We start from the raw sequence: 113541 nt of genomic DNA, 5'->3' as shown, positions 1-113541 counted from the left end.
TGGCGTTCCTGCAACGCCACGGTATTTCGGCAGGCAGCATCGATTCGGCGCAGAGCCGCGACGATGCCAATGACGTGATGGCCCGCGCTCGCTCGGGTCAATTGAAGATTCTGATGGTCTCGGTGGAGCGCCTGAAGAACGAGCGTTTCCGCAATTTTCTGCAGCAGGTGCCGATCTCGTTGCTGGTGGTGGATGAGGCGCATTGCATCTCGGAGTGGGGCCACAATTTCCGCCCCGACTATCTCAAGCTGCCGGACTATCAACGGCAGTTCAATATTCCGCAAACGCTGCTGTTGACGGCCACGGCGACGCCGAAAGTCATCGCGGACATGCAGGCCAAATTCGCTATCGCAGCTGACGATGTAGTGACCACCGGTTTTTACCGGCCCAATCTCAATCTGCTGGTGGAGCCGGTACGCGGTCAGGACAAGCGCGGGCGTCTGGTGGAATGGATGAGCGAACGCCCGGGGCAGCCGAGCATCGTCTACGTCACCTTGCAGAAAACCGCCGAGCATATTGCCGAGCATCTCGGGCGCAACGGCATCCAGGCCGAGGCTTATCACGCCGGGTTACCCAACGATCAGCGCGAGGGCATACAGAAACGCTTCATGGCCGGGCAGTCCAATTGCATTGTCGCGACCATCGCGTTCGGCATGGGCATCGACAAGAGCGACATCCGCAATGTGGTGCATTTCGACCTGCCCAAATCCATCGAAAACTACAGTCAGGAAATCGGTCGTGCCGGGCGCGACGGACAGCCTTCGGACTGTCTGGTGCTGGCCAACCGTGACAGCCTCAATGTGCTGGAAAACTTCGTTTATGGCGATACGCCGGAGCGTGACGGCATCCGCCATGTGCTCGACGAATTGAAAGCCTCGGTACCGGAAGGGCAGTGGGAGTTTTTGCTGGGGCCGCTGGCGGATCAGAGCAATATTCGCGCGCTGCCGCTCAAGACCTTGCTGGTGCAGTTGGAGCTGCGCGGGTTGATCGCTCCGCGCTATGCCTACTACGCCGAGTACCGTTTCAAATACTTGCTGGAACCCGAGGCGTTGCTTGAACGTTTCGAGGGCGAGCGCAGGGATTTCGTTGCCGCGATCATCCAGACCTCAACCCGCGCGCGGACATGGGCGACGGTGAATTTCGAGGCGATGTACACGCAGTATTCGGCCGAGCGCAATCGGGTGGTCAAGGCGCTGGATTACTTTCAGGAAAAAGGCTGGGTCGAGCTTGAGAGCAAGCAGATGACCGAGGTCTACAGCGTGCTGCGCAGCGACTTTGACAGCGAAGTGTTGAGCGAGGAGTTGCACGGTTATTTCACCCGCCACGAACAAACCGAAGTGGCGCGGATACACGCGATGCTTGAACTGTTTTCGACCGAGCGTTGCCTGGGTTATCGGCTGGCCGAGTACTTCGGCGACCACAATGCCCCAGAGCCGTGCGGACATTGCTCAGTGTGCCACGGGCAAATCGCGCGTCTGCCGGCACCGCTGCCATTGCCGGCGCTTGTGGATAAAAACTTCGCGACGCTGTGCAGTGATTTTATCCACAAGCATGAGCAGCACACCGGCAGCGTGCCGACAGCGGAACGACTGACGCGGTTTCTGTGCGGCATCAGCGTGCCGTTGTTCACCAAGCTCAAGGCTCGGGCGATTTCCGGGTACGCGGCATTGGAGGAATACCCCTACGCCGACGTCCGTCAGTGGGCCCAGGACAACCTTTAACGCCCGTAGCAGGCTTTGAACCAGAGGCTGTATCCATCCGCTGAATGTCGATCATCACGGTAATAAACTTCAAAAAACGTCGATGGCTGACTAAGGTGAGACCAGTCTTTGGATCGCCAACAAGAGAACAACATGAGCCAGACATCCTTCGATATTCAGCAGGCCGCCGTGATCGGCGCAGGCACCATGGGTCGCGGCATTGTCATGTGCCTGGCCAACGCCGGCGTGACGGTGCAGTGGGTGGATAACAATCCACAGATGCTTGAGCAGGCACTGGCGACGGTGGCTGACACTTATGCACACAACGTGCGGCAAGGACGGATTGATCAGGCCGAGGCCGATGCGCGCATCGCTCGGGTCAGTGCAGCGGCAGACTACGCGGCGATCCGCAATGTCGACCTGGTGATCGAAGCGGTGTACGAAAATCTTGAGCTCAAGCAGAAGATCTTTCGTCAACTGGATGGCTTGCTCAAGCCTGAGGCGCTGTTGGCGAGTAATACCTCGGCGCTGGATATCGATGCGATCGCTGCAGCGACGAAACGTCCGGATCAGGTGCTCGGCCTGCATTTCTTCAGCCCGGCGCACATCATGAAACTGCTGGAAATCGTGCGCGGCGCGCAGACTTCGCCGGCCGCTCTGGAAGCAGCGCTGGCGCTGGGCAAGCGTATGGGCAAGGTCAGTGTGGTGTCGGGCAACTGTCATGGTTTTATCGGCAATCGCATGCTGCATCCGTATGTGCTGGAGGCGCGCAAGATGTTGCTCGAAGGCGCTTATCCACAGCAGGTCGACGCGGCGCTGCAAGGCTTTGGTTTTGCCATGGGACCGTTTCGCATGTACGACGTGGTCGGCATCGATCTGGAATGGCGCGCTCGCGAATTGGCCGGCAAGGGCCAGGAGGCGCCAGAGGTGCAGGTGGATAACCGCTTGTGTGAGCTGGGTCGGTTCGGGCAGAAATCCGGCAATGGTTATTACCATTACGAGCCGGGCAGTCGGCAGGCTGAGCATGATCCTGAGGTCGATGCGCTGGTGTTGCAGGTTAGTGAAGGTCTGGGCTTTCAACGTCGCGAGATTGGCCCTGAGGAGATTCTGGAGCGCTGCCTGCTGGCACTGGTCAACGAGGGCGCGAAGATTCTGCAGGAAGGCATTGCCGAATCCGCCCATGACATCGATCTGGTGTATCTGAACGGCTACGGCTTCCCGGCGGACAAGGGTGGGCCAATGGCCTGGGCCGATCAGCAAGGGCTGGCGGATATTCATCAGCGGCTGTTGGCGCTGGAGACGCGGCAGGGTGATCAGTGGAAGCCGGCGCGGTTGATTGGTGAGTTGGTGGCGCAGGATAAGGGGTTTGCTCAAGTGTAATGTCGCGGCCAAAATCGTTCCCCCTCACCCCAGCCCTCTCCCCCAGGGGGGAGAGGGGGAAGGGAGCCGATCTGCCTGGGATTCAGCATTTGAGTTCGACTCGAAGGATCAGATCGGTGTATTTCGAGAGAACACCTCGGTCAGTCCCCTCTACCTCTGGGAGAGGGCCAGGGTGAGGGCAAGCGGCCTCACTGAAAAAACAGGAGAATCAGCCCAACCATGTCCACCCCTCAGCGCACCGACTACCCACACTTCCAGCCCATCACCACGCGCTGGCACGACAACGATGCCTACGGTCACATCAACAACGTCACCTATTACAGCTTCTTCGACACGGCCGTGAACACCTACCTGATTCAGGTCGGTGGTCTGGATATCCACGACGGCGAGGTGGTGGGGTTTGTGGTCAGTTCGGCGTGCGATTACTTCGCTTCGATCGCGTTTCCGGATCTGATCGAGATCGGTCTGCGGGTCGGCAAGTTGGGCAACAGTTCGGTGCAATATGAACTGGCGGTGTTCAAGGTCGGCGAAAGTGAAGCATGCGCGGCCGGGCGCTTCGTTCACGTATTCGTCGATCGGGCGAGCAATCAGCCGGTGCCGATCCCTGCCCGGTTGCGCGAGGCGCTGGAGCGTCTGGTGGTTTGAGATAGGCAAAAAAAATCGCAGCCCTCGGGCTGCGATTTTTATTCAAGCATTCGCCTTAACGATGGCGATAGTACTTGTGATGCTTGCGGTGGCCATAGGCATGGCCGCGACCACGGTGGTCGTCGCGGTAGTAGCGACGGTTATCACGACCGCGATCGTAATGACGATCGTCGTCATCGCTCTTGTTGCCCATGTAATTGCCCAGCGCGCCACCCGCGCCGCCACCGGCTGCGGAGCCGATCAGGCTGCCGGTAGTGCCGCCCATGCTGCGGCCGACTACGTTACCGCCGGCTGCGCCCAGTGCACCACCGATGGCGGCTTCGCCACGGCTGCGTTTGTCGGCGCCTACCGCGCTACCACCCGCGCCGCCCAGGGCTGCGCCGATGGTGGAACCTGTATTGCCGCCTAAAGACTGACCGACGACCGAGCCAAGAACCCCGCCCAATGCGCCGCCCACACCTGCTTCGGTGGTGCCGCCAGCAGACGCAAAGCCACTGACCAGGCCAAGGGACAACAAGAGAATCGAGGAGAACTTCATAGAGGAGCCTCAAAGGGATGACGGCGCCGATCCTGAGGCTGTGTCACAAGCGTGACAATCGAAATCCGACGAATAACACGACTTGTATACAATTTCGCAAGTTGCTGTTTTGTATGCGGAACTTAAGCGATTTTCGCCGGTCTTTAGCTACTTCGGACAGGCCGCTTTTGTGAAAAAGCGGCCTTTTTTGTGGGCGTTTGAAAGGTGCTTGGGCTCAGACATGTATTGCTTGAACCGACGCCTTCGCGAGCAAGCTCGCTCCCACATTTGAAATGCACTCCAATGTGGGAGCGAGCTTGCTCGCGAATAGGCCGGTTCTGACATCGCGTTACGCGGACTTGGCCATGATCAGCCCCGTCTCACTCGCCGCCTCCAGCCGAATCGCAATGAACTTCGACGTCGGCGTATGGCTGCCATCCCCGGTGCTTTCCAGCGGCACCAGTGGGTTTACTTCCGGGTAATACGCTGCCGCTTGCCCGGCCGGAATATCAAACGCCAGCAGGGTAAAGCCCTTCACCCGACGCTCACGACCATCGTCCCACAGCGACACGATGTCGGCCTTTTGTCCCGGACGGAAGCCCAGACGAATGATGTCCGCTTCGTTGGCGAACAACACATCACGCTGACCCTTGACCCCGCGATAACGGTCGTCGAGGCCATAAATCGTCGTGTTGTACTGATCGTGGGAGCGCATCGATTGCAGGATCAGATCCGGCAGTTGCCCGGTGGCGCGGGTGCGTTCGTGGACCAGGTCTTTGGGCAGCATGTTCGCGCGGAAGTTGGCCCGCCCCGACGGCGTGTTCCACTTGCGCGCGCCGGCGCTGTTGCCGAGGTAGAAACCGCCCGGGTTCTTGACCTTCTCGGCGAAGTCCTTGAAGCCTGGAATGGTGTCGGCGATCAGTTCGCGGATGCGCCCGTAATCGGCCACCAGCCAGTTCCAGTCCACCGGTTTGCTGCCCAGCGTGGCGGCAGCGATGCCGGCGATGATCGACGGCTCCGAGCGCATCTGGTTCGACAGCGGCTGCAACTGACCGTTGGAGGCGTGAACCATGCTGAACGAGTCTTCTACGGTGACCGCTTGCGGGCCCTCGGTCTGGATGTCGATGTCGGTGCGACCGAGGCACGGCAGGATCAGCGCGTCTTTACCGTGAGCCAGATGGCTGCGGTTGAGCTTGGTGCTGATCTGCACCGTCAGGTCGCAATTGCTCAGCGCTTCGAACGTACGTGGGCTGTCAGGCGTTGCCTGAGCGAAGTTGCCGCCCAGACCGATAAAGACTTTGGCGCGCCCTTCGGCCATCGCATGGATCGCCTCGACAACGTTGTGGCCATTGTGGCGTGGCACCTTGAACTGGAAGCGTCGCTCCAGCGAATCAAGGAAGGCTACTGGCGGGCGCTCGTTGATGCCCATCGTGCGGTCGCCCTGCACGTTACTGTGGCCGCGCACCGGGCACAGACCCGCGCCCGGTCTGCCGATGTTGCCGCGCAACAGCATCAGGTTGGCGATTTCCTGGATGGTCGGCACTGAATGGCGATGCTGGGTGATGCCCATCGCCCAGCACATGATCACGTTCTTGCCCTTGGCGTACATGCGTGCGGCTTGTTCGATTTCTACGAGGGTCAGGCCGGATTGCTCGACGATCTGTTCCCACGGTGTGTCATCGACCACGCCCAGGTACTCGAGCACGTTGGCGCTGTGCGCGTTGAGGAAGTCGTGATCGAACACGGCAGGTTCGCCAGCCTTCTGCGCGTCGCGTTCCCACTGCAGAAGGAACTTGGCCATGCCGCGCAGCAGCGCCATGTCGCCACCGAGCGCGGGGCGGAAATACGCGGTGTTGGTCGGCTTGTCGCCGTTGGTGAGCATTTCGATCGGGTGTTGCGGGTGCTGGAAGCGTTCCAGGCCACGCTCTTTCAACGGGTTGACGCACACCACTTGGGCGCCGCGTTTCACCGCTTCACGCAACGGTTCGAGCATCCGTGGGTGGTTGGTGCCCGGGTTCTGGCCCCAGACGAAAATCGCATCGGCGTGTTCGAAGTCATCGAACGTCACGGTGCCTTTGCCGACGCCAACGCTTTGCGCCAAGGCGACACCACTGGCCTCGTGGCACATGTTCGAGCAGTCCGGGAAGTTGTTGGTGCCATACGCACGCACAAACAGTTGATACAGGTACGCCGCCTCGTTGCTGGCGCGACCCGAGGTGTAGAACTCGGCCAGATCCGGGCTCGGCAGACTTTGCAGGTGTTTGGCGATCAGCGTGTAGGCGTCGTCCCAGCTGATCGGCTTGTAGCGATCGGTTTCGGCGTCGTAGACCATCGGCTCGGTCAGTCGACCCTGATATTCCAGCCAGTAGTCGCTCTGCTCCAGCAGCGAAGTGACGCTGTGTTTGGCGAAGAACTTGGCATCGACGCGGCGCTTGGTCGCTTCCCAGTTCACCGCTTTCGCGCCGTTCTCGCAGAATTTGACCATGCCGCTTTCCGGCGAATCACCCCAGGCGCAACCCGGGCAGTCGAAGCCGCCGTTCTGGTTGGTCTTGAGCATCATGCGCAGGTTTTTCAGCGCGTTGTCGCTGGTCAACCAGGCTTGGGCCACACTGATCAGGGCGCCCCAGCCGCCGGCGGCACCTTTGTAAGGCTTGTAGCGCGGGACAGGTTTCTGGTCGGCTTGATGATGTTGGCTCACGCTTGATTCTCCATCGCGGGGCTGTACACCCGCGGCGCACTTTTCTGCGGCAGGTGGATGAGATTGAGGTTGTGACGACGGGCCCATTGCACGGCAAGGCCGGTGGGTGCAGACAGGCTGACCAGGGTCTGGATGCCGGCACGCAAAACTTTCTGAATCAATTCGAGACTGCAACGGCTGGTGACAATCGCCAGGCCGCCTTCTGTGGATATCTTTTGCCGGATCAACCCGCCGATCAACTTGTCGAGGGCGTTGTGCCGGCCAATGTCTTCGCGCCCGAGCAGCAATTCGCCGCTGGCGTTCATGAACACCGCCGCATGCACCGCGCCGCAATGCTGACCCAAAGGCTGAAATGCGCCGATGCGCTGACGCAAACCGTCCAGCCATTCGATCGGTGGCAACGGCGCACCGGGCAGGACCTTTAGCTCGGGCAGCGCCTGTTCCACCGCTTCAACGCCGCAGAGGCCGCAACCGCTGGTGCCCGCCAGTTGCCGACGTTGTTGCTTGAGGTTCCAGAACGCGCGGTTGGCGATGGTCACTTGCGCGTATTGCGCAGAACCGGCGCCGCTCAGTTGCAGATCATAAATGTCGGTGGCGGCGATGATGATGCCGCTGCCGAGGCTGAAACCGACGATGAAGTCTTCAAGGTCGGTCGGTGTCACCAGCATCACTGCCTGACTGATGCCGTTGTAGGCGATTGCCAACGCGACTTCCTCGGCCAGCGCGGTGCTGGCCGATTCTTCGCGGGGTAAATCGCTGTAACTGTAGGTCTGGCTGGCGGCAGGCGCGGGCGTTTCAAGTGCAGGCGCCGCGCAGGCTGGGCGCTTGGCGTTCATGGCATCACCGACGGTTTGATCAACGTTAAGACTAGGCGCGGCAACTTGTCGCGTCTAATCGCTAGTGTCGATCTGTCGATAGATACCGTCGATCAAGGCGCCGTTGGCGATTGCTGATACAGCGCGAAACAGGCCTCGGCCAACGCTGAACGTGGGGCGCCGCGGCGCATGATCAAGCCCAGCGGGGCGAGGGTCTGGGCGTTTTCGAGGGGTTGCAGGCGCAGGTGGTCGGTGAGTTTTTCCAGGCCGCCGTCGAGCGGCATGATCGCGCAGCAAAAACCGCCGTGCACGGCTTGTAACAATTGATGGACGGCGTCGGTTTGCAGCAACGGTTGCGGGGTCAGGCCACGGCTGTGGAAGTTGTGGTCGATGGATTGGCGAAAATGCATGCCGCTGGTGAGCATGCCCAGCGGCAGTTCGATCAGCGATTGCCAGCTCAACGGCGCCTCGCCGAAAGTGAAGGTGCGCTGGTCGTAGAGCAGGCCCATACGCGTTTCGTTGAAGGCCAGTGATTCGAAACGTTCGTGATCCAGTCGATCCAGATAAGACACGCCAAGGTCAATGCGGTTGTTCGCCAGGTGCTCAAGAATCTGCTCGGCGCTCAGCGCCGACATTTCGAACCGCAGGTCCGGGTGGGCGCTGTGCAGACGTTGCATCAACGGCAGCGGATCGAAACTCGACAGCGGCACCACGCCCAGCCGCAGTGTGCCGATCAGATTGCCGCGACACGCCGCCGCTTCTGCGTGCAAACCGTCATAAGCTGCCATCACCGAACGCGCCCAGGCCAACACCCGCTCGCCGGGCGCGGTGAAGCCTTCGAAACGCTGGCCACGGTTGACCAGCGGCAGGTCGAGTTCTTCTTCGAGGCTGCGCAGGCGCATCGACAGGGTTGGCTGGGTGATGTGGCAACGCGCGGCGGCCTGGCCGAAGTGGCGGGTTTCGTCGAGGGCGATGAGGAATTTCAGCTGCTTGATGTCCATCTTCGCTCCGGGTGTTGGCAGGGGTTGGCGATTCTACCGCTTGCGCGGTGGCAGGGTCATTGGTCGGCTTGGAACCGGGTTTGTCTGCGGTGGTCTAGGCTTGGACGACTGAACCTTTATTCCATGGAGAGAACCACGATGAGCCTTTTTAGTTTTGTTAAAGAAGCCGGTGAGAAGTTGATCGATCTGCTGACCCCGGGCAACGCCAATGCCAGTGAGCAGTTGAAGGAACACATCAGCAAGGTTGGTCTGGGTAATCCGAATGTGCAGGCGACGGTGGATGGCGACAAAGTGACCGTCACCGGTGAAGTGGCGAACCAGGAAGAGAAAGAGAAGATTCTGCTGGCGGTGGGCAATATTGCCGGGGTTGGCAGCGTTGATGATCAGATTACGGTGAGTGGCCCGGTTGTCACTGCCGCACAATTTGTCGTGGTCAAGTCGGGTGACACCCTCAGCGCGATTTCTCTGCGTGTGTACGGGGATGCCAACAAGTATCAGAAAATTTTCGATGCCAACAAACCGATGCTCAAGGATGTGAACAAAATCTATCCGGGGCAGACGCTGCGTATTCCTGAGTAACACAAAACCCCTGTAGTAGCTGCCGCAGCCTGCGGCAGCTACTACAGAAGATTAGAGTCCGGCAATCAAATCCCGGTAATCCTCAACCGCCGCAAATTCCGCCGTGTCCTTCGGCCCCTTGCGACTGTCCGGCTCCTTCACGGCCAACAAATGCGCCACACCAAAATCCCGCGCACTGCGCAGAATCGGCAAGGTATCGTCGATAAACAGACTGCGCGCCGGCTCAAAGCCTATGTCCGCCTGCAAGGCGTCCCAGAACTGCGGGTTCTCCTTGGGAAAACCGTAATCATGCGAGCTGATCAGCCGCTCGAAATACGACGCCAGTTCAATTCGCTCCAGCTTCAGCGACAGTGAATCGCGGTGCGCGTTGGTGATCATGATCACCCGTTTGCCCGCGCGTTTGATCGCCTCCAGAAACGTGTCGGCATCCGGGCGCAAGGCGATCAAATGCGCGGTTTCCAGTTTCAGCTCGCGCACGGATAACTTCAGTTCGGCACTCCAGAAATCCAGGCAATACCACTGCAACTGACCGGCATGCCGTTCGAACAATGGCTGCAACTCCATCTCGGCCATGGCCCGGCTGACACCGTGCAGTTCGGCGTACCGCTGCGGCAGGTGTTCCAGCCAGAAATGATTGTCGAAGTGCAGATCCAGCAGCGTGCCGTCCATGTCGAGCAGAACGGTATCGATGTCGGACCACGGTAATGAAGGCATGGCAACGTCTCGAACGGTAGAAAGATATCCGACATAAACAATCGGGAAAGCCGCGTTATAGTAGCGCGTTCACGCCAAGGAGCTTTGCATGCGCCAGAAACCCACCGTACTTGCCCGCGAGATCGTCGCCACCAGTCGCCTGTTTTGCGTCGAAGAACTCAAGCTGCGTTTTTCCAATGGCGTGGAACGCACCTATGAGCGTCTGGTCGGCAAGGGCGCCGGGTATGGCGCGGTGATGATCGTGGCGATGCTGGACAGCGAGCATGCCGTGCTGGTCGAGGAATACTGCGGCGGTACCGATGAGTACGAACTGTCCTTGCCTAAAGGTTTGATCGAACCGGGCGAAGATGTACTGGCGGCAGCCGAACGTGAGCTCAAGGAAGAAGCCGGTTTTGGCGCGCGGCAACTGGAGCATCTGACTGAGCTGTCGCTGTCGCCCGGTTACATGAGCCAGAAGATTCAGGTGGTGCTGGCGACTGATTTGTACGAGGAGCGACTGGAGGGCGACGAGCCCGAGCCGATGCGGGTCGACAAGGTCAACCTGCGCGAGTTGTCGGCGCTGGCGCTCAATCCTCAATTTTCCGAAGGCCGCGCCTTGGCGGCGCTTTATTTGACCCGGGACCTGCTGACCCAGCGCGGGTTCTTTCAGCCATGATTGAGACGTCGATGAATTTTCCCCATCCTTTGATGGCCCCGGTGGTTGAGCTGGCGTTGCGCGCCGGCGAAGCGATTTTGCCGTTCTGGCGCGTGGGCGTTGCAGTCACGGCCAAGTCCGATGACTCACCGGTGACGGCTGCCGATCTGGCCGCGCATCATCTGATCCTCGCCGGGCTGACGGCGCTTGATCCGAGCATTCCGGTGCTGTCCGAAGAAGACGCCAACATCCCGCAGAGCGTGCGCGCCGGCTGGCAGCGTTGGTGGTTGGTCGACCCGTTGGACGGCACCAAGGAATTCATCAGCGGCAGCGAAGAGTTCACTGTCAACATTGCGCTGATCGAAAACGGTCGGGTGGTGTTTGGGGTGGTGTCGATGCCGACTAACGGTCGTTACTACGTCGGCGGCGCTGGCCTCGGTGCCTGGCGTTGCGATCAGGACGGTACACCGGTGTCGATTCAAGTGCGCGATGTGCCGGGACCGGGTGAAGCGTTTACCGTGGTCGCCAGTCGTCGACATTCCAGCCCCGAGCAAGAGCGTTTGCTGGCGGGTTTGAGTGCCAGCCTCGGTGAACTGCAACTGGCCAATATCGGCAGTTCGCTGAAGTTTTGCCTGCTGGCCGAAGGCGCGGCGGATTGCTATCCGCGGCTGGCGCCGACTTCGCAGTGGGACACGGCGGCGGCGCAAGGTGTGCTGGAAGGGGCGGGCGGTGAAGTGTTGGATCTGAACGGTGAAGCGTTCTGTTATCCGGCGCGGGAATCGCTGCGCAATGAGTTCTTTTTGGCGCTGCCGGCGAAGGCGGCCTGGCGTTCGCGATTGTTGGCGTTGGCTCGGGGGTAAGTCGGCTGATCCGACATCCCCTCACCCCAGCCCTCTCCCCCAGGAGAGGGAGCCGACCGCAGGATATTTGAGAGCTGCGCCGACCGGTCGAGCCTTGCTGAATCCATAATCGCTGCGATCTTTCAGGTCGATGTATAACGCAAGACTCCTCACCCTAGCCCTCTCCCTCGGGGAGAGGGCTAGGGTGAGGGGCTTTTGATGTTTACCGGTGCAAAACGTACTGCCCGATAAACCGCACCGCATCCTCATCACTACCCGCATTGACGATCCGCGTATTCAACGCCAACCGCGCCCGCCCATAACGCCGATACATCGCCAGAAATTTCTTCCACACCGCCGCATCCGGCGCCGGGCAAAATGCCGTGGCATCGCCGGTAACGGGCAGTGGATAACTGATCTGCCCCTCCTGAATCACGATGTGCCCGTCGTCGATGCCTTCCTCTTTCAAGCGCAAATGCAGCCAGCCCCAACCCGCCAGCACTGCGCCGCAGTAAAGGCTGCCACCGAACATGGTGCTCTTGTGGTTGACGTTGGCGTCCAGCGGCAAATACAGGCTCAATTGCTGCGCCTGCCAGTCGAGCACCTTGAGGCCCATGTCGCGGGTCAGCGGGATGTCGTGATGCAGCACCGACTCGAGATAGCGGCTGTCGCGGTTCATTCGGCTTCTTCTCCATGGGCGCCGCTGTCGGCGAAGTTGAGTCCGTGTTTGCGCAACTTGTCATGCAGGGTCTTGCGCGGAATGCCAAGTGCTTCGGCCAGGCTGCGTACCGAACTGTGCGCACGCGCCAGTTCGGCGGCGATCAATGACTTCTCGAAGTTTTCCACCTGCTCGCTGAGGCCGCCGCTGACGATCACCGTCGAGCTGGCGCCGCCTTCGGCACCGCTGTTATCCAGCGCCAGTTCCAGACCCAGGGCAAAACGCTCGGCGGCGTTCTGCAATTCGCGCACGTTGCCGGGCCAGGTATGGCGCAGCAGCAAGGCGCGTTGCGCCGGTTGCAGTTCGTGCGGCGGCAGGCCGTGGCGCGCGCTGGCTTCATCGGCGTAATGCTGGAACAGCACCAGCACGTCTTCACCGCGTTCGCGCAACGGCGGAATGCGCAGCGGCGCGACATTGAGGCGGTAATACAAGTCGGCGCGGAAGCGCCCCTGATCGGCGGCCTGGCGCAGGTCTTCCTTGGTCGCGGCGATCACGCGGATGTCCAGCGGGATCAGTTGATTGCCACCCAGCCGTTCGACCACGCGCTCCTGCAGCATGCGCAGCAGTTTCACTTGCACGTCCATGCTCATGCTCTCGATTTCATCGAGAAACAGCGTGCCGCCGTTGGCGAATTCGAATTTGCCGATCCGGCGTTTTTGCGCGCCGGTGAACGCGCCGGGTTCGTGGCCGAACAGTTCGCTTTCCACCACCGACTCGGCCAGTGCACCGGCGTTGATCGCGACGAACGGGCCGTTACGGCGGCTCGAGAGATCGTGCAGTGCGCGGGCCACGACTTCTTTGCCGGCACCGGTTTCGCCGAGGATCAGCACGTCAGCCTTGGTCGCGGCCAGCGCACCGATCTGTTCACGCAGGCGCAGCATCGGTGTCGAATGGCCGACCAGCCGCGCGCTCAGTTCATTGCGATCGCTGAGGGCCAGCCGCAGGCTGCGGTTGTCCAGCACCAGCCGGCGCAGGGCGAGGGCGCGGCGCACGCTGTCGAGCAGCGCATCGCTGGCGAAGGGTTTTTCGAGAAAGTCGTAAGCGCCGGCGCGCATGGCCTGTACCGCCAGCGGTACGTCGCCGTGGCCGGTGATCAACAGCACGGGAAGTTCCGGATCCTGTGCGTGCAACTCGCTGAGCAGTTCGAGGCCATCCATGCCCGGCATGCGAATGTCGCTGACCACCACGCCGGGCCAGTCACGCTCAAGCTGTGCGGCCAGGCCTTTGGCTTCGGACAGCGGCAGGATTTTCAGGCCGGCCAGATCCAGGGTCTGGCCGAGGGCCTGACGCAGGTGCGGATCGTCGTCGATCAACACCACCTGAATGCGATTGTCGATGGTCATGCACTTCGATCCTCGGACGGTTGCAGGCTGACCCCGGGTGCACCGGCGCGCAGCCGCAGGGTAATCAAGGCACCGCCTTGCTTGTGGTTGGCGAATGACAGTTCACCGCCAAAGGCGCGCATCAGGGTTTCACAGATTGCCAGGCCCAGGCCCAGGCCCTGAGTGCGGGTCTTGGTGGTGTAGAACGGCTCGCTGGCGCGGCCGAGGGCTTCCATGCAGAACCCCGGGCCGTTGTCGCGAATGTACAGATTGACGCCCTCGGCGGTGGATTCGGCACTCAGCCACAATTTGCGCGGCGGGCCTTTCTCGGTGAGCGCATCGAGGGCGTTGGCCAGCAGATTGCCGAGGACTTGGCGCAGGCGGGTTTCCCCGGCCTCGACCCACAGCGTGGCGGCCGGCAGATCGCGGATCAGCTCGACCTCCATGCTGCGGCGCCGTTTGGCCAGCAGGGCCAAGGCATCGTCGAGTGCCGGTTGCAGGGCGACGCTTTCCGGGGCGTGGCGATCGCGGCGGGCAAACGCGCGCAAGTGGGCGATGATCGAGGCCATGCGCCCGGTCAGTTCGCTGATCAGTTTGAGGTTGCCGCGTGCATCGTCGGTGCGCTGATGGTCGAGCAGCACCTCGGCGTTTTCCGCGTAGCTGCGTATCGCCGCCAGCGGCTGGTTGAGCTCATGGCTGATGCTCGCCGACATCGTCCCCAGTGCCGACAGTTTGCCGGCCTGAACCAAGTCATCCTGCGCGCGCACCAATTCCTGCTGCGCTTGTTCGCGCTCCAGCACTTCCTGCTTCAATCGGCGGTTGAGGCCTTCGAGATCGCTGGTACGTTCGGCCACTCGACCTTCGAGTTCGCGACGCGCCTTGGCTTCGAAGGCGATGCGTTCCAGATAATGCCGACGACGTTGCATCATCAGACCGAGCAACAGCATCACCACCAACAGCGTGGCGCCACCGATGGCGACGACGGTGCGCACCGGACGGTCGATCAGCGTGCGTGGCGCGAGGATGCTCACGCTCCAGCCGGTTTCGGCGATGTCGTGGGTCTGGATCAGCCACGCGGTGGGGCTGAGGTTCAGCGGACGCGGTTCGCGGGTCGGGTAGGGCTGAATGGCGGTGATCGCCGAGCGTTCGCTGTCGCTCAAGGCGCGGGTCGAGCGAAAGCGCCATTCCGGACGCGAGGTGAGGATGACCACGCCGTTGTGGTCGGTGACCAGCAGTTGTTCCGGAGTTTTGCCCCACAGGCTTTCGGTGTGGTCGAGATCGACCTTGATCACCAGCACGCCGATGATTTTTTCGCCGTTGCGCACGGCGGCAGCGAAGAAATAGCCGCGTTTGGCCGACGTCGTGCCGAGGCCGAAGAAGCGTCCCAGACGCCCGGCCATGGCTTCGCTGAAATACGGCCGGAACGAGAAATTGCGGCCGACAAAACTGTCGTGTTTATCCCAGTTCGACGCCGCCAGCGTCTGGCCGCTGGTGTCCATCAGGTACATCACTTCAGCGCCGGTTTGCGCGGCGATGTTCTTCAGCAGGCGATTGGCATTGCCTTGGGTGACGCCGTCGTCCGGCGCGCCGAGTACCGCGCGCAGCGCCGGCAAGTCGCCGAGGATTTGCGGCAACACTTCATAGCGGTGCAGGGTGCCCAGCAGGTTGGCGACGTACAGGTCGAGGGTCTGCCGGTTCTGCCCGGCCAGTTCGCTGCGGTAATAGCGCTCGGCGAGATGTTCCAGCGGCCACAGCAGCGGCGCCAGACACAGGGCCAGCAGGGCGAGGCTGCGCCAGCGGGGTCTGCGGGGGAGGGATGGTTTCATGAGCCGGATGCGCCTGAGATGTCAGGCGCATTATGCCTAGGCTCAGGCGAAGACGTCAGCGTCCTTGAGCAGGGCTGCGGCCTGATCCTTGGCGGACAGCTGCGGCGCTTCGTCCAGCTGCCAGTCGATGCCCAGCGCCGGGTCATCCCAGCGAATGCTGCGCTCGGATGATGGATCGTAGTAGTTGGTGGTCTTGTAGAGGAATTCAGCGAACTCGCTCAGCACCACGAAACCATGGGCAAAACCTTCCGGCACCCACAGTTGCCGATGGTTTTCAGCCGACAGGCGCACCGCCACCGATTTGCCAAAGTGCGGCGAGCTGCGGCGAATGTCCACGGCCACGTCCAATACTTCGCCAACCGTCACGCGGACCAGTTTGCCCTGAGTGTTTTGCAGTTGGTAATGCAGGCCACGCAATACGCCTTTTTGCGAGCGCGAGTGGTTGTCCTGAACGAATTGCGTGTCCAGACCGGTAGCGTCCTGGAACGCCTTGGCATTGAAACTCTCGTAGAAAAAGCCGCGCTCGTCACCGAACACCTTCGGTTCGATGATCAGGACACCGGGCAGGTCGGTGGTGATTACATTCATGGGGAGTTCCATAGGCAGGTGCGAATGGCCGACATTCTTGCGCAAAGTGCCGGAGGGTGCGAGTGCTGCGAGACAAATAGCCCGGATACCTTTGCGCGGTTGGGGGTTGCGGATCCCGTCCAGCAATGGCGATATAGGCGCCTAATAAAATTTCAGGGGTCGTTTCATGCCGCTCGCCACGTTGATTCATCGCGCCAGTTTGCCCAGCCCGCAAGTTTCTGCGGAGCAAGCCCAGCAATGGCTGGCGGAGCATTACGGGCTTAGCGGCACGTTGCAGGCGCTTGGCAGTCAGCAGGATCTCAATTACCGCGTCGACAGCCCGCGTGGGCGGTTCGTGCTGAAAATCTGCCGTGGCGATTACGCCCTGGTGGAGCTGCAAGCCCAGCATGCCGGGCTCAAGTATCTGGCCGAGCACTCGGCGGTGACGGTGCCGCGTGTGATCGCGGCCAATAACGGCGCGGATCTGTTGTCACTCGAGGTCGGCGGCGAGGCCGTCCATGTGCGGCTGCTGGATTACATCGAGGGCCAGCCGCTCACACATCTCGAACACTTGGGGCGCGACGTGGTGGCGGGGTTTGGCCGGCTCTGCGGTGAGATGGATCTGGCGCTGGCCGGGTTCGACCACCCGGGCCTTGAGCGCACGTTGCAGTGGGATGCCCGTCACGCCAGTGCCCTGATCAGCCATCTGCTGCCGGTGATCAAGGATGAGCAGCAACGCGCAGTGATTGCCGATGCGGCCGAACAGGCCGAGCGCCGTTTGCAGCCGTTGCAGGGCAAGCTGCCGGTGCAGGCGATCCACATGGACATCACCGACGACAACGCCGTGTGGGCGCGTGATGCCCAGCGTCACTGGCAATTGCAGGGCGTGATCGACTTCGGCGATCTGGTGCGCACCTGGCGCATCACCGATCTGTCGGTGACCTGTGCAGCGCTGCTGCATCACGCCGGTGGCGATCCGTTTGTCATCTTGCCGGCGGTGCAGGCCTACCACGCGGTCAACCCGCTGCAACATGAAGAGCTGCAGGCGCTGTGGCCATTGATCGTGGCGCGCGCGGCGGTGTTGGTGCTCAGTGGCGAGCAACAGGTCAGCATCGATCTTGCGAATACTTACAGCCGTGACAACCTCAGCCATGAGTGGGAAATCTTCCGCGTAGCGACATCGGTGCCACAGGCACTGATGGAGGCGGCGATCCTCACTGCCGTCGGTCACGCATTGCCGGTGATCGATAGCGAAGGTTTTGCGCCCTTGCTGCCCGGTCTGGTCGGACGTGAATTTGCGCTGATCGATCTCGGTGTACTGAGCGCGCATTTCGAGGCCGGCAACTGGGAGCAGGCCGGCATCGATCAGCACCTGTTGAACGAAGCGGCGGCGGCCCATGGTTTGGCGGCAAGCCGTTATGGTCAGTACCGTTTGTCGCGCACCCGCCCCGACAGCGCGGTTGAACCGGACACCTTCGCGCTGCACGTGGAATTGCGCGTGCCCGATGGTACCGCCGTGGAAGCACCGTTCGCTGGCGTCGTGCATCAGGCAGCAGACGGTGTACTGCAACTGGATGGCCCGCAACTCAGCGTGCGTCTGTGGGGCGTGACACCTTCGCTGCACAGCGGCGCAGCACTGGTCAAAGGTCAGGTACTCGGTGCGGTGAGCGGCCCATTGCTCGTGCAGTTGTGCCGTGGCGCGCAGCTGGCTGCGCCGTTGTTTTGCACGCCGTCGCGGGCGGCCGCGTGGCAGGCGCTGTGTCCGTCGCCGGCAGCACTGCTGGGTCTGGCCTGCGATGCCGAGCCGGAGCTGGACGCAAAAACCCTGCTTGAACGCCGCGATGCCAGTTTCGCCCGCACGCAAAAACATTACTACGTCGACCCGCCGCGCATCGAGCGCGGCTGGCGCAATCACCTGATCGACATGCAGGGCCGATCCTATCTGGACATGCTCAACAACGTCGCGGTGCTTGGTCACGGCCACCCGCGTATGGCAGCGGTCGCGGCGCGGCAGTGGTCGCTGCTCAACACCAACTCGCGCTTTAACTATGCAGCAGTGGCGGAGTTCTCCGAGCGCTTGCTGAAACTGGCGCCGGAAGGCATGGACCGGGTGTTTCTGGTCAACAGCGGCAGCGAGGCCAATGACCTGGCGATTCGGCTGGCGTGGGCCTACAGCGGCGGGCGCGACATGATCAGCGTGCTTGAGGCCTATCACGGCTGGACAGTCGGCGCCGATGCCGTTTCGACGTCGATCGCCGACAATCCAAAGGCTCTGGAAAGCCGTCCGGACTGGGTGCACCCGGTCACGGCACCGAACATTTACCGCGGTGAATTCCGTGGCCTCGATTCCGCGCCGGACTACGTGCGCAGCGTTGAGCATCACCTGCAAAAGCTCGCCGAACAGAAGCGCCAACTGGCCGGATTCATCTGCGAGCCGGTGTATGGCAATGCCGGGGGCATCTCGCTGCCGCCGGGCTATCTGCAGCAGGTATATAAGCGGGTGCGCGCCCAGGGCGGGGTGTGCATCGCCGATGAAGTGCAGGTCGGTTACGGGCGTATGGGCCACTTCTTCTGGGGCTTTGAAGAACAGGGCGTGGTGCCGGACATCATCTGCATGGCCAAGGGCATGGGCAACGGTCAGCCACTGGGTGCGGTGATCACGCGCCGCGAAATTGCCGAGGCGCTGGAGGCTGAGGGTTACTTCTTCTCATCGGCGGGTGGCAGCCCGGTGAGTTGCCAGATCGGCATGGCGGTGCTTGATGTCATGGAAGAAGAAAAACTCTGGGAGAACGCGCAGGTGGTCGGTGGCCACTTCAAGGCGCGGCTCGAAGCGTTGATCGATAAACATCCGCTGGTGGGCGCGGTGCACGGCTCCGGGTTTTATCTGGGGCTTGAGTTGATCCGCAACCGCGAGACGCTGGAAGCAGCGACCGAGGAGACGGCGTTACTGTGCGATCGCCTGCGTGAGTTGGGGATCTTCATGCAGCCGACCGGTGATGACCTGAACATTCTGAAGATCAAGCCGCCGATGGTGACGTCGCGTCAGAGTGTGGATTTCTTTGTCGATATGCTTGATCGGGTGCTCAGCGAAGGTCTGTAAAACGAAGCCAATCCCCTGTGGGAGCGAGCTTGCTCGCGAAAGCGGTGTGTCAGTCACCTTATTCAGTTCCTGACACACCGTATTCGCGAGCAAGCTCGCTCCCACATTTTCTTGGGTTGTTAATTCGATTTGTATCGGCTTTTATCGGGATTATTTATACGAAAGGCATTTTGAAAGCTTCTAAAGCCGATATTTATCGTCTATAAAGTCGCCATTGCTCCGGCATGGCGATCTCATGTCCGGTGCGCGCGTTTTTCTTTTCGGTCGAATTGTCGACCGTCAAAGCACTTGCCCGGAGATGATTCATGAGCCGTATCGTTACCGTTGCCGCCACTCAGATGGCCTGTTCCTGGGATCTGGAAGCCAACCTCGAAATCGCTGAAAGGCTGGTGCGCGAAGCCGCCGCCAAAGGCGCGCAGATCATCTTGATCCAGGAACTGTTCGAGGCGCCGTACTTCTGCCAGAAGCCGAACCCGGACTATCTGCAACTGGCGACGCCGGTGGAAGAAAACGTCGCGATCAAGCATTTCCAGAAAATCGCCAAGGAACTGCAAGTGGTGCTGCCGATCAGCTTCTACGAGCTGGCCGGCCGTGCGCGCTTCAACAGCATCGCGATCATCGACGCCGACGGCAGCAACCTCGGGATTTATCGTAAAAGCCACATCCCGGATGGCCCGGGCTACCACGAGAAGTACTACTTCAACCCGGGCGACACCGGTTTCAAAGTGTGGAACACCCGTTACGCAAAAATCGGCGTGGGCATCTGCTGGGACCAGTGGTTCCCGGAAGCCGCACGCAGCATGGCGTTGCAAGGTGCGGAAATTCTGTTTTACCCAACCGCGATCGGCAGCGAGCCGCACGACAAAACCATTTCGTCGCGCGACCACTGGCAGCGCGTGCAACAGGGCCATGCCGGTGCCAACCTGATGCCATTGATCGCCAGCAACCGCATTGGCAACGAAGAACAGGACGGCTACGACATCACGTTCTACGGCTCCTCGTTCATCGCCAACCAGTTCGGCGAAAAAGTGCAGGAGCTGAATAAAACCGAAGAAGGTATTCTTGTGCACACTTTCAACCTCGACGAGCTCGAACACATTCGCAGCGCGTGGGGTTCATTCCGTGACCGCCGTCCGAACCTGTACGGCGCGTTGAAAACCCTCGACGGTTCCCTGGAGTCCTGATCCCGATGACCACTTTGAAAAGTACCCCGCGCGCCGACGGCTTTCACATGCCGGCCGAGTGGGCGCCGCAAACGCAGACGTGGATGATCTGGCCCGAGCGCCCGGACAACTGGCGTCTGGGCGGCAAACCGGCGCAAGCCGCACACGCGGCTGTAGCCAAAGCCATTGCGCGTTTTGAACCGGTGACCGTGGCCGTGTCCGCCGGCCAATACGAAAACGCCCGCGCACGCCTCGACGTGCCGAATATCCGCGTGGTCGAGATGTCCAGCGATGACGCCTGGGTACGCGACAGCGGCCCGACCTTTGTCATCAACAACAACGGCGAAGTACGCGGTGTGAACTGGGACTTCAACGCCTGGGGCGGCTTCGACGGCGGTCTGTATTCGCCGTGGAATCGCGACTCGCAGGTCGGCGGCAAGATCCTCGAGATCGAGCGCAGCCCGCGCTATCGCACGGAAGGTTTCGTGCTCGAAGGCGGTTCGATTCACGTCGACGGCGAAGGCACGCTGATCACCACCGAAGAATGCCTGCTCAACCGCAATCGCAACCCGCACCTGAGCCGCGAAGAAATCGAAGCGGTGCTCAGCGCCAATCTGTCTGTGGATAAAATCATCTGGCTGCCGGACGGTCTGTTCAACGACGAAACCGATGGCCATGTGGATAACTTCTGCTGCTACGTGCGTCCGGGCGAAGTGCTGCTGGCGTGGACCGACGATCCGCAGGATCCGAACTACCCGCGCTGCCAGGCGGCAATGAAAGTCCTGCAAAGCAGCACTGACGCCAAGGGTCGCCCGTTCACGGTGCACAAAATGCCGATTCCGGGGCCGCTGTATGCGACTGAAGAAGAGTGCGCCGGTGTCGATCCGGTGGACGGCACGCAAGAGCGCAACCCGTCCGTGCGCCTGGCCGGGTCCTACGTGAACTTCCTGATCGTCAATGGCGGCATCATCGCGCCGAGCTTCGACGATCCGATGGATGCCCCGGCGAAAGAGATTCTGCAGAAGCTGTTCCCGCAGCACGAAGTGGTGCTGGTGCCGGGTCGCGAACTGTTACTGGGCGGCGGCAATATCCACTGCCTTACCCAACAGCAACCCGCGCCGCACAAAGAGTGAGTTGAGTTGTAACAGCTTGAGTTGATTAACAAATCAGCCGGGCAATGATTAGCTCGCTATGCATCAACTGAGGCCCGCAGCCCGACAGGACTGCGGGCTTCTTTGTATCCGCTTGTCGACAAATGAGAAACCTTGGCATAGCTCTTGTATTCATCACCCGTGCACTAGGGAGGGGGAAGAACTTCAACAGTTCTGTCATAAACCTTGGATAACGTAGCCGCTCACGAACGGGGAGAGAGCGCTGAAATGAACGCCGAAGTGAACGTAGTCAGCGAGCGGACGTTGCATCCCATGGCCGTTAACGGCGAAGCGCTCCAGATTGTCGCGCACTGGTTGAAGTCCAATGGAACGCGTCAGATCAGGCAACCTGATCCGCGCCGGACAATGATCGAGCGTTACCCCGCTGGCCTGTTCAGCGAGGCCGAACTGGATGCGTTGTGGGCTGTGATGGAAGGATAAGAACAACAACAGGGATTGGTAAAAGCGCTGCCGGGATGGCGGCGCTTTTTTATGCACGACTGTTTTGTGAACACCCATTCAATGTGGGAGCGAGCTTGCTCGCGAAAGCATCCGGTCAGTCAACATCGTCGTTGAATGACCCACCGCATTCGCGAGCAAGCTCGCTCCCACAGGATTTGTGTGAAGTCAGAAGCTGTAGGTGCCGGTCATCACGACGCTACGTGGCGCACCCGGTTGAATTTGATACTGGCTGGTCGCCGACGCGTAGTACTCGCGATCGGTGATGTTGTTCAGCGCTCCGCGCAAATCCCAATCCTTGAAGCGGTAACCGACCAGCGCATCCCAGCGGCCATAACCCGGCAACACGGTGGTGTTGGCGTTGTCGGCATAGCGCTGACCCACCAGGGTCAGGCCGGTTTCGCCGTACCAGCCCATCTCCGGTTTCCAGGTCAGGAACAGGCTGCCGTTGTGCTTGGCGACGTTGTTGATGCGTTTGCCTTCCAGGCCGTTGTTGTCCTTCTCGATCTTCGCGTCCTGCATGCCGACGCCACCGCGCATGTACCAGTTGCCGACAATGTTGCCAGTGGCCGTCAACTCGATCCCGCGCGAACGTTGCAGACCGGACATCACGGTCAGGGTCGGGTCGTTTGGATCGGTGGTGCGGCGGTTGTAGAGTTCCAAATCGTAGATGGCCAGGGTGGTGCTCAGGCGATCATCGAACCAGTCGCTCTTCACGCCAATTTCTTTTTGTTTGGTCAGCTCGGGACTGAGGTCGTTGGTGTTGCCGGCCGCACCCGGAGTGATGCCGATCAAACCACCACCGACTGGCGAAAACGTTTTCGACCACGAGGCGTAGAACGAGTGATTCTGCAGCGGCGTCCAGACCAGTCCTACACGCGGGCTGGTGCTGTGGCTGTCACGGTCTTCGGAGATGTTGCGCAGCTTGTTGGTCGACTCGATATCGAAGGTGTCGTAACGCAGACCGGCGAGCACTTGCCATTGCTCGTTCAGACGCAGTTGATCCTGCACGTACACTGCGCGGCTTTCGACTTCGGTGTGGCTGCTGCTGGAAACCTGCATGGCCCCGGTGTGACGCAGATCGCGGTTGGGGTTGTACAGGTCGAGCGATGGCACCGGTTGCGCGCCTGGCGTTCTGCCGGTGGCAGCGTTGTACAGCGTTGGATCGCGGCGCTGGCTGCCGATCTCGATGCCCGTGAGCAGGCGATGCTCAAGGCCGAAGGTCTCGAATCCACCTTCCAGTTCAACGTTGTTATAGACGTTGCTAGTGGTCAGATCCTGCTGCCAGTGCTGGCGCGTGACCTTGTTGGTCGCCGGCGTGTAACCGGTGAGGTAGGTGTTGTCGAAATCACTGTCGAGCTTGAACACGCCGAGGGTCTGGCGTAGTTGCCAGTTGTCGTTGATTTCGTAGGTGAGCTTCGAGCGCAGCGACTGCGACTTGTCGTCGATGAAGTCGTGATCGTTGCCGTAGGTGGTGTCACGACCGACATCCGCCGGGCGCCCGTTGACGCCAGGGATGCCGCGATCCGGCGTGCGGTTGTAGCGGCTGTATTCGTATTGCACCAGCCAGTTCAAGTCCGGCGTCAACTGCCAGCTCATCGACGGCGCGAACAGTTGGCGGTTGCCACTGACGCCATCGCGGAAGCTGTTTTCATCCATATTGCCCATGTTCAGGCGCAGGCTGATGTTGTCGCTCGGGTCAGTGCTGAGGTCAGCGTATAGGCTGCGCAGATCTTCGCTGCCACCCTGCGCTTCGAGGGTCGAGCGGCGGCCGAATTCCGGCATCTTGCTCACGCGATTGACGATCCCGCCCTGACTGCCGCGCCCGTACAGGACTGCGGCCGGGCCTTTGAGCACTTCGACGCGCTCGATATTGTGCAAGTCGCGCTTGTACTGGCTGTCGTCGCGGATGCCGTCCAGATAGAAGTCGTTGCTGGCATCGAAGCCGCGGATGCGCAGGCTGTCAAAACGCGTGTCGGCGCTGCTGCTGACGTTGGGCATGCCGCTCAAGGCATCGCCGATATCGTTGGTGCCGTAGTTGGCGACGTTCGAGGTCTTGATCGAATCAATGGCCTGCGGCACATAACGTACCGGCGTCGAAGTGCGGGTTGCGGTGTTGCTGAGCTTCACACGCGGGTCATCGGCTTGCGCTTCGGCGCTGATGGCGGTGGCGGGTAACTCGGTCGCCGAATAGGCAAAACCACTGGACAGAAAGGCAGAAAGCCCAAGAGTGACGGGCGTGAGACGGAACGTGGCAGGCATTGAACAGCGCATCCGAAAGGGTGGAAGAATTCGATCGCGCGAATGGTAATGCTTTGCATTTGCTTCCGTTAATTATTCCTTATAAGTTCCCTTGTCTCATTGTTTCAATTTGTGTCCCGCTCGACACAATCTGACCAATCGGACAATTCGACCGATTCTCGAAACAGACTGAAAGCCATTCCAGCGTTTTTCCACAAAGGTTCGAGGATTAATCTGCCGCCATCGATTTTCCCTGACTTTCTGCCGGAGCTTTCCCGTGATCCTTCATTACATCTACGACCCGTTATGCGGCTGGTGCTACGGCGCCAAACCCTTGGTGCACGCGGCGCAACAGGTATTGCCGGTGGTTGCCCACGCCGGCGGGATGATGAGCGGCGCCAACCGCCAGCGCGTTTCAGCGCAATTGCGCAATTACGTCATGCCTCATGATCGACGCATTGCCGAGTACACCGGGCAGCCTTTTGGCGAAGCGTATTTCGAAGGATTGTTGCGCGATCACTCGGCCGTCTTCGATTCAACCCCGCCAATCAGTGCCGTGATGGCGGCCGAGGCAATCGATGGTCGCGGCCTGCAGATGCTCGGGCGTTTGCAGACGGCGCACTATGTAGAAGGACGGCGAATTGCCGAACACTCCGTACTCATGGAACTGGCGGCTGAGGCGGGCTACGAAGAAGACCCGTTCCGTGCTGCGTTTAAAGCGGTTGATCCGCAGCTCCATATAAAAGCCACTCGCGCATTCCTGGCTCAGCTTGGCGGGCAGGGCTTTCCAACGCTGGCACTGGAGCGCGACGGCCAATTCACGTTGATCGACATCAGCCCTTGGCTGGGCAAGCCGCAAGCCTTTGCGCAATGGCTTGAACAGGTGAGCGGCCTCGAAAAAACGAGCGAATCTCCTGCGTTGTGCGGCCTTGACGGTTGCCACTGACACGCGCTGGATTCACTGGTTGCTGTCAATTCCGAGCAAGGACTCAGCGCAAAATTTACGTTTCTTAGACGATTTTTACCTATTTAAAGACGATTCTTGAAATTGACACATTGTTGAGGGCGCGGCTACGATTCGGCCCAACGCCTGTGGCCAACCGCCATGACTCAAAATAAGGAGCAGGCCCGCCATCACATTTAGGTCGGCGGGCCTTTTTGTTTCGGGGTGAACAAAAGAGTGCAAAAGCGCCGTTTCAGCCGTTCGACACAGCGCGTTTCAACCCGTAATAAGGAAAACAAAATGTTGAACAAGCGAATCAGTCTGATCGCACTGGGGATGTTGAGCGCCACTCAGGCCATGGCTAACGACCAGGCCGAGTCCAAGGGTTTTGTTGAAGACAGCAGCCTCAAAGTGCTGTTGCGCAATGCCTACATCAATCGTGATTACAAAAACGGTAACGACGACAAATCCGAGTGGGGCCAAGCGGCCATCGGTACGTTCTCGTCCGGTTTCACCCAAGGCACCGTCGGTGTCGGCGTGGATGCGTTCGGTCTGTACGCACTGAACCTGGAGCGCAGCGAAGATCGCAGCGGTGCCGGCGGCATCGACTTCTTCAAGCGTGGTGACAGCAATAAGCCAGCCAACGACCTGTCCAAGGGTGGCGCGGCGGTCAAATTCCGTCTGTCGAACACCACGCTGACCTACGGCGACCAGATGCCGGCCCTGCCGGTACTGAACTACGACAACTCACGCCTGCTGCCGGAAAGCTACACCGGTACCTTGATCACTTCCAAAGAGATCAAAGGCCTGGAACTGAACGCCGGTCGTTTCACCGCGGAATCGCGCAAGAGCGCTGAAGGCCGTGACAGTGGTGGTCTGAAGTCGATCAACGTGTTGGGCGGCAGCTACCAGTTCACTGAAAACTTCAAAGGCGCGTTGTACGCATCCGACGTTGAAGACGTGCTGAAGAAGCAATACGTGAACGCCAACTATGTGTTCCCGATCGACAAGGATCAGTCCCTGACCCTGGACTTCAACGGCTATCGCACCAAGCTGGACAGCTCGTACGTGCGCGAAAACACCGTTCCGGGCGAAAGCATCGTGACCGGTCGCGACAACAAGATCTGGAGCCTGGCTGCAACATTCGCGACCGGCCCGCACTCGTTCACCGTGGCGCATCAGCGTTCCACCGGCGACAGCAACCTGGGCTACGCCTACGGCGGCTATCAGAAAGAACAGGGTCGTGTCGGCGACGGTGGCAACACCATCTACCTGGCCAACTCCTACTGGTCGGACTTCAACGCTGAAGACGAACGCAGCTGGCAGTTGGGCTACGGTCTGGACTTCGGCGCCTTCGGTGTACCGGGTCTGAGCTACAACTTCGCTTACGTGCGTGGCGACAACATCACCACCTCGACCAGCGAAGGCGGCACCGAGCGCGAGATTTTCAACCAGTTCAAATACGTCGTGCAGTCTGGCCCGGCCAAAGACCTGAGCGTGAAACTGCGTAGCTCGATCCTGCGTGTTTCGCAGAAATCCAGCGAGTACAACGTCAGCGGCAACGAGCTGCGTGTGTTCGTGGATTACCCGATCAACATCTTCTGATGCCTGATCAAGTGTAAGAAACATGAGAAAAACCCCGACCGGTTCGGGGTTTTTTTTCGACGGTTTTTTGATGGAAACCGGAAAAAACCCGTGTTTTTGTCATGTAAAAGTTGTTTTTAAGTCGCTTCAAGTGCCGTTTCAATCAGCGCTTTAAATGCCTGAAATTCTTTCTCATGGACGCAAATTCTCCACCTAATAGATTAGGCCGCTCAACGCAGCGGAGAATTTGGTAATGATCGTTTTGAACAGAGAAGTGGGCGAATCGCTACGGCGCGACAAATATGTCAACGTCCAGGGTGGTGACTTCAATCTCTACGGTCATTTCGCCGACTTCGTCAGACTGACCAAAAGTTGGGAAAACATGGAGCCTGACAGCTACTACGGTCAGGCCGAAGCCGGCATGCGTTACCGTCGTTACAGCGACTTTGAGTACAACCCGAAGACGCGTGAGCTGAAGCAACTCGAGCATCGCGCCTACGTGCAGTCGAAAGAAAACAACGCCTATGTCGGTGGCCTGGTGCGGCACTTTCAGGACTTCTCCGATGAAGTGATTACTTCACCAGTAATGCGCAGCCTGATCGACACCGATTTCGAAGTGTACAAAAGCGTGTTGCCGGAAGAGCTGCACGATGAGATCTGGCAGTGCCAGATCCACCAGATACGCATCGAGATCAAACCCGGCAAACAACTGGAAATCACCCCTGAAGGCATTCACTGCGACGGTTATCCGTTCAGCGGTGTGCACTTCTGGGGCCGCAACAACGTCGAGGGTGCCGAGAGTCGTCTGTACGACATCCACGAGCATCAACTGGCGTCGACCACTTACCAGGAAATTCTCGACACCACTTACTTCCTCGACCGCGACATGCGCCACTACGTGACGCCTGCGCGCAACACGCACACTCATGCCATGGCGTACCGGCAGATTCTGGCGATTTCCTTCTCGCGGCCCGGGACCGCTTTCGACATTGTTCGCTAATCAGATCACCCCAATCGACGGCGTCGAATGTTCGACGCCAGTGGTGCTGCGACGCGCCACGGCCAAGGATGCGCAGCGCATGGAGCGCTTCTTCCGCCAGTTCGACGAAGTGTCCTTCTGCGAATGGCAGGACGCCAAGTGCCTGCGCGGCGTGCTCATTCAAAAGACCACCACGGCCTATCTGGCCTTCGACGTCGCCGGCGAAATCGTCGGCGCGGTGCTCGGTGGCATGCTCGGCAGTCGCGGCACCATCAATCATCTGGCCGTCAGCCCGCGCTATCGCAGCCAAGGGGTCGGTCAACGTCTGGTTGAAGCGGCGTCATCCGACATGAAGCGCGTCGGTGTGTTACGGATGTTTCTGTTCGTCGACGATGCTAACCTCGCCGGCAAGCGTTTTTGGGCTGCCCAGGGTTTTTGCGAACCTCATGGCGAACGGACATTTGAGAGGGATCTATGAATGAAACGTCCGGCAGTGCGCCGCTGATGGTCACCCATCAGCCGTCGCGCACGTTTGCCGAAGCCAGCCCGGTGGTGGCCGGCTACTTCACGGTGTCATTCGTGTTCGGGCTGATGGCCGTCAACGCCGGATTGCCGATGTGGCTGCCGGTGGCGATGTGCTTGTTCGTCTATGCCGGCGCTTCGCAATTCGCCGCGCTGGCGCTGATCTCCAGCGGCGCCTCGCTGACCACCATTGTGCTGACCACGTTCCTGATCAACGCGCGACACATGTTGATGTCGGTGTATATGGCCAAGGCCCTGCGTGCGTTGGGGCTCAGCCGCATGGAGCGCTGGTGCTACGCCGGCGGCCTGACGGATGAATCCTTCGCTTTCCACAGCGTCAAGCTCGGCACCGGCGCGCCGGTCAACGTGCGCTACCTGATCGGCTTCAACCTGTTTTGCCACACCTCGTGGGTGCTCGGCGGATTGCTCGGCGCCGTCTGCGCGCAGTACGCCGCGCACTTGATCAAATATCAGCTCGACTACGCCCTGACGGCGATGATGCTCTACGTGCTGGTGTCGCTGTGCAACACCCGCAACAAGCTGATCGCGGCGGCTGCTGCCGTGGTGTGCATGGGCGCATTGAGCCTGGTTGGCAGCTCGCCGTTCAACGTATTCATCGCCACGTTTGTGGGCTGCGGAGTGGGTGTATGCCTGACCAAACGTTCCTGATTCTGGTGGTCGCGCTGATGATGGCGGTGACCTTCCTCCCGCGCGCCTTGCCCCTGCAGGTGAACACCGAGCACTGGCCTCCGTTCATTGCGCGGGCGCTGGAATACTTGCCGGTGGCGATCGTCGCTGCGATCAGCCTGACACCCCTGTTGATCAAGGATCAGCACATACAGCTCGATCGCCCGGAATTTTATGCCGCCATTCCGACGTTGTTATGTGCGTATTTCAGCAAAAACCTCTTTCTCAGTGTGGCGGTTGGGACGGCTGCGTACATTGCGCTCGGCTCGTTCATGTAGCGGCAGGTCGACGACATCGTTCAACGCCTGGTTCGACAACTCCGGATTGTTCACCGCCAGGCGCACTTCGAGGAAATCCTCGAAACCGGGGAAAATCGTCAGGCCGTTCTTTTGCGCGGCCTCGCGAGACACCATGCCGACCGCGTCCATCTGCGTGATCAGCGACAGCGTCAGGGTCTCGCTGCACGAATAGACCATGCGCTGGCCGTTCTCGTGATTGCCCAGCCCGGCGTCGAGAAAACGCAAAAAGCTGTGGGAATACGGACAATCGTCCGCAGGACGCACCTGAAACTTATTGCCGAGCAATGTCAGCGGATCGTTTTCCTGACCACAGTGCGCGCCGACCACCTGCACCTGCACATCCGGCAGGACAATGCTCGGTAAACCGGGACGCTGCGGGCCTATCAACACTGCAAGGTCGAAGTCTTCGTTCTTCAGCTTGCTGAGGTTTTCCATCGACTCGGCGTAACTGAACTCCATCTGATAATCGGGAAAAACTTCGATCAGGCGTCCGATCATTCGTCGGTTGAAGTCGGTCGACAAGGTGTTGTTCAACGCGACTTTCAACGTGCGTTGGCCCGGCACCTTGAGTGCCTCGACTTTTTCTTCCATCTGTCGCGTGGCAATCAGCACTCGGTCCATATAGGGCGTGAGTTCGGTGCCTTGCGGCGTCAGCGTCAGGCCTTTGTTGGAACGTCGAAACAAGCGGAAACCGAATTGCTCTTCGACCTTGTTCAACTGCGCGGCCAACGCCTGCACAGTCAGGCACGAATGCTCGGCTGCGGCCGACAAGGAGCCGGTCTGCACGATGCGCATGAGGTTGCGTAAGGTTCTGCTATCCATGGGTAATGCCCTCTGAAGTGGGCTGGGTATTGTTGTTTACGAGACTGCCGATCCGGCGCCATATGCCGGCTATATTCCTGTACCTGAGCATAGTTGTCGCGGGTTTAGTAGCGAATTGATGTCCCTGCCGATGGCTGGAGGCTGACACAGGATCAGGGTTTTTGGTGACGTGGGGGTGATTGGGGTCAAAAAACCTCCACCTGAAATCAGAGAACGGAAAGGTTTTTCTGCCTTGTTTTGAAGAACGACTGGATTCACTCGCGAATTAAATACATGAAAGTATCCATATATGTACTAGGCTGATGAGCATGTCATCAGTAATGAAGGCGGTCTCATGCCTACCTCATCCCCAGCCCAGACCCCGCGCGAACAACTCGACGCCCCCGAAGCCGGCCGCGTTGCCCTGAAGTTCTTTTTCAACCTCATGGAGCGTTGGGGCTGCAACGCCGAACAGCAGCGGACATTGCTCGGTGGCGTCGGCAATACGACGTTCTACAAGTACAAACACTTGCCGCCGAACGTGCGCCTGCCCCACGACACCCTTGAGCGCATTTCCTATCTCATGGGCATTCACAAGGCGTTGAGCATCATCTTCAGCAACAGCCGCGAGCGCGCTTATACGTGGGTCAGCAGCCCGAACACGGCCGCACCGTTCAATGGCCAGACCGCGCTGGATTACATGCTCGCCGGACGCGTGGTGGACATCGCCGATGTGCGCCGTTACCTCGATGGCGTGCGCGGTTGAAGGTGCCAGCGCTGGCCGATGCGCAATGGTCGCGGGCGTATCGCATCGTCAACAGCAGCTTCCCGCCGATTACGCTGTTCGAAGACGTACTCGACCCCGAAGACCTGGAAATCGCCTACGCCCTTGAAGCACTGACCAACGATCGCTTGATCGAACAGGCCGGTGTCCTCGCCCGTGTGCGACCCGAAGATCGACTCTCCGGCCCCGGTTCAACCCCGGTGATGGCCGCGTTCACCCACATCGGCAAACGCAGCCGCTTCTGCGATGGCAGTTTCGGCGTCTATTACGCTGCCAGCAGTCAGGCCGCCGCCATCGCCGAAACCTGTTATCACCAGGAGCGGTTTCTCGCCGCGACCCACGAGGCGGATCTTGAGTTGACCCTGCGCACTTACGTCAACAAAGTGCTCAAGCCGTTGCACGACATCCGCAGCGACTACCCGCAACTGCACAACCCCGATCCCGAGGCCTATGGACCTTCTCAAAGCTTCGCTCGGCAACTGCGCGAAACGCTGTCGTGGGGGCTGCTTTATAACAGCGTGCGCCTGCCCGGCCACGAGTGTGTCGCCGCTTTTCGCCCGCCAGCGCTGTCGATTCCCAAGCAGGGCAAGCATCTGCGTTATGTGTGGAGTGCGCTGGCGCGAAGGATCACGGTGGTCTTCGAAATCAGCCAGATTTAACTGCTAGCGCCCCGATCGATTCGGGGCTTTTTCATTCCGGGGGGACGGCCGAGGCAACTGCGCATTCATTACACCGCATCACAAATGAAGTACCCCATGGCTACTTTTTCCCTTCCCGGCGCACGCCTACATTGAGCTCCAACACCTGACCACATTCCGCGGCAGGTCACTGGAGCATTCCTCATGCCATTTGTCAGCGTACGCATCACCCGTGATGGGGTGACCACCGAGCAGAAAGCGCAGGTGATCGCCGAAATCACCGAAACCCTGCAACGCGTCCTCAACAAACGCCCGGACCTGACCCACATCGTGATCGAAGAAGTCGACACCGATAACTGGGGTTACGCCGGCGTCTCCACCACCCAATACCGTCGACAACTGGCGGAACGGGGCGAGTCATGACCCCGACCGTCACCATCGATTTCGTCTCCGATGTGGTGTGCCCGTGGTGCGCCCTCGGGGCGACGGCACTGGAGCAGGCGATTGGCAATCTGGCCGGTGAGGTTTCGGTAGTGCTGACTTACAAGCCCTTCGAACTCAACCCGGACATGCCTGCCGACGGCGAACCGGCGGTGCAGCACCTGATGCGTAAATACGGTCGCACAGCCGCAGACGTCGCCGCCGGCAAAAAGATGCAAATCGAACGTGGCAAGGCCATTGGTTTCGAGTTCGATCTGGACAAGCGCACGCACTTCTACAACACCTTCGACGCCCACCGCCTGCTGTTGTGGGCCGCGCAGGAAGGACGCCAGGTTGCGCTGAAAAAGATCTTGCTGCGCGCCTACTTCCAGGACGGCGAGAACCCCAGCGACCGTCAGACCCTCGTGCGTCTGGCCAGCGAAGCGGGACTCGATGCGGCGCGAGCCCGCAAGGTACTGGCCAACGAAGAATTCGCCAGCGAAGTGCGCCAGTTGCAAGCGATCTATCGCCAACACGGGATCAACTCGGTGCCAGCGATGATTCTGAACGGCACGCACGTGGTGTCCGGTTCGCAATCGGTCGAGTACTGCGAACAGATGCTCAAACAACTGGCTGCGGCCTGATCGATCACTGCTTCAAACCACTACTTATTTTTCGAGGATTTCATCATGAGCAATTTCAAAAAAACTGTGGTTATCACCGGTGCGTCCCAAGGCTTGGGCGAAGGCATGCTTAAAGCCTTTCGTGAATTGGGCTACAACATCGTCGCCACCTCGCGTTCGATCAAACCATCGAATGACCCACAGATCCTGACCATCGCCGGCGACATCGGCGATCCGGCCACCGCGCAACGGGTGATCAGCGAAGGCGTGGCGCGTTTCGGCCGCATCGACACCCTGGTCAACAACGCCGGCATCTTTGTTGCCAAACCCTTCACCGCTTACACAGCGGAAGATTACGCAGCGGTGTTGTCGGTCAACCTCAACGGCTTCTTCTACATCACCCAACTGGCCATCGCCGAGATGGAAAAACAGGGCAAGGGCCACGTGGTCAACATCACCACCAGCCTCGTCGACCACGCTGTCGACGGCGTGCCTTCGGTGCTCGCTTCGCTGACCAAGGGCGGCCTCAACGCCGCGACCAAATCCCTGGCGATCGAATATGCCAAACGTGGGATTCGGGTGAACGCGGTTTCACCGGGCATCATCAAGACGCCAATGCATGGCGAAGAAACGCACGCAGCGTTGGGCGCTTTGCACCCGGTCGGGCGCATGGGCGAAGTCGAAGACATCGCGCAGGCGGTGGTGTACCTGGACAACGCGGCGTTTGTGACCGGTGAGATTCTGCATGTCGACGGTGGGCAGAGCGCTGGGCACTGAGGCTTGCTGATGTGCAAAGCCCTCGCAGAAATGCGGGGGCTTTTTTGTGGGGGATGGTTTATGGCTGGGGGGTGGGTGCATCCAGCACTTTCACCACATCATCGATCAGCGCCTTGCTCAACTCCTGCAGATATTGCGACGCGCAGGTGTGAAGCTCGGGATCGTTTGCGGCACAGGTGTCTGCGGTGAGGAGTCTGGAGATGTGGAGCAGGTGTGAAGCGTGGGACAGTGCAGTGATCACCGGAACGCCTCGATTGGTGCGAAACAATGCGTGGTTCGACTGAAAAGCGAAGTGGGTGAGGCCGAGGTTTTTGAGGTTATGAATATCGGTCATTGGGTTTCACCTGCCGTGGCTGGGCGGTGGATGACTGGAGCAGCAAAGACGCGGATTGCGGATGGATCAACGGTATTCATTTGTAAAACTCCCTGTATCAAATGAGAGCTGCCCTTCGTTATCAGGCGAATGGGTGGCAGCTATGCGCAGGCTGATAAACCGGAGATACAGGAACCCGGCAGACCCGAAGGTCTCCCACGCACAGCCGCCATTACACGGAAATGCTGGCACAAAAACGCCGGCAAACGTGGGTTGGGGCGCTGGTGCGCCTGTATCTTACGCGGGTTATCAGTCCCGGTCGCTGAATTGGCAGCGACGGGTTGCACGGTAGCTTGGGGGAGTGCGGCTGCGCAATCGTGGCTCGTAGTGGCTTTTGCCTGGCTTTTCGTTACGGCAAATGTCTCAAGAATCCGCATGATGCGGTTCTTCGAACTTCTTCATAAGCGTTTATGGTTTGTGTATACGGCATAGCCGTATATTCCTGCGTTAAGCAATTGAAGGAGGAAATCAGCGATGGTCAATGAACTGGCGCAGTTCCAGGAGGACTTGCTGGACTCTATCCGCCAAATGAGGGCTGGAAAGGCCGCTCGCGTAGCCGAAGTGCTGCTTTCGGCAGCCGCTGAAGCGCGGGCCAAGGTGGGTGTTTCTCAACACGCCTTTGCAAAACTTCTCGGTGTGAGTTCGCGGACTCTGCAAGATTGGGAGCAAGGTCGTCGGCAGCCGACAGGCGCGGCTCAAACCCTGTTGCGGGTTGCCAGTCAGCATCCGGAAGTGCTGCGGGATCTGCAATCTGTTTGAGCCGTCCAGCCTTGGCTTTATGAGCTATCCAGATTAACGACGCTCCGGGATGGCCGGCTTAACAGGCAGTGTGGACGTAATGTGGACGTTCCAGAAACAACAAAGCCCCTGCATTTGTGCAGAGGCTTTGTTTTGTATGGTGCCGGCACCAGGAGTCGAACCCGGGACCTACTGATTACAAGTCAGTTGCTCTACCAACTGAGCTATACCGGCGTGTGGGCGACGATTATAGCGATTGGGAAGATCCTGTAAACCCCTGAATTCAGACTATTTTTGCATCGCAGCAAATTAAGCCCTGCGCAATGCGTAACACAGCATTTGCGCCTTACGCACGATAGGGCTGTTTTGCAGGACAGGCAGTGGAGTTTCGGCTTTCGCGAGGCCGCGATTATTCGCTCGGCGTGCCCATTATTCGGCGGTTATGTCGTTTTGATTGGCAGCTTATGCACAACTGAGAGGCACGAAGTCGTACTCAGGCGAGGTTTTGTGAACCCATTCTCATTTTGTTCGCAAATCCCTGTTTTACAGGTTTTTTATTTGTGTGAACAAAAAATGACCAGTGTCGTTAAGGCGACGAAACAGGCGCAGATATTGGATCCACGGCAAATCCATCAACAGAGTTATCCACAGGCTGTAACGTTTTAAGCACGTTCGGCGAGCAGCAGTAAGTTACGCGGTGTGAGTGAGGTGTCGCAGAAGGTGCCGAGGCATACTACGTATCCCTGCTCGACGAGGAAAAGAGCCCGATCCAGATTCAGCCAAAGCTCAAGTGACCGTCGGAAAAGTCCGCGCAGCAATTCCAGGTTGCGAACTTCGGCCAACCGCTGCCAACCGGCAGCTTCCACCGCCGTCCAATCGGCTGAGCTGATTGTGGATAACTCTTTGAGCGCAGCCAGATCTCGACAGTAATCGGCGAACGGTTTATCCAGCCAGGCGCTGGGCAGGGAGGGCGTCGGCAGGTATTCGTCGACACCGCGCAACTGCCGTTGCAGCAGATCGAAAGCCAGACGCCGGGCCATTGAAGTGTCGCGCTGACGTCGGACGCGTGCACCGGCGGTGACGGTTTCGCTCATTGGCAGTGCCAGATCTTCCTGCGAGAGTTGTAGGAGCGATCCCGATCCGACCGAAGATAATGGCTGATACTCCCGGTGCTGGATCCGGTTGTAGCAGCACGGAGCTATCGCCAGTTGTCGGCAACCGCCAGCGCTGGCCAGTCGCATCAATCGCACATGCAGATCGCCACACGCATGCAGGGCGACAGGCGTGTGCTCGCTATTCAGCAGTGTCGCTGCGTCTGGCGCCAGTACATCCTGTTCAACATGCAGGGCGTTCAAACGGTGACGTTGACTCAATGCCTGACCGCTGGTTACCAGCGCAGGATCATATTCCACGCACGTCAGTTGTTGCCCTTCACCCAATAACCGCCGGCCCAGATGACCTTTGCCGGCACACCAGTCCAGCCAGTGTGTCGGGGGTAAAGAGAAAGACAAACGACTGGCAAACGCCTCGATCTGCTGCCATTTGCGCCCCGGCACATCGACATTCAGTCGATGCCGGGCCGCTTCCAGCGCATGTCCCGGCAGCGCACCGATGGCACTCAGTGCGGCCGACTGCGTTGCCAGGGAAGCAAACTGTTCCGGCGCATCAATGAGCTCGGCGGGTTGGTTATGAGCATTCTCAGCGTCTTCCAGCGACCGCCCCCGTAGCCACAAAGCCAATTCAGGGTGGGACGTTTCCCAGGGAAGTTGCAGATGAGTGAACGGTCGAGGTTTCCACAGCGCCTGATGCTCAATCAGAAAAGCATCCAGCGCGGTGAAGCGGGCGAGTAAGTCCTCGCCCGTCAGCACGTGGGAAATGTCAGCGCCCTTGGCAGGCATCGACGCGCAGCCAGCGCTCCAGCAGCTTGAAGCCGCGTACCAGCACGTAAGCCATCAGCAGATAGAACACGCCAGCGGCGAAGAAGATCTCCACCGGCAAGTAAGTGCGGGCAATGATCGTGCGCGCCATGCCGGTCAGTTCCAGCAAGGTCACGGTGCTGGCCAGCGCGCTGGCCTTGAGCATCAGGATCACTTCGTTGCTGTACGCCGGCAGGCCGATCCGCGTCGCACGCGGCAGGATTATATAGAACATCGCTTTCGGCTTGGACATGCCCAAGGCTCGCGCCGCTTCGATTTCGCCCGGCGGAATCGCCTGGATCGCGCCGCGCAGGATCTCGGCGATGTACGCCGCCGTGTGCAGGGTCATGGTCACCGTCGCGCACCAGAACGGATCGCGCAGGTACGGCCACAACGCGCTTTCACGCACCGCGTCGAACTGCGCCAGGCCGTAATAAACCAGGAACAGTTGAACCAGCAACGGTGTGCCACGGAAGAAGAAGATGTAGGCGTAAGGCAGCGAGCGCACGTACCACAGCTTCGAAGAGCGGGCGATGCCTAGCGGAATCGCCAGCAGCAAACCGGCAATCACAGCGATGGCCACCAGTTCCAGGGTCAGGGTCGCGCCCTGCGCCAGTTTCGGCAACCACTTGATGATGACTTCCCAGTTCATTGAGCGCTCCTCGCAAAGCCGCGAGCGGCGCGTTTTTCCAGGAAGTGCATGCCGGTCATCGCCAGCACGGTCAGGCCCAGGTACATGATCGCGGCGACCATATAGAAGGTGAACGGTTGTTTCGACACGGTCACGCCGATTTGCGCGTGACGCATGATTTCTTCCAGGCCGATCACCGAGACCAGCGCAGTGTCTTTCATCAGGATCATGAACAGATTGCCCAGGCCGGGCAGGGCGATGCGCCACATCTGCGGTATGATCAGCCGCGTGAAGATCCGCCATTTCGACAGGCCCAGGGCCTGGCCGGCCTCACGGTGGCCTTTGGGAATGGCGAGGATCGCGCCACGGAACACTTCCGTGGCGTAAGCGCCGAAGCACAGGCCGAGGGCGATTACACCGGCGGCGAAAGCGTTGAGTTGCAGGTCGGGGTTGCCGAAGAACTCACCAAGGGCGCGCATCAGGTTGACCGTACCGAAGTAGATCAACAGCACCCAGAGCAATTCCGGGACGCCACGTACCAGCGTCGAATAAGTGCCGCCAAGCCATTGCAGCGGCTTGTACGGGGAAGTCTTGGCCAAGGCACCGAGCAGGCCGAGCACCAGTCCCAGGCACAGGGCCGTAAGGGCCAGTTGGACGGTCATCAGCGCGCCGGCAGCGAGCGCCGGGCCGAATCCGTAAAGGTCGATAATCATGGGTTTCTGTTCAAATTGCGGCAGGCAAAGTCGGGAGCCGGCGCCGTTCAATCACGGCGCCAGTCCCACAGGTCAGGATCAGTAGATGCTGAACGGGAAGTACTTGTCGTTGATCTTCTTGTAGGTGCCGTCGGCAACGATTTCCTTCAGCGCGGCGTTGAGCTTCTCACGCAGAGGGTCGCCTTTACGCACCGCGATGCCGATCTTGTCGCTCTCTACGACCGGGTCACCTTTGAACTCGTAGTTCTTGCCTGCGTCGCTTTTCAGCCAGTCATAGTTGGCGTACTTGTCGGCGAGGATCGCGTCGACACGACCGGAGGTCAGGTCGAGGTAGGCGTTTTCCTGGGTGTCGTAGAGGCTGACTTTGATGTCATCGGCGTAGGTGTCTTCCAGCCAGGTGCCGGCCAGTGTTGCACGCTGGGTACCGATGGTCTTGCCTTTGAGCGAGTCCTTGTCGGTTTTGAAGTCGACGTTTTTCGGTGCGATGAACTGCAGCTTGTTCGAGTAGTACGGGTCGGTGAAGTCGACCGCGCCTTTGCGCTCTTCGGTGATCGACAGCGAGGAGATCAGGAAGTCGAACTTCTTCGCGTTCAGGGCCGGGATGATGCCGTCCCAGTCGGAAGTGACTACGGTGCACTCGACTTTCATCTTCGCGCACAGGGCGTCGCCGATGTCTTTGTCGAAGCCGACCACGTTGCCGCTGGCGTCTTTGTTGTTGAACGGCGGGTAAGCCGCTTCGATGCCCATCTTCAGGGTTTCAGCCATGGCGCCGGCGCTGAACGCGAGGGTGACGGCGGCGGCCAGGAAGACCTTCTTGAAATTCTGCATGCATGTTGCTCCGTTAGCGGTTGCTGGACATGAATTGTTTGCAGCGCGCCGAAAGCGGGTTTTCGAACACCTGCTGAGGCGATCCTTGCTCTTCTATAAGGCCTTGGTGAAGGAACACCACTTCGCTGGAAACCTGACGGGCAAAACCCATTTCGTGGGTCACGAGCAGCATGGTGCGGCCTTCTTCGGCCAATGCGCGGATGACACTAAGTACTTCCTGAACCATTTCCGGGTCAAGCGCCGAGGTGGGTTCGTCGAACAGGATCACCTTCGGTTGCATCGCCAGCGTGCGGGCAATCGCTGCGCGTTGCTGCTGACCACCGGACAATTGCGCCGGGTAGGCGTGGCGTTTGTCGGCGATGCCGACCTTGGCCAGCAGCGCTTCGGCGACTTCGATCGCCTCGGCCTTGCTCTGGCCGAGCACGCGACGCGGCGCTTCGATGATGTTGTCGAGGATGCTCATGTGCGGCCACAGATTAAAGTTTTGAAACACAAAACCAATCTCGGAGCGCAGGCGGTTGATCTGTTTGCCGTCGGCGGCAACCAGTTCGCCATTTTTGGCGGCCTTGAGCTTGAGTTCTTCACCAGCCACCAGAATCTGGCCCTGGTGCGGGTTCTCCAGCAGGTTGATGCAACGCAGAAACGTGGACTTGCCGGAACCGGAGGAACCGAGGATCGAGATCACATCGCCGTCGCGGGCGGTCAGCGAGATGCCTTTGAGCACCTCAAGCTGTCCGTAGCGTTTGTGCAGGTTGCGGATTTCAAGCGCGGGCGTGGCCTCAGCCATGTGCGTTCCTCATATATGTTGCGCTCCAGCTGTTGGATGGCCTTCCTGGCGAGGCGGCCAAGCTAGCATAGCGTTTCAATGGCAGCCAACAGCGCTGCGAGCGGTTAACGGGTGGCATGTGGCAGGTTGTCGCATCGGCGCAGCAGACTGTCGCCCCATCAACAACCGAACGGGTCTTTGATCGTGCAAACCCGTGGGTGTCGCGTAAAAAAAGGCGCGATGTTGCCAGCTTTGGCGGGGTGTTGGAAGCGCTATCCGGCCGAACGTTCCTGATTCGCCCTTTTATTGTGCATCCCACACTTTTTCGGTGTGTTTCTGGTGCGCGAATTCGTCTTGAAAGTGAGTCGCAGGGTAACGTTCTGGCGAATAGCCATTAATCTCAAGGACTTGCGATGACTGTCCGGTCGCGCGCAAAACCGCACTCCAGAAGACTTTGAAACATTTTGGCGCATTTATTGCGTGCAGAATCCGGAACGCCCCGTTGGTTTCTTTTTACGAGAAAGAAAATCCCAGACGGGCCGGACGCAATCGCTTTCCTTGCAAAGGTAGTTTCGATGAGCAGTACCCCAAGCTCCAATGGCCTCGAACAGGGGCTCAAACCGCGTCATGTGACCATGTTGTCGATCGCCGGTGTTATCGGCGCCGGTCTGTTCGTTGGCTCCGGCCACGCCATCGCGGCCGCCGGCCCTGCCGTACTGCTGGCTTATGCCGCCGCCGGTACCTTGGTGGTGTTGGTGATGCGCATGCTCGGCGAAATGGCAGTTGCCTCGCCGGATACCGGTTCGTTCTCGACTTATGCCGACCGTGCCATCGGGCACTGGGCCGGTTTCACCATCGGCTGGCTGTACTGGTGGTTCTGGGTCTTGGTGATTCCACTGGAAGCCAACGCCGCCGCGACCATCCTGCACGCATGGTTCCCAGATGTCGGCATCTGGGCCTTCGCGCTGGTTATCACCATGCTCCTGACCATCACCAACCTGTTCAGCGTGAAGAATTACGGCGAGTTCGAATTCTGGTTCGCCCTGATCAAAGTGCTGGCAATCATCGGCTTCATTGGCCTCGGTCTGGCGGCGATCTTCGGTTTCCTGCCGAACAGCCAGGTCAGCGGCGTTTCGCACCTGTTCGACAGCGGCGGCTTCCTGCCAAACGGCATGGGCGCGGTATTGGGTGCAATCCTGACCACCATGTTCTCCTTCATGGGGACTGAGATCGTGACCATCGCGGCCGCGGAATCGAAGAACCCGGGCAAGCAGATCTCCAAGGCCACCAACTCGGTGATCTGGCGGATCGGTTTGTTCTACCTCGTGTCGATCTTCATCGTTGTGGCCCTGGTGCCATGGAACGATCCTACGCTGGCCAACCTCGGTTCCTACCAGACTGTGCTTGAGCGTATGGGCATCCCGAACGCGAAAATGATCGTCGACATCGTGGTACTGGTCGCGGTGACCAGCTGCCTGAACTCGGCGCTGTACACCTCGTCGCGCATGCTCTTCTCCCTCGGCAAGCGTGGCGATGCACCGGCCATGGCGACCCGCACCAACAAAAGCGGCACGCCTTACTGGGCGGTGATGCTGTCGACTGGCGCAGCGTTCCTGTGCACCTTCGCCAACTACGTGGCCCCGGCTGCGGTGTTCGAATTCCTGCTGGCCAGTTCCGGCGCGATCGCACTGCTGGTGTACCTGGTGATCGCGTTCTCGCAACTGCGTATGCGTAAACAACGCATGGCTCGTGGTGAGAGAATCGTCTTCAGCATGTGGCTGTTCCCGGGCCTGACCTACGCGGTGATCATCTTCATCGTCGCGGCGCTGACCATCATGTTGTTCCAGGAAGCGCATCGCGTGGAAATCCTCGCGACTGGCCTGCTGAGCCTGATGGTGGTGGCTGCCGGTCTGCTGGTGGCACGCCGTCGCAAGCTGGAAAAACGTGGCGCGGTGGTGTTGAACTGATCCGTTACGCGTAACGCAAAACGGCCGCTGTCAGTGATGACGAGCGGCCGTTTTTGTTTGTGAGCGTGGTTTATTCGCTCTTGTCTTCCTGCGCTTCCACCGACTTGCCATAAGCATCCAGCGCAACCCCGAAATCGGTGATGAACTGTGGCTCGCTCAGCCAGGCCTGGGCCTCTTCGATCGTTACACCTTCGGCCCACATGCGGTAGTCGATCAACATGTCGGCGGCCAGGTGGGTGGCGGCCATGCCTTCGTTGTCGGCGTTTTCCATGTCCAGCAGCTCTGGATGGTCAACGATGACGAACGCCAGTTCGCGCAGCAGGGTCAGCAGCATTTCGTTGCGGCTGATGGCTTCGGCGTCGCGCATTTTGCTGAACATCGCCAGGACGTATTCCGGCACCGGCTCGGCGAGGTGGTCGAGGTCTTCGTCCTGCTCCAGCGGCTTGCGGCCGACCATACGGATTTGTTTGGCTTTGGCCTTGGCGCGTTTGGCGCGTTTCTGTTGTTTATTCAGGGATGCCATGGGAGCTCAGTTCTTCTGTGGGGTTTGCGCAGCAATCGCGTCGGACGCTGCCACATAGTCGGCCTGGAAGGCCGGGGATTCGATCCATGCCAGCGCGCCGGCCTCGTCGGTTTCCTGCGACCACTGGCGATACTCGATCAGCGCGGCGAGGATGAAATCCATCGCGCCTTCTTCGCCTTCCTGCTCGTAGACCAGTTCCAGCAGCGGGTCTTCGAGGAACGCGGTGCACAGCGCTTGCTGGCTGATCTTCTCGGCGTCGATCATTTTTTTGAACAGTTCGGTCAGGTCCACCGATTCGAAGTCGATGCGATCATCGTTCGGGTCCAGCTCGACCGGCGCTTCGGCGCGTTTGGTGCGGTTCTGCTTGGCCTTGGCTTTGGCCCGGGTGGCGCGTTTTTGCTGCTTGTTGGCGGAGGCCATGATGTGTTCCGTCGTGCGTTGAGAGGGCTCAGCTGCGCGGGACTTGCCGCCCGGCGGTGTCGAGGGCCAGTGCGCCGGTTTGCAGCCAGGTCAGAGCAATGGGCCATAGTGTGGCTTGGTATGCGCTGCGAAAAAAGGCGAAATGTCCGACTTGTTGTTCGCCGATGTCCTGCGGTTCGATGCGCAGGTGAGTTTTTGCCGCGTTGCTGAAGTAATCGAGCAGGCGTTCGATGGCTGGAATCGTGCCGTAGGGATCGTCGCTGATGCTGATGGCTAACGTCTGCGCACGGACATTGGCGAAGGGCAATTTTGCATTTTTCGCCAACATCCTGCGGCCACTGGGACGCCGTTCATAATGGGCGGCAGGCGTGCTCCAGTCGCGCACTACACCGGCCGGCGTATCTTCCAGCCAGCCAAGACGTTTGCCCGGGAAGTAACCGCAGATCAGCGTCAGCAGCGGCATCAACACATGCCATTTACCGAACATGCGCCAGCGCTGTTCGGGGGCGTAATCGCGCCAATAGGCGAACTGCGCGCCAACGGTGACCAGCCGTCGGATAACCCGCCCGGACTCGCCGAGCCCCGCCGCGCAACCGCCAAAACTGTGGCCGACCACATCGATCGGCTGACCGGAAAACTCCCGTTGTGCGCGTTTGAGCATCGCTTCGAAATCCAGCGCGCCCCAGTCTGTCCACGAGGCCTCAAGGCCTTTCATTGAGTCGGGTCGAGATTCGCCGATGCCACGGTAGTCGAAGATGATCACGTCGAAACCATTGGCGAACAGATAGGCCGCGAAACGCGAGTAATGGCGACAACGCACGGACGTGGCGGCGTTGATGATCACCACCGGGCGCTGAAGGTCAGGCAGGGCGTGACGCCAGGTGAAACCGCCAAGGACAAAACCGTCGGCGGCTGTTTCCTTGAAGGGTTCACTTTGCAGCTCGGCAGGCGATGGCGGCTTGCGCTGCACAGCTGGCAATGGGGGCGTGTCCTGAAAACTCATGGCGCTCGACCTTCGCGGGTTGCTGCCCACAATAGTCTCGACACACCCGAGGGACAATCCGCAGCGCTTAATCCGTGGATTCAGAAAGCATGCGTTCCTCGATCAATGCCTGCTCTCTTTGCAGCTCCGCCCGTAGCTCTTCCACGCTGGGCAATACTGTTTTGTAACTGCTGGCAAACAGTTGCTCATTGCCTTTGAGGATCGAGTAACGCGCGACCGCCTCATTATCCTGTGCACACAAAATGATCCCGACAGTCGGTTTGTCACCCTCACTGCGCTTGAGCTCGTCGTACATGCGCACATACATATCCATCTGCCCGACATCGCGTGCGCTGAGTTGGCCACGTTTGAGGTCAATGATCACGAAGCATTTGAGCAGGTAGTTGTAAAACACCAGATCGATGTACAGATCCGAGCTACCGGCGCTGATGCGTTGTTGTCGAGCGACAAAAGAGAAGCCCTTGCCCAGTTCCAGCAGGAAGCTCTGCAGGTGATCGATGAGCGCTTGCTCAAGTCCGGTTTCGTTGACTTTGCCCGGCGATGGCAGGCCGAGAAACTCAAGAATGACGGGATCGCGAATGAACTCGCGTGGATTGCAGTTCAGGCCGGCAATGTTGGTTGTGGCTTCGTCGATCACACCGGCCTTGTCCCGGCTCATCAGCAGGCGTTCGTAGTAGAGCGTATTGATCTGGCGATCCAGAGCGCGGCTGGACCAGTTGAGGGTGGCGCATTCGTCCATATACCACAGGCGAGCCTTTTCACTGTCGACCCTGAGTAGCCGGCGATAGTGCGTCCAGCTCAATTCGTGACGCAGTGCGTCACGAATTGGAAATGCTTGATAGAACAGACGCATGTAACGAAGGTTCGAGGCGTCAAAGCCTTTTCCAAACTGCGCCGTCAACTCTTTCGCCAGTGTCGCCAGTAATCGTTGGCCATACCCGGCCCGCCGGGCACCTTCCTGTTCAAACTCAACAATATGCCGGCCAATCTGCCAGCAGGTCTGAACCTGAATCGTATCCACCACACGCAGCACTTTTTGCCGTGCCTGCCGGATCGGTTCGCCAAGTTCGCCCAGCAATGAATCGATTTTCGGGTCTTGCAGGTCAGCAGGTTTCAGCTGGCTCATCGAATTTTCCGCATCATTGAAAACAGAAGCGCCAGCATGCCGAGAACCGCTTGCGAAGGATGTCGGCCGAGCCTGTGAAGCCAGCAGGAATGCGGGATGCGTGTTGCAGGAAGTTGTTGGCCAAGGGGGCTTTTGGTGGTTTTGGTCTGTAGTCCATTTCGTACACGCCTCCAGCAATTAATCACGCGTGCCAGGCGCGGAGGGCGCGGTTGATTGTGCGTAGTTCTGTTGCCCATCGACTACGTCAACACGCTCTGAAACCGGCCCCACCCGATTATCGTCGTATGCGCTTGCCTTTGGGCTTCTCCGCCGGCTCCTGCACTTTGCGATAAATCCACAAGCCGAACACCCCGGCAGCCAGCAGAAACACGGTGCCTATGCTTTGCGAGACAAACTCGATCCAGAACCGTCGTGGTTGCACAGCCAGGTGATAAGTGTGCTTCGGGCCGCGGTTGGTGGTGGTGATGGCGCCGCTGATCCAGCTGTCGATCAGTATGTAGATCGATGCACAGAGGGCGAAGGCAATCAGTACGCCGACGAGCACGGTCAGCCAAAAGGTTGTCCGGCTCTGGCGATACGGCGGCGGATGGGGCAGGGGAATGCGGGTTCTTTTCTGATTCATGAAGGGTTACTGCAACGATCCTTTTACGCTCAGGAAACGACTGTCTCTTGATGTTGCTCGGTCAGGTTTTGCCGCCCATCCGAGGGTCGACCGGCGAGGTGCGCGCATTCGGCAATCACCCTGAGGAGCTCAATCACTGCCGGAGTCAGCGCAGTGCCAAGGCAGATGCGCACACCCGTGGTTGCATGCCCGTCGGCGAAGAAGATGCCGTTGCCAGCCACGTGGCAGCCGCGTTCGCTGGCTAAATCCTGCAATGCCGACATGTCGGTGTGTAGCGGCAGTTCAATCCAGTGGATGAACCCGCCACGCGGCGGCACATACACCGTGCCCGCAGGGAAATCCGTACGCACCAGCGCTTCGACAAAACTGGCCAGCGAAGACAGTTGCGAGCGGAGTCTGGCGCAGTGCTCTTCCATGTAGCCGCGCCCGATAAATTCGTTGAGGACATTTTGCGCAAGGCTGGAAACCGCCAGATTGCGCGAAAACATCTGCGCCAGAATGGCATTGCGGTACTTGCCGGCCAGACACCAGCCGACGCGATAACCCGGCGCGATGGTCTTGGAGAACGACGAGCAGTAAATCGTCTGCCCGCTGGTGTCGTAGCTCTTGATGGCGCGGGGGCGATCGCCTTCCGGCACCAGGTCGAAAAAGATGTCGTCCTCGATAATCGGCACGTCCGCTTCGCGCGCGATCTGTGACAGCCGTGCGCGAGTCTCGTCGGGCATGATGAAACCTCGCGGGTTCTGCAGGGTTGGGTTGAGAAAGATCACCGCGACCTTTTTCAGCTTCAACGCTTCTTCGAGGTGATCGACATCAAGGCCGAGTTTGCCGTGCGTGCGGATGGGCATGGCGCGCATGCCCAAGCGTTCGATGGTCTGCAGGATGCCGTAATACGTCGGCGTTTCGATGGCGACCGTAGCGCCTTTCGATGCGACGGCTTCGAGGGCTAGTTCCAGGGCAATGGTGTCACCCGACGTCACCAGAATATCGTCCGGCCCGCAGACCACGCCGCGGGTCAGCATCAGCCCGGCGATGCGCCGTCGCAGTGCCGGCAGACCGGGTGGTGCGACCAGTCCGGTCAGCGAGTTGTCAGCTTTGCCAGCCAATACCGACAGGCATTTGTTGAGCAGCACGTTGGGTGTGAGGTCGCTGTGCAACACCGCGGAATTCAACGACGCGGTGGTGCGCGAGGCCGCTTGGGAAAGCATCGCGACCACCGCATGATTGACGTTGACGGTGACACTGGAGAAGTCAAAACCCCGGGTGGGTTTTGCTTGTCCTGAGGCTGAGACGAAGTAGCCGATGCGCGGTTTGGTCGAAACGTAAGCATCGGCTTCCAGATCCGCCAACGCGCGCTGAACGGTGGTGATGCTGGTTTCAAACATTCGCGCCAGCGTACGGATCGAGGGCAGTTTCGCTTCGGCTGCCCACTCACCGCTGTCGATCTGACGAATAATCCAGTCCTTGACTATCCGCCAGCGTTTGTCCGGTAGATCAAACCTGTCCATAAGTTCTCTGTGATGTCTCGAAACAATTCAGAGAAAGTAGAGCAAAACGATCCCCGTTGCAGCAACTATGACGATGTTGAGCGCAACCAGGCCGAAGGCGAATCGGATCAGGTTGTTTTCTTCCTGCCGATTGGCGCCCGCCAGCCCGGTGATCAGCGACAGGATCGACAGCGACCCCAGCGCGCCATGCCCGGCGGCACTGTTGACCATCGCGGCCAGCCAGGCACCGTGTTCGCTGCTCAGCGCAGCAATGGACGGCATGACGAGGGTGTTGCCGCCGACGTTGGAACCGGTGACGTAACCGGCAAGCCCCGCCAGCACTGCGATGGTTGGCGCCAGGGAAATCCCCGACAACGATTGCAGTGTGCGCTGTGCTTCGACCAGGAAACCGGCGTTGACCATCACCTGCGACAGCAGCAGGAACAGGAAAATTGTCGTGACCGGAAATTTCGCCCGGTTGAACAGCGCTCGCCACGGGAAACCTGCGGCGGCGCTTTGCTTGATTGCCATCAACAGCGTGACGATCAGCAACGCCAGCCCCGGGGAGGCCAATGGCTTCCACGAAACATGTTCGCCTTTGATGATCCACAGCGCATCCCAGCCCGACAGGACGAACAGCCCGCGCGACGCAACGATTACCCCCAGCAAGGCCAGATAGGGCCAGGCTGCGTTCGGCCAGCGCACCAGTTTTTTTCGTTGTGCGTAAGAGATCCCCAGGCCGACGCAAGCCACCGCCAGACCGGCCAGCACACCGGAGACTTCCGGGCCGATCCACAGGTTGATGGTGAACAGCACCGCGACGAACAGCGCCGTCACCACGATCAGCCCAAGCCACGGCGACACCGTGCGGATGCCACCCTGCCACAGAGCAATCGCCGCCAGGCAGAAGAACACTGGCGCACTGATCAGCGCCGAATGGCTGCCAAGGGTTTGTGCCGGCAAATGCGCCAACAGCGCGCCGATCACGGTGGCCAGACCCAGTGTGCCCCACGGCATGATGACCATCCCGGCGAGGGCGATTTTCATCCCCGACTGGCGGGTGAACAGCCCCATCAGCAACGGCACGGTTGCGATCAGCGAAACGCCGAAACCGGTCATCGCTTCAAGCAGCGGTGCGAGGCCGAGCACGATGAAGATGACCTGCGCCGGCGGTGTCCAGCCGAGCTCCTTGACCCAGGCGCCGATGGCCTGCGGCGCGCCACCGCGCTCGACCAGGATGACAAAGGCCAGCCCCGGGACGATCACGCACGCCGTGCTGAGGAACAGGATGGTGGTGTCCTGAAAGATCGCCGCGCTGATTGCCGCCGACACCGGGCCGGCAGCGCCCAATGCCCACAGCACGAGTACCAGCACTACGCCGGCCAGCGCGGCTTGCACCGGTGGTCGGCGGACGATCAGAATCAGCGCGATCACCAGCGCGATCGGTGACATTTGCAACAAAAGAGAACTCATACCCGGTTTTCCTTAACTTAATCGTGAGTCTGCCCGCTGTACTCGGTCGCCCGCATGGACGCCCGCTCACAAAAAGTCTGATACCACTCGGTCAGGCGCACTTGAGCGGAAAAGTCCGAGAGTTGGCGAAAGGCGATCCAGTCGAGCGCGGTCGCCAGGGCAATGTGGCCGAGGGTGAGCGGGCCATTGAGGTCGACGTGTTCTTCGATGAAGCGGTAAGCCTCCTTGAGTTTGAACGCCTGGCCGTCGGCGTAGGCCGGATAGCGCAAGGCCTCGGGGCGGCGCTCGACTTCCCAGCGCAGCTTGATGCCGACATCGCACATGCCCTGCGCCAATGCTTGCAGGCGCAGCGCCTTGTAGCGCTCAGGGCCGTTTGCCGGGATGAGTTTCGGCCCGTCGCTCAGGTCGTCGAGGTATTCACAGATCACGATGGAATCGAACAGCGCCGTGGCGTCAGGCAGGATCAACACCGGCACTTTGCCCAGCGGGTTGGCCTTGTAGATGGTCTCGTTTGGCGACGTCGGACTGGTCTCGTGGTGGATCACTTCCAGGCTCGACGCGATGCCGAGTTCGTGAGCCAGCACCAGCACCTTGCGGGCGTAGGGTGAATGCGTCTGGTAGAAAAGCTTCATGCTGAAGTCCCTGTCTCAAGGATGGCAGTGGCGGCTCGATGGGCGTCCATGAACAGACGCGAAGGTGCGCCCGCCGAGGTGACGTAGTGGTTGTAGTAGCAAGAACCTTCGGCGAGCGGGCCGAGTACCCAAATGTTGCGCACCGGTTCACCTGCACTCGACTTGGGGTGGCATGCGGCATCGACGTCGATGCCGTCGATGCCTGGTTCATCGGTTCGCGGGCGGATAAGGCCCAACCGCGCCAGATCACGCACCGGCGCGCAGTCGCTGTTGCTCACGCCGCTGCTCTGGACATAACCGGCGACGCGTTTGAAGTCGTTGATCGCAGGGCGCGAGCCGGGCTTGAGGAATGTCAACAGGCCGGCGTCACACAGGGCGAGCAGGTCGGCGTGGCGCTCTTTTTGCGGGCCCGCAACGAGGCGGTTGATCGCCTTGTGCCAACGACCATAGAACTGCCGATGCGACGCGTCGGTCAGCCCGTCGAAATCGACGGCCTCACGCAGGCGATCACGCAGATCGCGCCAGACTTCGATGGCGGCTTTGGTCGCCGATCCTCCGCGCCCCAGTCGCGATTCGTGCAAATCGGCTTCGAGGGTGTCGTAGATCCAGGCGTGATAGTTGTAGGGCTGCACGTCGTCGGGCAGTGCATGCCAGATCAGCGCCTGCGGATCGATCGAGCCGCCAGCCGCCTCGTAATCGCGCAGCAACGCCTCACAGGCGACAACACCGGGTTCGCCCGCAACGCTGACGGCCCTGAGTCGCTCCAGCACCTGCTCTGGCGCTGATGGGCTATGCACGACGGCGACGGCCGCCGCACGCATCTCCAGCAGCATCAGCGGCAGGATGTCCTGTTCGAAGTCCAACTGTCGGTTGTGGCTGCTTGCCCGCAGGGATTGGATGCGCACACTCGTCAGCAGTACGGCGCGATGGCGCGGGCAGTCAATCAGGCCGTTGGGCCGGGTGCGAAACGGCAGCCCGTCCCGCGACTGGATAAAGAGCACCGGCTCCTGGCCCGAAGGCTGATAGGCGTGACTGCCGTCGGCCATGCGCTTGTAGCGACCGCCTCTGCCGGAGGTCAGCGCCGCCAGGGTATCCATCGCACCCAGCCCGAGCCCTTCGACCAACACGGTTTCGCCGGGCTCGATGGTGGCGAGGCTGCCGGGCAGCGGATAGACATCGTCAACGCGATTGCGATCCGCCGAGCGCAGGCGACCGGTATGGCCGACCGTCAAAATCAGCCGATCCACGGTGACCGCAGCCCCCGAAGCGGTCTGCAGCAGGTATTGCTGACCGGCGTTGCGCTCGACCGCGGTGACGGCCTGCTGATGCAGGTTCACGCTCACCCAGTGCGGCGCGGACGCGAGGATTTTCGCGAAGGCGTCGGCCAGATAGGCACCGAGCAAATGGCGCGGCAGGAAGTCCTGTGGCTCGACGTCACGGCCGTCGGCGGCGAGCAGTCCGCTGTCCACATCGACCTTGATGCGCCGCTCGTGGCACCACGTCAGGAAATCCGCGCCCGGCCGTTCCCGTGCATCCGTCAGGTTTCCGAATGCCGCTGCGTCAGGGAAAACTCCGAGCTGACCAGCGACGGTGTTGAGCAGCAGATAGTCCGGTTGATCCGGCCAATGCGCGCCGCTTCCGAGCACATTCGGATCGAAAATATCGATGACGACTGGCTGCTCCGGGCGCGTCTCAGCAAGGCTCAGCAGGCGTTCGAAAATCGACAGTCCGCGCGAGCCGCAGCCCACCAGGCCGATGTGCAGAGGCGCCGTCACCATCTGCGCTCCTCCCCGAAGAAGGATGGGATGGCGACCGCCGAACCGTCCTTGACCGCGATGTCATGGATCATCCGGCCAATTGCCAGATCGAGGATGCCCATGCCGAACGGTGAATAGATCAGCGGCTTGTCCGTGGCAACCTGCAGGTCGCCGCGAATCAATTGTCCGACGGTGCCGGTAACGAAATCACGATGACCGTATTTTTGCTCTGCCAGATGCGGCGAGGTATTGGCCTTCAGGCAATGGGTCACGTCGTCGAAGTAGTTGTAACTCTCTTCGATGATCTCGGCGCCGATATCGCGCAGCGAGATGTTCAGCACGATCTGTCCCGGGCGGAACGTGCCTTTGCCCTTGACGTAAGGTTCGCCGGCGCTGGTGGCGAACACCACGATGTCGGCGCTCAGTGCCTGTTCCAGCGACGACAGTTGCACATCCGGCACCCCGAGTTGCTTGCCGAACGCCGCCAGCGCTTGTGCTGATTCTGCATTGAGGTCGTGAATGCCCACGCTGTCGAACGACCAGTCGTCGGCGATGAACGTCTCAAGGATGTTCCGCGAAATCACCCCGCCGCCAATGATCGAGAGTTTCGGCGCGCTCTTGCTCTGGCCATTCAGCCACCAGGCACCGAGCACCGCCGACGCGGCGGTGCGCACGGCACTGATCAGCGCGCCTTCAAGCAGGGCGTAGGGGTAGCCGGTGTCCGGATCGTTGAGGATCAGCACCGCCGAAGCCCGTGGGATGCCTGACTTGATGTTGTCGGGATAGCTGGCAATCCACTTGATCCCGGAGACGGACTGATCGCCCTCGCTGTCGACGATCGCCGCCGGCAAGGCAATGATCCGGTTCGCCGGTTGCGCCGCAAAACGCAGGAAGTAGCTATCGGGGTTAACGGTTTCGCCGCGCTCGTGGGTCAGGTAGGTCTGGGCGACCATGTCGATGGTTTCGTGACGCAGGCCGTTGAGGATGTCCTTGACGACAGCGCCGGGAATGACATGGAACGGTTGAATCGAGTTGTGTGTGGTCATGGGGATTACGCCGAGAGTGCCAGAGCGATTTCTGGGAAGAGGGGTTGCAAAGCGTTTGCGCCGATCCGCTGGGTGACCCAGTCATCGGAGTAGATGGTTTCGAGGTAGCGCTCACCCATGTCGGGGGAGATCGCCACGACGATATCGTCGGCACGGATGTGCGGCGCCCATTGCTGGATGCCCGCCAGGACCGTGCCGGTGGAGCCACCGAAAAGCAGACCGTAGCGTTGCGCCAGCCAGCGGCAGACCTTGATCGTCTGTTCCTCGGCGATCGATACGAAGTCGTGAATCCCCGCCGGTTCGAAGATCTCCGGCAGACGGCTGGTACCCAGCCCCGGGATATGCCGCGTGCCGCCCGGCAAACCGAAGGTCACCGAGCCGACCGTATCGACGGCAATCACTTTGGTGTGCGGATGGTGTTCGGCGAAGTAGTTCTTGCAGCCCACCAAAGTACCGGTGGTGCCGGCGCCGACGAACAAGTAATCCACGTGTGGAAACTTATGGGCGATGGACTTCGCGGTCGCTTGATAGTGAGCGAGGGGGTTGGTCGGGTTTTTGTATTGATTGAGCCAGATGTAGTCGGAATTCTCTGCGACCAGTTGCTCGATCAAACGGATACGCGAATTCAGGTAGCCGCCGTTTTCGTCACGCTGATCGACCATGATCATTTCGGCACCCAGTGCCTGCATGAGTTTTTTGTTCGGCGCAGAAATGTTCGGGTCGATCACGCAGACAAACTTGTAACCCTTGGCAGCGCAGACCATGGCCAGCGCGACCCCCAGATTCCCCGAGGAAGATTCGATCAGGCGGGTCTTATGATGAATCCGGCCCTGGTTTTCCAGGTCCGTGATCAGGGCGTGTGCGGTTTTGAGCTTGATTGATCCGGCAGGATTCAGTCCTTCGATTTTCAGTTGGATCGTTGCGCTGCACAGATCGCCAATCTGCACATAACTATCTTCATTGATAAGTTGCTTGATCATACGTAGTCCGTTTCGCTCTTTTGCCGGGCGCACAGGGGCGCCAGCATTCATCCTGGAATGTTTGAAAAGCAGTAAATGCAGTTCGCCTGTTAGGTTTGTTTTTAGATTTTTTAGCTGGACAGGAAGTGACCTTGCGGTGGACGCCGATCTATTCAAAAAATCAGGTTTTGCGCTCTGAGGGCTTGAGGAGCCCAGAGTGTTGCGGGGCGTAAAGTAGAGCCAGTCATTGGCTCGCCAAGGCTTGAAGGAATACTGGCGAATTTTCCTACAAGGGGAGAGATACAGATTTTGGGTATTTTTCAGTACAGGTGGGTTTGAGGTGTATCGGGAGGAGGGCGTTGCGAGGCGCAGAGAGAGGCGTGATCAAATCGCAGGCATAAAAAAACCCTGAATCTTGCGATTCAGGGTTTTCGGTATTTGGTGCCCAGAGACGGAATCGAACCGCCGACACGGGGATTTTCAATCCCCTGCTCTACCGACTGAGCTATCTGGGCAACGGGGCGCATTAAAAGGGTTTTTCGGATTTACGTCAACGACTTTTTTAAAATTTCTTAAATTAATTCCGTCGCTTACGATCCGACCCCCGATTTTGCGGGTTTACTCTGCAGGCGGAACGTAGCCTTCGGCCTGGGCGTATTCCTCGCCGGAGAAGTACTTGTCCATTTCGCCCTGAAGAAATTTGCGATCCTCGGCGTTCATCATGTTCAGACGCTTTTCGTTGATCAGCAGGGTCTGGTGTTTCTGCCAGTCGGCCCAGGCCTTGGCGGAGACGTGGTCGAAAATGTCCTGACCTTTGGCGCCCGGGTACGGTGGGCGTTCCAGGGCTGGCAGTTCTTCTTTGTACTTGCGGCACATTACGGTGCGGGTCATGGCGACTCTCCTGCATTCAAGACGGCGGCCGCGCGTTCGAGCAAGGTTTTGACCGGGGCGGCGAGGCCCAGGCGCGGCGGGGTGGCGAGGTTATACCAGAGCCAGTCGGCCTCGGCCACGTGATGGCTGGCCTCCTGTACCTGAACCAGCCAGGGTTCGATGGACAGCTGAAAATGGCTGAACGTGTGGACAAGGCTCGGCAGCGCCTGCTGCTCACCCATGGTCAGCGAGTGCTGATCGGCGAGATGTTGCAGGTCGTCGAGGTCGTCGAGTTCCGGCAGGCTCCACAGACCGCCCCACAAACCTGTTGAGGGGCGACGGTAAAGCAGAATCGCACCATCGCCGTTGGCGAGCATCGGCATCAGCGTGCGCTTCTGCGGGATGGCTTTGCGCGGCTTGGGAATCGGGTAGCGGGTTTCGAGGCCGAGCATGTGCGCCTCGCAACCACGTTCCAGTGGACACAGCAGGCAACTCGGCTTGCTGCGTGTGCACAGTGTCGCGCCAAGATCCATCATCGCCTGGGTGTAGGCGTTGACCCGATCGTGCGGCGTAAAGCGCTCGGCGTTGGCCCACAGCTGTTTGGCGACCTTCGGCTCGCCGGGGTAGCCCTCTTGTGCGGTAAAGCGCGCCAGCACGCGTTTGACGTTGCCGTCGAGGATCGGTGCGCGCAGGCCCATGCTGATACTTGCGATGGCGCCGGCCGTAGACAGGCCGATGCCCGGCAGGTCGGTAAGCTTTTCGACGTCACGCGGAAACTCGCCGCCGTACTGGCTGACGACGATCTTCGCGGTCTTCTGCAAATTGCGCGCGCGGGTGTAGTAACCGAGGCCCGTCCACAGGTGCAGCACTTCGTCTTCCGGCGCTTCGGCCAGCGCCTCGACCGTCGGCAGCGCGGCCATGAAACGGTCGAAGTAGTTGAGCACGGTGCTGACCTGGGTCTGCTGCAACATGATCTCCGACACCCACACCCGGTAAGGGTTGATGTCTTGCTGCCAAGGTAAATCGTGGCGGCCGTGGCGGTCGAACCAATCCAGCACCGCCGTGGAAAACTGCTCCGCTCTCATCGCTTGAACAGCCCCTTCAATGCGTTTTTCAGTTCCGGGCTGACTTTGTCACCCAGTTTTTCGTCGATCTTTTCGCTGAGCTTGTCGCCGGCCAGTTTGGTCGCGACCTGACCGAGACGATCATTGTCGACGCGGCAAGCTTTGGCGCCCAACTCCAGTGGGCCGCGGCAGCGTAGCGGCCACTCGATGCCGACGAATTTTTCGCCGACCTGACAGGCCGGATCCGGCATGGCACTGGTGTCGCCTTCGACGATGATGCCGACGCGATAGTCCATGCCGAGCACGCGCAGGTCGATGTCGCCGTCACCGTTGACGGTCATGCCGGGGATACGCACTTTCAGGTCAGGGTTGCTGGCGACACCGTTGCGCAAAGTCAGGTTGCCCTTGAGCTCCTGGAACGGCGTGTCCTTGCCGCGTGGCTCGCCGCTGAGGGTTTTACGGTTGAGCGTGGCGATACCTTTGCACAGTTGCTGTTCAAGGTTGGCGTTGAGCAGCACGCCATTGTTGATGACAAAACTGGCGTTGCCGTTGAGCGTGTCGATCAGCGCCTGCTGGCTGTTGCCGCTGCCGGTCACGTTGCTGGTGAGCGTCACCAGACCCTTGACCGGCGGGTTCTTGCCTTGGCTTTCGAGAATTTTTTCAACGGGCACGCGGTTGAGTTTGGTCTGCACATTCAGCACGGGTGCGCTCGGACGCACATCGAGGGTGCCGTTGGCTGCAAAACCGCCGTTGTACAGTTCGCCGCTCAGATTGCTCAGGGTCAGCAGACCGCCCTGGCCTGTGGCTTTGAGGGCTGCGTTCTGGATCGGCAACTTGTCGAGGGTCAACTGGCCGAACGTCAGGTCGGCATCGATGTCGAGTTTGGCCAGCCGTTCAACCGGCAACAGGCGTTCAGTGCTCCAGGCGGTTTTGCTTGGCTTGTCCGGCAGAGGCGTGGAGCCCGCGCCGGCCATGGCATCGGCTTCAGTGCTGGCAACTTCGGCTTGACGCGTTTGTGTGGCGCTGGCGGCTTTTTCCGATTTTGGCGGCAGATAACGGTCTGCGTTGAACGTATCGGCCTTGAGAATCGCCCGCAGTGATTGCTTGGCAAAGTCTTCGACGGCGATGCGACCGCTGAAGCTGCTGTCGTCGAGTTTCAGGTTGATGTTGTCGAAGGCGACGCTGGTGGGCGTGGCGGCCACGCGACTGACCAGCTCGACTTTGCTCAGGCTGCCCTCGGCCATCGCCGGGAGTTTCTGGCCGATGCTATCGACGAACTTCGCCAGATCGAACTGGGCGATGGAAAGGCCGCCAGTGATCTGCGGAGTCTTGTCGAGGTCGTTGGCTTTCAGTTCGCCCAACGCACGCAACTGGTTGGCGGAGATCTTGATGCCGGTCCATTCGGCGACGTTCGCCGCTTTGTCCAACGATATCTGGCCCTGAGCGGCGAAGGTCATGGTCTTGCCTTGCAACGGATCGCCGGCCAGTTCGCCGGACAGTTTCATGTCTTCGAATTTGTAGCGTTGCAGTGCACGCTCGATGCGCAACTCGCCAGTGAGTTCGGTACGCACCCGCAGGACGGGTTGGTTGGTGCCCAGAAATGCCGTGGCTTTCACCGGGATATTGGTCGAGTCATGGACCGGCCCCGTACTGAGCTGGATGCTCTCGGCGCTGAACTGCTTGCCGGTCTTCTCGTCGTTGTACTCAACGCGCGCGTTGTTGACGGTCAGGCTGTCGATGTCGAGGCGGATCGGCTGCGGCGGCTTTTCCACTGCAACAGGGGCTTCGTTGGCCGGTTGGCCCGGCGTAGCGGCTGGCGGCGTTGTTCCGGCGGGGGCGGGCACCTTGCCGATGTCTTCCCAGTTGCCGTGGCCGTCTTTGTCGCGGTTCAGACGCAGGTTCAGGCCTTCGACGCGCACGTCGCTCATCTGCACTTCGCGGCGCAGCAGCGGCAGCACGCGCACGGACAGGCCGAGCATCTGCAGATCAGCGAACGGTTCGGCAGGTTTGACCAGGGTGGCGACACTGGCCTCGTGCAATTCCAGGCCGAGCCACGGGAACAGGCTCCAGCCGATATCGCCATTGAGCGTCAGCTCGATGTGGGCCTTGTCGCGGGCTATCTGGCGAATCTCGTCTTTGTAGTCGTTGGGATCGAAGAGGTGGGTCAGGGCAAAACCTGCCGCCACAATGATCAGCAACAACCCGAGAAGTACCAGACCCAGGATTTTGCCGAACGCTTTCATGGGCGAGTCCTTGTAATTAGTCGAATTCGTAATTTAGCCGGGGAGTATAGCGCTGCAAATGCCCGGTTCGGTGTGGCGTCATGTTGCCAGTACCTCCAGCGGGACGTGCAACTTCGCTGCGATTGCCTGAGCTTCAAGATGCCCGGCAGGTGCCAGCAGGCGCAGTTCGGCCCCCGCTTGCGACGCCATTTCCTGCGCTTGGTTCACCAGCCGTTCAGCGACCCCACGGCGGCGGGTAACTTTTCGTACGCATAAATGGGACAAGTACCAAACGTCATGGTGCCTTTGCAGGCGCGCGGCGCCGAGCAGGCGATCATTGAAACGTCCGGCAATAAAACAACCGTCCGCCAGGCTGCGTTCGATCAGTTCGATCTCCCCGGAAAACGGCGCGAACAGCCACGGCGGCGCGTCGCGGTAGATTTTCTGCAAATCCTGTTGATCCTGATAACTGCTGTCTTCGAGCGCCTGAACAATGATTGGCATGCGTTTCCCCGGGTATAGAGATCAGATGACATGAAAAAAGGTGATATCAGTTTGGTTTTTCTGTCACCTGCAAATGGTAACCTTCGCCCGTTCGTCCGTCCTTCTGCGACTTAACGTCGCGCCTTCAAGGAGCTTCACCTTAAAAAACGGTCATGCCTGCGTGCATAAGGCCGAGGGTGAACAGTGGCTGGCGAACCATACTAATAATTGGGGGATACACAATGAGCACGAGCATTACGGCGGACGGCCTCAAAGCCGACCAGCCCGCGTTCCTGTCCAAGGAACGCATCATCGCCAAGCCCGGTTTCAACCGTTGGCTGGTGCCACCGGCCGCTCTGGCCATCCACCTGTGCATCGGCATGGCCTACGGCTTCTCGGTGTTCTGGTTGCCGCTGTCCAAGGCGCTGGGCGTGACCGCTCCGGTGGCTTGCGCACCGGACATGAGCTTCATCACACAAGTGTTTTCGGCGCAATGCGACTGGCCGATCTCCATGCTCGGCTGGATCTACACTCTGTTCTTCATCTTCCTCGGCTGCTCTGCAGCGATCTGGGGTGGCTGGCTGGAACACGCAGGGCCGCGCAAGGCTGGCGTGGTATCGGCGCTGTGCTGGTGCGGCGGTCTGCTGATTTCGGCACTGGGTATTTATACCCACCAGATCTGGCTGATGTGGATCGGCTCCGGCGTGATCGGCGGTATCGGTCTGGGCCTGGGCTATATCTCGCCGGTCTCGACCCTGATCAAGTGGTTTCCGGACAAGCGCGGTATGGCGACCGGCATGGCGATCATGGGCTTCGGTGGCGGCGCGATGGTCGGTGCACCACTGGCAACCGCGCTGATGAGCCACTTCGGCTCGGCTGAAGGTGTCGGCGTCTGGCAGAGCTTCGTCGCCATGGCCGCGATCTACTTCGTGTTCATGATCGGTGGCGCTCTGGCTTACCGCGTGCCGCCAACCGGCTGGAAGCCTGAAGGCTGGACCGCTCCGGCGAAGAAAGCGGCGAACGCGATGATCACCAATCGTCACGTGCACGTGAATGTGGCGTGGAAAACCCCGCAATTCCGTCTGGTGTGGCTGGTGCTGTGCCTGAACGTATCCGCCGGTATCGGCATCCTCGGCATGGCTTCGCCACTGTTGCAGGAAGTGTTCGGCGGCAAACTGTTGGGTGTTGATGTGCCGTTTGGCCAGCTCGATGCCGGCCAACTGGCTTCGATCGCGGCGATTGCTGCCGGCTTCACCGGTCTGCTGAGCCTGTTCAACATCGGTGGTCGCTTCTTCTGGGCATCGTTCTCCGACTACCTGGGCCGTAAAAACACTTACTTCGTGTTCTTCGCCCTGGGTTTTGCCCTGTACGCGCTGATCCCGAACATGGGCCATCTGGGCAACGTTGCGCTGTTCGTGGCGGCGTTTTGCATCATTTTGTCGATGTACGGCGGCGGTTTTGCCACTGTTCCGGCTTATCTGGCCGACCTGTTCGGTACGCAGATGGTTGGCGCGATCCACGGTCGTCTGTTGACGGCGTGGGCGGCGGCTGGCGTGCTGGGTCCGGTGCTGGTGAACTACCTGCGTGAGTATCAGTTGAGCATCGGCGTTGAACGCGCAGCTGCTTACGACATCACCTTGTACATCCTCGCAGGCCTCTTGGTGCTGGGCTTCCTGTGCAACCTGCTGGTGCGCCCGGTGGCCGACAAGTACTTCATGACCGACGCGGAACTGGCTGCCGAGCAGGCGCTGGGCCACGACAAAGGTGCTGATGCCAGCACGGTTCTGGAGTGGAAAGCCGCGCCGGGCAGCAAGCCGCTGGCCATCGCTGCGTGGCTGGCGGTGGGTATTCCGTTGGCGTGGGGTGTGTGGGTAACCCTGCAGAAGACGGCGGTACTGTTTCACTAAGGTGTTAGCTGAATAAACACCGAACCTGTGGGAGCGAGCCTGCTCGCGAAGACGGAATATCAGGCAACTTAATTGTTGGCTGATCCACCGCATTCGCGAGCAAGCTCGCTCCCACATTTGTTTTTGCGCTGCCTGTAATGGCTTGTATGGACATGTCTACCCGCGACAGCCGGGCATTCTATCCGTCAGCCATCTCACCTCTCGTGTTTCTGTTTACGCCCCGCGTGCCTATAATGGCTGCCTTTTTCGCCCAATGATTTTGCGGAGCTGGTGATGGCCGAACGTAAGGCGTCTGTCGAGCGCGACACTCTGGAAACCCAGATCAAAGCCTCGATCAACCTTGATGGCACCGGAAAGGCCCGATTCGATATCGGTGTTCCTTTTCTTGAGCACATGCTGGATCAGATCGCCCGTCACGGGTTGATCGACCTGGATATTGAATGCAAGGGCGATCTGCATATCGACGACCACCATACGGTGGAAGACGTCGGTATCACCCTCGGCCAGGCATTTGCCAAAGCCATCGGCGATAAAAAAGGCATCCGTCGCTACGGTCATGCCTACGTGCCGCTCGATGAAGCGCTGTCACGCGTGGTCATCGACTTCTCCGGCCGCCCAGGCCTGCAGATGCACGTGCCGTACACCCGCGCCACCGTGGGCGGCTTCGACGTTGACCTGTTCCAGGAATTCTTCCAGGGCTTCGTCAACCACGCGCTGGTCAGCCTGCACATCGACAACCTGCGCGGCACCAACACTCACCACCAGATCGAAACCGTGTTCAAGGCTTTCGGCCGCGCGCTGCGCATGGCCGTTGAGCTGGATGAGCGCATGGCCGGGCAAATGCCATCGACCAAAGGCGTTCTGTAATGCAGACGGTTGCAGTTATCGATTACGGCATGGGCAACCTGCACTCGGTGGCCAAGGCCCTGGAACACGTCGGCGCCGGCAAGGTGCTGATCACCAGCGATGAGAACGTGATTCGCGAAGCTGACCGCGTGGTGTTCCCCGGTGTTGGCGCGATTCGCGATTGCATGGCGGAAATCCGTCGTCTCGGTTTTGATTCGCTGGTGCGTGAAGTCAGTCAGGATCGTCCGTTCCTCGGCATCTGTGTCGGCATGCAAGCCTTGCTCGATACCAGCGAGGAGAACGACGGCGTCGACTGCATCGGCCTGTTCCCGGGCGCGGTGAAATTCTTCGGCAAAGACCTGCATGAAGACGGCGAACACCTGAAAGTCCCGCACATGGGCTGGAACGAGGTGAAGCAGAAAGTCAGCCACCCGCTGTGGCATGACATTCCGGACATGGCGCGTTTCTACTTCGTGCACAGCTACTACATCGCTGCCGCCAACGCGCGGCAAGTGGTCGGTGGCGGTCATTACGGTGTCGATTTCGCTGCGGCGCTGGCCGATGGCTCGCGTTTTGCCGTGCAGTTCCACCCGGAGAAAAGCCATACCCATGGCCTGCAATTGCTGCAGAACTTCGCCGCATGGGACGGTCGCTGGTAAATGGCCGCCAAGAAATCCAGACCGCCGATCCTGACCCTCACTGCCGAGCAGGAGAGTGACGCCAATCGCAAGATTCAGCGGTTCATGGAAGACCGTTTCGAACTGGACCTGGGTTCGTTCGAAGCGGCGGAAATTCTTGAGCTGTTTACCCGCGAAATTGCTCCGCACTATTACAACAGGGCGATTTTCGATGTGCAGACCCACCTCAAAGAGCGGTTTGAAAGCATCGAAAGCGACCTGTGGGCGCTCGAGAAAAACTGATTTCCGAGCCAAGCTGAACATTCGAATTTGAAGGTTTGCCAGATGCTGATTATTCCCGCTATCGATCTTAAAGACGGTGCCTGCGTACGTCTGCGCCAGGGCCGCATGGAAGATTCCACAGTGTTCTCCGATGACCCGGTGAGCATGGCTGCCAAGTGGGTGGAGGGCGGTTGCCGCCGTCTGCATCTGGTCGATCTGAACGGCGCGTTCGAAGGCCAGCCAGTCAATGGCGAAGTGGTGACCGCAATCGCCAAGCGCTATCCGACATTGCCGATCCAGATCGGTGGCGGTATCCGTTCGCTGGAAACCATCGAGCATTACGTCAAGGCCGGCGTCAGCTACGTGATCATCGGCACCAAAGCCGTTAAAGATCCTGCATTCGTCGCTGAAGCGTGCCGTGCGTTCCCGGGCAAGATCATCGTCGGCCTGGACGCCAAAGACGGTTTCGTCGCCACCGATGGCTGGGCTGAAATCAGCACCGTGCAGGTCATCGATCTGGCCAAGCAGTTTGAAGCCGATGGCGTCTCGTCGATCGTTTATACCGACATCGCTAAAGACGGCATGATGCAGGGCTGCAACGTGCCGTTCACCGCCGCGTTGGCCGCTGCCACCAAGATCCCGGTGATCGCTTCCGGCGGCATCCACAATCTGGGTGACATCAAGTCGCTGCTCGACGCTAGGGCGCCGGGCATCATCGGCGCCATCACCGGCCGGGCGATTTACGAAGGCACCCTCGACGTCGCCGAAGCGCAAGCTTTCTGCGATTCGTATAAAGGCTGAGGACTGACCATGGCGCTGGCCAAACGCATCATCCCTTGCCTGGACGTGGACAACGGCCGGGTCGTCAAAGGTGTGAAGTTCGAAAACATCCGCGACGCCGGTGACCCGGTGGAAATTGCCCGTCGTTACGACGAGCAGGGTGCCGACGAGATTACCTTTCTCGACATCACCGCCAGCGTCGACGGGCGCGACACCACGCTGCATACCGTCGAGCGCATGGCCAGCCAGGTGTTCATCCCGCTGACTGTCGGCGGTGGCGTGCGTACCGTGCAGGACATTCGCAATCTGCTCAATGCCGGCGCGGACAAGGTGTCGATCAACACCGCGGCGGTGTTCAACCCGGAATTCGTCGGTGAAGCCGCGCAGCATTTCGGCTCGCAGTGCATCGTCGTCGCCATCGACGCGAAGAAAGTCTCGGGCCCTGGCGAAACCCCGCGCTGGGAAATCTTCACCCACGGCGGGCGCAAGCCAACCGGCCTCGACGCGGTCGAGTGGGCGAAGAAAATGGAAGGCCTCGGTGCCGGCGAGATCTTGCTGACCAGCATGGATCAGGACGGCATGAAAAACGGTTTCGACCTCGGCGTGACCCGCGCGATCAGCGATGCGCTGGGCATTCCGGTGATCGCTTCCGGCGGTGTCGGCAACCTGCAGCATCTGGCTGACGGCATTCTCGAAGGCCACGCCAGCGCGGTACTGGCGGCGAGTATTTTCCACTTCGGCGAATACACCGTGCAGGAAGCCAAGGCCTACATGGCCAAACGCGGCATCGTGATGCGTTGAGCCGATAACGGCGAGCACCGTCGGGGGCAGATTCCTTGCGCTTCGTTCAAGCGAATCTGCATCTCGATTGCTTCATCTTCAATCTGCCTGTGGGCGCGGCAGGTCATCTGTTCGAACGTCTGAAGTACTCAGGTTGCGATCCTCGGTGTAACTGCACAGTGTCAAAGGCAGGGCACCGTTCGGCACCAGAAAACTGTCGCCTATCTTGCTGTAGTTCTTCGGATCAATCGTCGAGCAATCGGTTGTATTCGCCGGACCTGCATACACCCGGGTCCAGATGTTCCGGTCCTCGTTTTTACGGTATTCGATCAACAGGTCCTCGTTGCCAGGGTTGATGACCGGTGCTGGTTCCGGCAACCGGATCGAGACGGGACTGACGAGACGAGCCGAGAGGATTTGTGCATTTTTCAGGGATCTGGCTGTTAGCCGTTGTTCGGCAGAATCAACACCCACCATGCACAGGTAGTAAAGTCCGACCTCTCGTCCGATGGGTGCATTAATGACTGCGCTATGTGTACTTATTGGGTTGCTGTAGTGTTCAGGAAAGTAACAAGTCTGCGCGTCGCGCACGCTTTTATATCGAAAGAAATCAGTATTCATGGAGAACTTCATAGCCCAGTTGGGTGTTGCTTCACTGGGGGCGAAGGGGGCTTTGTGTAATGCGATATCCGTGACCGATCTGGTTCGGAAGTTAAAGTTTGGTTTTAACGGGCAAACAAGCGCATCAATGTTGAAGCGGCCATTATTGAAACATGGCAAAAGATAATCGATGGGGAAACTTTGACTGGCCTGGTCGGGCAGCAGGGACCGACTTTCACGGGTTCCACACAGTCCATGCCAGAAGCACAAATCGTCTGCAACGATGCCGTAAGTGGTTCCGGACATGACGCCGGTGACCTCTCCGGTGTCTGCATCCATGACGGGAGATCCGGATGAACCTGGTTCGATCCCTTTGCAATCCTGTTTCTGATAGCGGGTATGAACAGCCAGATACTTGATCAGCGTCGAGTCGGCAGGTTCCTGAGTACAGGTGGAGCGGCGCAGGCCAGGGGCGCTCGACGGCGCGCCGATCACCTTGACCTGGCGGGGTTCGTCGGGCGCAATCGCTGCAGCCTTGAGTGGGTTTATGCCGTCGTCGATCAAGGTGGCAAGGTCGTGGTTCAACTCCAGAATCGCGATGTCGCTGCCGGCCAGGCTGGCCCATTTCACCTTGTGGATGTCGTATCGCCTGGCCTCGGCCAAAGTGTCATGAAAGTAATTGAACTGCATCTGGCCGTAGTACGCCGTGTCTACAGCTGTACCTACTCTGATTGAAGCGCAGTGCGCATTGGTCAAAATGTACGCAGGTCCGGTCGCATTGTTATGGGCATCGCGCGTATCCAGCAGGAAAGCTGTGCAGTAGCGACGATCGCCTATATATATTTGTCCGATGCCGCTCAAATGATCATTCTGACCATCGAGGTTGCTCAGGAGCAGTGGTTCTGATGCCTCTGGGAAAGTATTCGCGCAAGATACGCTGGAAAGTGTGAGGGTTATCAGGGTTAAAGTAATGAAGGCTTTATATATAAACTTCATGACCGATCCTTAGTCGTTTATAAAAATGATAGTGGCTGGCGGTCGAGTTTAATTTAATGAGTTGATAGTTATCTTGTCTGGACTGTGCCCAATTGTAAGGAGGACAGGTTGAGCGGTAGTTTTTGAATCGATTGAAATCAGAAAAAACGCTTAATGGTAAGGACATCATCCATAGGGTTGCCCAAGGTGGCGAGGTGGCACGAGTTCATCTAAATCCATACAGGCCAGTGGACAGCATGACCGACCCAAGGCACTCTTGGGCACGCCATGGAATTCGGTAGCCCGACATGATCAAACGCCTGCTTCTTGTTCTCGCCAGCGCCTCGATGTTGCTCGTCAACACGGCCCGCGCCGAAAACAGTCCCGACACCGATCTGGTGCTGCTCACCGAAAACTTCCCGCCGTACAACATGGCGAAGAACGGTAAAAATTTCGCCCAGGGCGAGAACATCAATGGCATCGCCACCGACATCGTCCGTGAAATGTTCCAGCGTGCCGGCGTCACTTACAGCCTGACCCTGCGTTTCCCCTGGGAGCGCGTCTACAAACTCGCCCTGGAAAACCCTGGATACGGCGCCTTTGTGATGGCGCGCCTGCCGGACCGGGAAAAACTCTTTAAATGGGTCGGCCCGATCGGCCCTGACGACTGGATCATGTTGGCCAAGGCTGACAGCAAGATCACCCTCGAAACCCTTGAGGACGCGCGCAAGTACAAGATCGGCGCCTACAAGGGCGATGCGATTGCCGAGACGCTGGCCAAGCAGGGCCTGAAGCCGATTGTCGTGCTGCGCGATCAAGACAACGCGAAGAAGCTGGTCAGCGGGCAGATCGATCTGTGGGCCACCGGTGACCCCGCTGGACGCTATCTGGCACGTCAGGATGGCGTCACCGGGCTCAAAACCGTGCTGCGCTTCAACAGCGCCGAACTTTATCTTGCACTGAACAAGGACGTGTCAGACGCGGTTGTCAGCAAGTTGCAGGCTGCGCTGGATCAAATGCGCAAGGACGGCGTTGTCGACGAAATCATGGGGCGTTATCTGTAACGGCCGGTAATGACGCCTGCGCTGGCTCATTGGCGATTTCGCTCTGCGCAGCAGACGTGGCGATGTCGTCTTGCAGTTGTGGTTGCTCTTGCCGCGGGATAATCGAGTTCGGTTGCGGCGCCATGTACTCGCTGAAGTGCAAGCTGTTGCTGTCGGTGTAACTGATGTCGCTGGTGACGCGTGTGCCGTCCGCGCGCAGCAGCGAATAATCACTCTGAAGTAGATACACCGCCACTGAACGGTTACCGGCGATGACGGCGGCGACGTCAATGGGCGCCGGGTTGCGCCATTCGTTGGAATGGAATTCGCACTGGCTAAAGTCGTTGTTCAAGCGCGCCGAAAACAGAAAAGGACGCGGCAGATTTTTTTGCCACTGGACGCCGAACTCGATCGAGGTGGTGTCGGTGAAGGTGCGCAGGCTTTCGGATTGCTGTGCGCGGGGCGCGGTCCAGCGGAACGTCCTGCTGTGGTTCTCGCTATTGTGGCAATGGCCGACGAGCTGATAATGATCGGTGCGCTGCAGTAAATAGTACGGCGACTGAAGCAATTGTTGCGGTGGCGCAAGTTGCGGATCTTTGACCGTGAACCAAGGCAATCGGGCGGTGTAAGCAGGTTGCTCGGGCGCCTGCACGGGGCCCGGTGTGTCACTGTCGAGGGCGGGCGCGACTGGGCGCGGACCCGCCTGAAGCGAGATCGGCATGCAGAGCGAATAGACGGTGAGTTCCGCCGGTCTGGCATATCCGCTGCAGCCGACAAAAGTGCCGGGTGCCAGATGAATTTCATCCGACGCGGCCGCTGGCGGAACGGCACTCCAGGTGCTGATACTTTGTCGTGCACCGCTGCCCTTGTCGTTCCAGACAGGTTCGGCGAGACCTGAGGCGCTGACCAGGTCGATACGCACGCAGCGGACAGCGTTGAGCGAAGGTTTTTCGTGGCCGTCTGAACACACCGAACCCAGTGCCACGTAGCCTGTGGGAGGAACCGGGCGCCAGATGGCACCATTTCTCTTTGCGCCAGAGCCGGAATCTTTCCAGATCAGTTGGTAATCTTCAGGGCGACGCAGTGCTTTGCCTTTGGCAGGGTCTGCACTGGCTGTTTCAGCCTCGCAAACCACCGCCACCACGTGTCTACCGCTGATGTTGTCGTGGCCATCATTGGCCACATCCCCCAGCGGAAAATAGCCGGGCAGCACATCAGCGGCGGGGGTGGGGCGCCAGAAAGCTACCGGTTTTGCCCGCGAACCGGCGGTGTCCCAGATGCGCAAAAACTCGGTGGTGAAGCTGATCAGCAGGTTGTCGTGGCGGATGGCCTGCGCTGCCCCGACAGGCACAGCAATGTGGTCATGTGTGGTCATGGTAAATCCTGATAGTTGAATGGCGACTCAGGGGAGTCGCGACCTGTTACAGGTCTCACTATCCGGATACGGGCCGGGCGTCTGGCGGTAACTATGTATTGGGCCGGGAAAAGTTATTACCGATAGATCCCGTCTTTGCCATGACCCGCCATGGCGCGATTGCTGCGCACACTGATCATCTGCTTGATATCGATCCAGTCGATGCCCTGGGCCTTCAGCTTGGGCAATTCGCGCTCCAGCACCGCCAGTGTCTGCGGATACGGATGCCCGATCATCACTGCCGAACCCTGTTTGTGCGCCAGGCTGATCGCGGTCTGCAACTGCGTGTAGATCGCCGCTTCGGTGCGCTCGTCATCGAGAAATACATCCCGCGACACACTGGCCAGATCGATCTTCTGTGCCTGCTGCGCGGCGACGGTTTGCGCGCTGGTGCGGCTGTCGACGAAGAACTTGTGGCGGCGCTGCAACTCGCCCATCAACCAGGCCATTGCCAGCGGCTGCGCCGTCATGCGGCTGCCCATGTGGTTATTGATACCGGCGGTGTAGGGGACCTTTTTGAACGCAGCGTCGAGGCGTTTTTCCAGCTCTTCGATCGGCAGTTCCGGGTGCCAGGCGTACGGGCCGGTGGCCGGGTCCATGGGCATGTGCAGGATGACGATCTTGCCAGCGCGATGGGCCTCGCGGGCAAACTCGGTGGCGTGCGGGGTGTCCGGCATGATCGCCGTAGTCACCGGGCCGGGCAGGGCCAGCACGCGGCGATCCCGGGGCAGGTTCTGCCCCAGGTCGTCGATGATCAGTGTCAGGTAGGCCTTGTGTGGCTTCGGACTGACGGGCTCTGCGTGAGCAGCACCCGCCAGACAGCACAACAGAACGCAGACGAAACGCAAAGACATCCTCAACGGCCGGACGTGATGCTCAGCCCTTTGAGCAGGCTCAGGGCCTGGGCCAATTGGTAGTCATCGTCCTGCGGCATGGCTTTAGGCTTGGCGCCGGAACCGGTCGGTTTGTCCGCGCCGCCGTTGCCGTTGCCGAGGTGGCCTTGCAGGTCGGCTTCCTTGAAGTAATCGCCATCGGCCTCGTTGGTGATCTTGGCCTTGCGTACTTCGATGTCCGGAACGATGCCTTGTGCCTGAATCGAACGGCCATTCGGCGTGAAGTACAGCGCCGTGGTGATCTTCAGTGCGCGGTCGTTGTTCAGCGGCAGCACGGTTTGCACCGAGCCTTTGCCGAAGCTGGTGGTGCCCATGACCACCGCGCGTTTCTGATCCTGCAGGGCGCCGGCGACGATTTCCGAAGCCGAGGCGCTGCCACCGTTGATCAGCACTACCATCGGCACCGCTTCGCTTTCGTCTTTGCCAGTGGCAGAGAAGCGCAGTTCGGAGTTGGCGATGCGGCCCTTGGTGTAGACGATCAGGCCTTTGGTGATGAAGTGGTCGACCACTTCCACTGCGGCCTGCAACACGCCGCCGGGGTTGTTGCGCAGGTCGAGAATGATGCCGTTGAGCTTTTTGCCGTTGTCCTTGCGCAGCTTGGCCAGGGCCTTGGAAACCTCATCGCCGGTCTTGACCTGGAACTGGGTGATGCGGATATACGCATAACCGCTTTCCAGCAGTTGCGCCTTGACGCTCTTCACCTGAATCACGGCGCGCGCCAGGGTGACGTCGAACGGCGTACCACCATCGCGCACCAGGGTCAGGGTGATTTTCTGGCCGATCTTGCCGCGCATCTTGTCGACGGCTTCGGTCATGGTCTGGCCGCGAGTCGGCGCACCGTTGATCTTGACGATGAAGTCGCCAGCCTGAATCCCGGCCTTCGATGCCGGGGTGTCGTCGATAGGCGAGACAACCTTGATGAAGCCGTCTTCAGCGCCGACTTCGATGCCCAGGCCGCCGAATTCACCGCTGGTGCTTTCCTGCAGTTCGGTGAAGTCTTCAGGGCCCAGGTAGGCCGAGTGCGGATCGAGGTTGCTGAGCATGCCCTTGATCGCGTTTTCCAGCAGAGTCTTGTCGTCCACCGGCTCGACGTAAGCGGCTTTGATCCGGTCCATGACCTCGGCAAAGGTGCGCAACTCTTCCAGCGGCAGCGGTGCCTTGGAGGTCGCGGCAGTGCCTGCCGGAGCGACGGCCGGGGCCGGTTGCGCGGCGAACGCCAGGGGCGCGCCGATCACCAGGGCGATCGTCAGGGCCAGCGAGGTAAGGCGGGACAAATGCAGCATGTCGAACGAACTCCTTAATTAGGCGGTGCGCTTATCCTTGCGCACGACACCATTGCGCCGGATCACTCGGGTGACCCTGCTGACGAATTGCGAAATACAGCGCTGGTGTGTCCTGGCCGCCACTGTTACCGACAGTGGAGATGGACTCACCGGCTTTAACCACGTCCCCAGCCGACTTGAGCAGCGTCTGGTTGTGACCGTAAAGACTCAGAAAACCGTTGCCGTGATCGAGGATCACCAGCAGCCCGGCGCCACGCAACCAGTCGGCGAACACCACGCGGCCACCGTGTACGGCGTGCACCTGGCTGCCGGCGGAGGCGCTGATCATCACGCCGTCCCACTTGGTCCGGGCATCGTCGCCACGGCTTTCGCCGAAGCGTGCCAGCAGTCGACCATCAACCGGCCAAGGAAGTTTTCCCCGGGTTGCAGCAAAAGGGCCACCGAAGGTCTCGCCGCTGCTGGACACCAGCGCGCCGGGAGTGGATCTGGCAGGTTTTCGTGGGGCGTCGCTGTTTTCAGCCTGCGCCTCACGCAAACGCTTTTTTTCCGCTTCCTGCTGGGCGATCAGCGCTTTCTGCCGCGCTTCTTCTGCCTCACGGGCCTGACGGGCCAGGGTTTCTTCAATGGTTTTAAGGACTTTAGACAGGTCTGCCTGATCCTGCTCGCGAGCGGCGAGTTTCTGATCGCGCGCCTTTACGTCGTCGTTGAGCTTGGCGAGCACCTGCTGACGTTCCTTGCGTACTTTGTCGAGCTCATCGCGCTGGGTGTCGAGGCTGCTTTTCTGCACCAGCAATTGCGCTTGCTGCGCGGCGATGTCTTTTTCGACATTGGCCAATTGGCGCAGGGTTTCGTTGAAGCTCTTCAGCTGTTCCAGGCGGGCCTGGCTCAGGTAATCGTAATAGGTGAGGGTGCGGGCGAATTTCTCGGGGTTCTGCTGGTTGAGCAGCAGTTTGAGGTATTCCTGACGACCGTTCTGGTAGGCCGCACGGGCCTGGATCGCGATCAGTCGTTGCTGTTCAGTGCGCGCGCTCTGGAGTTTTTTTTTCTCGGCATCGAGTCGCTGTAGCTCGGATTCGCTTTTCTGCAGTTCTTTCTGCAGCGCGTCGACCTGCTTCTGCAGCTTGCCCATCTCGGTTTCGGTGCCCTTGAGCTCTTTCTGCACGCCGGATTTTTCTTCCTGAACTTTGTTCAGCAGCTTTTTCAGCTCGGCAATGTCCTGACGCGTGGCGTCCAACTGCTGTTGGGTTTGCGCGCGCTCGTCAGCGAAGGCCGGTTGGAGCAGGCAGGTCAGAGCAAGGGCGATCAGGACGCGAAGCATAGGGGCGGGCGGCACCAGGGTAATGGACGGCCTAGTATGCCCGCCCGAGGCTGCAAAAAAAACGCCCAATTGGGGCTGTGTGATAACTGGACCAAGCAATACACCCAATTCCATTTCGAAAACTCCATAAACCACTGTGGGAGCTGGCTTGCCAGCGATGGCGTCTGCACATTCAACATAGATGTTGGCTGTCAGATTGCTATCGCTGGCAAGCCAGCTCCCACAGGGTTTTGCGGTGTTTAGGCGATTCGGGTCAGACCAGAATCGAGGTGCCGGTCATTTCCGCCGGTTTTTCCAGGCCCAGCAGTTTCAGCATGGTCGGCGCCACGTCCGCCAGCACGCCGCCTTCGCGCACCTTGAGGGCACGCTTGCCGACATAAATGAACGGCACCGGCTCAGTGGTGTGCGCGGTGTGCGCCTGGTGGGTTTCTTCATCGGCCATTTTTTCGACGTTGCCGTGGTCTGCGGTGATCAGCGCTTCGCCGCCGACCTTTTCCAGTGCTTCAACGATGCGACCGACGCAGGTGTCGAGGCATTCGACAGCCTTCACGGCCGCATCGAACACGCCGCTGTGGCCGACCATGTCGCCGTTGGCGTAATTGACCACGATCACGTCGAAACGCTGGTTTTCAATGGCCTCGACGATACGGTCGGTCACTTCCGGCGCGCTCATTTCCGGCTGCAAGTCATAGGTGGCGACTTTCGGCGACGGGATCAGAATGCGCTCTTCCCCCGGGAACGGTTCTTCACGGCCGCCGGAGAAAAAGAAAGTCACGTGCGCGTATTTTTCGGTTTCGGCGATACGCAGTTGGGTTTTGCCATTCTTCGCCAAGTAGTCGCCGAGGACGTTTTCCAGGCTGCCCGCCGCGAACGCCGACGGTGCCGGAATGCTTGCCGCGTATTGGGTCAGCATGACGAAACCGGCGAGTTTCGGCTGGCGGGCGCGCTCGAAGTCCTTGAAATCGTCTTCGACGAACACGCGGGTCAGCTCGCGCGCACGGTCGGCGCGGAAGTTCATGAACACCACGGCGTCGCCGTCTTCGACTTTCACCGGCTCGCCAATGGTCGTGGCTTTGACGAATTCGTCGCTCTCGCCGCGCGCATAAGCGGCCTCGAGACCTTCCTGCGCGGTGGCTGCGTTGAATTCGCTGTTGCCGTCGACGATCAGGTTGTAGGCCTGAGCGACGCGATCCCAGCGGTTGTCACGGTCCATGGCGAAGTAACGGCCGATAATGCTGGCGATGCGGCCCTTGCCGAGTGCCTGGAAGGTCGCGTCGAGCAGTTCTATCGACGACGCAGCGCTTTTCGGCGGGGTGTCGCGGCCATCGAGGAAAGCGTGCAGGTAAATTTTTTCAGCGCCGCGCTTGAACGCCAGTTCGGCCATGGCGATCAGGTGATCCTGATGGCTGTGCACGCCGCCATCGGACAGCAGGCCCATGAAGTGCACGGCTTTGCCGGCGGCCACGGCTTTATCCACAGCGGCGCAAATGGTCGGGTTCTCGAAGAACTCGCCGTCGCGGATCGACTTGGTCACGCGGGTGAAGTCCTGATACACCACGCGCCCGGCGCCGAGGTTCATGTGGCCGACTTCGGAGTTGCCCATCTGGCCGTCCGGCAGGCCGACGTCCATGCCGCTGCCCGAGATCAAGCCGTTCGGCACGGTGGCCCACAGGCGATCGAGAACAGGCTTCTTCGCCGCAAAAACGGCATTGGATTCGGGGCTGTCGCTGTGACCGAAGCCGTCGAGAATCATCAGGACCAAAGGTTTAGGCGTGGTAGTCATGGAATCCACTCGTGGCTAATAAAGAAGAGGGCGATGGAAAAGGGAGTTGGAGTTTAAAGCTAAGTTCCGACCGCGTCACCGCCGGACGGGGTTTGGCCGACCATAGTGGCTGTGTATACTGGCCGACATTTTAACGCCCTGGAACCTCCTTCGATGGTTGCTCACCTGATTGAATTTGCCACTAACCACTACATTCTTGTCGGTATCTTCGTCGTACTGCTGGCTCTGCTGCTGGCGCACACGATGCAGGGCGGCGGTAAAAGCCTGAGCACCGGCGAGCTGACTGCACTGGTCAATAAAGACGCAGGCGTGGTGGTGGACATCCGTCCGGCCAAGGATTTCGCTGCCGGCCACATCGTTGGCGCGATCAACATTCCCCAGGACAAACTGGCTGCGCGCACCGCCGAGCTGGAAAAACACAAGGCCAAGACCATTATTCTGGTCGATGCCCTGGGCCAGACCGCCGGCACCCACGCCCGCGAACTGATGAAATCCGGCTTCACCGCCGCCAAGCTGTCCGGCGGGATTTCCAGCTGGAAAGGCGACAACCTGCCGTTGGTGAAGTGATATGAGCGAAGTCATCGTCTACTCCAGCGATTACTGCCCTTACTGCTCGCGAGCCAAATACCTGCTCGAGAACAAAGGCGTGGCCTTCAAAGAGATCAAGGTCGATGGCAAGCCGCAGGTGCGCGCTGAAATGACCCAGAAAGCCGGACGCACGTCCGTGCCGCAGATCTGGATCGGCAGCCAGCACATCGGCGGTTGTGACGATTTGTATGCCCTGGAACGCGCCGGCAAGCTCGACGCGCTGCTCAAGGCCTGAACGGCTGCACCCACGTACAGCACTCCCTAAAAGACCCAAGATCGATAAGGATCTGAGATGACTGACCAACAGAACACTGCAGCCAGCGAAGAAGAAACCGCACCGCAATTCTCCTTGCAGCGCATCTACGTACGCGACCTGTCCTTCGAAGCCCCGAAAAGCCCGGCGATCTTCCGCCAGCAGTGGGATCCGGCTGTTGCGCTGGATCTGAACACTCGCCAGAAAGCGCTGGAAGGTGATTTCTTCGAAGTCGTGCTGACCCTGTCCGTTACCGTGAAAAACGGTGAAGAAGTGGCCTTCATCGCTGAAGTGCAACAGGCCGGTATCTTCCTGATCAAGAACCTCGACGCGGCTTCGATGAGCCACACCCTGGGCGCGTTCTGCCCGAACATCCTGTTCCCGTATGCGCGCGAAACCCTGGACAGCCTGGTGACCCGTGGTTCGTTCCCGGCGCTGATGCTGGCCCCGGTGAACTTCGACGCTCTGTACGCGCAAGAATTGCAGCGCATGCAGGAAAGCGGCGAGACGCCAACCGTTCAGTAAGACGGTTCAGCAACACCCCATGTGGGAGCGAGCCTGCTCGCGAAGAGGGCGTGTCAGATGACAGATTTGTCGACTGATACACCGCTTTCGCGAGCAGGCTCGCTCCCACATTTGTTTGTGGTGTTACTTGAAGCCGTTCTGGCGCCAGGCTTCGTATACAGCGACCGCCACGGTGTTGGACAGGTTCAGGCTGCGGCAACCTTCACGCATCGGCAGGCGCAGGCGCTGATCGGCGGACAGTGCGTCGAGTACTTCCGGCGGTAGGCCACGGCTTTCCGGGCCGAAGATGAACGCATCGCCAGGAACAAATGCAGCATCATGAAACGGCCGCGAGCCCTTGGTGGTGAACGCAAACACCCGAGGGTTACCGATGCTTTCCAGGCAACTGGCGAGGTCCGCATGACGTTGCAACGTGGCATATTCGTGGTAATCGAGGCCGGCACGGCGCAAGCGCTTGTCGTCCATCTCGAAGCCCAGCGGTTCGATCAAATGCAGGTGGCAGCCGCTGTTGGCGCACAGCCTGATAACGTTGCCGGTATTCGGCGGAATTTCTGGTTGAAAAAGGATGACGTGAAACATGCACGGCTCCGAAGGTAAAGATGAGCGGCATTCTACGCCGCCTGTGGACAACCGTTCGAAACTATTCCCGCGGGTGATCGGTTCGCTGGCGATTGTCGGCGTGATGATCGGTTTGATGATCGGCCGTCTGACGACACCGGATCCGACTGTTTTGCAGCAGGTCGAGGTTACGGATCAAGGGCTGGTGGCGTGGTTCAACAATGAACCGAAGCTGCATGGTGAGATCATCGATGGCACCGTGGCGTTGTTGTTCCAGGCTGAGGGCGCGGCGCAAAAAGGCCAACTCAAGCTCAACGGCAGGGACGTCAACTGGCGGACGCGCGCAAGTGATGGCGGGTTGCTGCTGACCGTGCTGGCGGCGCGGCCGCTGCAAGGTGACTGGGCGGGCAGCGAAGTCGGGGACCGCTGGCGTCTGGAGATTCGCTTGAAAACCGACTGAACAGCCGTCAGCCATCCTTAATGCGTGCTCTCACGCCCCCTGACGACATTTCCTACCGCGATAAGTCCGTATTCCTGTCTCGCTCAACGGTGCCGGACGGTATCGTTCCCCTCATTCACGGTGCACGCGTCTGTCTGCTGCCAATCAGCAGGCAGCCATCGCTTGCACACTTTGTTAACCGGCAGGATGCCGAAACAACCGTTCCCTTGCGCACGACTGTCGAGGGTACCTTTCAGGGATGAAGAAACATGCCAGTAAAACCACCGCGCGGTGGCAGCACCCGAATGGACGTGGACGTGGACGTCCACAGCCATCCGAATCGAAAGTTGGATAAAGATCTATCCCAGGCTGACACACCGGGCCGCAATGGCGTGGACCCTGGGAGGGGGGCCGATGATCTGAAACTGCGCAACAAACCGTTCGGCGATGATGTTGACCTTGATGCCATCCTGCCGGCGCCGACAGTCACGGTTCATCCGGCGCCGCTTGCCCCGCAACCGCCTGTGGCCGTACATCAGTCGTTGGAGAGTTACTGGATAAAGTCTGCGGCGCAGCTACCGGCTGCCGACAGCGAAGGCTTCAGGCTGCACAAGAATCGCCATTATGTGGATGTGCCCGAGGGCGGCACGGTTCTGATTGGCATCGATCCGGACAGCGGACTCTATCGGGCGCGACATTCAAATGAATTGCTGCCCTCTGGCCCGATGCTGTTGCGTGATATTGAAAGCAATGTCTGGCATCCGCACAGCGACTTCAACGCGAACACCGTTCCTCTGACCGACGCCAGCCTGCAAGCCTTTCGCACCGGGCTGGATTTCAACGCTGTCGAGCCCGGCAGCGACGGCGTGTTCCGCCATGATGCAAAGCTCTACGTGGTTGTCCACGAACAGGCTTATCAAGTGATGCAGGATCTTGATGCCTCCAGTCCGGCGCACAAGGTGTGGCGGCTGGTGAATCCCAAGGATCGCGTCGCGATCGACAGCGCGAACATTTACCGCGCCAGTCGCAGCGGTGAAACCCGCGCCATTACCCGCAACGAGCAGGGCATCTGGGTTTCTATCCTCACGGGTTTGCGCGGTGGCATGCAGCGCAATAATCCGGCGCAAGCCAACAACGCCAATTTTCACCGTCCCTGGCTTTCTGGCGCAGGAACCTCAACGCGGCAACCAGCGGTTTTTGCTGTAACCACGCGAGCGCAGGTAAAGGGTTATTTTCCGGAAGCGACGGACCAGCACGCGGATGATTTTATCGCGCGCTTCGGTAACAAAGATGCGGCAGAAGCAGAACTCAAGCGACTTCAGCATGGGTTTGCGCTCCTGAACCGTGAGGTCAGTACCTGGGAGGCCGCCTATAAGGGCGCAGACAGTGTGGAGCGCAATCGGCGCCTGGCAATCGGCGCGACGATGCGTCGGTTATACAAGTGGCAAGGAGAACCTTCAGAGAGGGTCTACCGCGATGGGCAGTTGCTAGGTTTCAAGTTGAATCTGGACCTGGGCAGCCGGGGAAATCTGACGCTCCCGGTTTTTTCCAATCGCCTGAGCTCGGTGGTCTCTCTGGGTCTTGAGGGAACCACGTCGAAAAATCTGGGAAATCTATTCTCGATGTTTTCCCACATCGAAATCCTCGAAATACGCAGACTCGGGGGCAAGGGCAATGCACTGCTTGTTGAAATCGATAAATTTACCCAGTTGAGGGTCCTGGAGATAGACGAAAGCAGCCTGTGGCTACAGACACTCAGCGCTGAGCATTTCACCCGATTGAGCCATTTGCAGGAACTGAGCCTGACAAACTGCAGTATCTGGCCTCGGTTTTCCGTACGCGGTTTGAGCGAGTTGCGGGTATTGCGCCTACGCTCCTGTGATTTATACGAATTGCCTGTCGGACTGGATGATTTACCCGTAGCGTCACGTTTGCAGGTGCTTGATCTGCACCATAATCCGGGTTTGCAATATACGCCTGATGTCACCCCTATGGCCGAGTTGCGCGTATTGGATCTGTCCTATACCGGCATATCCATGCCGCCGCTCGGGCTGGGCTCACAGAGCGGTCCGTCGCGGCTGGAGATATTGAATCTATCGCAGAGTCGGCTTGCCGTGGCGCCGTCGCTCAGAGGGATGACCGCGTTGCGGGAAGTTGATCTCAGCCGTACTCAGGTAGGCAAGTTTCCGGATGGCGTCACATCGCAGATCCCCAAAACCCGTTTGGATCTGGTCTATACCCGAATCACCGCGATCCCCGAATCCATCGAGCTCAGAAAAGGTTTTGACCTCAGTGGCACTCTGATTTCTGACGCCGCCTCTCATCGGCGTCTGATCGCCGCGCGTCGACAGACAGGTACCGATATCTGGCTGGGAAGAATCGATAACGATTTGGGGATAAATCATTGGATGCACAATGTTCCACAGGTGCAGCACGCGGAAAAAAATGCCCTGTGGGGCTCTTTGTCCGGTCAGGCGAACGTCACGCTGAGGGAAAAAATCAGAGATCTGGTGCGCACGCCTGAATTTCAGGTCGAGCGCCAACTGTTGCAGCGTCGGGTCTGGTCGTTTATCGAGGGTTTCCACAAGGCCAGTCTCGGCGAGAAAGAGCGTCTGCGGGAGATTGCGGGCGTTGAGCCCAGTCCGGGCAAAATGCTCGATGAGCTGGAAGAGGAAATGCACAGGTTTGACCCGACGTGGCAACACCAGCCGCCACATCATTTGCCCAAGCGGCCACGGCTTGAATGACCTGGCGGAGCCTGCGGTGTAAAAGCGGGAATCCCTGACCTGCCTGTATCAGGGTTCCCAAAACGGGGGTGGACTTCGCGTGACGCGTCGGTCCGGTGTAAAGAGGGAACCCCCGGCCTGCCTGTACCAAGGATCCCAAAAGGGTGAGCGCATCGCGTGGCGTTGTGCGCCCGGTGTAAAGAGGGGAATCCCCGGCCTGCCTGTACCAAGGTCCCCGAAACGGGTGGTGAATCGAATCACCTGTAAGAGGTATTGCAGGGGGCGTGCCAGGTTTTCATCTGTTGAAACAAAAAATTTGATAAGAAACGCGAAAGCCCCGGAATTCGGGGCTTTCGTGGTTCTGGAGGGTGGGTTTTCAGGTGTTTTCAGAGGCGAATGTGGCGATGCGGCTGTGCGCGATCCCGGGTCGTTGTGCATTGATGCGGTGCACGGTGGCCCCTCACCCTAGCCCTCTCCCGGAGGGAGAGGGGACTGACCGAGTTGCCCGTCAAGTTACGCCGACCTGAAATACCCCGCCGAACTCGGGATTCGAAAACACCCGAGATCTGCTCCCTTTCCCCCTCTCCCATTGGGAGAGGGCTGGGCGGGCGGCGTTCCGATGAGGGGCTGAATTTTGAATTCACAACAACCCTCAAGCGAACAAATCGTTAACCCTCGTCCCCCTCATCATCATCGCCACCATCAACCTTCATTCCCAATTCCTTGATCTTGCGCGTCAGGGTATTGCGCCCCCAACCCAGCAACACCGCCGCATCACGCCGACGCCCGGCGGTGTGCTTCAACGCCGTCTCGATCATGATCCGCTCAAACGCCGGCACTGCACTGTCGAGCAGGCTCGACTGACCACGCGCCAACGCCTGATCCGCCCACTGACGCAACGCTTGCTCCCAATTGGTCACTGGCGCCGAGTCCTGCGGCAGGTTCAGCAGTTCCGGTGGCAGGTCGCTGATGTGCACTTCGCGCCCGGACGCCATTACCGTGATCCAGCGGCACGTATTCTCCAGCTGACGCACGTTGCCGCCCCACGGCAGGTTCTTCAGGTATTCCTCTGTCTCGCTTTTCAGCAGCTTCGGCTCGACCGCCAGTTCCTGCGCGGCGCGGCTGAGGAAGTGCTTGGCCAGGGTCGGGATGTCTTCACGACGGTCCGACAGACGCGGGATGTGGATGCGGATCACGTTGAGGCGATGGAACAAGTCCTCACGGAATTTGCCGGCATGCACCAGGGTTTCCAGATTCTGGTGCGTCGCGGCGATGATGCGCACATCGACCTTGACCGGCACGTGGCCGCCCACACGATAGAACTCGCCATCGGCCAGTACGCGCAACAGTCGAGTCTGAGTGTCGGCCGGCATGTCGCCGATTTCGTCGAGGAACAGCGTGCCGCCGTCAGCCTGTTCAAAACGGCCGCGGCGCAGGTTCGCTGCGCCGGTGAACGCGCCTTTCTCGTGGCCGAACAGCTCGGACTCCATCAGGTCCTTGGGAATCGCCGCCATGTTCAGCGCGATGAACGGCGAGGCCGCGCGCGGGCTGTGGCGGTGCAGGGCGTGGGCGACCAGTTCTTTACCGGTGCCGGATTCGCCGTTGATCAGCACGGTGATGTTGGAGTGGCTCAAGCGCCCGATGGCGCGAAACACTTCCTGCATCGCCGGCGCTTCGCCGATGATTTCCGGGGTACGGGTCAGTGCCGGCACCACTTCCAGGCCTTGCTGTTCCTGTGCATGTTGGTTGGCGCGCTTGACCAGCGATACCGCCTCATCAACGTCGAACGGTTTTGGCAGATACTCGAAGGCGCCGCCCTGATAGGAGGCGACAGCGCTGTCCAGATCGGAGTGAGCGGTCATGATGATGACCGGCAACCGGGGATGCTGCTCGCGAATCCGCGCCAACAGATCCAGGCCACTGGCACCCGGCATGCGGATGTCGGAAATGATCACGTCCGGTTGCTGCCGCGCCAGGCGACTCATCACACCGTCGGCACTGTCGAAGCTCTGGGTGGTCATGCCTTCCTGCTGCAAGGCTTTTTCCAGGACCCAACGGATAGAACGGTCGTCATCGACGATCCACACGGTTTCACTACGGCTCATGTCGATGTGGCTCCTTGTTCCAGTGGCAGAAAGATCGAGAAGGTGGTGTGGCCTGGATGGCTGTCACACTCGATCAGGCCCTGGTGCTGGCTGATGATGTTCTGGGTGATGGCCAGGCCGAGTCCGGTACCGTCCGGACGTCCGCTGACCATCGGAAAGAAAATGGTTTCCTGAAGTTCCGCCGGGATCCCCGGGCCGTTGTCGATGATCTCGATCTTGGTCACCAGGCGATGGCGGATGTGGCCGATGGTGAACTGGCGCATGGCGCGGGTGCGCAGGCTGATGCGGCCCAGACGCAGCTCGTTTTGGCTGCTGATCGCCTGCATCGCGTTGCGCACGATGTTCAACACCGCCTGAATCATTTGTTCGCGATCAATCAAGACGTCGGGAATGCTCGGGTCGTAATCGCGCACCAAGGTGATGCAGCCCTGACTTTCGGCTTCGACCAGTTGGCAGACGCGCTCCAATACTTCGTGGACATTGCACATGGCCAGCGACGGCAGCTTGTTCGAGCCGAGCATGCGGTCGACCAGATTGCGCAGGCGGTCGGCCTCTTCAATGATCACGTTGGTGTAATCGCGCAGGCTGTCTTCCGGCAACTCGCGGGCCAGCAGTTGCGCGGCGCCACGGATGCCCCCGAGCGGGTTTTTGATTTCGTGAGCGAGGCCACGCACCAGCATCTTGCTGGTTTCCTGCTTGGACAGCTGCGCCTCTTCCTTGGTGATCCGCAGCAGGCGGTCACGCGGATGCACCTCGAGCAGGAGCATGGTCGCGCCATTGCTGAGAATCGGCGTTACCGCGTAATCCACGGTCAGCGTCTGACCGGTGAGGGCGGTGAGCATCGCTTCGCGTTTGGTGAACGGATGCGCCTGTTCCACCGCTTGGCGCAACGAATTCAGCGCTTCGGTGGATTCGGTGAACAGCTCGCTGATGAACTGGCCATGGCTGCGCTGCCCGCTGATGGCGAGCAGCATCTCCGCCGCCGGGTTCATGTACTCGAGGCGCAATTCGGCATCGAGCAGGATGGTGGCGGTGGTCAGGTTGTCGAGCAGCAAACGGTGGATTGCGTCGCTAATGGTCATCGGAGCCTCTTTTGGGGGCGGAGCGTGCGCAACAAGCAAGCGTCGGTATCGGGAAAATGCAAAAACCAAACCAAGGCTCTGAAAAGAAGCGTTCGACGCCTGAAACGGGCGTTTGACGCTCGTTTGCGTGGCATTCGGCCAGCTCGAACGGGAAGTTTCGAACCAAAATGGGTTGGAATGTGGGTACGGTGCAGGCGATTGCACCAATATAGTGCGCAAAGCTGAACAGCGTTAGAAGAAACGCAGGAAGGGGTTTTTCGGCTCTTCGGGTTTGTCTTTCAGTGGGCATTCGGGACGCACGCCGTAGTCGTCCTTGGTGCAGGGCTTGACCTGGCGTTTCTGCGCCAGCGAGATGCGCAGCATATGAAAGGGCTGATTGGCCGTGCGCTCGACAGTGCGCCCGTCGGCATCGAGGATTTCCACGGAAAGGTTGTGGCTGCCACGATCAATATTGTTCAGCGGGAACACCGGACTCAGCCCGGGTTCACCGGTGGCCTGACCGTCCAGCAGCAGGCGATAGCGGTGGCCGCGTTGCAGGCCCGGTTCGCTGGTGACGCTGACGATGATTTCACCGGCACTGCTGCGAATCGTGGCATCGGGCTCAGGCACCAGAATACGCAGCATGTCGTAGTGGAACAGTGGTTGTTCCGGTGATTTTTTTGCCGTGGTGATGGGCGCAGCGGCGGTGGGGTTGGCGGACATGCGATTGCTGGTCGCGATCGGTACACGCTTGGCGTTGCCGCGCGGTTGATCGGTGTAGACGCGATTGCCTTGGGCATCGATGTAAGTGAACACCTCGGCTGAAGCCTGCAGTGTCAGCAGCGCCATCGCGACGATCAGCCACACGCGGATCATGGCTTGTGCACTCGCTGCACGCTGAGGGCCACTGGCGGACTCTGCTGGATGATCGTCTGCCCATCAATCACCTGCACCGCGAGTCGATGTTCGCCGCGATCAATATTCACCAACTGCAGGATCGGCACGTTGCTCGGCTGACCGTAAGGTTCATCGTCGAGCACCAGTCGTAATTGATGCGGCGGTTGCAGGCGCGGCTTGATCAGCACATTGACGGTGAAGGTGCCGTTGTTGGCGCGCAGGGCTTCTTCGCTGGGTAGGCCGGCGAGTTCGAGAATGTCGTAGGCGTTGCGCGTAGGTTCACTGTTGTCGGTTTCTGCCGCAGGTGGCGCACTCGGTACCTGTGGCTCGACCCGGTTAAGCGGCGGCAACTCAACTGTCTGCGCCTGCACGCCATCGGGCGAATGATCGCTGTAGACCGTGTTGCCGTTGGCATCGGTGTATTTGTAGATCTGCGCGGCGGCGGGCAGGGCGATCAGCAGCAGAATGTAGAGAAAGGTGCGACCCATGAAATCGACCGGGATTGAAAACGATGGGATGCAGCATAGGACAGTCGCGGCGGTTGGCCCAACCCGGTAAACATCTGGTAACGCCCTCACCCTAACCCTCTCCCAGAGGGAGAGGGGATTGACCGGGTTGCTCTCACAAATTACACCGACCTGAAATTGCCATGTGAACTCAGGTTCTGAAAAGCATGGAGATCAGTCCCCTAACCCTCTGGGCGGTCCGACGTTTCGGGAGGGTTAGGGTGAGGTTTTTTGATCTGCAATAAAAAAGGCCTCCCGAAGGAGGCCTCTTTTTGTCACGCCACGTAGCGCAGCGCTACCGGATCAGCAGCTGTAGTACAGCTCATATTCCAGTGGGTGTACGAAGGTACGAACCTTGATTTCTTCTTCCGATTTCAGCGCGATGTAAGCGTCGATGAAGTCGTCGGAGAACACGCCGCCCTTGGTCAGGAACGCACGGCCTTTATCCAGCTCTTCCAGAGCTTCTTTCAGGCTGCCGCAAACTTGTGGGATCTCTTTCGCCTCTTCAGGCGGCAGGTCGTACAGGTTTTTGTCGGCAGCGTCGCCTGGGTGGATCTTGTTCTGGATACCGTCCAGGCCGGCCATCAGCAGTGCTGCGAAAGCCAGGTACGGGTTGGCAGCCGGATCCGGGAAACGCGCTTCGATACGACGGCCACGTGGGCTGTTGACGTAAGGAATACGGATCGAGGCGGAACGGTTGCGAGCCGAGTAGGCCAGCATTACCGGCGCTTCGAAACCTGGCACCAGACGCTTGTAGGAGTTGGTGGCCGGGTTGGTGAAGCCGTTCAGTGCCTTACCGTGCTTGATGATGCCGCCGATGAAGTACAGAGCGGTTTCGGACAGGCCGGCATAGCCTTCGCCAGCGAAGGTGTTCTTGCCATCTTTGGCGATGGACATGTGTACGTGCATACCCGAACCGTTGTCACCGTACAGTGGCTTCGGCATGAAGGTAGCGGTGCGGCCGTAGGCGTCAGCCACGTTGTGGACAACGTATTTCAGCGTCTGAACTTCGTCAGCTTTCTTCACCAGGGTGTTGAACTTGACACCGATTTCGTTCTGACCGGCAGTCGCCACTTCGTGGTGGTGAACTTCAACGGTCTGGCCCATTTCTTCCAGTGCGTTGCACATGGCAGTACGGATTTCGTGGTCGTGGTCGAACGGCGGAACCGGGAAGTAACCACCTTTGATACCTGGACGGTGGCCTTTGTTGCCGCCTTCGATGTCCTGGTCGGACATCCACGAACCTTGTTCGGAGTAGATCTTGAACATCGAACCGGAGATGTCGGACTTGAACTTCACTTCGTCGAAGATGAAGAACTCAGGCTCTGGACCGGCGAACACGGTGTCACCGATACCGGTGGTCTTCAGGTATTCCTCGGCACGGTGTGCGATGGCGCGCGGGTCGCGATCGTAGCCTTGCATGGTCGACGGTTCGATGATGTCGCACACTAGGATCAGGGTGGCGTCTTCGGTGAACGGGTCGAGCACGGCAGTTTCGTCGTCCGGCAGCAGGATCATGTCGGAGGCTTCGATGCCTTTCCAGCCAGCGATGGAGGAACCGTCGAACATCTTGCCGACTTCGAAGAAGTCGTCTTCCAGCGCATCGCGAGCCGGCATGGTCACGTGGTGCTGAGTGCCTTTGGTGTCCGTGAAGCGCAGATCAATCCACTTGACGTCATGATCTTTGATGAGTTGAACCGACTTCGACATAGTGTCCTCCGGGTGAATTAGGGCTGGTAGTGGATGCCCTTAATAGTGGTGATGCCGGCGCGAATACTCTGCCAAGGCAACCTGCCTCACAAGGGAGCAAATTGCATGCCAGTGCCCCAGCATGGGTTTTTTGCCCCAAATTCACGCTTATTAAGGTGCAAAGCATCTTTAAGCTGAAAATATCGCCCTTTAATGTAGCGTCGTAATCTGTAAATGACCCGTTTTGGTGCATGCGAAACCTTCTGCACATTAACTGGTTAAACCTTGAGCAATTTCCGCTATAATCCGCGCCCCCCTTTTTCGGCTGGCCGTTCGCGCGCTGTTTTCATGAAACTAATCGTAAAAGTCTTCCCCGAGATCACCATCAAAAGCCGACCTGTCCGGACGAAATTCATCCGCCAGTTGGCCAAGAACATCCGCACCGTGCTCCGCGACCTGGACCCGGCCGTGGTGGTGAACGGTGTGTGGGACAATCTCGAGCTGGAAACCCGCATTACCGACGCCAAAGCCTTGAAAGAGATGGGTGAGCGCCTGACCTGCATGCCGGGCATCGTGCACTTTCTGCAGATCGACGAGTACCCGCTGGGCGACTTCGACGACATCACCGAGAAGTGCAAAGAGCATTATGGCGCTGCACTGGCCGGGAAGATTTTTTCGGTGCGCTGCAAGCGTGCCGGCAAGCACACCTTCAGCTCGATGGACGTCGAAAAATACGTCGGCAGCAAGCTGCGTCGTGAGTGCGGTGCCGCCGGTATCGACCTGAAAGCGCCGGAAATCGAAGTGCGCATAGAAGTTCGCGACAAACGGTTGTTCGTCATCCATAGCCAGCACAACGGCATCGGCGGTTATCCGCTGGGGGCGTTGGAACAGACGCTGGTATTGATGTCGGGCGGCTTTGACTCGACCGTTGCCGCCTACCAGATCATTCGCCGCGGCCTGATGACGCACTTCTGCTTCTTCAATCTGGGCGGTCGTGCCCATGAATTGGGCGTAATGGAAGTCGCGCATTTCATCTGGAAGAAGTACGGCAGCTCGCAACGCGTGCTATTTGTCAGTGTTCCGTTCGAAGAAGTCCTGGGCGAAATTCTCGGCAAAGTCGATAACAGTCATATGGGCGTCGTATTGAAGCGTATGATGTTGCGCGCGGCGTCCAACATCGCCGACCGCCTGCAGATCGAAGCGCTGGTGACTGGCGAAGCGATCTCCCAGGTGTCGAGCCAGACCTTGCCGAATCTGTCGGTGATCGACTGCGTGACCGACAAGCTGGTCCTGCGTCCGCTGATCGTGGCGCACAAGCAGGACATCATCGACACGGCCAACGAGATCGGCACCGCCGATTTCGCCCGGCACATGCCGGAGTACTGCGGCGTCATTTCGGTCAACCCGAAGACCGCCGCCAAACGCGGGCGCGTTGAACACGAAGAGAAAGAATTCGACATGGCGGTCCTCGAGCGTGCGCTCGAAAACGCCAAACTGGTGCCGATCGATCGCGTGATCGACGAATTGGGCCAGGACGTACAGATTGAAGAAGTCAGCGAAGCACTTGCCGGCCAGATCGTGATCGACATCCGTCACCCGGATGCCGCCGAGGATGAGCCGCTGGAACTCGCTGGCGTAGAAGTACAGACGATGCCGTTCTACGCAGTGAACGCTCGTTTCAAGGAGCTGGATCCGACTCGCCAGTACCTGCTGTATTGCGACAAAGGCGTGATGAGTCGCCTGCATGCTCACCATTTGCTCAGTGAGGGGCATGCCAATGTGCGCGTTTATCGACCGAGCTAAGTGCCCGGGGCTGTTTGCCTGTGGCCTGCGTCACCGGCCCCCCGACACCGCCGTCAAGCTGTAACGGCCATGCCGGACACTACTGCTAATCGCTGCCAAGACTTGTCAGCAAACCGAATCCTCTGATCGAGATACACAAGTGATCGAAAATCTACGCAACATCGCCATCATTGCCCACGTTGACCATGGTAAAACCACCCTGGTAGACAAACTCCTGCGTCAATCCGGCACCCTGGAGCGCAACGAGCTCAACGACGAGCGCGTGATGGACTCCAACGACCAGGAAAAAGAGCGCGGTATTACCATTCTGGCGAAAAACACCGCCATCAACTGGAACGGCTACCACATCAACATCGTGGACACCCCGGGCCACGCCGACTTCGGCGGCGAAGTTGAACGCGTAATGTCGATGGTTGACTCCGTTCTGCTGCTGGTTGACGCTCAAGACGGCCCTATGCCGCAAACCCGTTTCGTGACCAAGAAGGCTTTCGAAGCCGGCCTGCGTCCAATCGTGGTGATCAACAAGGTTGACCGTCCAGGCGCGCGTCCGGACTGGGTTCTGGACCAGATCTTCGACCTGTTCGACAACCTCGGTGCTACCGAAGAACAACTGGACTTCCAGGTTGTTTACGCTTCGGCCCTGAACGGTATTGCCGGTCTGGACCACACCGCCATGGCGGAAGACATGACCCCGCTGTACCAAGCGGTAGTCGACCACGTTCCGCCTCCGGCCGTTGACCGTGACGGTGCGTTCCAGATGCAGATCTCCGCTCTGGACTACAACAGCTTCCTGGGTGTTATCGGCGTTGGCCGTATCGCTCGTGGCCGCGTCAAGCCGAACACCCCGGTTGTGGCTATCGGTGCCGACGGCAAGCGTCGCAACGGCCGTATCCTGAAACTGATGGGTCACCACGGTCTGCACCGCGTTGACGTTGAAGAAGCTGCAGCAGGCGATATCGTTTGCATCAGCGGTATGGATTCGCTGTTCATCTCCGACACCCTGTGCCACCCGGACACCGTCGAGGCGATGAAGCCGCTGACCGTTGACGAGCCAACCGTTTCGATGACCTTCCAGGTAAACGACTCGCCATTCTGCGGTAAAGAAGGCAAGTTCGTGACGTCCCGTAACATCAAGGACCGTCTGGACAAAGAGCTGCTGTACAACGTTGCACTGCGCGTTGAAGAAGGCGACACCGCTGACAAGTTCAAGGTTTCCGGCCGTGGTGAGCTGCACCTCTCGGTACTGATCGAAACCATGCGTCGCGAAGGCTTCGAGCTGGCCCTGGGCCGTCCGGAAGTGATCATTCGTGAAGTAGACGGCGTCAAGCAAGAACCGTTCGAAAACGTCACCATCGACATCCCTGAAGAAGCGCAGGGCAAGGTCATGGAAGAGATGGGTCTGCGTAAAGGCGACCTGAGCAACATGGTGCCGGATGGCAAGGGCCGTGTTCGTCTGGAATACAACATCCCTGCTCGCGGTCTGATCGGTTTCCGTAACCAGTTCCTGACCCTGACCAACGGTGCTGGCATCCTGACCTCGATCTTCGATCGCTACGACACCGTCAAGTCGGGCCACATGTCCGGCCGTCAGAACGGCGTTCTGGTTTCGGTTGAAACCGGCAAGGCACTGACCTACTCGCTGGAAACCCTGCAGGCTCGCGGCAAGCTGTTCGTAGAACACGGCCAGGAGATCTACAACGGTCAAATCGTTGGTCAGAACAGCCGTGACAACGACCTGGGCGTTAACCCTACCAAGGGCAAGAAGCTCGACAACATGCGTGCTTCGGGTAAAGACGAAACCATCGCTCTGGTTCCACCAGTGAAGTTCACTCTGGAACAGGCGCTGGAATACATCCAGGAAGACGAGCTGTGCGAAGTAACTCCTAAGTCCATCCGTCTTCGCAAGAAGATCCTGGACGAAAGCGAGCGTACCCGCGCTGCCAAGAAAGCCAAGAACTGAGTCATTAGTTCAGGCTGAATGAAAACGCCCCCGGTCGCGAGACCGGGGGCGTTTTTGTTTGTCTGGGGGGAAATGTGGATTGAGTCTTGAAGATCAAGAGCCCCTCACCCTAGCCCTCTCCCAGAGGGAGAGGGGACCGAATGGGGGATATTCATGAGATGCATCGACTTGAAAGAATTCTGCTGAATCCATAATCGATTTGGTGGGGCTGTACCGAATTTATAATCGACTATATTTTTCAGGTCGATGTCAGGCGCAAGACACCTCGGTCGGCCCCCTCTCCCTCCGGGAGAGGGCTGGGCGGGCGGCGTTCCGATGAGGGTAAGCTTTTAGAACTTCTCGATCGCGCGGAAGTTCTGCTCGCGCACCACTTCCTTCGGCTTGTACGCGCAATACCCCGGACGCGGCCCGATCTTCGGGTGATTGCGGCAGGTATCCGGGCGCTTGTCATAAATGGTGCACAGGCGGCTCTTACGATCCAGGTAATAGCAATCGTTGTTGCTCATGCGCTGCAGGGTGAAGATGCCGGACTTCTGATTGAAGCGCTCGACCAGACCTTCCTTTTGCAGGCGCTTGGCGATGTTCTTCGGCGGGTCGCCCAGTTCGAACTCGTCGACCACACCGATGCGCACCAGATCCTTGATCTTCACCTCAACCGGCAGCGTGCAGCAGCTGGATATGCAGGAACCGCACATCGGGGCTGAGTATTTTGCCCACGTATCGAGACGATCGATCTCGGCGGCGGCAATCAGGTTGGGCTTCATCATCGGGAGTTACCAGGCGTGTGTGCATCAGGGCGCGCGATCATACCGGGACTGGTGGATTTTTGAACAACCTTTCGCCAGATTTTTTCTGCATGCAGGCATTTTGCCGGACAATTCGGCACGGCCCCTGCATTCATTAGCTCATCCGCCAGGGTAATGCCGGGCCATCTCACCGTCTCAGGAAATACTGCCGAACCTGCGCCGCTACCGTCGGTCAGACCGTCTAGGCTCAGACAATTCCCCGCTCGCTCGAGGTCCTATCGATGACTCAAGAACCACTAGTTCGCGAAGCAGAGGTGGCCGCATTCCGCGATGCCGTCCTGACCAAACTCACCTATGCGGTGGGCAAAGACCCCGATCACGCCTTCGACCACGACTGGTTCGAAGCCATCGCTTTGGCGGCGCGCGATCACATGGTCGAGCACTGGATGGACCACACCCGGCAGATCTACCGCAAAGGTCAGAAACGGGTGTATTACCTCTCGCTGGAGTTCCTCATCGGCCGTTTGCTCTACGACAGCCTGAGCAATCTTGGCCTGCTCGATGTTGCCCGTGAAGCGCTGACCGAACTCGGTGTCGACCTGGAACGTATTCGTCTGCTGGAGCCCGATGCGGCGCTTGGTAACGGCGGCCTCGGTCGCTTGGCCGCATGCTTCATGGAAAGCATGTCGACGCTCGGCATCGCCGGTCACGGCTACGGCATTCGTTATGAACACGGCTTGTTCCGCCAGGCCATCGTCGACGGCTGGCAACAGGAACAGACCGAGCACTGGCTGGATTTCGGCAACCCGTGGGAGTTCGAACGCCCGGAAGTCGTTTACGCCATCGGCTTCGGTGGCAGCGTTGAAACGGTTACCGATGTTTCCGGTAAATCCAGACAAGTCTGGTCGCCGGCCGAAACTGTCCGCGCGATTGCCTACGACACTCCTGTAGTCGGCTGGCGCGGGGCGAGCGTCAACACCTTGCGCCTGTGGCGCGCGCGAGCCATGGAAGATTTGCACCTGGAGCGCTTCAACGCCGGTGACCACTTGGGCGCCGTCGCTGAAGTGGCCCGTGCCGAAAGTATCTCCCGCGTGCTCTACCCGGCGGACAGCACCGAAGCGGGGCAGGAACTGCGCCTGCGACAGGAATACTTTTTCGTCGCCGCCTCGCTGCAGGATTTGCTGCGTCGTCACCGCAACATGCACACCTCGGTGCTGACCTTGGGCGATCACGCGGCGATCCAGCTCAACGATACCCACCCCTCGATTGCCGTCGCCGAACTGATGCGCCAACTGGTCGACGTCTACGACGTGGCCTGGGATGCGGCGTGGCAAGTCACCGTCGACACGCTGTCGTACACCAACCACACGCTGTTGCCGGAAGCGCTGGAAACCTGGCCGGTGGGCCTGATGGAACGCATGCTGCCGCGACACATGCAGATCATTTATCTGATCAACGCCCAGCACATCGATTCGCTACGGGCCAAGGGCATTCACGATTTCGACGTGCTGCGCGCGGTGTCGCTGATCGAAGAAGACAACGGTCGCCGGGTGCGCATGGGCAACCTCGCGTTCCTCGGTTCGCACAGCGTCAATGGCGTGTCCGGGCTGCACACGCAGCTGATGCGCAAAACCGTGTTCGCCGAACTGCACAAGCTCTACCCGGAGCGGATCAACAACAAAACCAACGGCATCACGTTCCGGCGCTGGTTATATCAGGCCAACTCTGAACTGACTTCGATGCTGGTCGATGCGCTCGGCCCGGATTTGCTGGATAACCCTGAAGAACGCTTGCTTGACCTCGAACCGTTCGCCGAGAAAACCGCGTTCCGCAAAGCCTTCGCCGAGCAACGCCTGCACAGTAAAAAAGCCCTGGCCTATCTGATTCACGAACGGCTGGGCATCGCGGTCAATCCGGCGGCGATGTTCGACGTGCAGGTCAAACGTATCCACGAATACAAACGTCAGTTGCTCAACCTGATGCACACCGTGGCGCTGTATCAGGCGATCCGCGCCGAGCCGGAAGTCGATTGGGTGCCACGCGTGAAGATCTTCGCCGGTAAAGCCGCGGCGAGTTATCACCAGGCCAAACTGATCATCAAGCTGACCAACGACATCGCTCGGGTGGTCAACAACGACCCGACGGTGCGTGGTCTGCTGAAAGTGGTGTTCCTGCCCAACTACAACGTCAGCCTGGCGGAGAGCATCATTCCGGCGGCGGACTTGTCCGAGCAGATATCCACCGCCGGTTTCGAGGCCTCGGGCACCAGTAACATGAAATTCGGCCTCAACGGCGCGCTGACCATCGGCACGCTGGACGGCGCCAACGTCGAGATGTGCGAACGCATCGGGGCCGAACACATGTTTATCTTCGGTCTCAGCGCGCAGCAGGTGGAAGCGCGTAAACAAAACCACGAGTTCAGTGCGTTGCCGGACATTGCTGCGTCGCATCGTTTGAACGATGTGCTGCAAGCGATTCGCGGCGGGGTGTTCTCGCCGGATGACACCTCGCGCTATACCGGGCTGATCGACTCGCTGGTGGATTACGACCGCTTCCTGGTCTGTGCTGATTTCGACTCTTATTGGGAAGCGCAGAAGCGCGTTGAAGCGCACTGGCACGATTCCAATAACTGGTGGCGCTCGGCAGTGCTCAACACGGCGCGGATGGGCTGGTTCTCTTCCGACCGGACGATTCGCGAGTACGCCACGGATATCTGGAAAGCGTTGGAGTAACTTTCCGTTCGGCTCGATATAATCGCGTGCCGAAAAAGATCGCAGCCTTCGGCAGCTCCTACACAGGTGTTCGCATAACCCTGTAGGCGCTGCCGAAGGCTGCGATCTTTTTGGGTCAGGCTGCGCTAATCTTCCCGGATTGGCCTTTGCGCTTAGGGATATCGACCATGCAATGGATGTTCATGTTGATCGGGCTGGTGCTCGGCTGGCTGCTCGACGAGTCGTTCAGTGATGCGCTGTTGGGCGCGTTGCTGGGGCTGGTGATCGGGCAGACAATCCGAATCGCTCGGCTTGGCTCGCTGGCGGCGGCGCAACAGCAGCAACTTGAGCAGGCGAAGGTCGCTTTGCAGGGTGTCGAGCAACGTTTGTTTTTACTGGAAGGCGCGCCCATTCACACCGCGCCGCCATCGAGTGCGGCGCCGGTTACCGAGCCCGTCGTAGAAACAGTCAAAGCCACCGAAGAAGCCTCGGCGCCCGAACTGGTCTGGGAACTGCCGCCCGAACTCGAACCGATTTCCGTCGCTGCCAGTGAAACCAGTCAACCGCTGCCCGCTGATGTCTGGCGCCTTGACGCCGTCACGCCTGAACCGCCAAAACCTGCCGAACCCCGTGGCCCGAATCTGATCGAGCGCGGCATCGGTGCTGCGCGCAATTGGCTGTTCGGCGGCAACACCGTGCTGCGGGTCGGCGTGGTGTTGCTGTTCTTCGGCCTGGCGTTTCTGCTGCGCTACGCCACCGAAGGCATGGTCGTGCCGATCGAGTTGCGTTATGCCGGTGTCGCGACGGCCGCGTTGGGCCTGCTCGCGCTGGGTTGGTGGCTGCGCCGGCGCAACAGCAATTATGCGTTGATGCTGCAAGGCACCGGGATTGCGGTGTTGTACCTGACGGTGTTTGCAGCGATGCGTCTGCATCCGTTGCTCGATCCGTCCGCCGCCCTCGGCCTGCTGGTGGCAGTGACGATTTTCTCGGCGATTCTCGCCATTACTCAAGACGCCTTGGGGCTTGCCGCAGCGGCGGCGCTGGGCGGGTTCGCCGCGCCGATCCTGACCTCGACCGGTGCTGGCAACCACGTCGCGTTGTTCAGTTATTTCGCGCTGCTCAACGCCGGCATTCTCGCCATCGCCTGGTTCAAGGCCTGGCGCCTGCTCAATCTGATCGGCTTCGTCGGCACCTTCGGCATCGGTTTCGCCTGGGGCCTGCGTTCGTATGCGCCGCAGTTGTTGTGGAGCACCGAACCGTTCCTGATTCTGTTCTTCCTGATGTACCTCGCCATCGGCCTGCTGTTCGCCCGGCGCAAGTTGCGCGACATGCCCGATGCGCCGGCGGAGGGCGACCGCGAGGCGTTGCTGCACTGGTCGGCGCGCAAGGGCGATTATGTCGATGGCACCATGCTGTTCGGTCCGCCGATTATTGGCTTCGGTTTGCAGTTTGCGCTGGTGCAGCATCTGGAGTTTGCTGCGGCGTTCAGTGCGCTGGCGTTAGGCATGATCTATATGGCGCTGGCCAAGGTATTGATGGGCGGACGCGCAGTGCTGCTGGGCGAAACCTGTCTGGCGCTCGGGGTGATTTTTGCCAGCCTGGCGATTCCGCTGGGGCTGGATGCGCGCTGGACCTCGGCGGCATGGGCAGTGGAAGGTGCGGGGATTTTCTGGCTCGGACTGCGTCAGCATCGACCGTTCGCCCGGGCCTTTGCCTTGCTGCTGCAACTGGGTTCGGCGTTGGCATTTCTCAGCCAGTTGCGCGTCGGCGAGAGCAGTTTGCTCGACGCTGCACCGCTGGGCGCGTTGATGCTCGGTATGGCGTTGCTGTTCAGCTTCTATCAATTGCGCAAGGCCTTGCCGGAACAGGCATCACCGTGGGAGCGTCAGGGCTTGCCGGTGTTGGCGTGCCTGGGCCTGACCTTCCTCTATCTGCTGGCGCCGCTGTTCTTCTTCGTTCAGGCCACGGCGATCAGTTGGGCACTGGCCGGGTTGGCGACTCTGTTTGTCGGTCTGCGCATTCAATCGCGTACCTTCCTGTTCAGCGCGTTTGCCGTGCAGTTGCTCGGTGGTGCGTTATTCCTGTTGCGTCTGCGAGGTGCGGGCGAGGATTCGGCAGCGGTGTTCAGCGCCGGTTGGAGTGGCTTGCTCAGTGCTTCGCTGATCGGTCTGGCGCTGATCGCTGGCATGCTGCTGGCAGCCCGCGATGAAATGGTGCGCGGCGACGTGCGTCTGCTGCGCGGTTTGTCGGTGGTGCTGCTGGCCGGTCTGGTGCTGATCAATCTGGCGGTGCTGTTCGTGCTGCCATGGCAAACCGCGAGTGCGGTGTGGGCCGCGAGTGGTTTGCTGATCATCTGGCTGAGCCTGTACCTCAAGCAGCGCGTAAGTTTTGTCTTTGGTCTGCTGTTGCAGTTGATTGGTGGCGCGGCGTTTTTGCTGGCCGGCCCCGAGTTGCTTGGGCCACTGTCCAGCGAAGGCCTGAAGCCGTTGGCCCACGGTGGATTCTGGACACCGCTGGTGCTGGGCCTGGCTGCGATGATCGGTGCCTGGCGCCTGCAACTGGGCAATCACGCTTCGGCATTCGACGCGTTGAGTTTGCAGCGTTTGTCCGAAGTCTTGCTGGTGTGGGGCGCCGGTTGGTGGGCGCTGGCGTGGGTCAGTGAAGTGCTGCGTTTTGCCGCGCCGAATCTGCAAGGCTCGTTGTTGCTGTTGGTTGCAGCCGTAAGCGTGGCGTTGTGGACTGTGTTCTCGCTACGTTTGAAATGGTCGGCGCTGGGCTTGCTCTGCACCTTGCTGATTCCGGCGGCGGGTCTGGTGTTGCTTGCTGCCTGGCATTCGCGTTATCACCCGGCAGCCGATTTCGGTTGGCTGGCGTGGGCAGCGGTATTCGCCGTGCATTTCTTCAGCCTGCGACGTTTGGCGCCGATGCTGCCGGCGCGCGCCTTGAGCACGGCGCATGTGCTCGGCTGCTGGCTGCTGATCGGCGTGCTGGCGCTGGAGTTGCGTTACGGCCTGCTGCTGTTGTCCGAGCAATACAACGCCTGGCGCTGGCTGGGCTGGGCGATTCTGCCGAGCGTTTATCTGCTGCTGGCAGCGGCCCCGCGCAGTTGGCCGTGGCCGGTCGCAGCGTTTGCCCGCGAGTACCGCTTGTACGCCGCCGCGCCGTTGGCAGTGCTGATGCTCGCGTGGTTCTGGCTGGCCAATGGCGTCAGCGATGGCAATGCCGAGCCGCTGCCGTACGTGCCGCTGCTTAACCCGTTGGAGTTGGGCCTGCTGTTCGCATTGTTCGGCGTCTATGTCTGGTCGCGCAGTGCGATTTCGCAGTTGTCGATCCGTCAGGACTACGCCGATTACGGCACGCAATTGATCGCCGGGGTTTCGCTATTTGCCTTCTGCACGGCGCTGGTCACCCGCGCCGCGCATCATTGGGCCGGGATCCCGTTCGAACTGGATACGCTACTTGCCTCGATGCTGGTGCAGGCCGGGTTGTCGATCGTCTGGACGCTGATGGCGCTGGGTCTGATGATTGGCGGCCATCTGCGTCATCGTCGCGAAGTGTGGCTGATCGGCGCGGCGCTGATTGCGCTGGTGGTGGCCAAACTGATTTTTGTTGAACTGAGCAACCGTGGCGGCCTCGCCCGGATCGTCTCGTTTATCGGCGTTGGCGTGTTGCTGCTGGTGGTCGGCTATTTCGCGCCGCTGCCGCCCAAACGCGTCGACGCTGACCCGGCGGCGGATCAACCGGCCCCGGACACCGAAGGAGTTTCATCTTGAGTCGCATGGGACATCTGGGTTGGTTGGCGTTGGGCTTGGTGATGGCGGCCGGCGCTCAGGAAAAACCGGCGGACTTCGCCACGCAGGTGCCGCTGGCAGTCAGCGGCAACGGCCCGTGGTATCGGCTCGAACTGCCGCTGAGCGTGCAATTGCAGGCGCGCCAGACCGATCTCAGTGACCTGCGTGTGTTCAACGCCGCGGGCGAAGCGCAGGCCTACGCCTTGGCGCGCGAATCCGCGCAGACCCGCGACGACGGCCAGTTGCACGAGGTGAAGTGGTTCCCGCTGTACAACGCCGCCGACGCCAGCGAGCGCGCGCCGAACGTGCGTGTGCAAGCGACCACCAACGGCACGCTGGTCGAGGTGCAGCCGTCCAGTCAGTTGGAAGCGGGTGAAGAAGTGCTGCGCGGCTGGCTGCTCGACGCCAGCGCGATCAAGGCGCCGTTGCAGCAATTGATCCTCGACTGGACCAGCGAACGCGACGGCTTTCAGCGTTTCAGCATCGAAGCCAGCGACGACCTGCAACATTGGCAGGCGTGGGGCGAAGGTCAGGTTGCACGGCTGACCTTTTCCGATGAACGCATCGAGCAGCACGAAGTGACCTTGCCGGGGCAAACGGCGCGTTATGTGCGGTTGCTGTGGGAGTCGCCGAACTCGGCACCGATCCTGACAGCGGCACAATTGAAAAGCAGTGATCCGCGCAACGTTCCGCTGCCGTTGGTCTGGTCGCAGGCATTGGCCGGCAATAGCAGCAAGGCCGGGGAATACACCTGGCAGTTGCCGATGGGGCTGAATGTCGAGCGTGTGCAGGTCGAGTTGAAACAGCCGAACAGCCTCGCGCCAGTGACGCTGGCCGGCCGTCGTGAAAGCAGTGTGCCGTGGCAGACCCTGAGCAGCGGCTTGCTCTATCGCCTGACCCAGAATGGCCAGGATGTAGTACAGAACGAGTTGCAGCTTTACGGGCAGACCGTGCAGCAGTTGAAGCTGACGGTGGATGAGCGCGGCGGCGGTCTCGGTGAGCAAGCGCCGAGCGTGAAATATGCGGTGCGGGCGACTCAGGTGATTTTCCTCGCGCGCGGGGAGGGGCCGTACAGTCTGGCGTTGGGCAATTCGACGGTGAAAACGGCGAATCTGCCGTTGTCGACGCTGATTCCGGATTTCAAACCGGAGAAACTGGCGGCGCTGGGCAAGGCGTCGGTGCAGGGTGAGGCGGTGGTTACGCAGACTTCGACGGCAACCACAGCGGCGGTGGCGGAGACCAACTGGAAGAAAATCGGCTTGTGGGCGGTGTTGTTGTTGAGTGTGGTGTTTTTGGGGGCGATGGCTTTCAGCTTGTTGCGCAAGCCGCCGACCAACACCTGAGAATGGCTGGCGCTGCGCGCCATTCGCGAGCAAGCTCGCTCCCACATTGGATCTGCGGCATGCAAAAATCCAGTGTGGGAGCGAGCTTGCTCGCGAAGGCGGCTTCTCCATCAATACATAACTGAAGCCGATCACCTTCGCCCGATTTCCAACTACGCTAAATTCGCTACCTGAACTCTCCACCGACAATCACGTCTCATGCAGGCAATTACACCCTAACGCACGTTACCGGGCGTCATCGCTCGCTACGTTTTCAGACTCCCTGTAAACTGCGCGGGTTTTTAGCCCCCCATTCCACCGGAGCCGTCCATGTCCCGCGTTACCCTGAGTCGCTATTTGATTGAGCAGACCCGCAGCAATAACACTCCTGCCGATCTGCGTTTCCTGATCGAAGTGGTGGCGCGTGCCTGCAAGGAGATCAACCACGCCGTGTCCAAAGGCGCCCTGGGTGGTGTTCTGGGCAGCATGGGCACCGAAAACGTGCAGGGCGAAGTGCAGAAGAAGCTCGACGTGATCTCCAACGAGATCCTGCTCGAAGCCAACGAATGGGGCGGTCACCTGGCCGGCATGGCGTCCGAAGAAATGGACAATGCCTACCAGATCCCGGGCAAATACCCGAAAGGCGCGTACCTGCTGGTATTCGACCCACTGGACGGTTCGTCGAACATCGACATCAACGCTCCGGTCGGCACCATCTTCTCGGTATTGCGTTGCCCGAACGAATACCTGAGCCAGAACGAGCCGCTGAACGAGAAAGCGTTCCTGCAGCCAGGCACCCAACAGGTTGCCGCCGGTTACGCGATCTACGGTCCACAGACCATGCTGATCCTGACCTTGGGCGACGGCGTCAAAGGCTTCACTCTGGACCGTGAAATGGGCAGCTTCGTGCTGACTCACGAAAACATCACCATCCCGGAATCGACCCAGGAATTCGCCATCAACATGTCCAACCAGCGTCACTGGGAAGCCCCGGTACAACGCTACGTGGGCGAGCTGCTGGCCGGTGAAGAAGGTCCGCTGAAAAAGAACTACAACATGCGTTGGGTCGCGGCGATGGTTGCCGACGTACACCGCATCCTGACCCGTGGCGGCCTGTTCATGTACCCGCGCGATAGCCGTGAGCCTTCCAAGCCAGGCAAATTGCGTCTGATGTACGAAGCCAACCCGATGTCGTTCCTCGTGGAACAGGCGGGCGGCGCGTCCACCGACGGTCACCAGCGCATTCTCGACATCCAGCCAGAAGGCCTGCACCAACGCGTAGCGGTGTTCCTCGGCTCGAAAGAAGAAGTCGCCCGCGCGACGGCCTACCACAAGGAATAAACCATGACCGCGCCCTGGCAGCCGTTGCTCGACTGGTGGTTCGGACAAGCCGAATCCCCCGACGAGATAGCGGCTGACAAGGGCAAGTTGTGGTTCGGCAAGCGAGACAGCCAAGACCTCGAAGCGCAGACGCGTTTCGGGGTCTTTGTCGATAAAGCCCTGGCCGGCGAATTGACCGAGTGGACGCAACGTCCCGAAGGTTGGCTGGCGCTGGTGCTGCTGCTCGATCAACTGCCGCGAATGATCTTTCGCGATACTCCCAAAGCGTTTTCCGGTGATCTGCGTGCGCAAAAACTCGTCGCGCAAGGTATTGCGGCGGATTTTGATCGGCAGTTGAAGCCGATTCAGCGGGTGTTCATTTATCTGGTGTTCGAACACTGCGAAAACCTCGCTGTGCAGAACGAAGCCGTTTCCCGGTTTATCGAACTGGTGGCTGAACAGCCGGAAGGTGAGCGGGCGGTGTTTGCCGACAATCTGGATTATGCCGAGCGGCATCAGAAAGTGATCGCGCGGTTTGGCCGGTTTCCGCATCGCAATGCGGTGTTGGGGCGGGAGTCTACGGCGGAGGAGTTGGTGTTTCTTTCTGAGCCGGGTTCACGGTTTTAAGAGCTTTCCCTCACCCTAGCCCTCCCGAAACGTCGGACCGCCCGTAGGGAGAGGGGACTGACCGAGGTGGTTGGGCTTGATAAATCGACCTGCAAATTTCGAGTCGAACTCAGGTCTGGAAAATCCCCCGATCGGCTCCCTTTCCCCCTCGCCCCCCCTGGGGGAGAGGGCTGGGGTGAGGGGGTAAAGCCCTTGATCTTAAATGCGGAAACTACCCACCAACTGCTTCAACCGCGCCGCCTGCTGCTCAAGATCCGAGCACGCCCGCAACGTCGCATGCAAGTTCTCCACACCTTCCTGATTCAGCGTGTTGATCTCGTTGATATCGACATTGATCGACTCGACCACCGCCGTCTGCTCTTCCGTCGCGGTGGCCACCGACTGGTTCATCCCGTCGATCTCTCCAATACGCTGAGTCACGCTACCCAATCGCTCACCGGCCTGGTTGGCGATGCCGACGCTGCTTTCGCTCTCGCGCTGGCTCTCGGTCATGATGCTGACCGCCTGACGCGCGCCGACTTGCAGCTCTTCGATCATCTTCTGCACTTGCTGCGCCGAATCCTGGGTACGGTGGGCGAGGTTGCGCACTTCGTCGGCAACCACGGCGAAACCACGCCCGGCTTCACCGGCCCGCGCCGCTTCGATCGCGGCGTTGAGCGCGAGCAAGTTGGTCTGCTGGGAAATGCTGGTGATCACTTCGAGAATCTGACCGATGTTCACCGTGTTGCTGTTCAGTGTTTCGATGTTGCCGCACGAATCGCTGATCTTCGCCGACAACTGCTGCATGGCCTGAATGGTTTTATCCACAACCTGCTGACCGTCGACCGCGAGGCTGCGCGCATCGCTGGAATGCTGCGAGGCGAGGGCGGCGTTCTGGGCGATTTCCTGCGCGGCGGCGCCGAGTTGGTTAATCGCGGCAGCGACGCTATTAGTGCGGGTGGCTTGCTGGTCGGAGTTGTACATCGACGAGTTCGACGCCGCGACCACGCGCAGCGCGACTTCGTTGACTTGCCCTGTGGCCGAGGACACTTCGCGGATCGAGGTGTGAATACGTTCGACGAAGCGGTTGAACGAAGTGCCCAGCGCGCCGAATTCGTCGTTGCCGTGAATCACCAGACGTTTGGTCAGATCGCCTTCGCCTTCAGCGATATCGTGCATCGCGCGGCCCATGGTCAGCAGCGGTTGCATCAGCACGCGGATCAGCATGCCGAGCAGGGCGATGATGATCACCACGGCGATGACCATGGCGATCAGCGCCGAGGTGCGAAATTCGCTGAGCATCGCGAACGCGGTGTCTTTGTCGAGCACCAGTGCCACGTACCAATCGGCCGACGGCACGCCGTTGACGTGGGTGAAGGAGATCAGTTGAGTTTTGCCATTGAACTCGACTTCTTTCAGGCCCGGGCTGACCTTCGGCGCGCCGTTCGGGTAGGCCTCGGCGAGGGTCTTGAGCACCAGCTTGCTGTCCGGGTGGATCAGGATTTTGCCGTCGCTGCTGACGATGAACGCGTGGCCGTGGCCGCCGAAGTTCAGCGAGTTGATGATCGCGCTGACGCTGGTCAGGTCGATGTCGGCACCGGCGACGCCGAGCATCTGGCCCTGACGCTGCACTGGCGTGGCGACGGTGATCACCAGTTTGCCCGAAGAGGCGGCGATGTACGGTTCGGTGACGATGGTCTGCTGCGCGCTGTTCGCCGCTTTGTACCAGCCGCGTGCGCGTGGATCGTAATCCGGTGCGCGGTTGCCGGCCGGCACCGAGAACATCACGCCGTCGGCGCCACCGAAGTAGCTGAGCTGGAAATTGCCGGTGTAGGCGGGCAGGTCGATGATGCGTTTCAGGCTGGCGGGGGCGTTACCGTCGACGGCCACTTGCTGCGACAGCGATTGCAGCAACTGAATGCGGCTTTCCAGCCAGGTCTGGATGTTGCTGGTGGTCAGGCTGCCCAGTTCCTGCATCGAGGCTTCGGTGCTGCTGCTCAGGGCTTCGCGCTGTCGATAGTCGTTGAAGAAAATGAAACAGGCGAACGCAACGGCCACCACGAGGGCGGCAGCCAGCAAAATCTTGTGGCTGAATTTCATGTTTCTGGTCATCGAATGAACTACCGCGAAGGGGCTGGTCAAGAAAGGGCGGCAATTTGCCACACTCGGGGGCTTTGCGCTGCTCTTATTTCGACCGCGGCGCGCCAAAGATTAGGCGTCTTTTACGAAATGCGACGAAATGCTCAATAGCCCTACAAAGTGTCTGATTTATCGGCAAAAGCCGGACGGGCGGGCTAATAAATAGCCCTTCCCCCACGGAACCAGATGAGGGTTTTCTCTTCTAAGCTTCTGGTTGGCACCATGCCATCCCCCCTCGTTCCAGGAGTTACACCATGTCGCTGCGATCTATCGCCCTTCTGTCGTTTTGCGTGCTGCTGGCCGCATGCAGCAAGGTCAATCAGGAAAACTATTCGAAGCTCTCGGCCGGCATGGCCAAGGCCGAAGTCGAGACCCTGCTCGGCAAACCGACGGATTGCTCGGGCGCGCTCGGCATGTCCAGTTGCACCTGGGGCGACAAGAACAGCTTTATCAGCGTGCAGTACGCCGGTGACAAAGTGCTGATGTTTTCCGGCCAAGGCCTGAAGTAAACCGGGGCTTCGCGCCCACGGAGAAGAAAAATGAAGCGGTTATTGCTGATCCTTTTTGCCGGCCTGGTACTGGCCGGCTGCGCCACTTCCGGCGTCGACCCGTTGGCGCCGAAAACCGTCAACAGCGTCAATCTCAAGCGCTATCAGGGCACCTGGTATGAACTGGCGCGCTTGCCGATGTACTTCCAGCGCAATTGCGCGCAGTCCGAAGCTCATTACACCCTCAAGCCTGACGGTAATGTCGCGGTGCTCAATCGCTGCCTGACCCCGGACTGGCAATGGGAAGAGGCCAAGGGCACGGCTTATCCACAGATGCCGGGCAAGACCGACAAGCTCTGGGTCGAGTTCGATACCTGGTTTTCGCGCCTGATCCCGGGTGTGGCGAAAGGCCAATACTGGGTGTTGTACGTCAGCGATGACTACAAGACCGCCATCGTCGGCGACCCGAGTCGCAAGTACTTGTGGTTGCTGTCACGCACGCCGACCGTCAACGGGGTGGTGCGTGAAGAGCTGCTGAGCAAGGCGCGTCAGCAGGGTTATGACACGACGCGATTGATCTGGCGCGCTTCGGATCGGCAGATGGCCAAGACTTCGAATTAATCACCGATCCTGATCACTCCCACGCTCCGCGTGGGAGTGTCTCAATGGACGCTCCGCGTCCGCTTTTGGGACGCAGAGCGTCCCGGGCTGCATTCCCACGCAGAGCGTGGGAACGATCAGCCGTCAGCCGAGAAGGTCACGCAGGACCTGGGTGAAGGCGCGAGCACTGTCCTCTTCGCCAGCATGCCGGCCATCGCGCACAACCCACTGGCCGTTGACCAACACATCGCGCACCTGCCGATCGCCGCCGGCAAACAACCAGCGATTCAAAATCCCGTCACCGGTGGCCGTCGCCAGATACGGATCATTACCATCGAGCACGATCCAGTCCGCACGCTTGCCCACTTCCAGCGCCCCGATCGGCTGCCCCAACGCCTGCGCACCGCCATCCAGTGCCGCGTCATACAAGGTGCGCCCGACCATCGGCTGATCCGCACCGTACAAACGGTTACGCCGCTGATCGCGCAGACGCTGACCGTATTCCAGCCAACGCAATTCCTCCACCACGCTGAGCGACACATGGCTGTCGGAACCGATGCCCATGCGCCCGCCCTGCGCGAGGAAATCCACCGCCGGGAAAATCCCGTCACCCAGGTTCGCTTCGGTGGTCAGACACAGGCCGGCAATGGCGCGACTCCTGGCCATCAGCGTGACTTCTTCAGCGTTGGCATGAGTGGCGTGGACCAGGCACCAGCGCTGATCGACTTCGGCATTTTCATACAGCCATTGCAGCGGACGCCGACCGCTCCAGCTCAGGCAGTCGTCGACTTCTTTTTGCTGCTCGGCGATGTGGATGTGCACCGGGCATTGCTTGTCGCTGGCGGCCAGTACTTCGCTGATTTGTTGCGGCGTCACCGCGCGCAACGAGTGGAAGCACAGGCCCAGCGATTGCGCCTTTTGCTGCGCCAACAACGGCTGCAAACGTGATTGCAGATTCAGGTAATTTTCGGTGCTGTTGATAAAGCGGCGCTGACCATCGTTAGGCGTCTGGCCGCCGAAGCCTGAGTGGCTGTAGAGCACCGGCAACAGGGTCAGACCGATGCCGCTTTCACTCGCGGCCTGACTGATGCACAACGCCAGTTCAGCGGGATCGGCATAAGGCTGGCCATTACTGTCGTGGTGCACGTAATGAAATTCTGCAACGGAGGTGTAACCGGCCTTGAGCATTTCGATGTACAGCTGGCGGGCGATAACACCGAGCTGATCCGGGCTGATTTTTCCGACGAGGCGATACATCAGATCACGCCAGGTCCAGAAACTGTCGTTCGGGTTGCCGGCCACTTCGGCCAGTCCGGCCATCGCCCGCTGGAACGCATGCGAATGCAGATTGGGCATCCCCGGCAGCAACGGACCGCTTAGCCGTTCGGCGCCATCTGCGGTGGAATCGGCCTGGATTTGGGTCAGCAGGCCATCGGCGCTGACCTCAAGACGTACATTGTTGGCCCATCCGTTAGGCAGCAGCGCGCGTTCGGCAAAGAAGGCGGACATGGTTCAGCACCCCATCGTGTGTTATTTGTATATACATATACAGACGTTTGCCTGCCCGGTAAACTCCGGCAAGCTAGCCACTTTCATCCAATGAACAGGGATCAACCGTGCCGACTCCGCCTCCAGTCTCCCCGTTGGCCGCGAACATGGGCGACAGTCCGGCGCCCTTGTACGCCCGCGTCAAACAGATGATCACCCAGCAGATCGACAGCGGAAACTGGCCGCCGCACTACCGCGTGCCGTCCGAGAGCGAGCTGGTCAATCAGCTCGGCTTCAGCCGCATGACCATCAACCGTGCGTTGCGCGAAATGACCGCCGACGGTCTGTTGGTGCGCATGCAAGGTGTCGGCACTTTCGTCGCCGAACCGAAGAGCCAGTCCGCGCTATTCGAAGTGCATAACATCGCCGACGAAATCGCCTCCCGTGGCCATCGCCACACTTGCCAGGTGATTACCCTCGAAGAAGAGGCCGCCGGTTCCGAGCGCGCGCTGGCGCTGGACATGCGCGAAGGGCAGAAGGTGTTCCACTCGCTGATCGTGCATTACGAAAACGACATCCCGGTGCAAATCGAAGACCGTTTCGTCAACGCACTGGTTGCCCCGGAATACCTCAAGCAGGACTTCACTCTGCAGACGCCATACGCCTATCTCAATCAGGTCGCGCCGCTGACCGAGGGCGAGCACGTGGTTGAAGCGATTCTCGCCGAATCATCCGAGTGCAAGTTGTTGCAGATCGAGAAGGGCGAACCTTGCCTGCTGATACGTCGCCGCACGTGGTCGGGGCGTCAGCCGGTGACCGCTGCACGTTTGATTCATCCGGGTTCTCGTCATCGTCTGGAAGGACGCTTTCATAAATGAATGGTTTGAAGGTTTTACGCGCTGAGGGTTACCCGCGCATGCCGTGGAAAAACGGTGGCGGCAGCACTGAAGAAATCACCCGTGACGCGGGTGCAGGGCTGGACGGTTTTGGCTGGCGCCTGTCGATTGCCGACATCGCCGAGTCCGGCGGTTTTTCGACCTTCGCTGGCTATCAGCGGGTGATCACCGTATTGCAGGGTGATGGCATGACCCTGTGCGTCGACGGCGACGATACGCGGCCGCTGTTACCGCTCGACCCGTTTGCCTTCAGCGGCGAAAGCCAGGTGTCGTGCACGCTGCTCGGTGGCGCGATTCGCGACTTCAACCTGATCTACGCGCCGCAGCGGTACAGCGCGCGGTTGCAGTGGCTGGACGGTGAACAGCGGTTGTTCAGTTCGGCGGGGACGGTGCTGGTGTTCAGTGTCAGTGAGTTGCTGGAAGTGCAGGTTGGTGACGCCGTTTCGCAACTCGGTCGCCATGATTGTCTGCAACTGGACGGCAACAGCGGTCTGGCCGAAGTCTTCAGCAATGCCGCTTGCTGCGTGATCGAGCTGACTGCGCGCTAGTTAATCCTCCCCTCTGATCGTTCCCACGCTCTGCGTGGGAATGCATCCCTTGACGCTCTGCGTCACCTCCATCGAAGCGGACGCAGAGCGTCCATGGCGGCGTAACCACGCAGAGCGTGGGAACGATCAAGATTCTGTTTCCATCCTCGCACCAACTTGTTACCGAACGCCCCAGTGTGGCGCAAAACCACGCTCATCCAAGCAAATCCAAACTGCACAAAATCTCTCCCGGAAAAATTTCATCCACGCCTGAACCCTTGATTCAGGCGCTCTCCAGCCTTGCCCGCAATTTTTCCTGAACCACCCTCCAGCAAGTTGGCCGCTTGATTGCATATGCTTGTATGTACAAGTAAAGACGTATGCGTATGAGTCGTTCGAGACTCTCCGCAGCGTCCACTGATTCGCTTGTCGCGCATTGATGCACGCAGGCTGCTTGCCCACTGCCAGGGTTGGTTTGAATTGATCGCTGAGGAGTCTTTTTCGTGACTGACAATAAGCCTACAAAGTTTCGCAACGTTGAGATCCGCGCTGCCCGCGGCAACACGCTGACCGCCAAGAGCTGGCTGACCGAAGCGCCGCTGCGCATGCTGATGAACAACCTCGACCCGGAAGTCGCCGAGAACCCGAAAGAGCTGGTGGTTTACGGTGGTATCGGTCGCGCCGCGCGTAACTGGGAGTGCTACGACAAGATCGTCGAGAGCCTGACCAATCTGAACGACGACGAGACCCTGCTGGTGCAGTCCGGCAAGCCGGTCGGCGTGTTCAAGACCCACAGCAACGCCCCGCGCGTACTGATCGCCAACTCCAACCTCGTCCCGCACTGGGCGAGCTGGGAGCACTTCAACGAACTCGACGCCAAAGGCCTGGCCATGTACGGCCAGATGACCGCCGGCAGCTGGATCTACATCGGCAGCCAAGGCATCGTTCAAGGCACCTACGAAACCTTCGTCGAAGCCGGTCGCCAGCATTACAACGACAACCTCACCGGCAAGTGGGTTTTGACTGCCGGTCTGGGCGGTATGGGCGGCGCGCAACCTCTGGCTGCGACACTGGCCGGCGCCTGCTCGCTGAACATCGAATGCCAACAAGTCAGTATCGATTTCCGCCTGAAAAGCCGCTACGTCGATGAGCAAGCCAAAGACCTCGACGACGCCTTGGCGCGCATCGACAAATACACCAAGGAAGGCAAGGCAATCTCCATCGCCCTGCTCGGTAACGCGGCGGAAATCCTCCCGGAACTGGTCAAGCGCGGCGTACGCCCGGACATGGTCACCGACCAGACCAGCGCCCACGACCCGCTCAACGGTTACCTGCCCGCCGGCTGGACCTGGGACGAGTACCGCGCCCGCGCCAAGACCGAACCGGCCGCTGTGATCAAAGCCGCCAAACAGTCGATGGCGGTGCACGTCAAAGCCATGCTGGAATTCCAGAAGCAAGGCATCCCGACCTTCGACTACGGCAATAACATCCGTCAGATGGCCCAGGAAGAAGGCGTCGAAAACGCGTTCGATTTCCCAGGCTTCGTACCGGCCTACATTCGTCCGCTGTTCTGCCGTGGCATCGGCCCGTTCCGTTGGGCGGCACTGTCGGGCGATCCGCAAGACATCTACAAAACCGACGCCAAGGTCAAAGAACTGATCCCGGATGACGCCCACCTGCACAACTGGCTGGACATGGCCCGCGAGCGCATCAGCTTCCAGGGTTTGCCGGCCCGTATCTGCTGGGTCGGCCTGGGCCTGCGCGCCAAGCTCGGTCTGGCCTTCAACGAGATGGTGCGCAGCGGTGAGCTGTCGGCGCCGATCGTGATCGGTCGCGACCACCTCGACTCCGGCTCGGTGGCCAGCCCCAACCGTGAAACCGAATCGATGCAGGACGGTTCCGACGCCGTGTCCGACTGGCCACTGCTCAACGCTCTGCTGAACACCGCGAGCGGCGCGACCTGGGTTTCCCTGCACCACGGCGGCGGCGTTGGCATGGGCTTCTCGCAGCACTCGGGCATGGTGATTGTCTGCGACGGTACGGACGAAGCGGCCGAGCGCATTGCGCGCGTGCTGCACAACGACCCGGCCACCGGTGTCATGCGCCACGCCGATGCCGGTTACCAGATCGCCATCGACTGCGCCAAGGAACAGGGCCTGAACCTGCCGATGATTACTGGCGGCAAGTAACACGTTTTGGCTTTATGTGGGAGCGAGCTTGCTCGCGAAAGCAATCTGTCAGTCAGCAAAGATGTTGAATGTGCTGGCCAATTCGCGAGCAAGCTCGCTCCCACAGAAAAGCAGCCCTACCGAAGCTCAGTGAACTATTAAAACAATCCACAGAGGTTGAATCATGGCTGTCAACACCGATCGTGCAGGCAACAAACCGTTGATCGAAAGGCGTTCGATCGACTACATCCCGGAAGCGGAAAGACACGGTCGTCTGTTTAGCCAGTTCACCCTGTGGATGGGTGCCAACCTGCAAATCACTGCGATTGTCACCGGGGCCTTGGCCGTGGTGCTGGGCGGTGATGTGTTCTGGTCGCTGATCGGTCTGTTGATCGGTCAATTGCTCGGCGGTGGCGTGATGGCGCTGCACGCGGCGCAAGGGCCGAAACTCGGTCTGCCGCAGATGATTTCCAGCCGCGTGCAGTTTGGCGTTTACGGCGCGGCGATCCCGATTGTGCTGGTGTGCCTGATGTACCTCGGTTTCACCGCGACGGGCACGGTACTTTCCGGTCAGGCGCTGGGCCAGTTGTTTGGCGTCAGCGACACCGTCGGCATTCTGCTTTTCGCCAGCGTCATCGTGGTGGTCACGGTGCTCGGTTATCGGGTCATCCACTGGATCGGCCGTGTCGCCAGTGTCATCGGCGTGATCGCTTTCGTTTATCTGTTCAGCCGTCTGATCAGTCAGGTCGACGTCGGCGCGCTCCTGCAAATCCGTCACTTCAGCTGGAGCAGCTTCCTGCTCGCGGTATCGCTTGCCGCGTCCTGGCAGATCGCTTTCGGCCCGTACGTGGCTGACTATTCCCGTTACCTGCCGAGCAAGACGTCGGCGGTAAAAACTTTCTTCGCTGCGGGTGCCGGTTCGGTTATTGGCGCACAGGTGGCGATGGTCCTCGGCGTGTTCGCGGCCGCTTCGGCCAACGGTCAATTCGCCGGTCACGAAGTCGCCTACATCGTCGGTCTGGGCGGCACCGGTGCCACCGCCGCGCTGCTGTACTTCAGCATCGCGTTCGGCAAGGTGACCATCTCGACGCTGAACTCCTACGGCAGCTTCATGTGCATCGCGACCATCATCAGTGGCTTCAAAGGCCACCTGACCGTTACGCGCCTGCAGCGTCTGGTGTTTGTTCTGGTGATCGTTGGCGCAGCGACTCTGATTGCGTTGCTCGGTCAGCACTCGTTCCTCGGTGCGTTCAAGTCTTTCATCCTGTTCCTGCTCGCGTTCTTCACCCCGTGGAGCGCGATCAACCTGGTCGACTATTACTGCATCACCCGCGAGCGTTATGACGTGCCGGCACTGGCCGATCCGAACGGTCGCTACGGCCGCTGGAACCTGCTCGGCATCAGCGTCTATGTGTTCGGTGTGCTGGTGCAGTTGCCGTTCATCTCCACCAAGTTCTACACCGGCCCGCTGGTGGCGGCCCTCGGTGATGTGGACATTTCCTGGATCATCGGCCTGGTGCTGCCGGCCGTCGTCTACTACGTGTGCGCAAAAAAATGGCACAGCGCGGTACCCGATCAACTGATTCTGCCGGTCGAGCAGAACAGCGTTGTACAACCTAAAACAAGCGGGGCCGGTCGCGCTGCGGCGCAGGCCTGATTTGGACGTGGACAGGGCTGGATGCCTCTTGACTGCCGTAAGCCAATTCATGATTAGGAGCGTCACAACAATGAAATCGAACAAGACCCTGCTGACCACATTGCTGTCCATGGGCCTGCTGGCCAGTGCCGGTGCGACCCAAGCCGCCGGCTGGTGCGAATCGGGCAAACCGGTGAAATTCGCCGGGCTGAACTGGGAAAGCGGCATGCTCCTGACTGACGTCCTGCAAGTGGTGCTGGAGAAAGGTTACGACTGCAAGACCGACAGCCTGCCGGGTAACTCCATCACCATGGAAAACGCCCTGAGCAGCAACGACATTCAAGTGTTCGCCGAAGAGTGGGTCGGCCGCAGCGAGGTCTGGAACAAGGCCGAGAAGGCCGGCAAGGTCGTCGGTGTCGGCGCTCCGGTCGTCGGCGCGGTGGAAGGCTGGTACGTACCGCGCTACGTGATCGAAGGCGACGCCAAACGCAAGCTGGAACCAAAAGCCCCGGACCTGAAAAACATCGCTGACCTGGGCAAATACGCCGCCGTGTTCAAGGACGCCGAAGAGCCTTCCAAAGGCCGTTTCTACAACTGCCCGGCCGGCTGGACCTGCGAACTCGACAACAGCGAAATGCTGAAAAGCTACGGTCTGGAAAGCAGCTACACCAACTTCCGCCCGGGCACCGGCCCGGCGCTGGATGCCGCAGTGCTGTCGAGCTACAAGCGCGGCGAGCCGATCCTGTTCTACTACTGGTCGCCAACCCCGCTGATGGGCCAGGTGGATCTGGTCAAACTCGAAGAAAAACCGGGCGTCGACAAGACCGTGAGCATCAAGGTCGGCCTGTCGAAAACCTTCCACGAACAGGCGCCGGAACTGGTCGCCGTGCTGGAAAAGGTCAACCTGCCGATCGACTTGCTGAACCAGAACCTGGGTCGCATGGCCAAGGAACGTATCGAGTCGCCAAAACTGGCGAAAATCTTCCTCAAGGAACATCCTGAGGTCTGGCATGCGTGGGTCAGTGAAGACGCAGCCAAGAAAATCGACGCGGCGCTGTAGGTCGATACCTCCCGGTCAACCGTGAGGCTGGCCGGGGGATATGCCGTAAACGCTTGATTGAGATTTCTGATTGAGAGCCGCTTATGTTTCCCGAAAGCTTTACCTTTTCCATCGCCGACTGGGTCAACGGTTGGGTCGATTCGCTGGTCACCAACTACGGTGATGTGTTCCGCCACATCTCCGACACCCTGCTCTGGGCCATCGTCAACCTCGAAAGCCTGCTGCGTGCGGCGCCATGGTGGTTGATGCTGGCCATCGTTGGTGTGGTTGCCTGGCATGCCACGCGCAAAGTCGTGACCACGGCAGTCATCGTCGGTCTGCTGTTCCTCGTCGGCGCCGTTGGCTTGTGGGACAAGCTTATGCAGACCCTGGCGCTAATGATGGTCGCGACGATCATTTCGGTGCTGATCGGCATTCCGCTGGGGATTCTCTCGGCACGCAGCAATCGCCTGCGTTCGGTGCTGATGCCGCTGCTCGACATCATGCAGACCATGCCGAGTTTCGTGTATCTGATTCCGGTGCTGATGCTGTTCGGCCTCGGCAAGGTGCCGGCGATTTTCGCCACGGTGATTTATGCCGCGCCACCGCTGATTCGCCTGACCGATCTGGGCATCCGTCAGGTTGACGGCGAAGTCATGGAAGCGATCAACGCGTTCGGCGCCAACCGCTGGCAGCAACTGTTCGGCGTGCAATTGCCGCTGGCCCTGCCGAGCATTATGGCCGGGATCAACCAGACCACCATGATGGCCCTGTCGATGGTGGTGATTGCCTCGATGATCGGTGCCCGTGGCCTCGGTGAAGATGTGTTGGTGGGGATTCAGACCCTCAACGTCGGGCGTGGCCTTGAGGCCGGTCTGGCGATCGTGATTCTCGCAGTGGTCATCGACCGCATTACTCAGGCGTACGGTCGGCCACGGCATGAGGTGAGCAAATGAGCAACGCAACCGTGAGCAAGATCGAAGTCAAAAACGTCTTCAAGATTTTCGGCAACCGCGCGAAGGATGCACTGGCCATGGTCGGCCAGGGCAAGACCAAGGATCAGGTGCTGAGCGAGACCGGTTGCGTGGTCGGCGTTAACGACCTGTCGTTGAGCATCGGCACCGGCGAGATCTTCGTGATCATGGGCTTGTCCGGTTCCGGCAAATCGACGCTGGTGCGCCACTTCAATCGGCTGATCGACCCCACCAGCGGCGCGATCCTCGTCGACGGCGTGGACATCCTGCAGTACGACATGGACGCCCTGCGCGAATTTCGCCGGCACAAGATCAGCATGGTGTTCCAGAGCTTCGGCCTGCTGCCGCACAAGACTGTGCTCGACAACGTCGCCTACGGCTTGAAAGTGCGCGGCGAGAGCAAGCAAATGTGCTCGGAACGCGCGCTGCACTGGATCAACACCGTGGGCCTCAAAGGCTACGAAAACAAATACCCGCACCAGCTTTCCGGCGGCATGCGCCAGCGTGTCGGTTTGGCCCGCGCCTTGGCGGCGGACACCGACATCATCCTCATGGACGAAGCGTTCAGTGCGCTGGATCCGCTGATCCGCGCGGAGATGCAGGACCAGTTGCTGGAGCTGCAAAAGACTCTGCACAAGACCATCGTCTTCATCACCCATGACCTTGATGAAGCGGTGCGCATCGGTAATCGCATTGCGATTCTCAAGGATGGCAAGTTGATTCAGGTCGGTACGCCACGCGAGATTCTGCATTCGCCAGCGGATGAGTATGTCGACCGGTTTGTGCAGCGGCGAGCGGCGGTGGTCTGACGCTCGTTCCCACGCTCTGCGTGGGAATGCATCCCGTGACGCTCCGCGTCACCCTGCACAGAGCAGAAATCGGGACGCGGAGCGTCCCAGGCGGCATTCCCACGCAGAGCGTGGGAACGATCTAACTCAAGAGGTTTTAGATGTCCCAGGCTGAAAAAATCGTTATCACCGGCGCCCCCCTGCGTTGGCAGGACGTGGTCGCGGTCGCCCGTCACGGCGCGCAACTTGAGCTGTCCAGCGACACCTGGGCGCGCATCGAAAACGCCCAAGGCATCGTCCAGCGCATCGTCGAAAGCGGCGAGCGCGCCTATGGCGTCAACACCGGCCTGGGCGGTTTGTCCAACGTCTCGCTTAAAGACGAGCAACTCAGCCAGCTCTCGCGCAACACCTTGCTCAGCCATGCCTGCGGTGTCGGCCCGGTGCTTGCCGACGAGCAGACTCGCGCGATCATCTGCGCCGCCATTCACAACTACAGCCACGGCAAATCCGGCATTCACCGCCGGGTCGTCGAAGCGCTGCTGGCGCTGCTCAATCGCGGCATCACCCCGCAAGTGCCGTCGCAAGGTTCGGTGGGTTATCTGACCCACATGGCGCACATCGGCATCACGCTGCTCGGTGTCGGCACTGTCAGCTATCGCGGGCAGGTTATTTCCGCACAACAGGCGCTGGCCGAAGAAGGTCTGCAACCGGTGCAACTCGGTGCGAAGGACGGTTTGTGCCTGGTCAACGGCACGCCATGCATGACCGGGCTCAGCTGTCTGGCGATTGCCGATGCGACGCGGCTGGTGCAGTGGGCCGATGTCATCGGCGCGATGAGTTTCGAAGCCCAGCGCGGCCAGATTGATGCCTTCGACGCGGAAATCATCGCGCTGAAACCGCACCCGGGCATGCAGCAGGTCGGCGTCAATTTGCGTGCGTTGCTCGATGGCAGTGAAGTGATTGCGTCGAGCAAGGGCATCCGCACTCAGGATGCGCTGAGTATCCGCTCGATCCCGCAGGTGCACGGCGCCGCGCGGGACCAACTGGAACATGCGATCAAACAGGTCGAAGCCGAACTCAATGGCTGCACCGACAACCCGTTGCTGCTGGGCACACCGGACAACTTCCGGGTGATGTCGCAAGCCAACCCGCACGGCCAATCGGTGGCGATGGCGGCAGATCTGCTGGCGATTGCCATGGCCGAAATCGGCTCGATTGCCGAGCGTCGCCTCGATCGTCTGGTCAACCCGCACGTCAGCGGTCTGCCAGCGTTTCTGGTGGCCAATCCGGGGGTGAACTCGGGGATGATGATCGTGCAATACGTCGCCGCATCGCTGTGTGCGGAAAACCGCCAATTGGCGCAACCGGCGGTACTCGATAACTACATCACCTCGGGCCTGCAGGAAGACCACTTGAGCATGGGCACCAATGCCGCGCTGAAGCTGCATCGCGCCTTGGAAAACTGCACGCAGATCCTCGCCATCGAATACCTGCTGGCGGCGCAGGCGTTTGAGTTCCTCAAGGAACAACGCTTCGGCGCGGGCACTGACCGCGCGTGGCGACTGCTGCGCGAAACGGTTCCGGCCTACGATCAGGATCGCTGGCTCGCCCCGGATATCGCTGCCGCTGCGAGCGTGTTGAAAAACCCGAATCTGCTGCACAACGTTCTATCGAATTTGCACTGACACTACCCCATACCAGCGTGCCAAGGCGTGGATCGTTTACAAGACGAGAAACGACGGATAACGGAATGCTCCGGAGCGACTGGTAGTTAATAACAATGTCTCAAAAGGAGCATTTAAATGACTGCGCTGAACCTGATTCCCGGCCAACTGAGCCTGGCCCAACTGCGTGACGTCTACCAGAACCCGGTCAAGCTGAGCCTCGACAACAGCGCCTCGGCACAGATCGAAGCCAGTGTTGCCTGCGTCGAACAGATCCTCGCCGAGAACCGCACCGCGTACGGCATCAACACCGGTTTCGGCCTGCTGGCCTCGACGCGTATCGCCAGCGAAGACCTCGAGAACCTGCAGCGCTCGCTGGTGCTGTCCCACGCTGCCGGTGTCGGCCAGCCGATCAGCGACGAACTGGTGCGGCTGGTCATGGTGCTCAAGGTCAACAGCCTCAGCCGTGGCTTCTCCGGTATTCGCCGCGTGGTGATCGATGCGCTGATTGCGCTGATCAATGCCGAGGTTTACCCGCACATTCCGCTGAAAGGTTCGGTGGGCGCGTCGGGCGACCTTGCGCCGTTGGCGCACATGTCGCTGGTGCTGCTGGGCGAGGGCAAGGCGCGCTACAAGGGCGAGTGGATGGAAGCCACTGAAGCGCTGAAAGTCGCCGGCCTGACGCCGCTGACTTTAGCGGCTAAAGAAGGTCTGGCGCTGCTCAACGGTACTCAGGTTTCCACCGCGTTTGCATTGCGTGGTCTGTTTGAGGGTGAAGACCTGTTTGCCGGTGCCTTGGCGCTGGGCGGTCTGACGGTTGAAGCAGTATTGGGTTCGCGCTCGCCATTCGATGCACGTATTCACGCCGCGCGTGGCCAGAAAGGTCAGATCGACGCCGCTGCTGCTTACCGTGATCTGCTGGGTGAGCGCAGCGAAGTCTCCGATTCGCACCAGAACTGCGAGAAAGTGCAGGATCCGTACTCGCTGCGCTGCCAGCCGCAAGTCATGGGCGCCTGCCTGACCCAGTTCCGTCAGGCTGCTGAAGTGTTGGCCGTCGAAGCCAACGCTGTATCCGATAACCCGCTGGTTTTCGCCGCTGAAGGCGATGTGATTTCCGGCGGCAACTTCCACGCCGAACCGGTGGCGATGGCCGCGGACAACATGGCCCTGGCCATCGCCGAAATCGGCTCGCTGAGCGAACGCCGCATCTCGCTGATGATGGACAAGCACATGTCGCAACTGCCGCCGTTCCTCGTCGCCAATGGCGGAGTGAACTCCGGTTTCATGATTGCTCAAGTGACGGCAGCGGCACTGGCCAGCGAAAACAAGGCCTTGTCCCATCCGCATTCGGTGGACAGTCTGCCGACCTCGGCCAACCAGGAAGACCACGTGTCGATGGCCCCGGCCGCCGGCAAGCGTCTGTGGGAAATGGCTGAAAACACCCGCGGGATTCTCGCGGTGGAATGGTTGGCGGCGGTGCAGGGCCTGGATCTGCGTAACGGCCTGAAGACCTCGGCGAAGCTGGAACAGGCTCGGGCGATTTTGCGTAAGGAAGTACCGTTTTATGAGAAGGACCGCTTTTTTGCGCCGGACATTAACGCGGCGACTGAACTGTTGGCTTCGCGGTGTTTGACTGAGCTGGTTCCGGCGAAGCTTTTGCCGAGCCTTTAACCCTACACACTGATCGTTCCCATGCTCCGCGTGGGAATGCAGCCCGTGACGCTCCGCGTCACTGGACGCAGAGCGTCCCCTGAGGCATTCCCACGCAGAGCGTGGGAACGATCACCAGCCCCAACGGAGGCCAACAGTGAAAACCCTCTGGCAACACTGCCACGTCGCAACCATGGCGCAGGGCGTCTACTCGATCATCGAAGACGCTGCCATCGTGACGTCCGGTGCGCTCATCGAGTGGATCGGCCCGCGTAATCAATTGCCCTCCGGCGAATACCCGGCAGTCAATGATCTGCAAGGCGCGTGGGTCACGCCCGGCCTGATCGACTGTCACACCCACACGGTGTTCGGCGGCAACCGCAGTGGCGAATTCGAAAAACGTCTGCAAGGCGTCAGCTACGCCGAGATCGCAGCGGCGGGCGGCGGCATCGCCAGCACCGTGCGTGCAACTCGCGAAGCGACTGAAGACGAGCTGTTCGCCAGCGCCGCGAAACGCCTGAAAAGTTTGATGCGCGACGGCGTGACCACGGTCGAAATGAAATCCGGCTACGGCCTCGACCTGGCCAACGAGCGCAAGATCCTTCGCGTCAT

General features: G+C 59.8%; 101 protein-coding genes, 2 tRNA genes and 1 pseudogene (2 of these 104 cut by a window edge). 54 read left to right on the top strand and 50 right to left on the bottom strand.

Going from position 1 to position 113541, the window contains the following annotated elements; genetic code table 11:
- From WA225_RS06650 to WA225_RS06640, 3 genes are all read left to right on the top strand, one after another.
- Window positions 1-1721, top strand: partial view of a RecQ family ATP-dependent DNA helicase gene (locus tag WA225_RS06650; RefSeq protein ID WP_422607325.1) — the 3' portion only. 208 nt of this gene lie to the left of the window's left edge; only the last 1721 of its 1929 coding nucleotides appear in the window; its start codon lies beyond the left edge, outside the window; its stop codon occupies window positions 1719-1721.
- Window positions 1722-1853: 132 nt separating this feature from the next.
- The gene (locus tag WA225_RS06645; RefSeq protein WP_422607324.1) at window positions 1854-3080 is read left to right on the top strand and encodes a 3-hydroxyacyl-CoA dehydrogenase NAD-binding domain-containing protein; all 1227 of its coding nucleotides are present in this window, start codon (window positions 1854-1856) and stop codon (window positions 3078-3080) included.
- Between the two features lie 219 nt (window positions 3081-3299).
- Window positions 3300-3725 (top strand): acyl-CoA thioesterase, encoded by a 426-nt coding sequence (locus WA225_RS06640; RefSeq protein WP_422607323.1) that lies wholly within the window; start codon window positions 3300-3302, stop codon window positions 3723-3725.
- A gap of 55 nt (window positions 3726-3780) precedes the next feature.
- Here WA225_RS06640 and WA225_RS06635 read toward each other — a convergent pair whose 3' ends face one another.
- From WA225_RS06635 to WA225_RS06620, 4 genes are all read right to left on the bottom strand, one after another.
- Window positions 3781-4263: a glycine zipper domain-containing protein gene (locus WA225_RS06635; protein ID WP_422607322.1), complete on the bottom strand. Its 483-nt coding sequence runs from the start codon at window positions 4261-4263 to the stop codon at window positions 3781-3783.
- Between the two features lie 328 nt (window positions 4264-4591).
- Window positions 4592-6940: an FdhF/YdeP family oxidoreductase gene (locus tag WA225_RS06630; RefSeq protein WP_422607321.1), complete on the bottom strand. Its 2349-nt coding sequence runs from the start codon at window positions 6938-6940 to the stop codon at window positions 4592-4594.
- Window positions 6937-7776, bottom strand: coding sequence for a formate dehydrogenase accessory sulfurtransferase FdhD (gene fdhD, locus WA225_RS06625; RefSeq protein WP_422607320.1), 840 nt, complete (start codon window positions 7774-7776; stop codon window positions 6937-6939). The genes WA225_RS06630 and fdhD overlap by 4 nt, the downstream gene beginning before the upstream one ends.
- A gap of 92 nt (window positions 7777-7868) precedes the next feature.
- A complete protein-coding gene (locus WA225_RS06620; protein WP_422607319.1) occupies window positions 7869-8756 on the bottom strand; it encodes a LysR family transcriptional regulator in 888 nt (295 codons plus the stop codon).
- Window positions 8757-8894: 138 nt separating this feature from the next.
- Here WA225_RS06620 and lysM point away from each other — a divergent pair, with 138 nt between their 5' ends.
- On the top strand, window positions 8895-9335 hold the full coding sequence (gene lysM / locus WA225_RS06615) for a peptidoglycan-binding protein LysM (protein WP_422607318.1): 441 nt from the start codon (window positions 8895-8897) through the stop codon (window positions 9333-9335).
- A gap of 51 nt (window positions 9336-9386) precedes the next feature.
- Here the strand turns inward: lysM and yrfG are convergent, their stop codons facing one another.
- Entirely contained in the window at window positions 9387-10049 is a 663-nt protein-coding gene (yrfG, locus tag WA225_RS06610; RefSeq protein ID WP_422607317.1) for a GMP/IMP nucleotidase, read from the bottom strand.
- Window positions 10050-10137: 88 nt separating this feature from the next.
- Between yrfG and nudE the strand changes: the two genes are divergently transcribed.
- Together nudE and cysQ are read left to right on the top strand one after the other, a co-directional pair.
- Window positions 10138-10704 (top strand): ADP compounds hydrolase NudE, encoded by a 567-nt coding sequence (gene nudE / locus WA225_RS06605; protein WP_422607316.1) that lies wholly within the window; start codon window positions 10138-10140, stop codon window positions 10702-10704.
- Between the two features lie 11 nt (window positions 10705-10715).
- The gene (cysQ, locus tag WA225_RS06600) at window positions 10716-11543 is read left to right on the top strand and encodes a 3'(2'),5'-bisphosphate nucleotidase CysQ (protein ID WP_422607315.1); all 828 of its coding nucleotides are present in this window, start codon (window positions 10716-10718) and stop codon (window positions 11541-11543) included.
- A 202-nt stretch (window positions 11544-11745) separates the two neighbouring features.
- Here cysQ and WA225_RS06595 read toward each other — a convergent pair whose 3' ends face one another.
- The 4 genes from WA225_RS06595 to rfbC are packed head-to-tail and all read right to left on the bottom strand — an operon-like array spanning window position 11746 to window position 15976.
- A complete protein-coding gene (locus tag WA225_RS06595; RefSeq protein WP_422607314.1) occupies window positions 11746-12201 on the bottom strand; it encodes a YiiD C-terminal domain-containing protein in 456 nt (151 codons plus the stop codon).
- Window positions 12198-13583 carry a sigma-54-dependent transcriptional regulator gene (locus tag WA225_RS06590; protein WP_422607313.1) on the bottom strand — a complete coding sequence of 462 codons (1386 nt, stop codon included), beginning with the start codon at window positions 13581-13583 and terminating at the stop codon, window positions 12198-12200. Before WA225_RS06590 ends, WA225_RS06595 begins: the two co-directional genes overlap by 4 nt.
- Window positions 13580-15388 (bottom strand): sensor histidine kinase, encoded by a 1809-nt coding sequence (locus WA225_RS06585; protein ID WP_422607312.1) that lies wholly within the window; start codon window positions 15386-15388, stop codon window positions 13580-13582. The genes WA225_RS06590 and WA225_RS06585 overlap by 4 nt, the downstream gene beginning before the upstream one ends.
- Window positions 15389-15430: 42 nt before the next feature.
- Window positions 15431-15976 (bottom strand): dTDP-4-dehydrorhamnose 3,5-epimerase, encoded by a 546-nt coding sequence (gene rfbC / locus WA225_RS06580; RefSeq protein WP_422607311.1) that lies wholly within the window; start codon window positions 15974-15976, stop codon window positions 15431-15433.
- A 166-nt stretch (window positions 15977-16142) separates the two neighbouring features.
- Here rfbC and WA225_RS06575 point away from each other — a divergent pair, with 166 nt between their 5' ends.
- From WA225_RS06575 to WA225_RS06560, 4 genes are all read left to right on the top strand, one after another.
- Window positions 16143-19055, top strand: coding sequence for an aminotransferase (locus WA225_RS06575; RefSeq protein ID WP_422607310.1), 2913 nt, complete (start codon window positions 16143-16145; stop codon window positions 19053-19055).
- Window positions 19056-19360: 305 nt separating this feature from the next.
- The gene (gene aguB, locus WA225_RS06570) at window positions 19361-20239 is read left to right on the top strand and encodes an N-carbamoylputrescine amidase (protein ID WP_422607309.1); all 879 of its coding nucleotides are present in this window, start codon (window positions 19361-19363) and stop codon (window positions 20237-20239) included.
- 5 nt (window positions 20240-20244) lie between these two features.
- Window positions 20245-21351: an agmatine deiminase gene (aguA, locus tag WA225_RS06565; RefSeq protein WP_422607308.1), complete on the top strand. Its 1107-nt coding sequence runs from the start codon at window positions 20245-20247 to the stop codon at window positions 21349-21351.
- Between the two features lie 246 nt (window positions 21352-21597).
- A complete protein-coding gene (locus WA225_RS06560; protein ID WP_422607307.1) occupies window positions 21598-21810 on the top strand; it encodes a hypothetical protein in 213 nt (70 codons plus the stop codon).
- A gap of 186 nt (window positions 21811-21996) precedes the next feature.
- Here WA225_RS06560 and WA225_RS06555 read toward each other — a convergent pair whose 3' ends face one another.
- Window positions 21997-24090: a TonB-dependent receptor gene (locus WA225_RS06555; RefSeq protein WP_422607306.1), complete on the bottom strand. Its 2094-nt coding sequence runs from the start codon at window positions 24088-24090 to the stop codon at window positions 21997-21999.
- 256 nt (window positions 24091-24346) lie between these two features.
- Between WA225_RS06555 and WA225_RS06550 the strand changes: the two genes are divergently transcribed.
- The 6 genes from WA225_RS06550 (at window position 24347) to WA225_RS06525 (ending at window position 29062) form a co-directional block, all read left to right on the top strand.
- Window positions 24347-25015, top strand: coding sequence for a DsbA family protein (locus tag WA225_RS06550; RefSeq protein ID WP_422607305.1), 669 nt, complete (start codon window positions 24347-24349; stop codon window positions 25013-25015).
- Between the two features lie 297 nt (window positions 25016-25312).
- A complete protein-coding gene (locus tag WA225_RS06545; RefSeq protein ID WP_422607304.1) occupies window positions 25313-26617 on the top strand; it encodes an OprD family porin in 1305 nt (434 codons plus the stop codon).
- Window positions 26618-26849: 232 nt separating this feature from the next.
- Window positions 26850-27596, top strand: a complete 747-nt coding sequence (locus WA225_RS06540; RefSeq protein WP_034151909.1) for a 2OG-Fe dioxygenase family protein — start codon at window positions 26850-26852, stop codon at window positions 27594-27596.
- 79 nt (window positions 27597-27675) lie between these two features.
- Window positions 27676-28053 (top strand): GNAT family N-acetyltransferase, encoded by a 378-nt coding sequence (locus tag WA225_RS06535; protein WP_016986309.1) that lies wholly within the window; start codon window positions 27676-27678, stop codon window positions 28051-28053.
- On the top strand, window positions 28050-28766 hold the full coding sequence (locus WA225_RS06530) for an AzlC family ABC transporter permease (protein ID WP_422607303.1): 717 nt from the start codon (window positions 28050-28052) through the stop codon (window positions 28764-28766). Before WA225_RS06535 ends, WA225_RS06530 begins: the two co-directional genes overlap by 4 nt.
- A complete protein-coding gene (locus tag WA225_RS06525) occupies window positions 28745-29062 on the top strand; it encodes an AzlD domain-containing protein (RefSeq protein WP_007909127.1) in 318 nt (105 codons plus the stop codon). The genes WA225_RS06530 and WA225_RS06525 overlap by 22 nt, the downstream gene beginning before the upstream one ends.
- Here WA225_RS06525 and WA225_RS06520 read toward each other — a convergent pair.
- A complete protein-coding gene (locus WA225_RS06520; RefSeq protein ID WP_422607302.1) occupies window positions 28979-29905 on the bottom strand; it encodes a LysR family transcriptional regulator in 927 nt (308 codons plus the stop codon). The genes WA225_RS06525 and WA225_RS06520 overlap by 84 nt on opposite strands.
- Window positions 29906-30239: 334 nt before the next feature.
- Between WA225_RS06520 and WA225_RS06515 the strand changes: the two genes are divergently transcribed.
- The 5 genes from WA225_RS06515 (at window position 30240) to WA225_RS06495 (ending at window position 33126) form a co-directional block, all read left to right on the top strand.
- Entirely contained in the window at window positions 30240-30650 is a 411-nt protein-coding gene (locus tag WA225_RS06515; RefSeq protein ID WP_422607301.1) for an MbcA/ParS/Xre antitoxin family protein, read from the top strand.
- The gene (locus WA225_RS06510; protein ID WP_422607300.1) at window positions 30647-31327 is read left to right on the top strand and encodes an RES family NAD+ phosphorylase; all 681 of its coding nucleotides are present in this window, start codon (window positions 30647-30649) and stop codon (window positions 31325-31327) included. The genes WA225_RS06515 and WA225_RS06510 overlap by 4 nt, the downstream gene beginning before the upstream one ends.
- Before the next feature lie 183 nt (window positions 31328-31510).
- Complete coding sequence (locus tag WA225_RS06505; RefSeq protein ID WP_422607299.1) at window positions 31511-31729, top strand: tautomerase family protein; 219 nt, start codon at window positions 31511-31513, stop codon at window positions 31727-31729.
- Window positions 31726-32370 (top strand): DsbA family oxidoreductase, encoded by a 645-nt coding sequence (locus WA225_RS06500; protein WP_422607298.1) that lies wholly within the window; start codon window positions 31726-31728, stop codon window positions 32368-32370. Before WA225_RS06505 ends, WA225_RS06500 begins: the two co-directional genes overlap by 4 nt.
- A 45-nt stretch (window positions 32371-32415) precedes the next feature.
- Window positions 32416-33126, top strand: a complete 711-nt coding sequence (locus tag WA225_RS06495) for an SDR family NAD(P)-dependent oxidoreductase (RefSeq protein ID WP_422607297.1) — start codon at window positions 32416-32418, stop codon at window positions 33124-33126.
- Window positions 33127-33184: 58 nt separating this feature from the next.
- Here WA225_RS06495 and WA225_RS06490 read toward each other — a convergent pair whose 3' ends face one another.
- Window positions 33185-33460, bottom strand: coding sequence for a DUF3077 domain-containing protein (locus WA225_RS06490; protein WP_422607296.1), 276 nt, complete (start codon window positions 33458-33460; stop codon window positions 33185-33187).
- Between the two features lie 513 nt (window positions 33461-33973).
- On the opposite strand from WA225_RS06490, the gene WA225_RS06485 reads away from it, so the two are divergent.
- Window positions 33974-34258 carry a helix-turn-helix domain-containing protein gene (locus WA225_RS06485; protein ID WP_422607295.1) on the top strand — a complete coding sequence of 95 codons (285 nt, stop codon included), beginning with the start codon at window positions 33974-33976 and terminating at the stop codon, window positions 34256-34258.
- A gap of 137 nt (window positions 34259-34395) precedes the next feature.
- On the opposite strand, the gene WA225_RS06480 is transcribed toward WA225_RS06485, so the two are convergent.
- The 6 genes from WA225_RS06480 to WA225_RS06455 form a co-directional block, all read right to left on the bottom strand.
- Window positions 34396-34471 (bottom strand) — tRNA-Thr (locus WA225_RS06480).
- Between the two features lie 428 nt (window positions 34472-34899).
- Window positions 34900-36135, bottom strand: a complete 1236-nt coding sequence (locus WA225_RS06475; protein WP_422607294.1) for a methyltransferase — start codon at window positions 36133-36135, stop codon at window positions 34900-34902.
- Complete coding sequence (locus WA225_RS06470; RefSeq protein WP_422607293.1) at window positions 36116-36805, bottom strand: ABC transporter permease; 690 nt, start codon at window positions 36803-36805, stop codon at window positions 36116-36118. The genes WA225_RS06475 and WA225_RS06470 overlap by 20 nt, the downstream gene beginning before the upstream one ends.
- On the bottom strand, window positions 36802-37497 hold the full coding sequence (locus tag WA225_RS06465; RefSeq protein ID WP_422607292.1) for an ABC transporter permease: 696 nt from the start codon (window positions 37495-37497) through the stop codon (window positions 36802-36804). The genes WA225_RS06470 and WA225_RS06465 overlap by 4 nt, the downstream gene beginning before the upstream one ends.
- Window positions 37498-37575: 78 nt before the next feature.
- Window positions 37576-38325: an ABC transporter substrate-binding protein gene (locus tag WA225_RS06460; RefSeq protein ID WP_034153033.1), complete on the bottom strand. Its 750-nt coding sequence runs from the start codon at window positions 38323-38325 to the stop codon at window positions 37576-37578.
- Window positions 38326-38338: 13 nt separating this feature from the next.
- Window positions 38339-39112: an ABC transporter ATP-binding protein gene (locus tag WA225_RS06455; RefSeq protein ID WP_007909167.1), complete on the bottom strand. Its 774-nt coding sequence runs from the start codon at window positions 39110-39112 to the stop codon at window positions 38339-38341.
- A 554-nt stretch (window positions 39113-39666) separates the two neighbouring features.
- Here WA225_RS06455 and gabP point away from each other — a divergent pair.
- Window positions 39667-41058 (top strand): GABA permease, encoded by a 1392-nt coding sequence (gene gabP / locus WA225_RS06450; RefSeq protein ID WP_422607291.1) that lies wholly within the window; start codon window positions 39667-39669, stop codon window positions 41056-41058.
- A 70-nt stretch (window positions 41059-41128) separates the two neighbouring features.
- Here gabP and WA225_RS06445 read toward each other — a convergent pair whose 3' ends face one another.
- From WA225_RS06445 to WA225_RS06370, 16 genes are all read right to left on the bottom strand, one after another.
- Complete coding sequence (locus tag WA225_RS06445) at window positions 41129-41581, bottom strand: hypothetical protein (protein WP_008080542.1); 453 nt, start codon at window positions 41579-41581, stop codon at window positions 41129-41131.
- A 6-nt stretch (window positions 41582-41587) separates the two neighbouring features.
- A complete protein-coding gene (locus WA225_RS06440; protein ID WP_422607290.1) occupies window positions 41588-42001 on the bottom strand; it encodes a hypothetical protein in 414 nt (137 codons plus the stop codon).
- A gap of 28 nt (window positions 42002-42029) precedes the next feature.
- A complete protein-coding gene (locus WA225_RS06435; protein WP_422607289.1) occupies window positions 42030-43004 on the bottom strand; it encodes an alpha/beta fold hydrolase in 975 nt (324 codons plus the stop codon).
- 67 nt (window positions 43005-43071) lie between these two features.
- Window positions 43072-44130, bottom strand: coding sequence for a PDDEXK nuclease domain-containing protein (locus tag WA225_RS06430; RefSeq protein WP_422607288.1), 1059 nt, complete (start codon window positions 44128-44130; stop codon window positions 43072-43074).
- A 274-nt stretch (window positions 44131-44404) separates the two neighbouring features.
- Window positions 44405-44752, bottom strand: a complete 348-nt coding sequence (locus tag WA225_RS06425; protein WP_422607287.1) for a hypothetical protein — start codon at window positions 44750-44752, stop codon at window positions 44405-44407.
- A 29-nt stretch (window positions 44753-44781) separates the two neighbouring features.
- On the bottom strand, window positions 44782-46260 hold the full coding sequence (locus WA225_RS06420; protein ID WP_422607286.1) for a PLP-dependent aminotransferase family protein: 1479 nt from the start codon (window positions 46258-46260) through the stop codon (window positions 44782-44784).
- Between the two features lie 27 nt (window positions 46261-46287).
- Window positions 46288-47712 (bottom strand): L-lactate permease, encoded by a 1425-nt coding sequence (locus WA225_RS06415; protein WP_422607285.1) that lies wholly within the window; start codon window positions 47710-47712, stop codon window positions 46288-46290.
- 17 nt (window positions 47713-47729) lie between these two features.
- Entirely contained in the window at window positions 47730-48344 is a 615-nt protein-coding gene (locus WA225_RS06410; protein ID WP_422607284.1) for a glutathione S-transferase family protein, read from the bottom strand.
- Complete coding sequence (locus WA225_RS06405; protein ID WP_422607283.1) at window positions 48341-50122, bottom strand: FAD/NAD(P)-binding protein; 1782 nt, start codon at window positions 50120-50122, stop codon at window positions 48341-48343. The genes WA225_RS06410 and WA225_RS06405 overlap by 4 nt, the downstream gene beginning before the upstream one ends.
- On the bottom strand, window positions 50116-51147 hold the full coding sequence (gene sbnB / locus WA225_RS06400; protein WP_422607282.1) for a 2,3-diaminopropionate biosynthesis protein SbnB: 1032 nt from the start codon (window positions 51145-51147) through the stop codon (window positions 50116-50118). The genes WA225_RS06405 and sbnB overlap by 7 nt, the downstream gene beginning before the upstream one ends.
- Window positions 51148-51152: 5 nt before the next feature.
- Window positions 51153-52127: a 2,3-diaminopropionate biosynthesis protein SbnA gene (gene sbnA, locus WA225_RS06395; RefSeq protein ID WP_422607281.1), complete on the bottom strand. Its 975-nt coding sequence runs from the start codon at window positions 52125-52127 to the stop codon at window positions 51153-51155.
- 418 nt (window positions 52128-52545) lie between these two features.
- A tRNA-Phe gene (locus tag WA225_RS06390) sits at window positions 52546-52621 on the bottom strand.
- Window positions 52622-52724: 103 nt separating this feature from the next.
- Entirely contained in the window at window positions 52725-52997 is a 273-nt protein-coding gene (locus tag WA225_RS06385; RefSeq protein WP_129387754.1) for an oxidative damage protection protein, read from the bottom strand.
- On the bottom strand, window positions 52994-54061 hold the full coding sequence (gene mutY, locus WA225_RS06380; RefSeq protein WP_422607280.1) for an A/G-specific adenine glycosylase: 1068 nt from the start codon (window positions 54059-54061) through the stop codon (window positions 52994-52996). Before mutY ends, WA225_RS06385 begins: the two co-directional genes overlap by 4 nt.
- Window positions 54058-56283, bottom strand: coding sequence for an AsmA family protein (locus tag WA225_RS06375; protein WP_422607279.1), 2226 nt, complete (start codon window positions 56281-56283; stop codon window positions 54058-54060). The genes mutY and WA225_RS06375 overlap by 4 nt, the downstream gene beginning before the upstream one ends.
- Window positions 56284-56361: 78 nt before the next feature.
- Window positions 56362-56766, bottom strand: coding sequence for an acetyl-CoA sensor PanZ family protein (locus tag WA225_RS06370; protein WP_422607278.1), 405 nt, complete (start codon window positions 56764-56766; stop codon window positions 56362-56364).
- A gap of 221 nt (window positions 56767-56987) precedes the next feature.
- Between WA225_RS06370 and WA225_RS06365 the strand changes: the two genes are divergently transcribed.
- From WA225_RS06365 to hisF, 6 genes are all read left to right on the top strand, one after another.
- On the top strand, window positions 56988-58652 hold the full coding sequence (locus WA225_RS06365; protein ID WP_422607277.1) for an OFA family MFS transporter: 1665 nt from the start codon (window positions 56988-56990) through the stop codon (window positions 58650-58652).
- 273 nt (window positions 58653-58925) lie between these two features.
- On the top strand, window positions 58926-59519 hold the full coding sequence (hisB, locus tag WA225_RS06360) for an imidazoleglycerol-phosphate dehydratase HisB (RefSeq protein WP_007909204.1): 594 nt from the start codon (window positions 58926-58928) through the stop codon (window positions 59517-59519).
- On the top strand, window positions 59519-60157 hold the full coding sequence (gene hisH / locus WA225_RS06355; protein ID WP_422607276.1) for an imidazole glycerol phosphate synthase subunit HisH: 639 nt from the start codon (window positions 59519-59521) through the stop codon (window positions 60155-60157). Before hisB ends, hisH begins: the two co-directional genes overlap by 1 nt.
- On the top strand, window positions 60158-60418 hold the full coding sequence (locus tag WA225_RS06350) for a DUF2164 domain-containing protein (RefSeq protein ID WP_422607275.1): 261 nt from the start codon (window positions 60158-60160) through the stop codon (window positions 60416-60418).
- Between the two features lie 42 nt (window positions 60419-60460).
- Entirely contained in the window at window positions 60461-61198 is a 738-nt protein-coding gene (gene hisA, locus WA225_RS06345) for a 1-(5-phosphoribosyl)-5-[(5-phosphoribosylamino)methylideneamino]imidazole-4-carboxamide isomerase (RefSeq protein WP_422607274.1), read from the top strand.
- Window positions 61199-61207: 9 nt separating this feature from the next.
- Window positions 61208-61978, top strand: coding sequence for an imidazole glycerol phosphate synthase subunit HisF (gene hisF / locus WA225_RS06340; protein WP_007909211.1), 771 nt, complete (start codon window positions 61208-61210; stop codon window positions 61976-61978).
- A gap of 78 nt (window positions 61979-62056) precedes the next feature.
- On the opposite strand, the gene WA225_RS06335 is transcribed toward hisF, so the two are convergent.
- Window positions 62057-63553, bottom strand: a complete 1497-nt coding sequence (locus tag WA225_RS06335; RefSeq protein WP_422607273.1) for a trypsin-like serine peptidase — start codon at window positions 63551-63553, stop codon at window positions 62057-62059.
- Window positions 63554-63840: 287 nt separating this feature from the next.
- Here WA225_RS06335 and WA225_RS06330 point away from each other — a divergent pair, with 287 nt between their 5' ends.
- Entirely contained in the window at window positions 63841-64596 is a 756-nt protein-coding gene (locus WA225_RS06330) for a substrate-binding periplasmic protein (RefSeq protein WP_422607272.1), read from the top strand.
- Here WA225_RS06330 and WA225_RS06325 read toward each other — a convergent pair.
- The 5 genes from WA225_RS06325 to gpmI all read right to left on the bottom strand — a co-directional run bounded on the left by WA225_RS06325 (window position 64577) and on the right by gpmI (window position 71266).
- Window positions 64577-65950 (bottom strand): Vps62-related protein, encoded by a 1374-nt coding sequence (locus WA225_RS06325; RefSeq protein ID WP_422607271.1) that lies wholly within the window; start codon window positions 65948-65950, stop codon window positions 64577-64579. The two genes, WA225_RS06330 and WA225_RS06325, sit on opposite strands and share 20 nt — an antisense overlap.
- Before the next feature lie 116 nt (window positions 65951-66066).
- Entirely contained in the window at window positions 66067-66843 is a 777-nt protein-coding gene (locus tag WA225_RS06320) for a divergent polysaccharide deacetylase family protein (RefSeq protein ID WP_422607270.1), read from the bottom strand.
- A gap of 2 nt (window positions 66844-66845) precedes the next feature.
- Window positions 66846-68165, bottom strand: coding sequence for a S41 family peptidase (locus WA225_RS06315; protein ID WP_422607269.1), 1320 nt, complete (start codon window positions 68163-68165; stop codon window positions 66846-66848).
- A 31-nt stretch (window positions 68166-68196) separates the two neighbouring features.
- Window positions 68197-69483 carry a murein hydrolase activator EnvC family protein gene (locus tag WA225_RS06310; RefSeq protein ID WP_422607268.1) on the bottom strand — a complete coding sequence of 429 codons (1287 nt, stop codon included), beginning with the start codon at window positions 69481-69483 and terminating at the stop codon, window positions 68197-68199.
- 253 nt (window positions 69484-69736) lie between these two features.
- Window positions 69737-71266, bottom strand: a complete 1530-nt coding sequence (gene gpmI, locus WA225_RS06305; protein WP_422607267.1) for a 2,3-bisphosphoglycerate-independent phosphoglycerate mutase — start codon at window positions 71264-71266, stop codon at window positions 69737-69739.
- 153 nt (window positions 71267-71419) lie between these two features.
- Here gpmI and WA225_RS06300 point away from each other — a divergent pair, with 153 nt between their 5' ends.
- The 3 genes from WA225_RS06300 to secB are packed head-to-tail and all read left to right on the top strand — an operon-like array spanning window position 71420 to window position 72632.
- Window positions 71420-71833 carry a rhodanese-like domain-containing protein gene (locus tag WA225_RS06300; protein WP_008080560.1) on the top strand — a complete coding sequence of 138 codons (414 nt, stop codon included), beginning with the start codon at window positions 71420-71422 and terminating at the stop codon, window positions 71831-71833.
- A 1-nt stretch (window position 71834) separates the two neighbouring features.
- On the top strand, window positions 71835-72089 hold the full coding sequence (grxC, locus tag WA225_RS06295) for a glutaredoxin 3 (protein ID WP_025110925.1): 255 nt from the start codon (window positions 71835-71837) through the stop codon (window positions 72087-72089).
- A 57-nt stretch (window positions 72090-72146) separates the two neighbouring features.
- Window positions 72147-72632 carry a protein-export chaperone SecB gene (gene secB / locus WA225_RS06290; RefSeq protein WP_064117041.1) on the top strand — a complete coding sequence of 162 codons (486 nt, stop codon included), beginning with the start codon at window positions 72147-72149 and terminating at the stop codon, window positions 72630-72632.
- Window positions 72633-72755: 123 nt separating this feature from the next.
- Here the strand turns inward: secB and WA225_RS06285 are convergent, their stop codons facing one another.
- On the bottom strand, window positions 72756-73211 hold the full coding sequence (locus WA225_RS06285; protein ID WP_422607266.1) for a tRNA (cytidine(34)-2'-O)-methyltransferase: 456 nt from the start codon (window positions 73209-73211) through the stop codon (window positions 72756-72758).
- Here WA225_RS06285 and WA225_RS06280 point away from each other — a divergent pair.
- A complete protein-coding gene (locus WA225_RS06280; RefSeq protein ID WP_422607265.1) occupies window positions 73210-73650 on the top strand; it encodes a hypothetical protein in 441 nt (146 codons plus the stop codon). The genes WA225_RS06285 and WA225_RS06280 overlap by 2 nt on opposite strands.
- 248 nt (window positions 73651-73898) lie before the next feature.
- Window positions 73899-76376, top strand: coding sequence for a hypothetical protein (locus WA225_RS06275; RefSeq protein ID WP_422607264.1), 2478 nt, complete (start codon window positions 73899-73901; stop codon window positions 76374-76376).
- Window positions 76377-77023: 647 nt separating this feature from the next.
- Here WA225_RS06275 and ntrC read toward each other — a convergent pair.
- The 5 genes from ntrC to glnA form a co-directional block, all read right to left on the bottom strand.
- Window positions 77024-78460 (bottom strand): nitrogen regulation protein NR(I), encoded by a 1437-nt coding sequence (gene ntrC, locus WA225_RS06270; protein WP_007909238.1) that lies wholly within the window; start codon window positions 78458-78460, stop codon window positions 77024-77026.
- The gene (gene glnL / locus WA225_RS06265) at window positions 78457-79542 is read right to left on the bottom strand and encodes a nitrogen regulation protein NR(II) (protein ID WP_064117045.1); all 1086 of its coding nucleotides are present in this window, start codon (window positions 79540-79542) and stop codon (window positions 78457-78459) included. The genes ntrC and glnL overlap by 4 nt, the downstream gene beginning before the upstream one ends.
- A 231-nt stretch (window positions 79543-79773) precedes the next feature.
- Window positions 79774-80397, bottom strand: coding sequence for a DUF4124 domain-containing protein (locus WA225_RS06260; protein WP_422607263.1), 624 nt, complete (start codon window positions 80395-80397; stop codon window positions 79774-79776).
- Window positions 80394-80906 (bottom strand): DUF4124 domain-containing protein, encoded by a 513-nt coding sequence (locus WA225_RS06255; RefSeq protein ID WP_422607262.1) that lies wholly within the window; start codon window positions 80904-80906, stop codon window positions 80394-80396. The genes WA225_RS06260 and WA225_RS06255 overlap by 4 nt, the downstream gene beginning before the upstream one ends.
- 321 nt (window positions 80907-81227) lie before the next feature.
- Window positions 81228-82634, bottom strand: coding sequence for a glutamate--ammonia ligase (glnA, locus tag WA225_RS06250; protein WP_016985745.1), 1407 nt, complete (start codon window positions 82632-82634; stop codon window positions 81228-81230).
- Window positions 82635-82961: 327 nt separating this feature from the next.
- Here glnA and thiI point away from each other — a divergent pair, with 327 nt between their 5' ends.
- The gene (thiI, locus tag WA225_RS06245) at window positions 82962-84416 is read left to right on the top strand and encodes a tRNA uracil 4-sulfurtransferase ThiI (protein WP_422607261.1); all 1455 of its coding nucleotides are present in this window, start codon (window positions 82962-82964) and stop codon (window positions 84414-84416) included.
- A gap of 139 nt (window positions 84417-84555) precedes the next feature.
- A complete protein-coding gene (typA, locus tag WA225_RS06240; RefSeq protein WP_064117050.1) occupies window positions 84556-86376 on the top strand; it encodes a translational GTPase TypA in 1821 nt (606 codons plus the stop codon).
- Between the two features lie 329 nt (window positions 86377-86705).
- On the opposite strand, the gene WA225_RS06235 is transcribed toward typA, so the two are convergent.
- A complete protein-coding gene (locus WA225_RS06235) occupies window positions 86706-87143 on the bottom strand; it encodes a YkgJ family cysteine cluster protein (protein ID WP_008080573.1) in 438 nt (145 codons plus the stop codon).
- Window positions 87144-87403: 260 nt separating this feature from the next.
- Between WA225_RS06235 and WA225_RS06230 the strand changes: the two genes are divergently transcribed.
- The 5 genes from WA225_RS06230 (at window position 87404) to WA225_RS06210 (ending at window position 96893) form a co-directional block, all read left to right on the top strand.
- On the top strand, window positions 87404-89854 hold the full coding sequence (locus WA225_RS06230) for a glycogen/starch/alpha-glucan phosphorylase (protein WP_422607260.1): 2451 nt from the start codon (window positions 87404-87406) through the stop codon (window positions 89852-89854).
- A gap of 167 nt (window positions 89855-90021) precedes the next feature.
- Window positions 90022-93606: a DUF2339 domain-containing protein gene (locus WA225_RS06225; protein WP_422607259.1), complete on the top strand. Its 3585-nt coding sequence runs from the start codon at window positions 90022-90024 to the stop codon at window positions 93604-93606.
- Between the two features lie 5 nt (window positions 93607-93611).
- The gene (locus tag WA225_RS06220) at window positions 93612-94967 is read left to right on the top strand and encodes a DUF3999 domain-containing protein (RefSeq protein WP_422607440.1); all 1356 of its coding nucleotides are present in this window, start codon (window positions 93612-93614) and stop codon (window positions 94965-94967) included.
- Between the two features lie 309 nt (window positions 94968-95276).
- On the top strand, window positions 95277-96287 hold the full coding sequence (locus WA225_RS06215; protein ID WP_008080580.1) for a class 1 fructose-bisphosphatase: 1011 nt from the start codon (window positions 95277-95279) through the stop codon (window positions 96285-96287).
- A 3-nt stretch (window positions 96288-96290) separates the two neighbouring features.
- Window positions 96291-96893, top strand: a complete 603-nt coding sequence (locus tag WA225_RS06210) for a DUF924 family protein (protein WP_422607258.1) — start codon at window positions 96291-96293, stop codon at window positions 96891-96893.
- A 198-nt stretch (window positions 96894-97091) separates the two neighbouring features.
- Here the strand turns inward: WA225_RS06210 and WA225_RS06205 are convergent, their stop codons facing one another.
- Entirely contained in the window at window positions 97092-97856 is a 765-nt protein-coding gene (locus WA225_RS06205) for a methyl-accepting chemotaxis protein (protein WP_422607439.1), read from the bottom strand.
- 93 nt (window positions 97857-97949) lie between these two features.
- A pseudogene (locus tag WA225_RS06200) lies at window positions 97950-98972 on the bottom strand (HAMP domain-containing protein); the annotation flags it as partial.
- A gap of 293 nt (window positions 98973-99265) precedes the next feature.
- Between WA225_RS06200 and WA225_RS06195 the strand changes: the two are divergent.
- Both WA225_RS06195 and WA225_RS06190 read left to right on the top strand, forming a co-directional pair.
- On the top strand, window positions 99266-99520 hold the full coding sequence (locus WA225_RS06195; protein WP_007952486.1) for a hypothetical protein: 255 nt from the start codon (window positions 99266-99268) through the stop codon (window positions 99518-99520).
- Between the two features lie 30 nt (window positions 99521-99550).
- On the top strand, window positions 99551-100120 hold the full coding sequence (locus WA225_RS06190; RefSeq protein WP_422607257.1) for a lipocalin family protein: 570 nt from the start codon (window positions 99551-99553) through the stop codon (window positions 100118-100120).
- Window positions 100121-100243: 123 nt separating this feature from the next.
- Here the strand turns inward: WA225_RS06190 and WA225_RS06185 are convergent, their stop codons facing one another.
- On the bottom strand, window positions 100244-101608 hold the full coding sequence (locus WA225_RS06185; protein ID WP_422607256.1) for a formimidoylglutamate deiminase: 1365 nt from the start codon (window positions 101606-101608) through the stop codon (window positions 100244-100246).
- A gap of 146 nt (window positions 101609-101754) precedes the next feature.
- Between WA225_RS06185 and hutC the strand changes: the two genes are divergently transcribed.
- The 10 genes from hutC to hutI form a co-directional block, all read left to right on the top strand.
- Window positions 101755-102465 carry a histidine utilization repressor gene (hutC, locus tag WA225_RS06180; RefSeq protein ID WP_162130175.1) on the top strand — a complete coding sequence of 237 codons (711 nt, stop codon included), beginning with the start codon at window positions 101755-101757 and terminating at the stop codon, window positions 102463-102465.
- Window positions 102462-103031, top strand: coding sequence for a HutD family protein (locus WA225_RS06175; protein WP_422607255.1), 570 nt, complete (start codon window positions 102462-102464; stop codon window positions 103029-103031). Before hutC ends, WA225_RS06175 begins: the two co-directional genes overlap by 4 nt.
- 482 nt (window positions 103032-103513) lie before the next feature.
- Window positions 103514-105199 carry a urocanate hydratase gene (gene hutU, locus WA225_RS06170; protein ID WP_422607254.1) on the top strand — a complete coding sequence of 562 codons (1686 nt, stop codon included), beginning with the start codon at window positions 103514-103516 and terminating at the stop codon, window positions 105197-105199.
- Window positions 105200-105362: 163 nt separating this feature from the next.
- On the top strand, window positions 105363-106835 hold the full coding sequence (locus tag WA225_RS06165) for a purine-cytosine permease family protein (RefSeq protein ID WP_422607253.1): 1473 nt from the start codon (window positions 105363-105365) through the stop codon (window positions 106833-106835).
- A 70-nt stretch (window positions 106836-106905) separates the two neighbouring features.
- Window positions 106906-107874 carry an ABC transporter substrate-binding protein gene (locus tag WA225_RS06160; protein WP_236427899.1) on the top strand — a complete coding sequence of 323 codons (969 nt, stop codon included), beginning with the start codon at window positions 106906-106908 and terminating at the stop codon, window positions 107872-107874.
- 83 nt (window positions 107875-107957) lie between these two features.
- Window positions 107958-108809 carry an ABC transporter permease gene (locus WA225_RS06155; protein ID WP_422607252.1) on the top strand — a complete coding sequence of 284 codons (852 nt, stop codon included), beginning with the start codon at window positions 107958-107960 and terminating at the stop codon, window positions 108807-108809.
- Window positions 108806-109636 carry a quaternary amine ABC transporter ATP-binding protein gene (locus WA225_RS06150; protein WP_077570367.1) on the top strand — a complete coding sequence of 277 codons (831 nt, stop codon included), beginning with the start codon at window positions 108806-108808 and terminating at the stop codon, window positions 109634-109636. The genes WA225_RS06155 and WA225_RS06150 overlap by 4 nt, the downstream gene beginning before the upstream one ends.
- A 140-nt stretch (window positions 109637-109776) precedes the next feature.
- Complete coding sequence (gene hutH, locus WA225_RS06145) at window positions 109777-111300, top strand: histidine ammonia-lyase (RefSeq protein ID WP_422607251.1); 1524 nt, start codon at window positions 109777-109779, stop codon at window positions 111298-111300.
- 117 nt (window positions 111301-111417) lie between these two features.
- Complete coding sequence (gene hutH, locus WA225_RS06140) at window positions 111418-112950, top strand: histidine ammonia-lyase (RefSeq protein ID WP_422607250.1); 1533 nt, start codon at window positions 111418-111420, stop codon at window positions 112948-112950.
- A gap of 136 nt (window positions 112951-113086) precedes the next feature.
- Window positions 113087-113541 carry the start of an imidazolonepropionase gene (gene hutI, locus WA225_RS06135; RefSeq protein WP_422607249.1) on the top strand. 751 nt of this gene lie beyond the right edge of the window, so the window shows 455 of its 1206 coding nt (coding positions 1-455); the start codon lies at window positions 113087-113089; its stop codon lies off the right edge, out of view.

Source organism: Pseudomonas sp., assembly GCF_049300855.1.
Taxonomy (GTDB): domain Bacteria; phylum Pseudomonadota; class Gammaproteobacteria; order Pseudomonadales; family Pseudomonadaceae; genus Aquipseudomonas.
This window is presented reverse-complemented; position numbering and strand designations above follow the sequence as displayed.

Excerpts from the sequence above, each read along its gene's own strand:
- WA225_RS06645 (WP_422607324.1), top strand. The coding sequence starts at position 1,854 with ATGAGCCAGACATCCTTCGATATTCAGCAGGCCGCCGTGATCGGCGCA.
- WA225_RS06640 (WP_422607323.1), top strand. The coding sequence starts at position 3,300 with ATGTCCACCCCTCAGCGCACCGACTACCCACACTTCCAGCCCATCACC.
- WA225_RS06635 (WP_422607322.1), bottom strand. The coding sequence starts at position 4,263 with ATGAAGTTCTCCTCGATTCTCTTGTTGTCCCTTGGCCTGGTCAGTGGC.
- fdhD (WP_422607320.1), bottom strand. The coding sequence starts at position 7,776 with ATGAACGCCAAGCGCCCAGCCTGCGCGGCGCCTGCACTTGAAACGCCC.
- WA225_RS06620 (WP_422607319.1), bottom strand. The coding sequence starts at position 8,756 with ATGGACATCAAGCAGCTGAAATTCCTCATCGCCCTCGACGAAACCCGC.
- lysM (WP_422607318.1), top strand. The coding sequence starts at position 8,895 with ATGAGCCTTTTTAGTTTTGTTAAAGAAGCCGGTGAGAAGTTGATCGAT.
- yrfG (WP_422607317.1), bottom strand. The coding sequence starts at position 10,049 with ATGCCTTCATTACCGTGGTCCGACATCGATACCGTTCTGCTCGACATG.
- nudE (WP_422607316.1), top strand. The coding sequence starts at position 10,138 with ATGCGCCAGAAACCCACCGTACTTGCCCGCGAGATCGTCGCCACCAGT.
- cysQ (WP_422607315.1), top strand. The coding sequence starts at position 10,716 with ATGAATTTTCCCCATCCTTTGATGGCCCCGGTGGTTGAGCTGGCGTTG.
- WA225_RS06595 (WP_422607314.1), bottom strand. The coding sequence starts at position 12,201 with ATGAACCGCGACAGCCGCTATCTCGAGTCGGTGCTGCATCACGACATC.
- WA225_RS06590 (WP_422607313.1), bottom strand. The coding sequence starts at position 13,583 with ATGACCATCGACAATCGCATTCAGGTGGTGTTGATCGACGACGATCCG.
- WA225_RS06585 (WP_422607312.1), bottom strand. The coding sequence starts at position 15,388 with ATGAAACCATCCCTCCCCCGCAGACCCCGCTGGCGCAGCCTCGCCCTG.
- rfbC (WP_422607311.1), bottom strand. The coding sequence starts at position 15,976 with ATGAATGTAATCACCACCGACCTGCCCGGTGTCCTGATCATCGAACCG.
- WA225_RS06575 (WP_422607310.1), top strand. The coding sequence starts at position 16,143 with ATGCCGCTCGCCACGTTGATTCATCGCGCCAGTTTGCCCAGCCCGCAA.
- aguB (WP_422607309.1), top strand. The coding sequence starts at position 19,361 with ATGAGCCGTATCGTTACCGTTGCCGCCACTCAGATGGCCTGTTCCTGG.
- aguA (WP_422607308.1), top strand. The coding sequence starts at position 20,245 with ATGACCACTTTGAAAAGTACCCCGCGCGCCGACGGCTTTCACATGCCG.
- WA225_RS06560 (WP_422607307.1), top strand. The coding sequence starts at position 21,598 with ATGAACGCCGAAGTGAACGTAGTCAGCGAGCGGACGTTGCATCCCATG.
- WA225_RS06555 (WP_422607306.1), bottom strand. The coding sequence starts at position 24,090 with ATGCCTGCCACGTTCCGTCTCACGCCCGTCACTCTTGGGCTTTCTGCC.
- WA225_RS06545 (WP_422607304.1), top strand. The coding sequence starts at position 25,313 with ATGTTGAACAAGCGAATCAGTCTGATCGCACTGGGGATGTTGAGCGCC.
- WA225_RS06540 (WP_034151909.1), top strand. The coding sequence starts at position 26,850 with ATGATCGTTTTGAACAGAGAAGTGGGCGAATCGCTACGGCGCGACAAA.
- WA225_RS06535 (WP_016986309.1), top strand. The coding sequence starts at position 27,676 with ATGGAGCGCTTCTTCCGCCAGTTCGACGAAGTGTCCTTCTGCGAATGG.
- WA225_RS06530 (WP_422607303.1), top strand. The coding sequence starts at position 28,050 with ATGAATGAAACGTCCGGCAGTGCGCCGCTGATGGTCACCCATCAGCCG.
- WA225_RS06525 (WP_007909127.1), top strand. The coding sequence starts at position 28,745 with ATGCCTGACCAAACGTTCCTGATTCTGGTGGTCGCGCTGATGATGGCG.
- WA225_RS06520 (WP_422607302.1), bottom strand. The coding sequence starts at position 29,905 with ATGGATAGCAGAACCTTACGCAACCTCATGCGCATCGTGCAGACCGGC.
- WA225_RS06515 (WP_422607301.1), top strand. The coding sequence starts at position 30,240 with ATGCCTACCTCATCCCCAGCCCAGACCCCGCGCGAACAACTCGACGCC.
- WA225_RS06505 (WP_422607299.1), top strand. The coding sequence starts at position 31,511 with ATGCCATTTGTCAGCGTACGCATCACCCGTGATGGGGTGACCACCGAG.
- WA225_RS06500 (WP_422607298.1), top strand. The coding sequence starts at position 31,726 with ATGACCCCGACCGTCACCATCGATTTCGTCTCCGATGTGGTGTGCCCG.
- WA225_RS06495 (WP_422607297.1), top strand. The coding sequence starts at position 32,416 with ATGAGCAATTTCAAAAAAACTGTGGTTATCACCGGTGCGTCCCAAGGC.
- WA225_RS06490 (WP_422607296.1), bottom strand. The coding sequence starts at position 33,460 with ATGACCGATATTCATAACCTCAAAAACCTCGGCCTCACCCACTTCGCT.
- WA225_RS06485 (WP_422607295.1), top strand. The coding sequence starts at position 33,974 with ATGGTCAATGAACTGGCGCAGTTCCAGGAGGACTTGCTGGACTCTATC.
- WA225_RS06475 (WP_422607294.1), bottom strand. The coding sequence starts at position 36,135 with ATGCCTGCCAAGGGCGCTGACATTTCCCACGTGCTGACGGGCGAGGAC.
- WA225_RS06470 (WP_422607293.1), bottom strand. The coding sequence starts at position 36,805 with ATGAACTGGGAAGTCATCATCAAGTGGTTGCCGAAACTGGCGCAGGGC.
- WA225_RS06465 (WP_422607292.1), bottom strand. The coding sequence starts at position 37,497 with ATGATTATCGACCTTTACGGATTCGGCCCGGCGCTCGCTGCCGGCGCG.
- WA225_RS06460 (WP_034153033.1), bottom strand. The coding sequence starts at position 38,325 with ATGCAGAATTTCAAGAAGGTCTTCCTGGCCGCCGCCGTCACCCTCGCG.
- WA225_RS06455 (WP_007909167.1), bottom strand. The coding sequence starts at position 39,112 with ATGGCTGAGGCCACGCCCGCGCTTGAAATCCGCAACCTGCACAAACGC.
- gabP (WP_422607291.1), top strand. The coding sequence starts at position 39,667 with ATGAGCAGTACCCCAAGCTCCAATGGCCTCGAACAGGGGCTCAAACCG.
- WA225_RS06445 (WP_008080542.1), bottom strand. The coding sequence starts at position 41,581 with ATGGCATCCCTGAATAAACAACAGAAACGCGCCAAACGCGCCAAGGCC.
- WA225_RS06440 (WP_422607290.1), bottom strand. The coding sequence starts at position 42,001 with ATGGCCTCCGCCAACAAGCAGCAAAAACGCGCCACCCGGGCCAAAGCC.
- WA225_RS06435 (WP_422607289.1), bottom strand. The coding sequence starts at position 43,004 with ATGAGTTTTCAGGACACGCCCCCATTGCCAGCTGTGCAGCGCAAGCCG.
- WA225_RS06430 (WP_422607288.1), bottom strand. The coding sequence starts at position 44,130 with ATGAGCCAGCTGAAACCTGCTGACCTGCAAGACCCGAAAATCGATTCA.
- WA225_RS06425 (WP_422607287.1), bottom strand. The coding sequence starts at position 44,752 with ATGAATCAGAAAAGAACCCGCATTCCCCTGCCCCATCCGCCGCCGTAT.
- WA225_RS06420 (WP_422607286.1), bottom strand. The coding sequence starts at position 46,260 with ATGGACAGGTTTGATCTACCGGACAAACGCTGGCGGATAGTCAAGGAC.
- WA225_RS06415 (WP_422607285.1), bottom strand. The coding sequence starts at position 47,712 with ATGAGTTCTCTTTTGTTGCAAATGTCACCGATCGCGCTGGTGATCGCG.
- WA225_RS06410 (WP_422607284.1), bottom strand. The coding sequence starts at position 48,344 with ATGAAGCTTTTCTACCAGACGCATTCACCCTACGCCCGCAAGGTGCTG.
- WA225_RS06405 (WP_422607283.1), bottom strand. The coding sequence starts at position 50,122 with ATGGTGACGGCGCCTCTGCACATCGGCCTGGTGGGCTGCGGCTCGCGC.
- sbnB (WP_422607282.1), bottom strand. The coding sequence starts at position 51,147 with ATGACCACACACAACTCGATTCAACCGTTCCATGTCATTCCCGGCGCT.
- sbnA (WP_422607281.1), bottom strand. The coding sequence starts at position 52,127 with ATGATCAAGCAACTTATCAATGAAGATAGTTATGTGCAGATTGGCGAT.
- WA225_RS06385 (WP_129387754.1), bottom strand. The coding sequence starts at position 52,997 with ATGACCCGCACCGTAATGTGCCGCAAGTACAAAGAAGAACTGCCAGCC.
- mutY (WP_422607280.1), bottom strand. The coding sequence starts at position 54,061 with ATGAGAGCGGAGCAGTTTTCCACGGCGGTGCTGGATTGGTTCGACCGC.
- WA225_RS06375 (WP_422607279.1), bottom strand. The coding sequence starts at position 56,283 with ATGAAAGCGTTCGGCAAAATCCTGGGTCTGGTACTTCTCGGGTTGTTG.
- WA225_RS06370 (WP_422607278.1), bottom strand. The coding sequence starts at position 56,766 with ATGCCAATCATTGTTCAGGCGCTCGAAGACAGCAGTTATCAGGATCAA.
- WA225_RS06365 (WP_422607277.1), top strand. The coding sequence starts at position 56,988 with ATGAGCACGAGCATTACGGCGGACGGCCTCAAAGCCGACCAGCCCGCG.
- hisB (WP_007909204.1), top strand. The coding sequence starts at position 58,926 with ATGGCCGAACGTAAGGCGTCTGTCGAGCGCGACACTCTGGAAACCCAG.
- hisH (WP_422607276.1), top strand. The coding sequence starts at position 59,519 with ATGCAGACGGTTGCAGTTATCGATTACGGCATGGGCAACCTGCACTCG.
- WA225_RS06350 (WP_422607275.1), top strand. The coding sequence starts at position 60,158 with ATGGCCGCCAAGAAATCCAGACCGCCGATCCTGACCCTCACTGCCGAG.
- hisA (WP_422607274.1), top strand. The coding sequence starts at position 60,461 with ATGCTGATTATTCCCGCTATCGATCTTAAAGACGGTGCCTGCGTACGT.
- hisF (WP_007909211.1), top strand. The coding sequence starts at position 61,208 with ATGGCGCTGGCCAAACGCATCATCCCTTGCCTGGACGTGGACAACGGC.
- WA225_RS06335 (WP_422607273.1), bottom strand. The coding sequence starts at position 63,553 with ATGAAGTTTATATATAAAGCCTTCATTACTTTAACCCTGATAACCCTC.
- WA225_RS06330 (WP_422607272.1), top strand. The coding sequence starts at position 63,841 with ATGATCAAACGCCTGCTTCTTGTTCTCGCCAGCGCCTCGATGTTGCTC.
- WA225_RS06325 (WP_422607271.1), bottom strand. The coding sequence starts at position 65,950 with ATGACCACACATGACCACATTGCTGTGCCTGTCGGGGCAGCGCAGGCC.
- WA225_RS06320 (WP_422607270.1), bottom strand. The coding sequence starts at position 66,843 with ATGTCTTTGCGTTTCGTCTGCGTTCTGTTGTGCTGTCTGGCGGGTGCT.
- WA225_RS06315 (WP_422607269.1), bottom strand. The coding sequence starts at position 68,165 with ATGCTGCATTTGTCCCGCCTTACCTCGCTGGCCCTGACGATCGCCCTG.
- WA225_RS06310 (WP_422607268.1), bottom strand. The coding sequence starts at position 69,483 with ATGCTTCGCGTCCTGATCGCCCTTGCTCTGACCTGCCTGCTCCAACCG.
- gpmI (WP_422607267.1), bottom strand. The coding sequence starts at position 71,266 with ATGACTACCACGCCTAAACCTTTGGTCCTGATGATTCTCGACGGCTTC.
- WA225_RS06300 (WP_008080560.1), top strand. The coding sequence starts at position 71,420 with ATGGTTGCTCACCTGATTGAATTTGCCACTAACCACTACATTCTTGTC.
- grxC (WP_025110925.1), top strand. The coding sequence starts at position 71,835 with ATGAGCGAAGTCATCGTCTACTCCAGCGATTACTGCCCTTACTGCTCG.
- secB (WP_064117041.1), top strand. The coding sequence starts at position 72,147 with ATGACTGACCAACAGAACACTGCAGCCAGCGAAGAAGAAACCGCACCG.
- WA225_RS06280 (WP_422607265.1), top strand. The coding sequence starts at position 73,210 with ATGCACGGCTCCGAAGGTAAAGATGAGCGGCATTCTACGCCGCCTGTG.
- WA225_RS06285 (WP_422607266.1), bottom strand. The coding sequence starts at position 73,211 with ATGTTTCACGTCATCCTTTTTCAACCAGAAATTCCGCCGAATACCGGC.
- WA225_RS06275 (WP_422607264.1), top strand. The coding sequence starts at position 73,899 with ATGCCAGTAAAACCACCGCGCGGTGGCAGCACCCGAATGGACGTGGAC.
- ntrC (WP_007909238.1), bottom strand. The coding sequence starts at position 78,460 with ATGAGCCGTAGTGAAACCGTGTGGATCGTCGATGACGACCGTTCTATC.
- glnL (WP_064117045.1), bottom strand. The coding sequence starts at position 79,542 with ATGACCATTAGCGACGCAATCCACCGTTTGCTGCTCGACAACCTGACC.
- WA225_RS06260 (WP_422607263.1), bottom strand. The coding sequence starts at position 80,397 with ATGATCCGCGTGTGGCTGATCGTCGCGATGGCGCTGCTGACACTGCAG.
- WA225_RS06255 (WP_422607262.1), bottom strand. The coding sequence starts at position 80,906 with ATGGGTCGCACCTTTCTCTACATTCTGCTGCTGATCGCCCTGCCCGCC.
- glnA (WP_016985745.1), bottom strand. The coding sequence starts at position 82,634 with ATGTCGAAGTCGGTTCAACTCATCAAAGATCATGACGTCAAGTGGATT.
- thiI (WP_422607261.1), top strand. The coding sequence starts at position 82,962 with ATGAAACTAATCGTAAAAGTCTTCCCCGAGATCACCATCAAAAGCCGA.
- WA225_RS06235 (WP_008080573.1), bottom strand. The coding sequence starts at position 87,143 with ATGATGAAGCCCAACCTGATTGCCGCCGCCGAGATCGATCGTCTCGAT.
- WA225_RS06230 (WP_422607260.1), top strand. The coding sequence starts at position 87,404 with ATGACTCAAGAACCACTAGTTCGCGAAGCAGAGGTGGCCGCATTCCGC.
- WA225_RS06225 (WP_422607259.1), top strand. The coding sequence starts at position 90,022 with ATGCAATGGATGTTCATGTTGATCGGGCTGGTGCTCGGCTGGCTGCTC.
- WA225_RS06220 (WP_422607440.1), top strand. The coding sequence starts at position 93,612 with ATGGGACATCTGGGTTGGTTGGCGTTGGGCTTGGTGATGGCGGCCGGC.
- WA225_RS06215 (WP_008080580.1), top strand. The coding sequence starts at position 95,277 with ATGTCCCGCGTTACCCTGAGTCGCTATTTGATTGAGCAGACCCGCAGC.
- WA225_RS06210 (WP_422607258.1), top strand. The coding sequence starts at position 96,291 with ATGACCGCGCCCTGGCAGCCGTTGCTCGACTGGTGGTTCGGACAAGCC.
- WA225_RS06205 (WP_422607439.1), bottom strand. The coding sequence starts at position 97,856 with ATGTACAACTCCGACCAGCAAGCCACCCGCACTAATAGCGTCGCTGCC.
- WA225_RS06195 (WP_007952486.1), top strand. The coding sequence starts at position 99,266 with ATGTCGCTGCGATCTATCGCCCTTCTGTCGTTTTGCGTGCTGCTGGCC.
- WA225_RS06190 (WP_422607257.1), top strand. The coding sequence starts at position 99,551 with ATGAAGCGGTTATTGCTGATCCTTTTTGCCGGCCTGGTACTGGCCGGC.
- WA225_RS06185 (WP_422607256.1), bottom strand. The coding sequence starts at position 101,608 with ATGTCCGCCTTCTTTGCCGAACGCGCGCTGCTGCCTAACGGATGGGCC.
- hutC (WP_162130175.1), top strand. The coding sequence starts at position 101,755 with ATGGGCGACAGTCCGGCGCCCTTGTACGCCCGCGTCAAACAGATGATC.
- WA225_RS06175 (WP_422607255.1), top strand. The coding sequence starts at position 102,462 with ATGAATGGTTTGAAGGTTTTACGCGCTGAGGGTTACCCGCGCATGCCG.
- WA225_RS06165 (WP_422607253.1), top strand. The coding sequence starts at position 105,363 with ATGGCTGTCAACACCGATCGTGCAGGCAACAAACCGTTGATCGAAAGG.
- WA225_RS06160 (WP_236427899.1), top strand. The coding sequence starts at position 106,906 with ATGAAATCGAACAAGACCCTGCTGACCACATTGCTGTCCATGGGCCTG.
- WA225_RS06155 (WP_422607252.1), top strand. The coding sequence starts at position 107,958 with ATGTTTCCCGAAAGCTTTACCTTTTCCATCGCCGACTGGGTCAACGGT.
- WA225_RS06150 (WP_077570367.1), top strand. The coding sequence starts at position 108,806 with ATGAGCAACGCAACCGTGAGCAAGATCGAAGTCAAAAACGTCTTCAAG.
- hutH (WP_422607251.1), top strand. The coding sequence starts at position 109,777 with ATGTCCCAGGCTGAAAAAATCGTTATCACCGGCGCCCCCCTGCGTTGG.
- hutH (WP_422607250.1), top strand. The coding sequence starts at position 111,418 with ATGACTGCGCTGAACCTGATTCCCGGCCAACTGAGCCTGGCCCAACTG.